Genomic DNA, 101293 nt, shown 5'->3' with positions numbered 1-101293 from the left:
CATATGTGTCCTGCAGACTAGAATCCACAAGGAGTTTATCGTTAATTTTCATATATGCCACATCAGAAGTTCCAAAACCACCCTTTACTATACTTATAAATTCTATTTTTTTAATATCTTCAAAATTATTGACCAAGAATAAAGCAAGAGCCTCTTCTTCTTTACGAAGTTTCTTTTTTTCCTCGGTCGTCAATGTAACCATCTCCTTCTGTCCTGTTTTTTTCTGCCGACTACAGGCACCGAGTGTTCCCGACCCTAGAAATCCAATAAATACTATCAAAAGTAACTTAAAGTATTTCATAAATATTCCCTTCTTTTATAGAACATACAATCTTCAACTATACTAACATAGTTATATTATAGCAAAATGATTATAAACCAAGCAGGCGTTTACATCATTTACAATCCCTCTAATATCAATAAAACTAAATCTTATCTACCATCATAGAATAACTCAAAATTTTCGAACGTGACCATCAATCAATTCTCCAACTGATTATTGTTTCTCTGATTGATCTAGTGTATCAAGCCCATAAACATAGGTCGTAATTGTATCATAATCTGCATCCATTATATTCATTTATTTTCTCCATAATATACAACATATAAATGAGCCTCTGATAATTTTGTAAATTTAGAAGGAACTTCCTTACGTTTTAGTTCCTCTGAGCTATTATGATAGACCAAGCCATAATGCTGTATATCGTAACTATCTTTTAAGTCTGTTGAAACTTCTATTTTATTGTTTACCGAGAAATAAATGAATCTAGGTCTACCAAGTCCGCCTTTTGAAATACTTACAAACTCTATTTTATGAACATCCTCAAAATTATTGACCAAAAATAAAGCAAGAGCCTCTTCTTGTTTTCTGATTATTTTTTTCTCTTCTTCTATCAATGTAACTTTCTCTTTCTGTCCTGTTTTTTTCTGCTGACTACAGGCACTAAGTGTTCCTATCCCTAGAAATCCAATAAAGACTATCAAAAGTAACTTAGATATTTTCATAAATATTCCTTTCCTTTATAGAGTTCAAAATTTTCAACCATACTAATCTGGCTATAATGTAGCCAAAAAATCATAAATAAAGCGAGTAGTTATATAATATGCAAAACTTTTCAAGATAGATCGAACTAAATCTTACATACTATCATAGAATGATTCGGGATTTCGATAGTTTATATCAGTTGGATCTCCAATTTGTATCTACTGTTCACTTTTATATTCTTCTGGATAAAATTTATACACATTACGTGCTAATTCTTTATAATCTTTTTCAGTAATTTTCGACATATTATGTACCTAAATTATATATTACTTCAATTCCTTCAAGAGTCTCAAAATCAGTCGGTTTTTCCTTTTTCATTAAAGTCTTCTCACCTTTTTTATAGGCTAAACTATAACCATTATCATAATTGTCATCTAAAAACGAACTAATACTAATATTATCATTCACTTTTAGAAAAACACTTCTAGACTGGGCAAATTCTTTTCTAGAGACATCTGTGAACTCAATTTTATTAATCCCTTCATAGTTATTCACTAAAAACAAAGCTAGATTTTTTTCTTGTTTTTGAACTTCTTTTTTCTCTTCTTCTGTCAATGTAACTTTCTCTTTCTGTCCTGTTTTTTTCTGCTGACTACAGGCACTGAGTGTTCCTATCCCTAGAAATCCAATAAAGACTATCAAAAGTAACTTAGATATTTTCATAAATACTCCTTTCTTTATGCAGCGTCATCAATAACTTGAAATTAACGATTTCATACCTCAATTATATTATCTTTCTATAATCAATTTACTTTTCCTCATAATATATCACTTCAATCCCATCAAGACTGGTTAATTCCGTAGAATTTTTCTTTTTTATTAAATGAAAATCACTCGGATCATAATCAACGGAATATCTTTCACTACCATCGTTAAATATAATTGGTTTTATGTAACTATCATCATTGACAATAACACTTATTGAATCTGCTATCCCAAATCCTCCCCTGTGAAATTTATCAAACTTAATTTTTTTCACATCTTCGTAATGATTCACCAAATACAAAGCTATTTTCTCTTCTTCTTTATGAAGTCTCTTTTTATCTTCTGCTGTCATTATGAAATCAAACTTCTTTTCTGCTGTTTTGGACTGGCTACAGGCAGTGATATTTCCTAAACATATAAATGTTATAAAAAATATTAAAAGTGATTTATATATTTTCATGATAATTTCCTTTCTTGACTAAAAGAGTACCATACTAACATAAGTATAGCACAATCTAATAAAGAAGGCATATTCTTTGAAAGCGTTCTAGTATCTGTTCGTATATTATTTTAGTTTTATCAATCAAAAAACGAAGCAACAAGAGTTACTTCGTTTTGACAATATTTGCATTATAGCTGCATTTGATTATAAGATCGACTGAAAGCATCTAAAATATCTTTTGGTGCCTTGTCATAGTCAATCGTACTTTCAAGCGTACCTTTAACAATAGTTCGACCGGTTGCTGCTGCATCCTCACATGTGACTAAAGTGATCTCAGCAACCCCCTCCGTATCATTGATGACATCCACGCGCTCTGGTGCGACACTTTCTATACTAGAAATCGTATAGGTATAGATTTTTTCCTTATCCGTGATATAGATTTTCATCCCTATTTTGGCACGATCTAGCGGTGAAAAGAGCATGTCACTAGCTCCAGTAATTCCAAAGACGTGGTGGCTGGCTAAGGCGTAATTCCCTTGTCCCATATGTTGATCTTCTTTCATAGTGCCAGCACCATAGTAGAGTCCAACATTATCCAAGCCCTTGAAAATTGGCAGATTCATCGACACTTCAGGAATCGAAATACCACCGATAACTGGTAGTTTTTGAGCCTGCCACTGAGCATTGATGACCGCTTCTGTCGAAAGAGATTGGACTTCACTAAACTCAAAACTCGACTCGACTGCCTTATTTTGCTTGATTTCTTCTTTGGAAACTTTGCTAACCTGGTATTGGTTTGTGTGCCAAACCATGATCATATTTCGGATAGAGGAGTTAAAAATCAGAGCTAGGGCAACTAGAAATAAAAGGAAAACTGCACAGTTAATGATGAAATTTCTGAGCTTGAATTTCTTCTTAGATTTCTTCACATTCATCCTCCTCTTATTCTACTTCTTCCTCATCATCTTTTGCGTCAGGCGCAACCGTTGTAAAGGTGACAATCTGGGCATTTTGATCCAGACGCATAACCTTAACTCCCATGGTTGAACGACCTGTCTGAGAAATATTTGCCACACTTGTCCGAATGATGACGCCTGTATTAGTGATAATCATCAAATCTTCCTCGCCAGTAACAGTCATCAAACCAGCGAGAGGTCCATTCTTATCAGTGATATTGGCTGTTTTAATCCCTTTACCACCACGGCCCTTGGTTGGATACTCACTAGCAAGAGTTCGCTTACCATAGCCTTTTTCAGTAATGACAAGCACTTCATCGCACTCAGTAATCACACCTGCTCCAACGACCTGGTCGCCGTCCCGAAGATTAACTCCACGAACACCAGTCGCACTACGGCTCATGCTTCGGACAGCTGTCTCATTGAAACGGACCGAATAACCAAACTTAGTACCAATGATAACGTCTGCAGCACCGTCCGTCAGAAAGACATTGATAAGCTCGTCTTCATCTTTCAAATTCAGGGCCTTGAGACCGTTCTGACGGATATTAGCAAATTCTGTCACGCTGGTTCGTTTAACCACACCTAGACGGGTCGTAAAGAAGAGATAGGAATGATCGCTACTGTCTTGCTGGACATTAATAATGGTCTGAATGGTCTCTCCTTCATCCAGTTTCAAGAGATTGACCACTGGCAAGCCCTTAGCTGTACGGCCATACTCAGGGATTTCATAGCCTTTGAGACGATAAACTCGGCCTTTGTTAGTAAAGAAGAGCAGTCTATCGTGAGTGCTCGTTGAAACCAGCTCTTTGACGAAGTCATCATCTTTGACACCAGTTCCTTGAACACCGCGTCCACCACGTTTCTGAGCAGTGAATTCTGCCTGATTTAGACGTTTGATATAGCCTTTATTAGACAGGGTAATCAAAACATCCGCTTCTTCAATCAAATCTTCATCTTCAAGAGAAAGAACTTCTCCCACCATCAGCTCAGTTCGGCGGTCATCCGCAAATTTACGTTTGACCTCATCTAACTCTTCTTTGATAATAGCGATAACACGCTCTGGCTTAGCCAAGATATCAGCCAAGTCTGCAATCAAGGCAATCAGTTCGTCGTACTCTGACTGAATCTTATCACGTTCCAAACCAGTCAGACGACGCAGACGCATATCAAGGATAGCCTGACTCTGGCGCTCAGACAGCTCAAACTTAGCCATCAATTCAGCTTGGGCTTCTGCGTCCGTCTCGCTATTACGGATGATGCGAATCACTTCATCAATATGATCCAGCGCAATCAGCAAACCAGCTAAGATGTGTGCTCGAGCTTCCGCCTTTTCTTTATCGAAGGCTGTCCGTCGAGTCACCACTTCCTTTTGGTGTTCAATGTAGGCCAACAAGATCTCACGAAGAGATAAAATCTTCGGTACACCATTTTGAATGGCCAGCATATTGAAGCTGAAATTGGTCTGCATCTGAGTCAACTTGAAAAGGTTATTTAGAATGACATGAGCAGAAGCATCACGACGAACCTCAATGACAAAACGAACTCCTTCACGGTTGGATTCGTCGCGAACAGCTGTGATACCGTCAATGCGTTTTTCCTGCACCAGGCGAACAATATGCTCATGAACCTTAGTCTTATTAACCATGTAAGGAAACTCGGTTACGACAATTCGCTCACGGCCGTTTTTCGTTTCTTCAATTTCAGTACGAGAACGAAGAACAATCGAACCCTTACCAGTTTCATAAGCCCGGTGAATACCAGACTTACCCATAACCAGTGCTCCTGTCGGAAAATCTGGTCCAGGCAGGACTTCCATGATGTCACGAGTCGTTGCTTCTGGATTATCCATAACCAGCTTAACTGCATCAATAGACTCACCAAGATTATGCGGTGGGATATTAGTCGCCATCCCAACCGCAATCCCTGTCGCTCCATTTACAAGCAAGTTAGGGAAGCGCGCAGGAAGAACCATAGGCTCTCTCTCGCTGGCATCATAGTTGTCAATATAATCAACAGTTTTTTTGTTAATATCACGAAGCATCTCCAGAGCAATCTTGCTCATACGTGCTTCTGTGTAACGCTGGGCTGCGGCCCCGTCTCCGTCCATCGAACCGAAGTTTCCATGGCCATCTACCAGCATGTAGCGATAGCTCCACCATTGAGCCATCCGCACCATCGCTTCATAAATAGAGGAGTCACCATGCGGGTGATACTTACCCATGACATCCCCTGTGATACGAGCTGATTTCTTGTGAGGCTTATCAGGCGTAACGCCTAGCTCATTCATGCCATAAAGAATCCGGCGATGAACCGGCTTAAGACCATCGCGAACATCTGGAAGAGCCCGAGCCACGATAACACTCATTGCATAATCGATGAAACTGGTCTTCATTTCGCTGGTCAAATTGACATCTACTAAGTTTCTATCTTGCATTAAAAAATGCCTCATTTCAATATTAAATCACTATCTCATTATACCACATTTTAGCTATATTTTCAGTATTTAAAACCGAATATAAAAACGTTTACATAGCCTTTTAGGGGTCAAAATACCACGGTGAGCCGTGACAAACTGTATCAAAAGTGGTAGAATGTAATTGTATGGGGAAAACCCCAAAAATAATAAGGAGATGTTTAGAAATGACTGCTACTAAACAACATAAAAAAGTCATCCTTGTTGGTGACGGTGCCGTAGGTTCATCTTACGCTTTCGCGCTTGTTAACCAAGGAATTGCACAAGAGCTTGGAATTATCGAAATTCCACAATTACACGAAAAAGCTGTAGGTGATGCGCTTGACCTTAGCCACGCCCTTGCCTTCACTTCACCTAAAAAGATCTACGCAGCTCAATACTCTGACTGTGCAGACGCTGACCTTGTTGTTATCACTGCGGGTGCGCCTCAAAAACCAGGTGAAACTCGTCTTGACCTCGTTGGTAAGAACCTTGCCATCAACAAATCAATCGTAACACAAGTTGTTGAATCAGGTTTCGATGGTATCTTCCTTGTTGCTGCTAACCCAGTTGACGTTTTGACTTATTCAACTTGGAAATTCTCAGGCTTCCCTAAAGAACGCGTTATCGGTTCAGGTACTTCACTTGACTCAGCTCGTTTCCGTCAAGCTCTTGCTGAAAAATTGGATGTTGACGCTCGTTCAGTTCACGCCTACATCATGGGTGAGCACGGTGATTCAGAATTCGCCGTTTGGTCACATGCTAACATCGCAGGGGTAAACCTTGAAGAATTCCTTAAAGATACTCAAAATGTTCAAGAGTCTGAATTGATCGAATTGTTCGAAGGCGTTCGTGATGCCGCTTACACAATCATCAACAAGAAAGGTGCTACATACTACGGTATCGCTGTAGCCCTTGCTCGTATCACAAAAGCTATCCTTGACGATGAAAATGCTGTACTTCCACTTTCAGTCTTCCAAGAAGGCCAATACGGTGTGAAAGATGTCTTCATTGGTCAACCAGCAGTTGTTGGTGCTCACGGTATCGTTCGTCCAGTAAATATCCCATTGAACGATGCAGAAACTCAAAAGATGCAAGCATCTGCCAAAGAATTGCAAGCAATTATTGATGAAGCATGGAAGAATCCAGAATTCCAAGAAGCATCTAAAAACTAATCAGAAAAACATCTCCTGATAAAAGGGGATGTTTTTTTGTTTTATGTGGATCTGTCAGCAAAAATATCAAGCAAATAAGGAACAATCATCTCTCCCTCTAAGTCCTCCAAAGAAGAAAGCCAAATAAAGTCTGTATGCTCTTCCGGATCCAATAGGATATCGCGCTGATCTATAATCCTAGCCCCATAAACCAAGCGTGTAAAAACAGTATTTTTACTTGTGTCAAACTGACTATCTTCATGAATAATCTTATCAATTCGAATCTTTTGATTAACCTCTTCCATAGCCTCGCGTAGAGCTGCTTCTCTGGGTAGTTCGTTCTCTTCTACGCTTCCGCCAGGAATATCCCAATAGCATGGATAAACATTAGGAAGGCCGCGCTTTATTTTTGAGCGTTTGATAAGTAAATACTGCCCATTCTTCTCAATCAAGGTATGGGCGATTAACTTCACCACCATAGTTGTCTCCTCTCTTAGAAAACAAAAAAGGACTCTCTCGAGTCCAAGCTTCAGTCATCCACCCTGAGAGAATCGAACTCCCATCTCAAGAACCGGAATCTTACGTGATATCCATTACACTAAGGGTGGTAACTTATTCATTATAACCAATTTTTCACAAAAAGACAAGCCTAAATCGCTCCTTTTACAAAATTTCTAATCTATGTCAAATCAAAAGAGAGGGGGACAGAAATCGATAATTCGTTAGAATTCGATTTCGTCGTCCCACCTCCGCACAGTTGAGTAGGGCTGTAAAAGCTGATGAAATCAGCGTAGTAGAGCCCACTCAGCCACTGCGTCTTGCTCGACAATCCAAAGACAATTGAGAGGCTAGGACTTTTGTCCCAGCCTCTTTATATATTTTATTTCTTTTCAATATGATCTGCTAATTCTTCTTGGGCTTTTTTGTTAGATTCTAAGGTTTTTTCTTGCCATTTCTTCTTAGCTTCTTCATATTCTTTGGTCGTTACAATCTCACTTCTGAGCTTCGTATATTTAAAGTTGAAGCCAGATCCCTTGATTCCAACGAGTGAATAGGCACGACTGAAAGGTTTGGACTTACTTACAGAAGGACTACCGCCTCCTGAAATGGTCGGCATGATAATCCCACTATCAAGCAACCAAGCTTGTGCATCCGCATATTTTTCATAGCGAACTTTCACATCTGTTGTTTCAGCATTTGCTTCTTCCAACATCTTAGTATAAGTGTCCAAGCCCAGCTCTTTCATCTTGTCCATATCTTGGCCTGGCTCAAAACCAAAGTTTTGCAAGCTAGCACCATTATTTACATTTAGAGTATCTAAATAGGTAGATGGATCCTGATAGTCAGCTGACCAGCCTCCTGTATAGAAGTCATAGTCTTTTTGAGCTGCAGTATTTGCAAAATAGGTGATGTTGTTCAAATCATCCACACTAATCTTCTGCAGGTCAATCACTACATTTTCTGCACCCAAGGTTGATTCAATTGATTGTTTTACTGAACTTGCCCATTGGATACTCACCTTGTCGGCCTGGTCTACAGGAAGGTCTAAATGAATTGGGAATTGAACTCCCTTAGCTTCCAAAGCTTCCTTAGCTTTGGCAAATCTTGCTTCGGCTTTTTCTGGATTATAATAAGCATCTTGAGCATCTGTCAGATCAATATTTGCCCATTCTGTACCATAATTCACTAATTTAGAAGCAACAACTTGCCCAAAAGTTTGATCGCCAATTTGAACAAATGTTGGTGGAACAAGCGTATTTCTCAACTGCTTGGTAGCTCCATCTTTACCGTTACTTTGCGCACCATAAGAAGTCCGGTCAAGGGCAAAATTGACGGCCTGACGGAAGTCCTTATTTAAAACAGCCTCTTTTGTTGCATTCTTTTGATCATCACTTGTTTTGGAAGTGTGATTGTATGATTGACGGTTGAAGTTGAAATTAAAGTAATATGAGGTCGCATCCTGTGGGCTATAAAGGATATTGTCCGCATATTTCTTCTTAACTGCCGCAAATCCTGAAGTATTCGGATAGAGGCGGGCACCACTATATGCACCATCACTGAAGTTGCGAATTAGAGATTCTTGGTCTGATCCATCATAGTAGGTTAATTTAACATGTTCTAGACTGACCTTGTCTTTATCGTAATAATTTGGATTTTTAACAAATTCCATAGAAGACTTAGAGGTCAAGGATTTCAAAAGGAAAGGACCGTTGTAAAGAATACTTGATGGATCAACAGAACCAAAATCTTTTCCTTTAGATTTCAAAAATTCTTCATTGACAGGGAACAAGATATTATTCGTCGTTTTAGAGTTCCAATAAGGCTCTGGGCGTGTCAGCGTGTATTGAACCGTATAATCATCCACTGCCTTTACTCCGACTTTGGAGAAGTCTTTTTCATCACCTTTGACATAGGCATCCAAGCCGCTAATCGAGTCCTGAATCAGGTAAAGGGCTTCAGACTTCTGGTCAGCCACATATTTAAGTCCAGTCACAAAGTCTTGAGCTTTCACACTTGCAACTTCTTCACCATCAACATTGAACCACTTAGCATCCTTACGAAGCTTATATGTGTAAGTCAGGCCGTCTTGAGAAACTGTCCATGATTCTGCAAGAGAAGGAACTAGATTTCCATATTCATCATTTTCCAAAAGACCATCTACAAGGTTTGTAATAACGTCTGATGTAGTTGCACGGTTCGTGGTCAGGTAGTTCAAGCTATCCGGATCGCTGGCATAAACATAAGAATATGTGGTTGTGCTGGATGAAGATTTGCCACAAGCTGACAAGAATACTCCTGCACTGAGTACCACTCCAGTAGCTAAAAGCATTTTTGATACTTTCATAAATACACCTCCAAAAATTGAGAGAAGTCTAAGAATAAGAGAATCTGAAACAAAGATAGGCCCTTATTTTGTTTAATATTCTCTTAGTTCAATTTCTATGTTATATTTTATAACATAAGCTATTATACCAGAATTTTGATAAAAAGTAAATAGAGGAATCAGAGAGTGATTATGGGCGTTTCCTAAAAGTATCTTCAAACCAATCAAATCAACAATGCTTTTTACTGAGAATTTAGCAGATTGTTTAGAAAATCCATCAGATAATCTGCTAAAACTAGAGGAAAGAATTGGGAAGGCCATTCTCTTTCTCGTAAATCGAAAATAAGAAAAAGGATTCTAGTAAAGAGACGAATCCTTTTGTTCTTTTATTCTGTTTCTCCTAGCCAAGCGTTCATGCCACCTGATACGTTGGTCACATCGAAGCCCTGCATGGCAAGAAATTGGCAAGCAGTCGCTGAACGCGCACCTCCTTGGCAAATGACATAGTATTTGTAGTCAGGATCCAGCTTTTTATAGCCAGTTTCCAACTCACTAAGCGGAAGATTTCCAGCATTTGGGATATGACCCGCTTGAAATTCATGTCTTTCGCGCACATCTACGATGGCCAATTTTTCAGATTGATACTGCTTTTCTAAGTCAGCTGCTGATATCGTTTTCATTTTTCTACTCCTTCTGGTTTTAATAATTATGTACAAGGTATTCTAATATAAACCCTGACAGAAAGAATCCATATAGCTGAAGCTAATTTCACTTTGTTTCTAGACCGTCACTCTTACCATTTTCTTTAAAGTAAATTGCCAGCTAGGAGGCAAGATTAACTTAATAGATTCTACTTGAATGTTTCCCCTGTCCAAGCGCTCATACCACCGCGGACATTGACAACATCATAGCCCTTTTTCTTCAGCTTTTTCGCTGCCATCTTACTCCGCATGCCTGAGTGACAAATAACGTAAATCGTCTCCTCATTAGCAGGTGAAAACTGACCTATTTGACTTAAAGGAACATTCTTCGCCTCTTTGATATGTCCTCTACGAAATTCAGCCGGCATCCGTACATCAATTAGTTGGATATTAGACTTCAACCGCTTCTCCAATTCATTCGTCGAAATACTGTCTATTCTTGTAAAAAAATGAAACATATATTCTCCTTTTTATCCCTGTAGCCTATATTAAAACATTAAGAATAGAAAATGTCAAGGAAACGATTTCAAAACTAAATAAATCAGCAGATATTGCCGATTTATTTTTTAAAATTCAAAATTGGGATTTTTCTTTTGTCTGCTTCTTTTTCGGTTCTTGTCTTTGTTACCCAGTCTTCAATGAAATTTAAACATTCATAAGCACTACTTTTTTTGAAGACTTCATACCATGCAGCGTCTTTACGAATCGTACTATAGTCAATAGAGAAATTAATCAAGTCTAGCTTATACTTTTCCATAAGTTCCATTGCTTCACTTGTTAGTTTTACGTTTTGGAGTTCATTATAAATTTTAACATGCAGTTGAAAATACTCTTGATCCGTTAAATTATCATGATATTTGGAAAATATAAAAAATATCTTTTTTTCTTTAATTTTGGGAAATTTTACAGGCAAAGGCAGTTTTTTATCTTGCTCTACTAAATAAACTTTTTCAGCAAATTCCATTAAATAATATAAAAAATAAGAACCCAAATCATCGAAACTAATATCTCCCTCACCTTTAGAAGACAGGCTCACATCGTATAAATTTGTATCCAATTCACCAAAGTCTCTTCCTTCATTTCTACGTTTTAATTCTTCTAAAATTGGCAGGAAGATATTGTAGTTTAACTTTTTCTTATTAAATTCTTTATCCAATTCATCATAATATTCTAAAGTAGTCAAAATCAAACGTTCATTCATATTTTCAGCAAGAAAAGCAGTTTTAAAAAATTGTTCTTGGCTTTCATCATACAACTCATATAAGTAGTTTGCCGCGTAAAATTCTTGGAAAATATTATGGACAAAATAGTAAGATCGTCCCTCTTTATGTATGATACATAGACGGGTTATCAAATCAGCAAGCAAATCTTCTGCTCTTGTTGAAGACGAATCTTCATGATTTAATACCCTATCTAGCAAAGAAAGAATTTCACTTTCTGTAAACTCTAATTTCTCTCCATTATTTTCAAAGTAAGTGAGAAAACAAAGATAAGAAATAACTCGCAACATAGTAGACTCAGATAAGTCGGTTTTAAATTGTCTTTTCATAGCAACTAATTTTGAATGATCATGTTCTTTATAGAGCAGTCGATAAGAATTTTTGATAAAAGTAGCTTTCTCAGCCGGAAAATTTGCATTTCTTTGAAACATTTGTAACATCAAGAAAAGCAATATAGGATTTTCTGCAAATGATTGATATTCATCATATAACTGTTCTTCCAAACTCTTGATAAATCGTTCAAACACCTCTTCTCTTAGCTCTGATTCAGGCAATCTACTGATGCGCTTTATTAATGCTATTGCTTCGTCTTTACTTAAGCCATTCGTTTGATATGGATGAAATAAAGAGGTATTATTTATATGATTAAAAAGTAATTTCCGGCTAGTCACAAGGATTGGATTATTAGAATATCTAGTGGCTAATTCTTCTATCTCAGTCGCGGCTTGATCCATATTATTTGAAGCTACTTCATCAAAAGCATCCAAAAGAAAAATAAAACGCCCTTTTTTTGCCATATATTCAAAATACTTAAACTCTAAATCAAACCCTAATACTTTAGCTTCTTCATATATAAAATTTAAAAATTCCCTTCTTTTCTTCGAATCAAAATTATATTTCCTCAATTCAATATAAATGGGAATTCTTTGATTATTATTACTCGTAGCTTTTTCAATCTCCTTAAGAAAAAAGTACTTCAGCATGGTTGATTTACCAATGCCACCATATCCATAAATCCAAGCATTATCCGATTCTTGTAAAATATTATCTAAATCAGCAGTATAGCATCTCACATGACTTATTTCTGATTTTAAATAAGTGGGCTGGAAAATAGAAAGCAAATCGATATTATTTGTACCGCTTAACACAAACGGAATATTCTTCACTCTCTTAAATGAACCCTCAAAATAGGAAGTAAAACTTTTATTAAATCCAGTTTCAAATTTTTCCCAATTATCTACACCAAAGTCCACCAATTCATCTTTTAATTGAATCAACGTATTATTTAACAAAGCTGAAATAGCTAAACCCAGAAATCCCATATTGCCCTCCTTAGAATATCCTTATAACAACTCTATTATACAAAAAAAACATTGCATGTAGCAACAATTTCTTTTAAAATGATTTCACAAAAGGAAACGATTTCATTTTTTCCCAAAAACAAAAATCCCAATCTTGAGACAGGGATTTTTATCAATAATGAATTATTTCGCAATTGGGTAAACTGATACTTGTTTCTTATCGCGACCTTTACGTTCAAAGCGTACTACACCTTCAACTTTTGCGAACAATGTATCATCTCCACCGCGGCCAACGTTAACACCTGGGTAGATGTGTGTACCGCGTTGACGGTAAAGGATAGATCCTCCAGTTACAGTTTGTCCGTCAGCTGCTTTAGCTCCAAGACGTTTTGCTTGTGAATCACGTCCGTTTGACGTTGAACCTCCACCTTTTTTGTGGGCGAAAAGTTGCAAGCTTGCAAGATTCATTTTTAACATAGTGTTTTTCCTCCGTGTTAGTTTTCTGTGATAACTCTGGTTTGGACGAACTCAGAAGAGTTCTCCGATAAGTTTGCCATTCCCAAGAAAAATGATTCAAAGAAAAGCTGAGTCATTTCTCTCTGATGCGGCGGAATATCCATAGGGATCTCTACTCGTAAATATCCGCCTTCTTCTTCGTTTAATTCTAGGATTGGTTCGTAGCCTGCAAATTTTTCAATTGAATTGATGAAATTTATGGCAAGCGTAGAAACCGATGCACACACGACATCAAAGCCGTATTCGCCACTTCCGGCGTGTCCAGTAATTTCCGCACTCCTCAGCTCGCCATCTTCGGCTTTCTCAAAGACTGCCTGTATCATGTGTTCTCCTGTAAATTAAGCGTTGATTGCGTTGATGACAACTTTAGTGTAAGGTTGACGGTGACCTTGTTTGCGGTGGCTACCTTTTTTAGGTTTGTACTTGAAAGTAACGACTTTCTTTTGTTTTCCTTGTTTTTCAACAGTTCCAACTACAGTAGCTCCAGAAACAAGTGGAGTTCCGACAACAGTTTTATCACCACCAACAAGAACAACTTCGTTAAAAGTCACTTCTTGACCAGCTTCAACATCCAATTTTTCAACGTAGATAGCTTGACCAACTTCAACTTTAACTTGTTTTCCGCCAGTTTTAATGATTGCGTATGTGCTCATTATGCACCTCCTATGATTTTTTGGGGTTTCCCCGTATTTTTGTGAAGACTCGCCTAGCATCGTGGGACGAACCACTTTATACTCACTATGTGAGCAACGATGTTCGAGCGGTTGCACAGGCCGTGCATAGTCAACATTCTTAGTATAGCACTTCTACTAACCTTTTGCAAGTAATTTCATTTAATGAAAACGGATTTTCAACTAAATATCCTCATTCTGTACTTCCATTTATTTAAAATATACAATCTGCCCTTCTTGATTGACATAAACCTCAATAGCTATCGGAGTCTTTAAATGTTTTTTAGCTGATCTGGCAAGACTTTTATTACTATCTGAAACATTGACCTTTCGCTCTTTCCCATCAACCGTAATAGTGAAGGTAATTCGAGAATAGGTAGACTTACTTCCTCCGGTCTCAGTATCAACACCAGTCACTAAAGCCGTTTTTAGCTCGGTTATCTGATTAGTAAAATAATGATAGCGCCAAATACCATTGGTAATTCGATAGCCTTCATAAGCAGGAAAGATAAAAAGCATAAGAAGAACGCCAATTATTGTGACAAAAATAGCTCTGCCCGTACTTTTTTGACTTTGACGTATGGTATTCCATTTATTTCTCATGGCCTTCTTGACAGAGCCAGCTTCCTTAATACTTAAATGAAATCCCCAAAATAAGAGAGCATACAAGCTCAGGAAAATCTGAAAATGAACTAAGAGACCAAGTAAATAAGTCCAACTGGGCATTCCAAACAGCAAAGCATTATCTTGTCCATCTTTCCAAGACAATGCTCCCATGAGACCACTCAAAAAGGAATCCCATTCGTTCATGAATACCCCCTTTTATCTTTAGCATCAATGAATATAATTTACAGATTCTTTCAGTAAAAAGCTACTTCTAAACTCCTATAACAAGTCCTCAATCAGCTCGTCAACTTCATCAGTCACTGCTTGCGGTGTGATTTCTGTAATCATGATGCCTGCGACGGCGCGTTCTACCAAACCTTCAACATCTAGGCGAGCTTCGTACTGTTCGGCATTCTTGATTTTCGGATTGGTTTTAGGTCGGTCAGGTGCAAAAATGGTACAACAATCTTCAAATGGCTGGATAGAGATTTGGAAAGTATCGATTTTTTCCGCAATCTCAATGATTTCCAGCTTATCCATCGTCACGACAGGACGAATAACCGGTGTATTGGTTACAGCGTTGATAGCCTGCATACTCTCGATGGTTTGACTTGCCACCTGACCAAGACTTTCTCCATTGATAATGACTTGACCGCCCCGCTCCTCCCTAATCCGGTCTGTAATGCGCATCATAAAGCGACGGGTCAGTGTCATCAGGTAGGCTTCAGGAGCCTTGGCTTTGATCTCCTCTTGAATCTCCGTGAAAGGAACTTCGATAAACTGGATGTTACCGCCAAATTTAGTCAGTTTTCTTGTCAAATCTTGAGCTTTTTTCAACGCACCTGGGCTAGTGTAGGGAGGACTAGCAAAGTGAACCGCCTCGATATCCACACCGCGCTTGAGAGCCAGATAGCCCGCCACTGGTGAGTCAATCCCACCAGACAGCATGAGCATGCCCTTGCCTGAAGTTCCGACTGGCAAGCCTCCAGCGCCACGAATGGTCTCATAGGAGAGATAAGCCGCTTCTTCACGAATCTCAACGCGCAGCTCAATATCCGGCGCTTTCATCTTGACCTGAACATTTGGAATGGCCTCAAAAACAGCATCTCCAAGCGTCTGATTAAGCTCGCGGCTATCCAGTTCAAAACTGTGGTCACTGCGCTTGCTGGAAATCTTAAAGGTCATGCCCTCTTGATAGACTTCCTTCATGATGGTTTGGACAGCTTCGATTAGGGCTGGTACCGATTTTTCAATTTTGTAAGACGGCGAAAAATTCTGAATTCCAAAAATCTGCTTGAGCGATTCAGCGACAGGCTGATAGTCTGTCCCGTGCAGATAGACATGGGTGCGGTCACGGTCAGCCTTGACATGGACCTGCGGATAGACTGACAAAACAGCCTGAATATTGCGTTTGAGTTTGTTGATAAAGCGCATGCGGTTCTTGCCCTTGGTAGAAAGCTCACCATAGCGCACCATAATTTCTGAATATTGCATTGTTTACCTTACTTTTCTGGTTTTTTCGTAAATAATTTTAAAAGTCGTCAAAAACTGCTCCATCTGGCTCATATCGTTGTCAACATCTAAACTGATACGGACAGCGGTCTGAGCGAGAGACTTTTCGACTCCCATAGCGATTAGCGTTCCCGCTGGCTTGCCGGCCTTGGAAGAGCAAGCGCTGGTCGTCGAGATGTAGATCTCGTAGTCTTCAAAAGCATGGACGACAACTTCCCCACGGACCCCCTTGATACCAAAGGTCAGGATATGAGGCGCAAAATCTTCCATGTCTGAGAAAATCATCACATCTGGATACTTCTGCAGCTCTTCAAGGAGAATCTTCTTCATCTGAGCCGTCCGCTGGGCAAATACTTCTTGCTTTTCCATGGACAGACGCAGAGCTTTAGCTGTCGCTGCAATACCTGCTAAATTCTCCGTTGTTGAGCGCTTGTCCGACTCCTGGCCGCCACCAGTCAAGAGGGGACTGATTTTCTTGCCAGACTTGATATAGACAAATCCCACACCGCGAAGACCGTGAAATTTATGACTGGAAAAAGTCGCAAAATCCACACGATCCGTTAGATAAGCAGCTGTCGTAATCTTCGTAACAGCCTGTACAGCGTCTACATGAAAGGAAATAGTTGGCTTATCTGCTAGCAGTTCAGATATCTTCTGAATGGGCTGAATACTGCCGATTTCATTATTGACTGCCATGATCGAGATCAGGGTGGTGTCTGGTCGAATCAGCTCCGCTAGCTTCTCTACATCAACAAAACCAGACTTATCGACTGGTGCAAAATCGACTTCAAATCCCTGACTCTGCAACCAGAGAGCTGATTCTTTAACCGCTGGATGCTCAATGTTAGATACAATGATGTGTTTGCCAAAAGGAATCTTTTCAAAAGCAACTCCCTTAAGTACCCAGTTGTCCCCTTCTGTCCCTCCAGACGTAAAAAAAATCTCCGATGAAGACTTGCCTAAAAGTTCTGCTATTTGACGGCGAGAGGCCTCTAAGAGACGGGTCGCTTGACTGCCTAAACTATGCAAGCTAGAAGGATTGCCCCAGATTTTAGAAGCCACTTCTGTATAAGTGGCCAGCGCCTCTGGATAAGGCTTGGTTGTCGCTGAATTATCTAAATAAATCATCTTTTTCCTCTGTATTTATCAGTAAAAATCAATACTCCTATTGTAACACGAAACGAGCCTAGGAACAAGAAAAGGGCGCAGTTCCTACCTGATAAATTTAGGAACTGGCCCTGAAGACGATTACTTCGCCTCGCCAATCATATCTAACTTTTTTAAATAATCTTCAATCAGGAAAGCTGTCTCTTCAATTGATTTATCTGTAATATTGATGACCTCCGTTTGATATTTTCTAAAGACTTCTTCAGCTTTGGAACCAATGACTTGACCCAGATGACTTTTGGCTTTTCAAGGGATGATATCGGAAAATTCCTCAACGACTATAAAGAGAAAAAGTTGCTCACCCAGGATCCCTTCCAAAGCCTTGACCAAGATGGTGTCGGCCAATTGATGAAATTGGCCATTGAAAAAGCTCGCCAAGTAGATCCAACCTTGTCCATCGGAGTTTGTGGCGAAGTTGGCGGTGATCCAGTTTCCATTCCTTTCTTACAAGAAATCGGAGTCACTTATGTCTCCTGCTCCCCTTATCGAGTCCCAGCAGCTCGGCTAGCTGTGGCCCAAGCTGCCCTTGACTCTGACACCAAAACAGCTCTAACATTTTGATAAAACGAACAGCTCTAAGAGGCTTATCTCTCCGCCTTTTAGAGCTGTTGTTATTTATATTTTGTGTACGTTTTCATTTGAAATTTTCAAATTTTTGGAAGACTTTTCTAAATAAAAGACGTATAATAAATTAAGAACGAAAAGGAGCGACTTTTACATGGAAAACTATTCTCGCAAAGAAAAAAATAACAGCAATTCAAATCGAAAACCGACTAGTCAGCATATTAAAACTGGCTTTTCTGCCCTACAAAAGACTATTGCTACAATTGCCAGTCTTCTTTCAATCGTCATTGCTTGCTTTACCATCATGAACCTTATGAACAACAATGACTCAAAATCAAAAACTGATACAGGCAACTCGACAACGACTACTACCATTATCAAAGAAGTAGAAAAAGAGTCAACTTCGGTCAGCTCGACTCCAACAGAAACTTCATCTGCTACTGAGACCGAAACATCCTCAAGCTCCTCAAGCGCAGAAACGAATACGAGCCATACAACTACTTCCACTGACAGCAGTTCGACAAGCCAAGACCAGCATACAACAACAGAGTCCAGCACTCAAGCATCCAACTAAAAACTCTATTCAATCTATCCAAGAAAGCCTGAATATCACTCAGGCTCTTTTCTATTGCCAGCCTTCTATTACTATTTTAGAAAAATTATTAAGCTTTCTCTAAATCTTGGAACAAAAAAACTGTGAGGTCAAGAAAACCCACAGCATTTTTAAAAATCAAAGTTCCAAAATTTGATAATCATAGCCCAGATGAGTCAAGAACTTAAAAAGATCTTGGGTGGCGAAAAAAATCGTCTTTTCATTGGTATTGGGATGGAAAGTCATGATATCCTCTGATACAATGTCCTTATCAAAATAGACCTGAATGTCTCGCTCTGGATTATTCAGAAGCCCGAAGGGCGATACCGTTCCTGGTGGCAATTCCATTTTTTCAAAGAGAGAATCAGCTGAAGCCATACGAATACGATTGGCTGAGACCAAGTCTTTAAACAAGTCCATATCTAGACTCTTTTGGTCATCCATAATCAGCAGATAATATTGAGTTTTCTTTTTATTGGTCAAAAACATGGACTTAGTCCGGACTCCTTCCATTCCTTCAATATAGCTATCTGCCTGCTCTGTCGTAAATACAGGTGGGTGCTCCACTACATCAAAGGTAATCCCCAACTCTTGCAACTTGTTAGCTACTTGTTGATAAGCATCCATAGCTTCCCTCCTTTATTGATGAATAATCTTTTGTACCAATGCTTGCAATTCTGGCACCACTTCTGCCACAAACCAAGGATTTTTCGCCATCCAGATTTGGTTGCGGGGCGATGGATGTACCAAGGGAAAAAAGTCGGGTAGGTAGTCTTGATAATGCTGGACCGTCTCGGTCAGCTTGACCGTACCTTTTTGATGCAGATAATATTTCTGAGCATACTGGCCAATCAAGATAGTCAACTCAATATCTGGTAGGAGCTCTAAAATCGGCTGATGCCATTTCTCAGCAAAGCCTTTACGAGGCGGTAAATCTCCAGACTTACCATGCCCGGGGAAATAAAAATCCATGGGCAGAACCGCAAAATATCCAGACTGATAGAAAGTTTCCTCATCAACACCCAGCCACTCTCTCAGTCGGTCACCACTCTTGTCCTTCCAGTAAAGCCCTGCCTGCTGGGTTTTCAAGCCCGGCGCTTGACCGACAATATTAATCCGAGCATTCTTAGGCGCCGCAAAGAGTGGGGTGATCCCCTGTTCTGTAAAAGCTTTATTCTGTGGGTCTGCTATAATGGCCTTGGTAATATCTTCTATTGTCTGCATCATATTTCCTCCCTTGAAAAGAAACTCACCTGGCATAGCCAAATGAGTTCTTATTTTATTTGATCAATTCGTAAATGGCTTCAGCATAAATGGCAGCCGCGCGAAAGAGATCTTCCACATCGATAAATTCATTGGCTTGGTGCATAGTATCGATATAGTCTGGGAACATCGCACCATAAGCAACACCACGTTTCAAGAGGCGTCCAAAGGTACCACCACCGATAACTTGCTCATGACCCTTCAGTCCAGTTTGTTTTTCATAAACAGCTAGCAAGGTCTGCACCAACGGATCTTCCATCGGTACATAGTGAGGAGTATGTCCATGCTCAGACAAGGTCACTTTAGTCACCGGCAACTGTTCTAAAACATTTTGAATGGCTTCTGGACTAGTTCCCTTAGGATAGCGAATATTGAGGGCAATTGTATTGTCGGCCTTGTTTTCGTCAAAACGGAAAACGCCCGCATTCATTGACAGAGCTCCCATCTTCTCATCCACATGAGCAATCTTCAAGTTCTTACCCTCATGGTCATTTAGGAGAATATTTCCAGCCACATCTAGATAATCCTTAGCAGGGCCAGCAAAGTCAAACTGCGTTAGGAATTTGGCTAAATAGGTTGCACCATTGACACCAGACTGAGGAGAAGCACCGTGCGCAGACTTACCGATAATGGTCACAGTGACTTGGCCATTAGCTAATTCTTCATAAGTAAAGTCCAGCCCATTTTCCTTAGCAAACTGCTCCAATTTATCAACTAGATTTGGCAAATAACCTGACAAGACAGCTGTACCAGACTCAGGAACCATGTTTTCCCGCAAGCCGCCAGTAAAGCTATGCAGGCGTGCTGCGCCAGCATTTTCACCAGCAAAATGCAAGTACTCTGTGATATTACCTTTTTCACCATTGATAATCGGGAACTCAGCATCTGGTGAGAAGCCGAAATCAGGCTCAGGCAGGCCTACATGAGCAAAGTAATACTCCATGTCTTTCCAGCCAGACTCTTCATCTGTCCCCACCACAAAGCGCACGCGCTTAGAAACCGGCAAGCCCAATTCTTTGATGATTTTCAAACCGTAGTAACATGCCATAGTTGGTCCCTTGTCATCACTAGAACCACGAGCATAGAGACGGCCATCCTTAATCGTCGGTGTATAAGGGTCTGTATCCCAACCACTTCCAGCAGGTACCACATCCATATGGGCAAAGATACCCAGTTCTTCTTCTCCTTGACCAAAAGTAAAGTGACCAGCATAATTGTCCACATTTTGAGTCGGGTAACCATCACGTTCAGCAATTTCCAAGAACTTATGCAAGGCCTTTACAGGACCAGGTCCAAAAGGATGCTCCTTGTCTGCCTTAGAATCATCCCGCTCTGAATTAATTTCTAAAAGGCAGAACAAGTCTGCCAACAGAGCTTCTCTACGTTTTTCAACTTCTGCTTTAAAATCAATTGTCATTTTCTCACCTCTATAAAACACTTCGATTTAAAGTATGTTTTAAAAATTAAATCGCGATTTCTATTTTTTACTTTATTAACGCTTTTCGATAATCTCGTCAACTGGTAAACGATAGCTAGGTTCTAGCTTGTCGTCTGTATAACCAACGGTAATCAAGAGTTCCGGACGGAAACGCTCATCAATCTCCAAAACTTCGTTGACTTTTGATTTATCAAAGCCTAGGATGATATTTGAGCCAATACCTTGGTCAGTCAAGGCCAAAACAAGGTTCATAGCTACTAAGCCAGCATTAAGGGCCAAATAATCACTCTTTTGTTGGTCATTATAGCGAGCAAACTCAGCTGGCAAATTTTGCATATAAAATTGAAGCTGTTCATCAGAAAAATTTCTTACCCCAGCGACACGCGCGATCTTGCGTGCCCGCTTAGCCAAATCCGTATCTGTAAAGAGGGCAATTGTCACTGGAGCTCCCTTGATTTGATCTTGGTTGGAGCCAAAAGCAATGCCCGATAGGGCTTCGTTTCGCTCACGCACCACCACGAACTTCCAAGGCTGACTATTATGAGCACTTGGTGCCAAGGTCGCAATCTCAATAGCTGTACGGACATCCTTAGGATCTACCGGTTTGTCATTGAAATGCTTAGTCGCATGACGCTTTTTGTTTAATTCAAGAAATTTCATAATTGGTTTCCTTTTCTAATTTCTGTTACTCTTATTTTACCACAAATTGAAAGAGCTTGCAGAGGTTTTTCATGAAGTTGTATAGCCTTATTTTTCTATTCCAGTGTCAACGAAACCATACTGACCTAAACTTCCATAAATTTATCTTCAAATTGTGTCATGTAATCATCCTATTTCATAAAATCTTTACGCAAGAAAGCAAATTTTTTCAACTTCAGACTGATTTGACTTTTCTAAAGAAATCATAATTGACTCTCCATTCTGGTTCACTTCTTTCCTATTATACTACAAAAGACCGTTTTCACGGTCTTAGTTTATATATTAACTATCCAATTCTGCTAAGGGCTCCGCCACTTCTAACAAAGGTCGGGATGGCTCTGTTTGATTGAGTTTTGCCTGCACAGCTTCTGCCACCGCTCGCGGTACGCCCACTTCGACGATTTCATCGACACTGGCTTCTTTAATCTTGGTCAGTGATTTGAAATGCTTCATGAGATTTTGCTTACGTTTTGGCCCCAAACCTTCGATACCATCAAGTTGCGATGAGAAAGAATTCTTAGATCGAAGCTGGCGGTGGAAGGTAATAGCAAAGCGGTGAACCTCATCTTGGATGCGTTGGAGGAGGAAAAATTCCTGCGAATTACGGGACAGTTCTACGACTCGAAGAGGATCACCAAAGAGCAATTCATGGGTCTGGTGCTTGTCATTTTTTTGAAGTCCAGCGATAGGAATATCAAGCCCCAACTGGTTCTGGATAACGTCTTTAGCGATATTGACCTGGCCTTGTCCACCGTCAATGACAATCAGATCTGGTGGCGTCAGCCCGTCACGTATCACCCGACTATAGCGACGCTTGATAACTTCTCGCATACTGGCGTAGTCGTCTGGCCCTACCACGGTCTTGATCTTATATTTGCGGTAATCCTTCTTGCTAGGTTTACCATTGACAAAGACGACCATAGCCGATACGGGACTGGTCCCCATGATATTGGAGTTATCGAAAGACTCAATCCGAACGGGTGTCGGAATATTGAGGAGCTTCCCTAAATTTTCTATAGCGCCCTGCGTTTTCTCAACGGATTTCTCCAAAAGGTCAAATTTTTGCTGGAGGCTGACCCGAGCATTCTTAATAGCCAGATTGACCAACTGCTTCTTCTCGCCTCGCTGAGGCTTGACTACTTTGGTATCCACAACGGCCCGGACAGCTTCTTCATCAATGTCTGCTGGAATCAAGATTTCATTGGGCTTGAGATGGGATTTTTCTTGGTAAAACTGGCCAATATAGGTCAGGAAATCTTCGTCGGGATCATTGTAATAAGGGAAAAGATTGACATCACGCTCAATCAGCTTACCCTGGCGCACAAAGAAGACCTGCACGCACATCCAACCCTTGTCCACATAATAGCCAAAGACATCACGATTCTGCAAATCTTTAGCCATGACCCTCTGCTTGGTGCGCAAGGTGCCAATAGCCTGAATCAGGTCGCGGTATTCAGCCGCCCGTTCAAACTCCATGGCTGCAGCTGTTTTATTCATCTTATCACGTAGCTCATCAATAATCTTGTCGTCCTGACCCTTGAGAAAGTCCGACACTTCCTGAGCCATATTCTTGAAATACTGGCTATCCCGCTTGCAAATCGTATGGGCTTCGCATTGCCCCAAGTGATAATAAAAACAGACTTTTGCAGGTGGATTGGTACATTTTTTGAATGTAAAAATGCGATCGAGCAGGCGCTTGATTTCATTGGCCGCACCAACATCTGGATATGGACCAAAATAAAGTCCACCGTCCTTTTTGACTTGGCGCGTGATAATTAGACGCGGATAAATCTCGTTGGTAATCTTAATAAAAGGATAGGACTTATCGTCCTTGAGCATGATATTGTACTTGGGCTTATTTTCCTTGATTAGATTGATTTCTAGGAGGAGAGCCTCAATATTAGACTCAGTAACAATAAACTCAAAATCCTCAATCTCGGAAACCAGCGCTTCCGTCTTGGTATCATGGTTGCCACGGAAATAAGAACGGACCCGATTGCGCAGATTCTTGGCTTTGCCGACATAGATAATGGCTCCATTTTTATCCTTGTGAATGTAACAGCCAGGACTGGTCGGCAACAGTTCCAGCTTGGATTGGATTAGCTTGTTTGTAGACATATTTCTCCAAAACCCTATCTTTTCAATAGAAATTTTTCAATTTCCTAGAACATGCACTTTCCTAACAATTCATGATCATTGCTCGTTACAAATGTTTATTTCTAGGCTATAGACTTACTTTGTTTCTCGCGCTCTTTTTTCTAACATTTTCTTTATGAAATAAGGCATTTTGACATTTTCTCTGCCCTTTTTCTCTATCAACTTTTTGACAAATTCAGGCATTTGAAGTTCTTCCGTTTCGCTTAAGATTTGATTACTTTCTTCTGAAGGGGCCAATTCGTCAAAGGTTGTTTCTTCTGGATGCATGTATCGAAGCTCTTCTGTTTCATGCTGACGAATAGTCGCTAATAATGCAGCGATCAAACGGGAGTCTATGTTAGGCATTGGTGGACGATGATAAGCGACACCGAGTTCTTGGCACAATTCCTGACACTCCACGTCATTATCAAACAGCACCTCGATATGTTCGCTGATGAAACTGATTGGGACAAAGATATAATGTTGCGGATGGTTCGTTTGATCTCGGAGATATTCTAAAACATCTGGCTTGATCCACGGCAATCCAATATCGCTTTCGCTCTGCCAGGTATTGGTATACTCAGATGGAGCAAGGCCCAGCCGATGTGCAATCAACTGTGAGTTTTCAATAATCTGATCAATATATGGATCTTCAAAATCAAGTGCTAAAACTGGCACACTGTGAGCTGAGAAAATGACCTTAAAACTTTCATCTTTGACTTGCGTTTGCAAGATTTTCCTGATTTCTTCCTCCCAAAAGCGAAGCAAGTCCTCAGCCTGATACCATTCTTTGATAATATGGAATTTAATTGTCTGGCTCGTAATAAATTTTTCATACCCCATGACAGAGTAAAAAGAATAATGCGGTTCTAAAATCAAGCAGATACATTCCTCAATCCCGTCATTCTCCATCTGCTTAATAACATCTGGAATAAAGGGGCGAGAAAATTTATTAGCAAAATAGACAGCATACTCTCCCTTTAAAGCTTCTTTCACCAGCTCAACTTCTGCCCGTGTGATGCGTTGCAGGGGACTGCCACCAATACGCTGATAATTATCATGAAGGTGCTGAATCTCCTGATCAGTAGGCCGCACACCACGACGGATATTCGTGAAAAATTCTGCAATATCCTCAAAAGTATAGCCCTCTGGCGATCCAAAGGTCATCATTAGAATAGCTTTTTTAGTCATAAGTTCCTCTTTTTGTATAAAATCCTCTGCTATTATAACATGATATCCCCTGAAAAGCAGATAAAAGGAGTGCTTTCTAGCTAAATTTAAGAATTATTTGAGTCTCAAAAAATTTTCTTCTTAAATTTGTTTCAATCAAACTAATTAGCCAATAAAAAATGAAGTGAGATGTAACACTCACTTCACTATTATATACTATAAAGTTTTTCTGCGGCGATGTTTCACTGCACCTGCGAGAAGAGCTGCACCGAGAGTCATTCCAAGGAAGGCTAACTGTTCCGCTTCCGTTCCTGTATTAGGAAGGACAACTGACTGGCTAGGCGAAGCTTTAGGAGTTGCTGGAGCATTAGTATTATTATCAGTTTTTGGCTGAGCTTGAGTAGATACGTTAGCCAATGTTTCAACCGATGCATCCTTCTCATCTTGAGAAACTGAATTTGCATTCGAAGTCAGAACCGTTTGACTACCTGCACCTGCTGCTGCAAAATTAAGTCCACCATTTGCTTGATAAGTAGTTGTAGTGGCAGATACTAGGGCTTGGCGCACTTCTTTTGGAAGAAGGTCTAGCAAATAATTGTAATTTGCTAGCAATTCATTGTAGACTGTTTGCAAATCAACTAATTTTGCATTCTCAGTCTCAGCAACAGCCTGCTTAGCCTTCAAGTCAGCTTCTGCTGCAGCCAAGTCTTGCTTAGCTTTTTCCAATTGTTGTGGAGCTGTTTTGAGATCTGAAACTTTCTTCTGAGCCGCTGCTACACGATTTTGAGCAGCGACCAATTCAGCTTTAGCCGCTTCTAGTGCCTTATTCTTGTTCTCCTCAGCCGTCTTCAAAGCTGCGAGCTGATTCTTAGCCTCTACTAAGGTTGCCTGAGCTTTTTGCAATTTAGCCTGATATGGAGAAAGGGCAGACGCGATTCTTGCTGTTGCTGACTTCAAAGCAGCTTTTTTATCTGACAAGTTTTGTTGAGTCAGAGCTAAGGCTTTCTCAGCAGCTTCAAGATTCTGTTTAGCTTTTACAACAGCAGCCGCACGATCTTTCTGTGCCTTGTATGAATCTGTCAACTGATTGTTTAAAAGATTCAGGCTAGACTCTTGACTAACTTTTTGCGCTTGTAACTCTGCCAAGCGATTCTTCAAGGCTGTCACATTGGCACTTGAAGCAGCCCCACGACTGCCGCCGCTGCGGAGAAGTTTCTCCATCGCCTCAACGGTTAGCAATGTGCCATTATTAACTCTTTGATTGAAATTCCGAACATTATGGAATCCAACTTCTGAAGTTCCGTATGGAGTTCCAAACTGATTTGGATGAGTGTCATATGCTGCAGAAATAGCATTGGCCTTGTTATCCATCATTTGGACATAGTGACCGATTTGCGCAAAGACGTTAGGCCCTACCTTCATATAAATATCATTGGCATCCAGTTGTCTTTCATCAGTTGGCAAGCCGTATTGAGCAGCAATCTTCTGATACAAGGCTTTTTCACTATGCCAGAAATTAACCGCACCTTGAGGATCGAAGCTAATAGCTACGTTTTCATTGCCAATCAGCTTGCCCATGTGCCAATTTTCCTTCTCAAAGTACAAGGTCTGAATTTGGCTGGCAACATTAGCATATGGATCCACCAAAAGCTCTGGGAGACCCGCATTACGACGGTAAGCATTGATAGCCTTAACCAATTCCAAAGCCTGCAAGTTATTTTCCAAGCTGGCTGGGCTAGATGGATCTGAACCAACCGTGATCTTAAATTCATTCTGACCACGTTTGTAAAGAGCTAAAGCATCAGCTGCAGCATTTCTTACGGCTTCATTATTCGAATTATCTCGAATATTCTCTAAAAATTGCGAATAGGTCGTATTTCGTAAATCAACCGGTGCTGTACTTGCATTTTTCTGTTCATGCACCAACTCTGTATTTGTTGCAGCAATCAATTGCTTGGTCTGCTCTAAGTTAGCTTGAGTTTGATTGATTTTATTTTGGATTTCTGCTTGATTTTGCGGTGCAACACTTGCTGCTTGTTCCGCTTTTGCTAGTTCATTTTTAGCATGATCCACAGCTGTCTGAGCTTGATTTTCCTGATTTTTAGCAGTTTCTACAACTGCAGTTTCTGCTTGAACTGGTTCTTTGGCTTTGTTTAGTTCAGATTCTGCCACATCCACCAATGATTGTTGACCAGCAATTGTATTTTCTTGGTCTTTAACTGCCTGACTTGCTTCCTGGACTGCAGTTTCTGCTTCTTTGACAGTTTCTGATTTTGCTGTTACTTCTTCTTCAGCTTTTTTTACATTGGTCTCTGCTTGAGAAATGTTTTCTTCAGTTGCTGCCTTTTCATTTTCAGTAGCTGTAGCCACTTTCTCTTGAGCCTCTGAAACTACTGTTTTGGCTCCTTCAAGGTCTGCTTCAGCTTTCTTAGTTTGCTCTTGTTGCTGATTTACATTTTTCTTGGCAGCATCCGCTTTTTCCTTCGCTTCTGCTACATCCGCTGTTGTAATTGGTTTCTCGGTAACTGCTGTTGCCTTTGGTTTCGTAGCAGTTGACTCAACAAGTTCATCCGCTTTTACCTGATGGCTGAGCGCACCAGAAATAATCGTTGTCGCTGCAATGCCTGTTGCTACAACAGATTTACCAATTTTCTTGTCCATAGACATCTCCTTCTAATAGCACATGTATCATTTTACAATCAGTCCTATGCTATAATACTAACATAAAATGACTGGTTAAACCAGTCAAAACCATATCATTTAAATAGAAATTCTATTACAATTTTATGACAAAAATCGAACTCTCTATCCTAATAAAGTAGAAATAGAGCGGATTTAAAGCATTTTTCGCCTCTTCCGCTCCTTATTTCCATTTATTTAGAAAAAATTTCTTTACTGCTTATTTGCTTCTGATGTCACTTGACTTTCAGCCTCTTTTTCTGAAGGAACTGCTGCATTCGCTTCTTCTACTTTAGGAGTAGCTGGTGAGCTTGACTCTTCCACTGATTCTTCAGGAGACTCACTAGTTTTTTCTTCCTTAGTCTCCTCAGCCGGACTAGCCTCCATCTCAGTTTTAGCCTCAGTAGGAGCTTGCTTGTTGGCTTGAAGCTGATTAAAGAACGCTTCTGTTTCGGTTAGCAGAGCTGCTTTGTCCTCATTAGGATCAGATAATTTATCAAATAGAGCATCTACCTTGGCAAATTGCTCATCTGTCCCCTGTTGTTCCTCAAGCATCTTGTGGGCGGACATTAGCAAATTGTAAATTTTAAGATAGGTCTCTTTATCCTTGAGCGCTGCAGATGCTTGCTGTTCTTTTAAGGTTTCAACGATTTGAGCCAAGAGCGTTTTCGTTTCTGCTAAGATTGTTTCTCTATCTTTGCGTGCTTCTTGCAAATCAGTTCGAAGTGCTGCGAGTTGCTTTTGATAATTTTCTTGCAGAGTCGAATCCGTTACTTTTTCCAAAAGTTCTTGACCTTTTTGGAAGAGAGCTTGGAGAGTTTCTTCTGAGATTTCCTCTGTAGGCTGCGGTGCAAATTCTCCGTACAATTCTTTTAAGAAACCATAGATAGCCGTCTTATAACTGTGATCGTCCAGCTTTTCGGTATCCAGAACCGTTTTATCCTTGGCTGAAGCTGCCTCGCCACTTGCCAGAGCCTTATCAACTTCGAGCTTGGTTTGATAGAGTTCCAAGAAAAGAGCTTTCAAGTCGACCGCTTCGATAAAGGCCTGAGATTTATAAAGCTTAAGCGTCAAATCAGCAACTCTCTTACGAAGTTCTGGCTGCAAACGAGCATCATCAACTGCGAGATAGAAAGCTTTGAGATACTCAACAGAGGTCACTCCTGTACGGTCTTGATAATCTTGCAGACTTGCCAATAGCTGCTCAATCTCAGCCATCTTAGCTTCATTTTTTTCTACCTTAGCTGTCTGCAATTCACCGAGCAAGTTGGTTTTATTCACATTGTAGCTGTCTGTTTCCAAACGTTTGATCTTGTCAACCAATTCTTGATATTTTTTATCAACTTCGGTCAGCTCTTCCGTTTTCGCTTTTTCATCAACATGAATGTAGTGCTTATCAAATTGATCCAGGCTTGCCAGATAGCCCTCTGTTGAGTTGCTTGGCAATTGCTTCATGGTTTCTACAAAATTACCGAGAGCTAGCTCGATTCGACGCTGCATGAGCAAGTCTTTAGCATAAATGGTTCGGCTAGCTGCCAAGAGGGCATCTACCTTTTCAAGAACAGCCTTTTCATCATAGCCTCCTTCTTGATAAGCTGATTGTAAGGCTGGAATTTTATTCTTCAAGCCCAGATTCAATCCTTTGGATTGGACACGAATGTAGTGGTTGTGATCGCCATGCGGAATGACAAACTGACCATTTTCCACCTGAATACTGTACGGAGACAGACCTGAACGCAGGGCTGTTGTATAAAGCTCGTTTAGGAAGTCCAGCTCTGGATTTCCAGTTTCTAGAGGAATCCGAACGTGCTCTTTTCGAACAGCGTATGGATGGATATGTGTCGGATCGTAGTCTTGATCTGGATTATTAAAGACAAAGAAACCTTTTGAAATCTTGATTGCTTCACGCGGTACGCCATAAGTCTTAGAAATATAAGCGATTTTCTCTTCGTCACTGGCGTCACGAGAAAAACGGTCATATTCTGTGCTGACTTGACTAGACTGGCTTGAATCTTTGTGCTTAGCCAGGTTGGCTTCTGCCGCTGCAATCTGATCTTTGGTCAAATCTTTTTTGAAGAAATAATGTGCATGGCCGCCGTGTTGGACAACGTAACCTTCCTCATCTTTTGAGATGACATGTTCAGCATGGAAACCATGGTCGTGCTCGTCTTTATCAGCTGGTTTGGCTGGCTGACTTGGATTCGCTGGTTGACTAGGCTGGCTTGGTGTACTTGCAGCAGCCTTAGGATAAGTCTTCTGACCAGCAACAGGAATGTTCCGAGCTATTTCTTCTTCTAGAGCAGACAGTTTGCTATAAGGGATAAAGTGGTAGTGATTTCCATGCGGAATGGCCACTCCTTCTGCGGTCCGTCTAACGATTTTGCTTGGATCAAAGACAAGACCATCTTTTTCAACATAGCGTTTTTCTTTTGGTGTACGGTAGAGTTTCTCAAGTAAGGTTTGGTAACTTGATGGTGCATCTTCTGCTTTTTCAGCTGGTTTGGTTCCGTGCCCAGCATCCGCTTGGGCAGGTTTGGACGGTTGAGCTGGCTTAGCAGTCTGTCCCTTATCAGCTTGATGCGCTGGCTTAGTCGCAGTTCCTGCATGTTGATTTTCCGATGCTTTAGCTGTAGGAGCAGAAGCTTCTCCTCCTGTATTAGGATTTTCAGCTGGAGTAGCTGCTTGCTTGCCTCGCTGCAAGGAATCCCAGTAGGCTTGGGCAGCTGCTAACTCACCTGGCGACAGATCACTTTTAGGAATATAATGCATATGACCACCATGTGGCACAAGGAATCCATCTCCTGTATCCGAAATCACATCAGATGGACTGAAAACATAGCCGTCATCTGTTGTATAAGCGCCATTGCTCCGACTCGATGCAGTGCCTTCTGCTTGATAGGTTCTCTTTCCTGCAGCATAAGCGGCACTTGGACGACTGAAATCTTGCGTTTTTCTGCTAACAGTTTGACTCGATTTAGCTTCTAAACCGCCTTCGCCTTCTTCCTTGCTAGGATGAATCTGTCTTTGCCGTGCGATTTCATCAACTGAACGAACATTGCTGGTTTCTTTGGCATTTGTCAGATATAGGTAATATTTGCCTGCAACCTTGATAATATAGCCATCTTTCACTTGGTTGACAATATCTGATTCCTGCAATTGATAATTTGGATCCCGCATAATCAACTCTTCACTAAGAATTGCATCAAAGGGAACCTTGCCATTATAGTAATGATAGTGATCACCATGTGAAGTCACATAGCCTTGATCCGTAATCTTGACAACGATCTGCTCAGCAGTAATGCCTTCTTTGGCCTGAATTTGCTCAGGTGTCAATTTCTCGGCTTTTTGAGATTTATTGTCCTGCTTATTTGTAGATTTCTTTTCTACATAAGCCACTCGATTTGTTGCTTGTTCTTGTGGCTTATCTGCTTGATACTGCATGATCGCATAACCGCACACACCTAGTGTAGCTAGTACCGCAACTGAACTAATAATATATTTCTTTTTCATATACCACCTCAATGTTTTAATTCTTTCGCTAAAATTTCTAAATTATCTTCTAAATTTTCAAGATAAGTCTTATCATTTTCAGGATCTGCTTCGAGAGGATTTAGCACCTTTAGGTTGACTCCTGTCGCCTTCTTTAAGGTTTCAGCCAACTTAGAAGAAGCATTGCTCTCGACAAAAATCGTCTTGACTTTATAGGTCTTGATAAAGTCTTGTATCTCCGTCAACTGCCTTGGACTAGGCTCTTGGTCTGGCGAAATCCCTGAAATCCCTAGTTGCTTGAGACCGAAACGTTTGGCTAGATAAGAAAAGGCCGTATGCTGGGTCACGAAAGTTTTTTCATCTAGCCCACTAAAGACTCCTTGGTATTTTTGGCTCAGGGCCTTTGCCTTCTCTGCAAATTTTTGAGCATTTTTCTGATAAGTATCCGCATTTTTACTATCTAGCTTGGACAATGCTTGAGCGATGAGTTGTGCTTCTTCTGCCACTTTTTCAGGATCCAGCCAAGTATGTGGATCATAGAGGGTCTTTTCATCAATCCCTTCCTCAGCAGACACTTCTTCTAAGCCAGCCACCTTGTCCAACTGCATCCCGTTGCTAGCTTCTACGACCGCTACTTTGGACTTTTGTAAACTAGGATCCAGACTACCAGCCCAAGACTCCAAAGTCCGCGAATGATACACAAAGATATCTGCTTCATAAATAGCCGCTACATCACTGGCTGATGGCTCAAATTCATGAATTCCTGCGCCTGACTGAATCATCCGTACATCGTTCAAATCTCCTGAGACTTCTTTGACCATCGAATAAATCGGGTAAAAACTCGTGACAATATTGAGCCCGCGTTTGCTGCCAGCACCACTTGCTTCCTTTTTGCTACAAGAAGCAAGGCCAAGCCCCAGTAAGACTAGACTTAAAGCTATCAAAACTCTTTTGATTTTCATTTCAACTCCTTAACCAGTTTAGCAATCATTCAAAGAAATAACTATTTTCAAAACATTCTTTACCAAGAATTGCTTTCAAAAATAGCCTCTTTTGTTAACTGGTTTATTAACTAGTTAAGATAATACTCCTTTTTATTTTTTCTGTCAAGAAGGAAGTTTGAATTTTTTCAAAAATTTTCCAGACTTTCATCCAAATAAAAAAGCCACAAACGTGGCTTTGAGTAATCGATATCTAAATTTTGCTACTTGATAGAAAGAACTAATGTTCACTATCACTACTATTGGCTCGAATTTCTTCCAACATTTTGGCTTCTTCGGCTGTACATTCATAGTTTTCCAGCAAGTCGGGACGACGCTCATAGGTTTTTTTCAGACTTTCATAAAGACGCCACTTGCGGATATTTTCGTGGTGGCCACTCATGAGAACTTCCGGAACAACCATGCCCCGATAGTCATAAGGACGAGTGTACTGAGGATACTCCAATAGTCCAGACGAAAAGCTGTCATCCGTGTGACTGACTTCCTTCCCAATAACCTCTGGAATTAGGCGAACTGTCGCATCAATCATGGTCATAGCCGCCAATTCTCCTCCGGTCAGGACATAGTCACCTAGCGAAATCTCGTCCGTCACCAAGGTCTTGATCCGCTCATCATAACCTTCATAGTGACCGCAGATGAAGATGAGCTCCTCTTCCTTAGCCAGCTCCTCAGCATAGGCTTGGTCAAAAGTCCGTCCAGCAGGATCCAGCAAAATTACGCGCGGCTGCTTCTTTTCAATAGCATCATAGGCATCAAAAATAGGCTGAGCCCGCAGCAACATGCCCTGACCGCCACCATAAGGCTCATCATCCACATGCCGAGATTTTTCCGCATTTTCTCGAAAATTATGGTAGTTGATTTCCAAGAGGCCTTTTTCTCTAGCCTTGCCCACAATCGAGTGCTCCAAGGGCGCAAACATCTCCGGAAAGAGGGTCAAAATATCAATCTTCATCGTCCAGTCCTTCCGGTATCTCTACATCAACCCGACCTTGCTCGATGTCAATACCTAGCACCACTGGCGGAATGTAAGGCAGTAGCAAATCACGCTTACCTTTACGTTTGACCACCCAGACATCATTGGCTCCTGGCTGGAGAATCTCCTTAATCGTACCTAGCAGAACATCATTTTCATAGACTTCAAGGCCAATGATTTCATGGTAGTAAAACTCCCCATCTTCCAAATCAGCCAAGTCTTCTTCGGCTACTTTCAGACTAAAGTCACGAAATTTCTCGATGTCATTGATATGATACATCCCCTTAAACTTGATAATATCAAAGTTCTTGGCCTTGCGGTGGCTGGCAATCTCCACATCCATAACAAACTGGTCTTTCTTATCGAAAAGGGCCAGTTTATTACCTTTTTTAAAACGCTCTTCCGCAAAATCTGTCACCGACAAAACCCGCATCTCCCCTTGCAAACCTTGGGCATTGACGATTTTCCCAACATTAAAATAATTCATTTTTACTCCAGTTAATCTTTTTACTATTCGTTTTATTGTATCATTTTGCTGGCTTTTTCTCAAGGCAGGCAGCTGGCTCAGACAGCGGAAAAGCTTATAAGTCAATGCCTTTTTCTTTGAGATTTTGCAGGCATTCTTCATAGTAAGCCGCGTCATGCTCGGGGTAAATAGGGCTTGCCACAGCCATTTCTTCCAGATGCACATAGGCTGGACAAGTCTTGCCACGATAGTCCCGCTCCAGCCACTCTGGGGACACACGATAACCTCGCTTGCTCATCTCCTCCATAATCAGCTCATGGTAGCGATAAAGCAAGTAAGGAGAGTGGGTAAAAACATAGTCAACGGTCGCATGTTTCTTGCCCCAGCCATTGCCACGAAGAGCGCAGCATTCCCGATGCTGGCCAAGCAGCTGCGGACGGGGAAGCTTGGAAATCAGTGCTTGATGCCAGAGTCTCATTTTAACCTCCATATAGTAAAAACAAAGCAATCTTTTATTGCTCCAAATCGCCATTGAGCTCCAGAGAACTTCCATTTAATAATCGCTGAAACGTCTATGTTTGATTTCAAAGTCGAAATAATTCTCCTCTTGAAGTCGGTGGAAAATGTCTCTGTAGGCTTCTTCGTCAAAAGAATCCCCTCGATACAGAATTTCAAAGCTAAGATCCTCATATTCCAGAAAGGCATTGGCTGAACGGAAGCCCTTGCTGTGATAAAAATCCCAGCGAGCTTGACGCTGCTCCAGATTGTCACATGGCTCATCTAGACGCTCGATTTCTAAAATCATGGTTCGCTGATAGAAATTGACCAGCTTTTCAATGATTTCACCGCCATAGCCATGGCTGCGCAGGTGAGGCATAATTGCAAAGAAACTAACATAAAAGGCTTGATCGTTGGAAATGGCAAAGGCAAAACCAACAAACTCCTTTTCATGATAAAAGGCGAAAAAATTAGCATCTTCCTGATCCTCATATCGTAAAAATTCACTGAGCGGTATCCTTTCCTCTTCTGGGAAAGCTTCATTATTCAAGGCTTCTACCTTATCCAAATCTGGAAAATCTGCTGTAATGATCTGGCTGGTTAAGCTCATAAAATCACTCCTTTTCTAGTGATAGTATAACAAATTTTACCAAAGGGTTCAAAAAAGAGCCCTAGAAGAGCTCTTATGTAATTATTTTTCTGAAATGATGGTAAGGTGCCGAGTTCCTAAGAACTACTGATAGTTGGTCCCGATTGGACTCCCAGCCGCTACTTTACTATTTCACGTAAATTATCCAAATGTTGGTTATCCGTCACAGCCATAATGCTGACTCCTGCTGGCCAGACAAAGTCTGGAGTAAACTGACTTTCCAAGGGCTGATTCTTTGTTAGACGATAGCCGATAATATTGAGATGATACAGCCTACGAGCGTCTACATCACGAACTGTTTTCCCGACCCAGCTAGCAGGCAGCTCAAACTCAGCCACCACTACATCGTCATCCAGCTGGAAAACCTCAATCGAATGGTTAAAGAGGATGGTCTTGGCCAATGAAATACCAGCCTCCACTTCTGGCAGGATAACCAAATCAGCTCCCACCTTTTCCAGTACCTGCTGGGTCACTTCATCCTTGACCTTGGCAATGACATTTTTTACGCCCAATGCCTTACAATGCATGACCGCTAGAACACTGGATTCCAGACTTTCTCCAGTCGCCACGACGACCGTATCACAGGAACCAACGTCTGCCGCCTCCAAAAGCTCCATATCAGTAATGTCCCCGATTACACCGACGGCAATCATGTCTTCATACTGATTGATTGTCTCTTCGTGATTATCAATCGCAATGATTTCTACATCTTGAGAAATCAAGGCCTCAATGATACTCTGTCCAAAAATCCCCAAGCCAAGGATTCCAACTGTTTGATTTGCCATTTCTTTTCTCCTATCCAATCATAATGTCCGCCTTGCTGTAGTGCAAGGTAGTCGCCTTCTTCGGTTGATAATGGCTCAGACTGACCATGAGAGTCAGTGGCCCCACCCGTCCAATAAACATCAGCAGCATAATCACAATCATACCAGCTGTATTGAGGCTAGTAGTGATATTGGCCGTCACACCAACTGTAGCCAGTGCCGAAACAGTCTCAAATATCAGGTAAATAAACCGATGACTGCTATCGGTCACTAGCCCAAGAGCCAAAAGACCAAGCAGAAATGTCAGCTGAAAAATCACTGTCACACCAAAAGCCTTCTGCACTAGCTGAGGAGCCAGCGTTCTCCGACCAAGATTGGTATGTGGCAAGCTCAAAATCTCCTTACGAGCGAAAAGCAAAAGAACTAAGAAGGTGGTAATTTTCAGACCGCCCGCTGTACCACCCGGAGCCCCTCCTAAAAACATCTGGAGCAGATAGATAAACAGGGTTACTGGACGAGCAGCCGTATAATCGATGGAAGCAAAGCCAGCTGTCCTCATGCTGACTGTCTGGAAAAAGCTGACCAGTAGCTTATCGCCAAAGGAAAGATTGCCAATCGTTCCAGGATTATTATACTCCGTCCAGAGACTCGTGACCGTCCCAAAAACGAGAAGACCAGCAGTCAGCAGCAAGACTACCTTGGTATGAAAGTGAAGCCCCTTCTGTTTTCCTCCCAATTTAGTCGCCAAGTCAAACCAGACCATAAAGCCAAGTCCTCCAGTAATAATGAGGAGAGCCAAGGTGATATTGACCAAAACATCTGTCTGCAAGCCTAGTAGGCTATCATTACCAAAATTATCGAAGCCCGCATTACAAAATGCAGAAACGGCTAAAAAGATAGAATTAAAAATCCCTTTTCTCAGACCAAACTTAGGAATGAAGCGAATCATGAGAAGGAGCGCACCCAGTCCTTCGATAGTAAAAGTCGTGATAAAAATCGAACGGACAAATTGACCTAAGGTACGATTGTGACCATAACTAAAACTATCCCGCAGAATACGGCGATCCTTGAGGCTGAGCTTTTTCCGACTTTCCATGGTGAAAAAACCGATAAAGGTCAGGATGCCCAAGCCACCAATCTGAATCAGTAACATGCAAAGGAGCTGCCCCCAGACATTGTATGTATCCACAACCGATCGAGTAAAAAGCCCTGTCACACAGACCATCGAGACAGCTGTAAAAAGATGATCCAGATAGCCCGCTTGGGAACTAGCCGTCTGCACCCAAGGCAGACTGAGTAGCAAGGAGCCACAGAATATCACCAGAAGAAAAGACAAGATAATCTTTTGCGCTGGTGACAAGCGTGAAAATAAATGCTTCATAAAGTTTCCTTTCCTGAGCTAATAAAAGCAGAGGCTAGCTCTATCTGCCATTCTCTTTCCTTGCCAGCCCGCTGCAAATCATCCGGACTCCGCAAGTTTCTGACTTTGATGGCATAATCCGCTGCGACAATAGCATGGCCCCGCATGTGGCCTGTTGCGACTGCTTGGGCAAAGACACGCGCAGCATATTTACCGATTTGTGATTGGGCTTGCTGCGACAGTTTGTTAGCCAAGAAACCAGCCTGCCTTAGTTCATAGGCAGATGCCCTCCCATCAAGTCGAGCCTGAAAAACCTCTCTTACCTGAGTCAAAATCTTCTGCTTTTCAAACTCATCTTCCATATCTATCAGAGCTATAAAGCTTGACGCCATTTTCATAGCCCATCGAGCCAGTTGCCCCTGAGGAAGCTGCTCCAAAACAAGCTCCAATTCCAATCTCTTCTCACCATCATCCAGAATTTTTAGCTTATAAGGGCTCGGTAAAATCACTTGATCATTCTCATAAGACTTGCGCTCATGAGCATTCCAAGCATAATCTTCTGACTTCATATGTCCTCCGGTTTCGAATTTCTCTAAACTCGCCCCTGCATTTCGTTTTTATCTTAAATGAAGTACCTAGTTCTCGCGAAGCTCGAACTGCATCAAAGGCCCTAAATTCAACTACGCCTAACGGCTTGTTTCATTAAGGGCCATAGAAAAAGCGGGACACATGGCCCCGCTGCTTCTTATTTCTCATCAATGACGATGCGAACTTTTTTGTACTCGGTTGGGACAGAGTAAACAATCGTCCTTATAGCGGAGATAGTACGACCTTTACGACCTATCACACGTCCAACATCGCTTGGATCAAGATCAAGATGATACTCTAAAAACTCAGGCGTATCTTCAATCTTGATAGTTAAGGCATCTGGCTGTGAAATCAAAGGTTTCACTATCGCAATAATGAGATTTTCAATCGTGTCCATATATCAACCTGCACTTCTATTATTTAGAGTATTTTGAATCGTGGAATTTCTTCAAAACACCAGCTTTTGAAAGGATGTTGCGAACTGTATCTGAAGGTTGAGCTCCATCAGCCAACCATGCAAGAACGCGATCTTCTTTCAAAGTCACTTGGTTTTCTTCAACAAGTGGGTTGTAAGTTCCAACTGTTTCGATGAAACGTCCGTCACGAGGTGAACGTGAGTCTGCAACGTTGATACGGTAGAAAGGTTTTTTCTTAGAACCCATACGAGTCAAACGGATTTTTACTGCCATTTTTAAAATGTCTCTCTTTTCTTATTTTTTATTTCGGTGAAATAGCTGAGCTATTTAGCACATGTTCTATTATAGCAGATTAAATACAGCTGTCAAGTTTTTTTCTTGACAGGCTCAAGAATTTTTTTCAAAGCAGTAATTTTTTAATTTCTTCATAGGAAGATACCGTATAAGTCGGCTGCGCACTGCTATTATTAATCAACTTTTTGGGATTATACCAGATAGAGTCCATTCCTGCATTATTGGCGCCAGCAATATCTGCCGTCAAGGAGTCTCCAATCATCAAAGTCTGAGACAGGTCAAAATCTGGTATCTGCTCTGCTATTTTTTCATAAAATAAAGCTTCAGGCTTCTGAGTCCCCATCTTCTCTGAGATGAAAATATGGTTAAAATAGGGCGCAATATCGGAATGGGCCATGCGGCCGGTCTGAATAGCCGTGATGCCATTGGTCGCTCCGTAAATCTCATAATCAGCTGCTGTCAGACTGTCCAAAAGCTCGCTTGCACCAGCATAAGTTTGTCCTTGCTGAGCAATATGCTGCTGATAGAGAAGAGCCAGCTCGGCCCCATCCTTCTCAATGCCAAAATGAGCAAAAAGACGAGAAAAGCGCGTATTGACCAGCTCTAGCTTGGTGATTTTCCCCTGCTCCAGATCCCGCCAAAGCCCCTTGTTCATGGGAATATAATAGTCTTTGTAGGTCTGGATCTCCGTTACGCCCTGCTCCTCCAAAAAATGAGTCAGCGCAATGTCTTCTGCCGTATCAAAATCTAGTAGCGTATGATCAAGGTCGAAAAGTAGAAATTTGTAGGGCATTGAGTTTCCTTTCTGAAATGAATTGATATTCACGATGATAAAATAATTGAATTAAGAATATCAGGATGAAAGCAAATTATTCAGACTTCAAAACCACCTTCAAGAATGAACCGCTTTAGTAAATCTGATGTTTTAACATTTATCTTAAACGTTGTCAGTGTATTTCCAGTTATATTTTCAAAATATGACTTAGCTTTCTGTTTATCAACAGAATTTTTTAAAAGATCAAAACGACCAAATTCATTTAATGTTGTTTCAGTCAACTTCATAGACATCATTTGTCTTAACAGTTCTTCATCAAGACCAAAGGTATCGCTTAAACGTTTAATTCGATCATAATGAATTTGAACCTGATAGTCATTAATGTAGTCACGAAGTGTTAGTGTACTATCTACCTCTATCTCCCCATTTTGAATATCGTGTAAGATTAAATTTGCAATTTTTTGCTCTTCCTGTGTCAGGGTTGCAAAGGTTTTGTGCAGTTCATTCAAAAGACTTTCAGATTCCTCCGTTCCTAAAGCTTTAATATACTTTTGGAAACGAGAATTCATATAATCAGCATCAATCATTCCAGTATCTATTTCAAGTATAGAGGTTGACAAATCAAATGGTACATCACCTGGACCTTTGCCTCCACCACCATTACTCATCAGTTCCTTATAGCGAATAACTAAAATGTTATACGTCGTCTCATCGCATACTACATCCACTACTGATTTTTTCTTTCCAGCACCTTTTGAAATTTCGTAGTGTAATTTAGACCATTTAAAGCCTTGAATCCGAGCTGCTTCAAGATAATCGTTAAACGAATTAAATAGTTTAGCAAATTTTGCTTTTTCACTTCTCTCAGCAGGAAGTTTCTCAAAATTTTCTACACCGGAATTTTCAAAAATTTCTCGAATCTGATAAAAAAGAGCATTTAGCATTACTAAATTCTGATCTAACTTATTGACAAAAAGCTCTACAGGACTGTCGCCTGAATAAAGCTGAACTGCGTCTTCAATATTCCGTTCCATAGTGTGAGGCTTACGATAATAGCGGATGGTACCAAATGGTTTATCCTCTCCAAAAATCCTATTGGTTCGAGAAAATGCTTGGATAATCAGTTCATCCTTCATCAACTGGTCTACATAAAGAGTATTAACCCATTTAGAATCAAAACCTGTTAACATTTGATTTACAACGATAAGTAAGTCTAATTGCTTTTCTGGCTCTCTTTCAATCCATTTATGCTGGTGTTTATGCGCCAAACGATTAGAAACATCCTTTTTGAAACGATCATGAGATGCCAAAGTGTAAAGTTGACCATACTGTTTCTCATAATCCGTTAGAATCTCTACAAGAGCATCTTCTTTAAAATCAAAGTCGTCATTATTATCAACATTTGGATCAAATAACGCTGTTACTCTTAACTCAGGCTTTATTGCTTTCAGCAATCGATAATAAGAAATAGCTTCTTGGATACTGCTAGTTGCAAAAATAGCATGGAATTTTCCGTTACGACTCAAGGTTAGCCAATTATCACAGATGTCCTTCGCAACAGCTTTCTGATAGTCAGGTGTTAGATATTGATTTTTTGGTATGTAGTCTTCAATTCCTTTGATGTACTTCTCTTTTCTATTCATAAAGCCTGCCATCTTGACTTTTGAACCATCCATAAAGTGATAGTAGACTTTACTCTTTTCTGGCTTACTAACTGCTTCTTCTACACTAGAAGCGTTCGCCTGATCTAGGGCTACTTTTTCTCTGATTTCACGATCCTTATAGATTAAGACTTTATAAGGATCAAAACCTAAAACATTTTTATCGCGAATTCCATCCGCGATGGTGTAATGATGTAATTCTTGACCAAAAATCGAAGTTGTTGTATTCTTTTTTCGCTCATTTTCCTTTTTAATAGGCGTACCAGTAAAACCGAAGAACAGAGCTTGAGGAAAGGTCTCTTTAATGGTAATCATCATCTCGCCAAAAGTAGAGCGATGAGCCTCATCGATGATAAATACAATCCTATTCTTTCTCATCTCTTCCAGCTCTGCATCGGTCAGCCCGTCCTCCTCTTTGATATTACTCATTTTTTGAATGGAGGTAACAATCAAAGTATTTTCGGGAGACTTACTTTTCAAGCGAGTCTTGAGCATAGTGGTATTTTTTGTTTCTTGAACTGATTCTCTCTCCTCTGCAAAACCTCGATATTCTTTTATAGACTGAGTACCTAGTTCAATTCTATCCAATAAAAATATTACTTTATCTGCATCTTTTGAGTTAGCAATTAGCTGGGCAGCTTTAAAACTAGTCATGGTCTTGCCAGATCCTGTTGTATGCCAAATAAAACCACCAAGCTGATTGCGATCAGCCCACTTATTTTTAGCTACCCGGTCAGAAATTGCTGCAACTGCATAGTATTGGTAGCTACGTAAAACTTTTAAAATTCCATCCGACTGGTCAGCTATAGTGTAATAACCGATTAGCTGATGCGCCATCGGGATTGACAAAAGATAAACAGCAATATCTTTCCAGTTGTTGATTAACTCATTATTAAAATCTTCCCAATGGAAATAATAATCTGGATTAAAACGTCCATCCGGTCCTGGATTGGCAAAGTAGACAGTTTCATTCGGCTCCATGGCCACAAAGATTTGAATCAAAGAGAAGAGCCCTGTGAAAATCCCTTCTCTGGCATACTTTTCGATTTGTACTGTAGCCTGGCTGACTGGAACACCACTGCGTTTTAGCTCTAAGTGAAAGACTGGCATGCCATTAATCAAAAGCATCAAATCGCCTCGTCTATCATGGAGAATGGGAGATTTTGTTGGAAATTGAGGTTGTCTTGCAATCTGATAGCGACTTGAACCTGCAGCAATCTCCTTACGGTTATAGATTTTGAGACTGATCTCTTTTCCGAAATGCTCAGGATCTGCTGGATTGTCTCTTTTGACTGAGACAGAACCTCCGTTAATAAAACCGTTCAGTTTTAGTGGTGTTCGGAGATTTTCAATCTGCTCTAAAATCTGAGCCATTTCACCGTCTGTTAAAGGCTGGTCATTGAGACGGTCACGTTCACGGTTGTTATCAAAGAGGATCTTAGCCCAATTCTCAATCAGATCCTGCTCTGTGGGGTAGTAGAGGACTTCTTTTTCCCAGCCCTTGGTAAAAAGTACCTCTATCAAGGCCTGTTCAAAATCAGCTTCTTTGCTAAAAACAGTCATCTGTAACTCCTTTACATCATCATTTGCTCAAGTAAAGCTTTTTTCAAATTCAGCAGTTTGTCCAGTCTACGCTGTTGAAGGGCAATGAACTTGTCCAGATCTTGGAAGAAGCTGCCAATATCCCTTTGCTCGGGAGGGGTGGGGAAGAAAATCTTATAACTACCTAGCTGGGGAACAGTTAACTGGGGAACTCCCGTTGATTCAATTACAATATTTTGGATATTTATAGCATTCTCTAAAAAAATAACATCATATTCTGATTTTAATGATAAAAGACGCACAACAGGAGTAAAACTTACGTTACGAGCTTTTGCTACTCCAACATTACCTCTGCCTGTTACTGTAACTGCAGGAGCCTCTATTCTATAGCTATCATTATAATACCCAATAATTCCATCATTTGTAAGAGCATTGGCAATCACCGGATATTTACCCTTATTCAATAATTTAGATTTATCAATATCTCCACCAGCAGATATTTCTGTGCACTCCTCCAACTTCCGCTGTTCCCAAGCTTCCGCATTTTGACCTGAAAATTCTTTGAAACGAATAGCCGGAACAGTTTGTTTATTCTCTGGAAACATCTTTTGTAGCATGGCCTTTTTGATACGACGGCTTTTTTCTAGCTTACGTTGTTGAAGGGTAATGAGATGATTCAGCTCTTGGAAGAAGGAACCGATGGCCCTTTGTTCAGGAGGGGTGGGGAAAAAGGATTGAATATTATTGATAGCAATTTTTGACAAAGATGGAACCCCTGTCGATTCATCAAGATTTTTCCAAGTAACATTATTAAAAACAGAATAAACAAAATAAAGATTATTAGCATCTTTTGGTATACAGTAAAATAAAGTATCAACAGTCCAAAATGGTGCTTTTAAAATATATGGTTTATCTATCGTTCCTTTTCTACCAATACCGATGCCATCAACATCTGAGAGTGATTCTGAAACAGAAAGCATGTACCCACCTGTACCATAGACAGGGATCGTACCCGTAGACAGATGTTTATAATCTTTTCCACTATTAACTTCCACGACCTCCCCCAACTTCCGCTGTTCCCAAGCTTCCGCATTTTGACCTGAAAATTTTTTGAAACGAATAGATGGTGCTTTTCTTTCTTCCGTCATCTTATTTTCTATTTAGGAGATTTTGAAACTCCCTCAATCCTTTCATATCAAATTCTGACCCTTCCAACTGGTCAATCATATCAGAGAGACTTTGCTCGACAGCTGCTAGCTCCTTGTTGACATCTTCAAAAGTTTCCGAGTATTTATCAACTACTCCTGTGACATGTTTTATCAGCTGAGTAAATAAGACATCTGGTAATTGATTCAACTCCTCAACGATTGGAACAATCCATTTCTTCTCAAGCAGTTCATTGGCTTCCTCATCTGACAAGCTTTCAATAACTTGCTTCGTTTTCAAATGAAGCTCTTTCTCTGCTTCCTTAACTATAGTAGCTAGTTGCTTTTCTTCGTCTTGAAGTTCAATGACATTCTGTAAAGTAGCCTCAAAGCTTCCTTCTTCAAAAACTGTTTGACGTTGCAACCACAGGATATAGCTTCTCACACTAACTACTCCGTAAGTTTTGTCTTTTAATGTCTCCATTGATGACCAGGATACTTCAGGGTGAGCAGCTATAAAATCCATTTTTTCTGCTTTCTTAGCTTTCCTATCTAACAGATCGAGATAAGTTCTTAAAGTCGAAATCTCCAAGCTATCCACTTCGGCATAAATATCCTCCAGCAACAGATTGACTTCCTTAGTGATAAAACCATCTTGCTCGTCATTTAAAATCTGAAGTTCTTTTTCTTCTTCAGAAAGATTATCAATTAATTGAACATATGTATCCTTAATATCCTGCAACCTAGCTTTTTGCGCTTTTATCTGTTCCAATTCTTCTGTAAGGTGGACTTCCTGAACCAACTCAAAAGGTAGTATTCGACCTATCCAACCTTCCTGTTGTTCTTCTGGTTCTTTTCCCTTCTTTTTCTTCATGACAATATTTGGATCCACGCGTTTAACAGTTTGAAAACCTTCAGTCTGAATCATCTCCAAATCCTGAGAAATTTCCTGCCATCCATCGTCTAAAAGTTGATAGGCAGTGTAAGGATCAACTATGGGATAGTCATATAAATTCTTGAATAGCTGCTGACTAATCACAGACTCAGCCTGGGGTAAAGAAACAGATAAAGCCTGAACTACCAAATAATCATATAGGTATGCAGAAAATGATTCAAAGCTCTGATGATAATCGGATAAGAATTTTTTTATATCCTCATTATTTAAAATCACTTGTTTTAAGTCTGGACTTTTAAGCTCGACATAAGGAGATCCATCATCTTCAAAAAGGTCAGAGAATAAACTAGGGAAAGCGCACCAAAAAGGATCTAATTTGGCCAGTTCTGATTTAGGAATTCCCCCATACATAGAAGCATAAATATCCCAAGATTCCTGAGGTTCAGATGAATCAACATAACGTGGGATATTAAGGTTATAGTCTTGCTGGCGAAGCTCTTCTTTTGATACCAGACGAGAATATCCCTCTATCGTTTCACGATTATTCACGATATCAACAATCTTCTTAATATCAGAAGCACGAAGTTGGTTGTTTTTCCCAACTTTTACAAAGCCTTTAGAGGCATCTACAATCAAGATATCATCTCTATCTCTATGCTGTTTTAGCACCATAATAATCGTAGGAATCCCTGTACCAAAAAAGATATTTGAAGGCAGACCAATAATTGCATCAATCTTATTTTTTTCGATTAAATTCATACGAATTTTTCTTTCTTCGCCCCCTCGAAAAAGAACGCCATGAGGAAGAACAATAGCCATAATGCCATCCGGCTTTAAATGGTATAAATCATGAAGCAAAAATGCATAATCTGCTTTGGTTCGAGGAGCTAAACCAAAACCAAAGTAGCGGGGATCATCTTCTTTATGTTCAGAATCCCATTTCTGCGAATAAGGTGGATTTGAAACAACAGCATCAACGTAGAGTGGATTATAAGTATTAACAGGATCGTTTTCATTAAAATAAGGCCAGTCATCCTCCAAGGTATCCCCGTTTCGAGTGATAATATTGGATGGCAAAATCCCTCGCATAATCAAATTCATACGTGTCAAATTGTAGGTGTTGCTCTTTAATTCTTGGGCATAATATTGGATTTTATTTTCCCCTTGGATAAATTTTGAAGCAGATTGCCCGATGTTGATGAGCAAAGAGCCCGATCCACTAGTCGGATCATAAATTTTAATCTCATCTTTATCATGGAGATGATGGGCCACAATTTCAGAGATTAGTACAGAGACTTCGTGAGGGGTATAAAACTCCCCTGCCTTTTTACCAGCATTTGCTGCAAACATGCTAATCAGATATTCGTAAATGAAGCCCAAAACATCATAGTCTCTTCTCCCTTCCATGGGAATTGACTTAATTAATGTAAGAAGTCTGCTAATAGCTTTTGTCTGAGAAGCAGATGATTCTCCAAGCTTACTTAGGCCAGTTTGGAGAGTATCAAAGACACCATCAAAAACATGTTTATGCCCTTTACCAATTAATCGATTAAATGCTGACAAGGCATCTCGAACATTCGATACATCGAAATCAACCCCTTTTTTAATCCAAGTAGAAAAGAGATTATCATAACTGATAAAATAACCAATTTTTTCTTGTATATATTTTACAGTTTCTTCATCAGACTCTGATAAATCTGATAAATCATCACCATATCCTTCTTGAGAAAGGAATTGTTCTTCTTTATCTGATAAAAACTTGTAAAACATAAACCCTAAAATATAATCTTTATATTCGTTGGCTTCTATTTTAGAACGCATTTCATTGGCTGATTCCCAAATTTTTGCAGCTAATTGTTGCTTATTCATCTTTGTATCCTATTAATCTAAAATATATTTATACTCTATTATACCATAAGCCACAAAAAAACCAGCCGCTCAAAAATAAACGGCTGATTTATAATCTACTTCACCACCGGTATCCAGAGTTCCATTTGATAGTCTGGGGAGGACATATCACCCTCGCTGTAAACTTCAAAATCTGGTGCTCCTGAGTGGCGATAACCTGTTTCTGGGAAAAAGACTTCTAAGACGTATTTCCAAGCATGGTGGATGCTGGCTGGTATAGCCCCCTTGACTGGTACGATAGCATATTCAGCTTCTGCGATTTCCTTGATTGACAGACCTAGTTCTTCTGCTTTGGCTTTATCCGTCACATCATAGGCAGCCATATAGTTGATGATTTCGCCTTCTTTGACATCCGAGCAGACGCCAAAAGATTGGCCACTACCCAGACTCTCTAGACTTTCAAAGCTGTGATTTGCATAAAGCTGCTCCCATGCAGATGGGCACTGGCTATTGTCAATAGCTTCCAATAGGACGCCTGCCACGGTAAAAGCAGGTTTCTTTTGAATCTTGATATCCATGTTCTTTCCTCCTGTAATCTTTATGGATAACTGAAGTCGAGGAAAGACCCGATAAGGTTTTCCATTTCGAACTTCTGAGGGAGTCGTACCATGGAATTTCTTAAAGGCTGCGCTAAAGGCATCCGCAGACTCATAGCCGTATTTCATCGCTATGTCAATGACTTTCTCAGAGCTTTCCCGCAAGTCCGTCACAGCTTCTGACAGCCTGCGGTTGCGTAAGTATTCTGCTAAAGTCATATCTGCTAGAATAGAAAAGAGCCTGCTAAAGAGAGCATAAGAATAGCCCGATAGCTGCTGAAATTGCTGTAAATCCACTTCTGCGTCCAACTTACTTTCCAGATATTCCATGGTTCGATTGAATTGATGCATCATATTCTTTTTCACCTCTTGACTATAGTCTAACAGATTTCAGATACTTCCGCCCTAGAATTTTTGTACAAGATTTAGAGGGGGATGTTACAACCTATCCCGTAGCTTCTCCACAAAGAGATAGGCTGCTGGGCAGGTCAGGGTATTTTTGATTGTCAGATGGTTAATCTGATGAATCTTCTTGCGGTCTGTATGAGGGAACTCGCGGCAGGCCTTGGGACGGACATCGTAGATCGAGCAAAGATTGTCTCCACCTAAAAAAGGACAAGGCATGGCCTTGAAGACCTTGTCGCCGTCTTCGTCTACCTGCAGAAATTCCTCTTCAAAAGCCGGCAGCTTCATCTTGAAATACTTGGCAATACGTACAATATCGGCTTCCTTAAAGTCTGGACCCAGAGTCTTACAGCAATTGGCACAGGCTGTACAGTCAATCTCCTCAAAGACCTCATCATGAATCTGCTGGGCAATCTTATCGAGATTTTTTGGTGGCTTTTTCTTGAGACTGGCTAAAAATTTTCGATGCTCTTTCTGCTTCTGCAAAGCTAGCTGATGGTACTTTTCAAGGTCGATTTCTTGGGTCATAAATTACTTTCTAATCAGTTAATTTTCGTTAGCATTATATCATAAATCTCAAAAAAATGAGACCTACTTTCAGGTAGACCTCATTTTCTTAGTTTTAAATATTGTTAGCTAGGCCTTTTTTCATCAAGGCTCCATGTTTCCTCTATGTATGAGATGACAGAAGCCAGAGTTTTTTGGTCGCCTTCAAAAGAGATCAAATATACTTTGTCGTCTTTTTGGAAAACCCAAGAAACAACTAGCTGCCCTGATTTCATAATTACATTCAGTTGGAAAGCTTCATTGCCAGAAACAGTGGATTTTGCTCCCCACATTTTTTCTACATCTTTATTATCATTCCAACTATAGGCTAGTCGCTGGGCAATTAACTCAGCATTGAAAGTTTCCCCATCTTGGACATGAGCTTTTTCTCTAGTATAGCCATTCATGGTAACGATATTATAAGCTGAGCCATCCGTGAACTGAACGCTGTCGCCACCATCTAAGTCGGTGAACTTAATCCAATTACTTGGAATATCGATATAACCATAGTCAGCCGAGCCAATGCGTTTGGTTTTGGTCGTAGTGGAAACATCTTTGTCACTAGCTTTATCAGATTTGCTGCTATCTTTCTGGGAAACTTGACTAGATGTACTGGTAGAAGTTGGCGATTTCCGATTACTATAATTTTTAATAAGGCCACAAGAAGCCAGAGACAGACCAATCAGAACTGTCAAGAAACTAAGAAAATGTTTTTTTGCCATAACAAATCTCCTTTTTAGGCTACATGAGCCTTAACTATCTAGATTTCCATACTATCCAAACATTATAGATAACATCGAACTTTTAAAGATTGCTTCCCTATTTATTTTTAGGAGCAGATCGACTGTTTTTTCTTTTCTTTGTAATGCTGAGTCCAGGAGTTCAAAGTCAACTTTAATCCTCATCCATACTCAGGACGCTGAGGAAAGCTTCTTGTGGGACTTCGACAGATCCGATCGCTTTCATCCGTTTTTTACCAGCTTTTTGTTTTTCTAGGAGTTTGCGCTTCCGAGAAACGTCACCACCGTAACATTTAGCAAGAACGTTTTTACGAAGGGCCTTGATATCAGTACGAGCCACAATCTTGTGTCCAATGGCTGCCTGAATTGGTACTTCAAACTGCTGACGAGGAATGATTTTCTTGAGCTTGTCTACAATCAGCTTACCACGCTCATAGGCAAATTCCTTGTGAACGATAAAGCTGAGGGCATCAACCTTGTCGCCATTGAGGAGGATATCCATCTTAACCAGCTTGGATGAGCGATACTCAGAGATTTCATAGTCAAAGCTAGCATAGCCACGAGTAGAGGACTTGAGCTTGTCGAAGAAATCAAAGACAATTTCAGCAAGTGGGATTTGATAGATGACATTGACTCGATTATCATCGATATAGTCCATGGTCACAAAGTCACCGCGCTTGCGCTGAGCTAACTCCATCACCGCTCCGACAAATTCCTGCGGCACCATAATCTGCGCCTTGACATAAGGCTCCTCGATGGAATCAATCTTGGTCGGATCCGGAAATTCACTCGGATTAGAGACATCAATAGCTTCACCATCTGTCAGATTAACCTTATAGATAACAGACGGCGCCGTCATAATCAGATCAATATTAAACTCCCGCTCCAAGCGTTCCTGAATAACATCCATATGCAGCAAGCCTAAGAAACCACAGCGGAATCCAAATCCCAATGCCTGAGATGTTTCTGGTTCAAACTGCAGACTGGCATCGTTTAGCTGGAGCTTTTCAAGCGCCTCACGCAGGTCATTGTATTTATTGGACTCAATCGGATAGAGACCCGCAAATACCATCGGATTCATCTGCTTGTAGCCGTCCAGGGGCTCAGATGCTGGATTGTTCGCCAAGGTCACTGTATCTCCAACCCGAGTATCCTGTACCGTCTTGATAGAAGCTGCAATATAACCAACATCCCCTGTCGCTAAGAAATCACGTCCAACGGCCTTAGGTGTAAAGATGCCGACCTCAGTTACATCAAAGGTCTTACCATTGCTCATGAGCTGAATAGTGTCGCCCGGCTTGACCACACCGTCCATCACCCGCACTTGCAGGATTACCCCACGATAGGCGTCATAGACTGAGTCAAAAATCAAGGCTTTGAGCGGTGCTTCAACATTTCCAGTCGGTGCTGGGACTTTTTCTACTATCTGTTCGAGGATTTCTTCAATTCCGATACCAGCCTTGGCAGAAGCCAATACGGCTTCGCTAGCATCCAAACCAATCACATCTTCAATCTCTGCCCGCACCCGCTCTGGATCCGCAGCTGGCAGGTCAATCTTATTGATAACTGGCAGGATTTCCAAGTCATTGTCCAACGCTAGATAGACATTAGCAAGAGTCTGAGCTTCAATCCCCTGAGCAGCATCCACAACCAGAATGGCGCCTTCACAGGCCGCCAATGACCGTGACACCTCATAGGTAAAGTCCACGTGTCCTGGTGTATCAATCAAGTGGAAGATATAGGTTTCTCCGTCCTTAGCAGTATAATTGAGCTCGATAGCATTAAGCTTAATGGTGATGCCGCGCTCCCGCTCCAAGTCCATGCTATCCAAGAGTTGGGCCTGCATTTCCCGGCTGGAAACCGTCTCAGTCGCCTCCAAAATCCGGTCAGCTAAGGTTGATTTCCCATGGTCAATGTGGGCAATAATGGAGAAATTGCGAATCTTCTCCTGACGTTTTTTCAAATCTTCTAAATTCATTTTTCTCTTCCTTTTAGGGTATTCTATTTATTATATCATGATTTGTCGAAAATAAAAACGACTGTAACCAAGACAGTCGACTTAATTTTCCATTTATCTAGAGTCTCATAAATACGGAGACGATTAGTCATGGACTTTTCTGAGTTTTTCAAGAGTTTCTAGGAAAATAGCTGGTGCTTCAGCCGTAAATTCCATCACTTCGCCAGTCCGAGGATGGGTGAAGCCCAGTGTTCGTGCGTGCAGAAATTGACCATGGCCCTTCAGGGTCTTACGTGGTCCATAAACCTCATCTCCAGCGACTGGATGGCCGATATAAGCCATGTGAACACGGATTTGATGCGTCCGCCCCGTCTCCAGCTGTAATTCAACCAAGGTATAGTCCCCAAAACGTTCCAAAACTTGGAAACGTGTCAGAGCGGGTTTCCCCTTGGCTGTAACCGCCTGCTTCTTGCGGTCTTTTTCACTACGGCCAATCGGCGCTTCAATCACTCCGCGCTCGTTAGGCAGATTTCCATGGACAATCGCCCAGTATTTACGGAGGGATTTCTTATCCTTGAGCTCATCTGCAAGTGCCAAATGGGCCTGGTCATTCTTGGCAATCATCAGAAGTCCAGAAGTATCCTTATCAATCCGATGGACAATCCCTGGGCGCAGCACACCATTGATGCCAGAGAGGTCTTTGATGTGGTACATGAGAGCATTGACCAGAGTACCGCTGGTATGTCCAGCTGACGGGTGAACCACCATGCCTTGTGGCTTGTTGACGACTGCAACATCCTCATCCTGATAAACGATTTCTAGCGGAAGATCCTCTGCCACATACTCAACCACCTCTGGCTCAGGTACTTCATAAGAAATAATATCGCCTTCTTTGACAGCGTACTTGGCTTTTTTTTCCTCTCCATTGACCAAAATCTGGCCATTTTTTATCTGTTCATTGGCTAAACCACGGGATAGCTCTGTCAAGTCCGCCATTGCCTTGTCCAAACGCAGGCCTGCGGCTGCTGCATCAATTTTCAATTCCATTTGTTTCTTCCTTCAACATTACCAGTAATAAAATCGCTACTCCAACAGTCAAGTACATATCCGCTACGTTAAAAATAGCAAAATTGACAAAATCCAACTGGAACATATCCACTACAAATCCTTGCTGGAACCGATCAATGAAATTGCCCAAACCACCAGCAATAATTAGAATTAGTCCCGTCAGCAACCATTTTGAGCCCTGAATATGTTTAAACAAATACCAACTAGCTGCTCCAAGCACAGCACAAGTAATCAAGGCGAAAAACCACTGCTGATTTTCCAAGATAGAAAAAGCGGCACCAGTATTTCTCAAGTAAGTCAAACTGACAATCTTAGGGATAAACTTCCTGACCTGCCCCAAGGAAAAATTGGAAATAATATAATACTTGACTGCCTGATCAAGAGCAATCAAAAGAATAACTAAAAAAGGAATGGTAATCTTTCGTTTCATACTTCTCTTTTCTGTGCAAAATATTCTTTCATAACAGCTACAAAGGCTTCTCCAACCTGACTCAAGTCCACGTCTTCCCGCTTGACATAAACCATGTGATTGTCTAAATTGTCTCGGAGTTTGATGACAGTGATTCCATTTACACTGTTGCTATCCAAAAAGCCAGATCCAGTCGCATAAGCATCCGTCCGCTCCAAAATCCCATTCAGCGTTGCTCGATCCGTTACATTAAACATCTGGGAGCTAGCACTGGTATCAACAAAATTCTCTGAATAATAGAGGTACTCATCCTTTTCCTGTGTGAAGCGAACCGTCGGCAAATCTGCCAAGTCCTCCATGACCAACTCTTCCTTTTGAGCCAGAGGATGATCTTCCCGCAAATAAATGTGGGTCTGGAAAGGAATTAGCTCAATGACTTCCAGACCTAACTTTTCAATCCGCTGCATAATGCCTTTGCTATTCTGATTGTTGAGATAAATAATCCCAATCTCACTGTGGCCTTGGGCTACCTCATCCAAAATCTGCACGGTTGTCGATTCAAAAATCCGAAAATTCTTGTAGTCAGGATAGCGCTGAGAAAACTCTGTTATCAAAGGTGGTAAAAAGTCATAATGCTGACTGGCAATGGAAAATTCATCCTTTTCCTCTTCAGGATTGGCATATTGATTTTGAAAGACATCGAAGCCTTTGACCAATTCCTGAGCTCTCTCGTAAAATTCCATGCCCCGCCGAGTCAGAAAGGTTCCGCTACTCGTTCGGCGGAAAATCTTAAATCCTAGCTCCTTTTCCAAATCTCGCACCGCGATAGATAGACTGGGCTGGCTGACATACATTTTTTCTGCTGCTTCACGGAAGGTTCCGCTGTTGGCAATGGCTACTACATAACGCAATTGTTGAATATTCATATCTTTTTCCTTTTACAAATACTCCTAATTATACCATAAACTCAGCCTTCCTCAAAGGCAGGCAGTGACTTTCCTCTTGGAAATACATCTCTGAAATCTGCCTCATTTGCCCAAAATATCCTTTGTATACAAGAAGGTAACATAAAGAACGACGAGCAGGGCTATTAAGACCTCAAAAGTAAGCAGAATTTGCCCAGCTAGACCAAGATTCAACACGTTTAAAGATTGCTTCAAAGCCACAGCCGAAATGACCAAAGGGAAGGTAAAGGCAGAAAAGCCTGCTGAAAAAGGACGATTGATCAAACGAGGAAGTTGCCACAAAATAAAGGCATATAAGCATTGTCCTGAAATCAAGAGCAAGCTCAATAAGACAGGATTTGGCTGAGAAAAAGTACCTACATAAGCCGCTGTCACCAAGGAAATAGGCGCACAAATCGTTGTCGTATTTGGACGAACATTCTCTGCTAAGCCAATTTTATAGGTCTTATAAAGGACGATTGGCAAGACCAAGATGGTCGCTAAAAGGCCGTACCAAAAGACCAGCTGCCCCAAAGCTAACTGCTGAGGAATTGCAATTGTCAGAGGAGCGACACCAATCCCGACAAATAAGACCGTCCAAGCAGGAAAAACATTCTCCCACTTGAAAGGGAAGACAAAGGTCAGGATATAATAGACCATCAAGAAAACCAACCCGCCAAAGCTTAGCCACCACAGCACTTGCGCACTAATTCGGGCAAAATTTCCCAAAAAAGTCCAGCTCGCTAGATAGGTCGAAGCCACCATTCCCTGCATGAAAAAAGTCGGGAAGACCGAGGCCACTAGCGCTTGACCTAGTTGCTCTTTGACTTGCTTGGTATGCGTCAGCATTCCCATCACTAGATGGAGGAAAAACAAGAGTGCCAGACTTGCTAAAAGATAGCGCAAGAACTGACTGACATCACCGACTAAATTTCCCAAGGCTAGTAAGCCTAGCACCAAGCCAGCCTGTACTAAGAATGGCTCTTTTCTCTTTATCATAAACAGATCTCCTGACCTCCATAGCCCTTTACTCTGAAGGTTAATCTTTTTATTTTCTCTTTAAATAAACTGTTTCCGATTTTCGTTTAAAGCCCAATCTTTCATATAGCCTCAGGGCACCTGTATTTTGAGCTTCTACTACAATTTGGCAGACTTGTCCATTTCGGCTAGCAAGGTCATTCAGGATAGACCTGACTAGGTGACTCCCTAATCCTTGTCCCTGAAAGACCTGATCTACAGCTAGGGCAAACAGAAAATTGCTGCCAAAACTTGTATCAACTGAGCAGGACGCCACAATTTGACCATCTTTTTTCAGGACATAGAGCAGGCTATCTGGGCTCTCCAGCGCTTGACTGGCATAGTGAAGCGCAGTATCTATCGGCATTTCAAAAATCTGCGACTGAAAAGCTGCAATCTCCGCAACCATTTCTTTTCTACCCAGTAAAACTTCCACGCCTTCTTTTTCTTCTTGAGGGAAAGTCCCCGTCGCCTGCTCCAGCCAGATTTCCATTTCTTTCAAATCATAATCAAGCTTCTCAGCAAAGGTCGGATGGTCTGCTAAAAACTTGACTTCACTGATGTATTCGATTTGGGATAAATCGTATTTCTCTGCAATTTTGGAAAATTCCTGCAAAAGAGCGCTCGCTATGCCCTGTCTGCGATAGTCAAGCAATACATAGACAGATAGCTCTGCTTGCCCCGGCTCATCCGCATATACCGATAAAAAACCAACCGTTTGATGATCTAGATTGGCCAGAAAAAAGGCTGGCATAGCTCCATCAAAATTATAGGCGTTATCCAGATAAGGAAGACGATAAGTCCCATCTGTAACGTGGCAGTTTTGAACCAGCTCAAAGAGCTGATCCTTGATTTCCTGACTGGGCTTGCTATAAATCTGTATTTCCATCATTCTCCCTCACAAACTTGTATCCACAACTAATGTACTACGTACTGTCCTACTCCAACTCACTCAGATACTCATAGCGCTCATACTTTTCAAGAAGCTGCTCATTCTTGTCATCCAGCTCCTTCTGAAGTTCCGATAGCTTGGTAAAGTCCGAGCCGTTCTGCTCCATTTCCGTCTCAATGGCGGCGATACGTGTCTCCAGCTCCTCGATATCCGCCTCGATGGTCTCCCACTCTTGCTTTTCAAAGTAGCTCATCCGCTTCTTCTGCTCCCGCGCCTTGACGGACTTTTCCTTTTCTTGCTTTTGGGAAATAGCTGCGCTGGATTGTCTAAAAGCCTTCTCATCCAGATAGTCCGTGTAGTTGCCAAAGAACTCTCTGACCTGTCCATCTTCAAAAGCTAAAATCTTGCTGGCTACTTTATCGAGGAAATAGCGATCGTGACTAACTGTAATTACTGGCCCTGCAAAGCTCTGTAGGAAATTTTCTAAGACCGTCAAGGTTGCGATATCCAAATCATTGGTTGGCTCGTCCAGAAGCAGGACATTGGGCTTTTCTAGTAAAAGCTTGAGCAGGTAAAGCCGCTTCTTTTCACCGCCAGACAACTTCTCAATCAAAGTACCGTGGCTTGAGCGAGGAAAGAGAAACTGCTCCAATAGCTCAGCAATGGATGTCGTCCCGCTACCACTCTTAACCTCTTCCGCCACTTCTTGCAAGTAATTGATGACCCGCTTGGACTCATCCAAGCCTTCAATCTGTTGAGAGAAATAAGCTACTCGGACTGTCTCGCCAATTATGACCTGACCAGACTGAGGCTGCAACTGACCAGCAATTAGGTTAAGCAGAGTAGACTTACCCACTCCATTATCTCCGACAATGCCCAGTCGATCTTTATTTTGCAGCAGGAGATTGAAATGCGACAAAATCTGCTTGTCTCCGTATGCAAAATCCACATCCTGAAACTCGATAACCTTCTTCCCAATACGACTGGTTTCAAAGTTCATCTCTAAGTCCGTCTGATTGGTCTGACCAGCCAAATCACTTTTAAGATCATGGAAACGATTGATACGTGCCTGCTGCTTGGTCGCTCGCGCCTGAGGCTGACGGCGCATCCAAGATAACTCCTGCTTGTAAAGCTGCTGTTTCTTGTGGAGCAGGGCAGCATCGCGCTCATCCTGCTCAGCCTTGAGCCGGACATAGTCCTGATAGTTGCCCTGATACTCTATCAAGTTTCCACCGTCCAATTCAAAAATCCGCGTGGAAATATTGTCCAAAAAATAGCGGTCGTGGGTGATAAAGAGGACCGTCTTCTTTGAGTTCTTCAGGAAATTTGTCAGCCATTCAATCGTATCAATATCCAGATGGTTGGTCGGCTCATCCAACAACAGCAAGTCCGCTTCTGAAAGTAGGACCTGCGCCAACTGCACCCGCCGGCGTAGACCACCAGAAAGCTGGCTGATTTTTGCTGCCAAATCTGAGATACCGAGCTTGGATAGGACGGTTTTTACCTGACTTTCAATCTCCCAAGCATGCAGCGAATCCATTTCTGCCATGACCTTGTCTAGACGAGCTTGCTTGGCTTCATCATAAGCTGCCATGAGCAGTTCGTATTCTCGAATGAGCTGCATTTCTCGCAAATCGCTGGACAAAACAGTATCCAAGACTGTCTTCTCTTCATCGAAGTCTGGTTCCTGAGTCAAATAAGAGATTTTATAGTCAGATTTTGCTGAAAAAGGATATACATCGCCATCAAAGCCTGATTTGCCAGACAAGACATCCAAAAGAGTGGTTTTTCCTGTCCCATTGACTCCAATCAGTCCGATTCGATCTAAGTCGTGAATGATAAAAGAAATCTCTTGAAAGACTGTCTTATCCCCGACAGACTTGGTCAGCTTTTCAACGATAAAGTCACTCATCCAACTTGCTCCTTAATAAAGTTCATAATCTCTTCCTTGCTATTTGCCAATTCTCCGTCAACAATGGCCAATTCAATTTTAGTCAGGATTTGTCCCAATTCTGGTCCGGGTTTAAAGCCATAATCTCGGATCAAATGGCTACCCGTCACCACAATCTCATGTTTATCATGAATGGTCAGAGCAGCATGTGTCGCTTCAATAGCCTCAAACTCAACTGGCAAGCCTGCTGCCTGTCTCAAACTTTCAGCTTGCAGAATCAAATCCAAATCATACTGATAGCAATCACGCTTAGAAAGGCTCCGTTCCTGTCGAATCTCATAAACAGCTACCAGCTGATTCACTCGCTTTTGAAAGTCATTGGATGTTTTCCAATGTTTCAAAAACTTCCGAATATCTTTTACTTTCAAAGCCAGCAGAAGTGCGGCCCAAGCCTGCTCAGAACTAGAAAATTGAAAATCTTCTTCTAAACCGTCTAGTAGTTCCTGCAAAGCTTCTGCTGAATGTTTCATATCAGGAAGAAAGTCGTAGGCAGCAGCTTTGAGCAGGCTCTCCAGACCTTTTCGCCAGAAAGGTGCCATCAAGAGCTTGTCAAACTCGATAAAAATCCGCTCTACCGATATCTTCTCCAAAAGCGGCGCGCAATCTGCCATAGCCTGAAAGGTCAAGTCTTCCAAATCAAAGTCTAAACCAGCCTGAAAACGGAAGCCCCGCATGATGCGAAGGGCATCTTCATTGAAACGCTCTGCAGCTACTCCGACTGCCCGCAGAGTACGATTTTTCATATCTGCCAAACCGTTAAAGAGGTCCACAATCTCTCCCTCTTGGTCTAAAGCAAGAGAATTGATTGTAAAATCCCTGCGCTTCAAGTCTTCTTCCAAAGAGCGCACAAAAGAGACCTGACTAGGCCTGCGGTAGTCCACATAGACATCCTCGGTCCGAAAGGTCGTTATCTCGTATTCTCCCTGGCCTTCCAAGACCAGCACTGTTCCATGCTCAATGCCGACATCAACTGTCCGAGGAAAGATTGTTTTGATTTCCTCAGGATAGGCCGAGCTGGCAATATCCACATCGTGAATGGGCCGATTCAACAGAGCATCTCGTACAGAACCGCCGACAAAATAAGCCTCAAAACCGGCCTCTTTAATCTTCTCTAATACTGGCAAAGCCTCCTGAAACTCAGAAGGCATCTTCTCTAATCTCATAGTAAATGTTCCAATCCATAGACCAATTCAGAGCGCTTCACTACCTCTTTGATACCCAGATTTACCCCAGTCATAAAGGAAACCCGGTCATAGGAGTCATGCCGCAAAGTCAGCCCCTCTCCTTGACTACCAAAGATAACTTCCTGATGGGCCACCAAGCCAGGCAAACGCACTGAGTGAATCCGCATGCCGTCAAAGGCTGCCCCACGGGCACCAGCCAACGATTCTTCCTCATCAGCCGCTCCCTGCTGCTTGCTCGTCCGAACTTGACTGATTAATTCAGCTGTCTTGATAGCCGTACCGCTCGGTGCATCTCTTTTGTTATCATGATGCAGTTCAATAATTTCCACATCTGGAAAATACTTGGCTGCTTGGGCTGCAAACTGCATCAGCAAAACGGCTCCCAGAGCAAAATTCGGGGCAATCAATCCACCAAGACTCTTTTGACGCGATAGTTGGGTCAAGTCTTCAATCTGCTCAGACGTGAAACCAGTCGTTCCGACCACCGGAGCAAAGCCATTCTCAAGAGCAAAGCGAGTATTTTCATAAGCCACTTTGGGGGTCGTAAAGTCAATCCAGACATCCGCCTGAAGACTAGCTAGTTCTTCTTTAGTATTGAAAACTGGAACTCCCGCTACTTCCTTTTCATCTGTAAAAGGATCTAGTAGACCGGCCAATACCAACTCAGGATCTTCTGTTACCATTTTATAGGCTGCTTGTCCCATCTTTCCCTTGAAACCAGCAATAATGACTTTTATACTCATCTAGAACCTCTCTCTATTCTTGACTAACCGCCCTGCAAAACTCTAGACCAGCGGAATGTAGGCTAAAGCGACACTACCCTCGCCCAAGTGAGTTCCAATCACACTACCAAAGGTAGCAAGAGGAATATCGTTCGCTATACTAGCCTCTATCAGCTGCTGGCGTAAGCTTTCCGCCTTCTCTTCAGCATTCCCATGAATCACCATGACCTGATAAGAAGCAGAGGCAGTTTTTTCCTCCACTACTTCAATCAATCTCTTAATCGCTTTCTTTTCTGTCCGAATCTTTTCAAAGACTTCAATGACACCTGCATCGTTAAAATACAGAATCGGCTTGATACTTAGGAGATTTCCTAAAATAGCTGCGCCATTGGACAAACGACCACCTTTAACCAGATGATTGAGATCGTCAACCATGATAAAAGCACTGGTTCCATCGATTTGCTGCTGAATCTTGGTCAAAATCATCTCAAAATCCTGCCCTTCCGAGACCCAAGTCAAAGCATTTTCAACCATGATCCCCAGCGGAACACTGGTGATTTTTGAATCAGGAAAGGCGATTTTCAAATCAGGAAACTCGTCCTTGAGATACTGGATATTTTGATAAAATCCTGAAATCCCACTGGATAAAAAGAGCCCTAGTACATGCGTGTAATCCTCGCTGGCAAGGCGCGTCAACGTCTCCTCCAACTCTGCCACACTAGGCTGGCTTGTCTTTGGCAATTCATCTGCAGCAGCCATTTTTTCATAAAACTCACTGGCTGTCAGATTTTTTCCTTCCACATAAGTCTCTCCAGCAATCACTACTGGAATATCGAGCACAAAAAGATGGTCATTTCCACGAAGGCTATCTGGTAAAAAAGCGGACGAATCCGTTATAACCGCTAATTTCATCATTAGAACTCCAAATTAATACCTGGTAAATCTAGCGCAATTTCAGTCACTTCATAAGTCAAACGATTGAGCATGGTCAAGCAAGGACGCGCTAATTCTTCCACTTCTTCATGCTCAAACTCACTAGGTTCCTCTACCAAACGTCCTTGAATATGATTTGTCTGCGTAATCGTTCCACTGATCACAAAACGATCAAACACAATCATGAAAGTCAAAATCACAATCATGGATGTTGAATTCTTTTCTTCATTTCTTTCAATCAGCTGAAAATTCACGTCAACTTTTGTTTCCGGTGTTCCATTCTCTTTTTCCCATTCAAAATTGCGTGCATCAAAATGATACTGGCTGACAAATTCTTGTTCACGTTGTAATTCCATTACTATTCTCCTAAAAATATACGATAGTCCATTATAACATAATTTAAGAAAAGTTTCTATGTAAAAAAGGAGCCTACCCAACAAATAGATAAAAAACTTCTCCTAACATTGCACAAGTATAAGCAAATCTTTAATTTAGCATTTTTAAATAAGTTTTATTGCGCAAGATTTCAATTCAAGAAAGATTATAACTACCTTAGATGGATGTGCTCAAGTAACTACTTGTAATTGCTTTTGGCGCTATTCCAGACTGGTTCGAAACGGACTTATAGTTATTGCCATGGATATACTACAACATAGCTAAGGATCTCCTTCTTTCTGCTTAAATTGTCCTCGATCGCTTTCACATGTACAACACCTAAATCAGACTATGGACTGCCTTCACATCCAAATCATGAAACAATTTGATCAAAAATCTCGCGATTACAAGACAATAAAACGATGCTGGAAACTCATCTAACAAGATAGTCAAAAACTAAGCAATAAACGTTTTTATCGCCCATCCTTTCCTATGTATTGATCAATAAAGAAATCAATGTTAACTAACATCACCCAGCTACAAGTTAACAAAGAAGCAAAAAGCCTTAGTTCTGTATTGTACAAAACCAAGGCTTCTTCTTACATGACTTATATCACTTTCGAAAAGCAAGTAAAACTTACTTTATCCATGACTCTATTAGTCTTTTTTCTTAGCACTAACAGTCAATCCTGAAGCTACTGCCACTAACGCTACTCCAACTACAGCCAAGCCTGAAGAAACTTGATCCCCAGTCTTTGGTAATTCAGCCACCTTATTAGAAATTGATGTAGTATGATAAACTGGCTTCGTATTTCCAATAGGTTTCGCTACTGTAGGAGCTGGAGCTTTTTGCTTAAGTACGACATGTGCTTCTGCCAAGAAGTCATATTTCTCTGTCACAATGCGGTAAACACGTCCTTCTTGGACAGTCTTAACAACATGATTTGTAAAATCACGATTTAAAAGACTAGAAAATTCTTGACGGATATCAAGGTAAAGACCTTTTGTTCCTTCAACTAGAGGTTTAAAAGTCGTTTTTTCGTATGTTACACCCACAACCGATAGGGAAATATCAGCCGCTTTAAGAGCTTTCAGAGTTTCTTCTACTGTTGGAATACCTGGAGTACTGAAATCAATACTTTCATCAGTAATCAAGAAAGCAAAACGACGATTATTAGAAGCTGTAGACCAATCGTAATCTTTTGAAGTTGCAATATGATGAAGAGGGGCTGTAGGCTCTTCTGTTCCACCGCCTGTTTGAATAGATCTAAGAGCCTTAATATACTCTTCTACATTCTTAGTGAATTTAGACCCATTAAAATCGAAATATTGAACATCCTTAGCAGACTCATACGCGATTAAGCCAAGACGAGCATCAACCTTTTTACTAGCCAAATCACGGACAAAAGCCTCAATATTTTGCATAACATTCTGAATAGATGAACCCATTGAACCTGACTTATCAATAGTAAAAACGATGTCAGCAGAACCAGACGATTGCTTCGTAATTGTCACATCTGCTTCTTTCATCACTTTTTCAAATGTTGTCTTCTTGATGGTCTGAGTAACATCAGCTACATACTCATCCGTATCAACATGATCGATAACTGTCTTTGATGTAGCAACTGGCGCTTTTTCTCCAACAGCAGTTCCTTTAGCAGCTACACTAGTTGTCTCAACACTCACAGAAACCTCTGCTTTAGCAACAGCTTCTGTACCAGCTTCATTTTCTTTCGTATCCACTTTGACATCAGTAGAAGTAGTAGATACTTTCACTACATCACCAGTTTTAGCCTTATCGATTGGCACCACTGGAGTACTAACCTTTTCTTGAATCTCTTTGGCTGTCTCAGAAAGTTGTTGATTAGCCTGAGTTGTTTTAGCAGCAAGTTCATTTGAGCTTACTTGAGCTAGCTCATTAGCAGCTTGACTTGGCTTATTTACCTCATCAGCATCAGCTTGTGTAACCGTTGTGAATACAGATGCTAGGGCAACTGAAAATAAAACGGATTTGCATTTCCAAAATAAAGAACGCTTCCTATTTTTCATAAATATTCTCCTTTAATAAATTTTGATTATATTATATCAATATCAAGGGAATTTGTCAAATATGATCTAATATTCGGAACAACTTGCTATATTTACTAAAATCAGATTTTAGATTCTCTTTGGTAACAAATTCAATTCTCGAAATTATTTTCAAAACATGGTATAGATATTAATCCAAAGAACGCTTCTTATTTTATTTCTGTAAGTAAAGTTTTTATCAAGATTTCATTTCCTTTTATTTCACCTAACAATGAGACCTCTGCCTATCAAGATTCTAGAAGATGCAAAAAGAACCTTGACAAACCATCAAGATTCTTTCGCATATGTTTTATTTTTCCAGTGGTTTACGCAAATATCCGAAAAGAATACCGCTGACAACTGCACCAATCAAGACATACACAAGGTAAAGGATTGGGTTGTTAGTCAAACCGATGACGAAGATTCCTCCGTGAGGAGCCATAAGTTTGATGCCAGATAGACCGACAAGTGCACCTGTAAGAGCTGAACCTACGATAAAGCTTGGGATTGCACGGGCTGGGTCAGCAGCTCCAAATGGAATCGCACCTTCTGTGATGAAAGAAAGACCCATAACGATATTTGTCAAACCTGAATCACGTTCTTCGGTAGTAAATTTATCTTTGAAAAGCAGAGTTGCCACGAATACTGCAAGCGGTGGAACCATTCCGGCTGCCATAACCGCTGCCATGACTGGAGAACCACCAGTTGAGACAGTGCTTGCCAGCGTACTTGTACCAAATACATAGGCTGCTTTGTTCACAGGTCCACCCATATCGACCGCCATCATACCACCGACTAAGAGACCGAGAAGAACCGCAGAGCTTCCGCTCAGACTTGCCAAGAAATCGTTGAGGGCTGTATTGATTGCTGACATAGGGATATTGACTGCCAGCATAAGGAATCCAGTCACAAGAACACCAAGAAGTGGCAAGAGCAAGATTGAGCGAATACCTTCAAGTGAGCGAGGCAGACCTGCAAGTAATTTGCGAAGGGCTAAAATCACACCACCAGCTAAGAATCCACCGACCAGAGCTCCAAGGAAACCAGATGATACACCCGCTAGAGAGAGTGTCTTCTCACCACCTGCAGCATAGGCAACACCACCAAATGATGCGCCACTGCTAGCAATTGCACCGGCTACGAAACCAGAAACCAAACCAGGCTTTTCAGCGATTGAATAAGCGATATAACCAGCCAATACTGGCAACATGAAGCCAAAGGCTGCACCACCAATTGCCTTAAATTGAGCTGCAATTTCATGATAGCTTCCCAGATTAGAAAGCTGATCCTTTGGCACACCTAAGATCTGATCCAACAAGAAGGCAATGGCAATCATGATTCCGCCGCCAATAACGAATGGTAACATTTGAGAAACACCGCTCATCAAGTGCTTGTAAAAAGCTCCACCCAAGCTAAGTTTTTCATTGCTGCTAGCTACTGCAGCGCCACCATTAGCAGCCTTGTAGACTTCGGCATTGCCAGAAAGAGCCAGATTGATCAATTCTTCTGTCTTGCGGATGCCGTCTGCAACTGGGCGACTGATTAAAGGTTTGCCATCAAAACGATCCATTTCAACAGCCTTGTCTGCTGCGATGATGACTGCTTTAGCTTTTTTGATGTCTTCTGCTGTCAGTTTGTTGCCAACACCGCTAGCACCATTAGTTTCAACCTTGATACCAACGCCCATTTCAGCAGCCACTTTTTGAAGAGCTTCTTGGGCCATGTAAGTGTGAGCAATTCCTGTTGTACAAGCTGTAACAGCTACGAGGAAGTCTCCTCCCTCAGTTGCAGGAGCAATAGTTGCTGGTTCAGCTGCCTTTTCAGACGCTTGGTCAAAAAGAGCGATAACTTCGTCTGGTGAAGATACTTTGCGCAATTTGTCAGCAAAACCGTCTTTCATCAAGTATTGAGACAATTCTGCCAAGGCTGCCAAATGAGTATCATTGGCACCTTCTGGAGCTGCAATCATGAAGAAGAGATCAGTTGGCTGACCATCCAAACTTTCATAGTCAACACCCTTGTTTGACTTAGCAAAGAGAACTGTCGCTTCTTTGACAGCAGAGTTTTTGCTATGGGGCATAGCAATCCCCTCACCCAAACCAGTTGAAGTCAAGGCTTCACGCGCCAAAATGCCTTCTTTAAATGTTTCAAAATCTGTCACATAACCGTGATCGACCAAGCTTTTAATCATCTCTTCAATGACAGCTGTTTTTTCAGTTGCCTGCAAATCCAGCAACATGACATCTTTTCTCAATAGGTCTTGAATTTTCATCGTTTTTCTACCTCAACTTTTTCATATGTTTCTTTGATAAATTCCGCTGTTGCCAAGTCATCCGAGAAGGTGGTTGCTGTTCCACAAGCCACTCCCCATTTGAAGGCTTCTACTGCATCTTTGGATTTGACAAACTCACCTGTAAATCCGGCAACCATAGAGTCGCCAGCTCCTACTGAATTTTTCACTGTTCCTTTGATTGGTTTAGCGAAGTAAGCTCCCTCAGATGTTACCAAAAGGGCACCGTCCCCTGCCATAGAGATGATGACATGCTGAGCACCCTTAGCCAGCAACTCACGTGCGTATTTCTCGATTTCATCTAAACTTTCGAGTTTCACTCCAAAGATAGCTCCTAGTTCGTGATTATTTGGCTTGACCAAAAGTGGCTGGTAGTCCAAACTATCAATCAAGGTCTGTCCTTCAAAGTCACAAACCACTTGTGCCCCTGTCTGGCGCGTCAAGGCAATCAGCTCCTTGTAGATGACATTTCCTAGATTCTTGGCGCTTGAACCAGCAAATACAACTGTGTCTTCTGCTGTCAAATTTGCTAAAATCGATTTTAACTCTTCCAATTGAGTAGCTTCGACATTTGGACCCGTTCCGTTGATTTCCGTTTCTTGGTCTGCTTTGATTTTAACATTGATACGAGTATCTTCTGCCACTTGAACAAAACGAGTTTCGATTTCTTCTTTTGCCAAGGTATCTGTGATAAATTTACCAGTAAAGCCACCGATAAATCCAGTCGCTGTATTTGGAATATCCAAGCGTTTCAAGACACGACTGACATTGATCCCTTTCCCACCAGCAAACTTATCATCACTGTCCATACGATTGACACTACCGACTTGAACTTGGTCCAAGCGAACGATATAGTCAATGGATGGATTGAGTGTGACTGTATAAATCATGCTTCTATTACCTCCGTTTTTTCTTTAATCTTTTGAATCACTTCAGATTCAGTTTGGTTTGTAATAAGCCTTGCGCGCGATATTGGGGCCACTTTTGCAAAAGATGTATTGCCCAACTTTGAGGCATCAGCCAAAACATAAGTTCTCTTAGCATTTTCAAGAATAGCGCGTTTCACTGCTCCTTCTTCCATGTCTGGAGTTGTGAAAAATCCACTGTCAATTCCATTCATTCCGATAAAAGCCTTGTCAAAATTCAGCTGTCCGATTTGATTTAGAGCGACACCGCCGATACTGGCATCTGTCGACCGTTTCACGACACCGCCAATAATCACAGTGGGAATGTTGCGCTCCACCAGCTTAGTCGCATGGTGGATAGAGTTGGTCACCACTGTCACGCTTGGATCATGCAATTCATTAACTAAGAGTTCATTGGTCGTCCCCGCATCAATAAAAATGACATCGTATTCTTGAATCAAGCTGGCTGCTTTTTGAGCGATCCTGGTTTTTTCTTGAATGTTTTTGATAGATTTTTCTTGATTGCTTTCTTCCTCCTGCAAAAAGTGAAGACTCTCGGCACCACCATGCACACGCCTCAACTTCCGCTCGCTTTCAAGCTCATCCAAATCTCTTCTAACAGTTGATTCTGAAGTGTTTAAAGCTTGTACTAGATACTCTAAAGATACAAATTTATCTTTGGTAACTTTTTCGAGAATCAGCTGCTTTCTTTTCGACTTCAGCATAGAATACCTCCTCTGCAATCGATTACAGTTCTATTATACAAGATTAAATTTCAAAGTCAAGCATTTTCTATCATTTTCTATCAAAATAAATCATTTGTTTGAATATAGAAGAGGCTGGGACAAAAGTCCTAGCCTCTCAATTGTCTTTGGATTGTCGAGCAAGACGCAGTGGTTGAGTGGACTCTACTACGCTGATTTCATCAGCTTTTACAGCCCTACTCAACTGTGCGGAGGTGGGACGACGAAATCGAATTCTAACGAATTACCGATTTCTGTCCCACTCTCAATTCCTTTATTATCTTGTAGTGATATAGACAAGAAGGATCGGTAAAAAGGCAGCAAGCACACATAAGATTGAAAATACCCAGAACCAGACTGATTTAAGAGCTTGCTTATATGTTCCCGGCTGAGATCTATTTTCAGCTATATAAGCTTTAATTTTCGACCTATTTAAGATGAGTACAATCAATACTACCGTTGTTCCTGCAGTCATCAATCCATAATTTATGAGATTCACGATGCTTTCTGGGATATAGTTGGTCAGAAAATCAAGTCCTTCTGCGATGACCAAATTATTGAAAATATGGAAGAAGATCACCCAGAAAATGGAATATTCAAAAGCGATGTAACCAAATCCCAGACCAATCATAGCAGCAAAATAAAGCTGATAGAGATTTTCATGAAACAGTCCAAAAAGGAGAGCCGTCATGACAATGGCAAATACTTTTCCGTGCTTTTCCAAAGCCCGCAATCCTGCTCCCCGAAAAATAATCTCTTCTGTAATCGGTGCCATGATTGTTGTATAGATAAACATGGTGATTGAATGAGAGCTAAAATCTTGGGATAAAATTTCAGAAAGATCCAAACCAAAGAGAGACAAAATAGCATTCATGATCTGACTAGTCAAAGTGCTAAATAGCTGAGAGAAAAACAAGAAACAAATCATGAAGAAGAAGACTTTGGCTGTCATTTTTTTATTTTTCTTGCGCAAATCTCGCGTGAAAAGCTGCTTGCCCCTGAAAATCGTGAAAATAAGCACTCCCACACAAGAAGCGATAATGTAGGAACCGCCATCTTTATCCATAAAACTTTTTACAAATTCCTCAGTCTTACCTATATCAAAACCCTGCTGAAAAAGAACAAATAAATAGGAAAAGACAGTATAAAGTATTACAACCACTAGCATCACGATAGAATAAGTGAAGCAGCTCGCTGAAAATCTCCCCAAATCTTTCTTGGGATTTAAAGGCTCAGGTAACGTATTCATAAATTCTCCTTTGTTATTATTAGCTACGAGTCTTTCTACTGAAAAAATACAAACTTAAAAAGATTCCCTCATAAAGAAGAGCAAAAAGAATAAAGGTGTGCATGAAAAATTCTTCTGGCAAAATCCAGATAACCGGATCCTTGGCTGGATCAAACAACCATGTATTGTCTCCCACAAAAAGCACTTGATGAAAGAGCGTAAAAAAGCTGTTAAAACCAATCAAGCCAGCCAAGCAAATCATGACGAAGGGCAATACGCTCAAGATAAACAGACTTCTCTGATAAAGAGCTAGAAATCCCTTTTTAACCACTTTTTTGATAAAGAAAATCAAAGCCGGCAAGGTTAGGAGAAAGACAGCCTGCGCCAAGTGGAAAAGATACTTGACTGCCTGAAAATGATGCAGACCGGCTGCCGACGAGCGAAAATCAGGCATCGCCAACTTCTGACTAAAAGGATTGGTCAGGTAATTCATCAAAATGTTGAAATTATACTGGATGGTCTCTGCTTTCAAATGAACCTTATCGGGCAAAGCGAAATAGGAAATTTCCAGCGGGTAAAATAACCAAGCCAGATAAATGGTCAGCAAGATAGCTGCTGCCAACAAGCACAGGACACTGGCTGAAAATCTCAACTTATCACGCATCGAAGTCCCACTCCGCTAGGCTAGACAAGACATGTGTTGGTTGAATCGGCAGATTTGGCACCTCTTCTGGCAGGGTAAAGCCCGTCGTAACCAAGAGAGTAGGAATGCCATTATCGATTCCCGCTCGAATATCTGTCAGGTAGTTATCACCCACCATAACCACATTCTCACGCGCCATCCCTAGATGCTCTATGGCTTTTTCCATGATGATGGCATTGGGCTTGCCGATAAAGGTCGGCTCAACACGAGTAGCGGCTTCCAAGAGAGCATTGATAGCACCCGCTCCCGGCTGCAGTCCTCGCTCAGTCGGAATATTGAGATCGGGATTGGTCCCAATAAAGTGGGCACCCTTTTGAATAGCCAAAGTCGCTACTGTCAGCTTCTCATAGTCCACTTCCCAGTCCAGCCCCACTACTACATAGTCTGGATTTTCTGCGTCCTCTATATATCCAGCTTCTTCAATAGCATGTTTAAGCCCGACATCTCCGATAACATAGACTTTCTTGCCAAGATTTCTCTCCTGCATATAGTCAATAGTAGCTAGAGTTGCTGTGTAAATAGTCTCAAGCGGCGTCTCAATATTGAAATTCTCAGCTAGCATGGTTTGAACCATTTCTGGCGTGCGCGTGGTGTTATTGGTCACGAAAAGATAGGGAATCTTGCGCTTCTGCAACTCGTGTACAAAGGCTTCGCCAGCCGGAATTCGGCTCTTTCCCTTATAAATCGTCCCATCTAAATCAATCAAATATCCTTTATAAGTCATACATTACTTTCTAATCTTTTTCAATCTCTTGCCAAGTGATTATAGCTTGCGCATTGACTTCGCCGTCACTGGAAATCTGGTGAGTGCTCTGCAGGCCTTCTAGGTCATAGCTAGAGGCAATCATGCCGCCCGGTCGGACTTCCTTGACATACTTCAGGTTGATTTTCTGAGGAATATGCTGGGTAAGGAAATCTGCTCCCATGACCTCAAAAATCCAGTCCAGATACTTGCTATTATTGACATGTCCGTTCATATCCAAGTCGTAAAAACGCACATGGTAGTCCTTGCTGACAGGATCTTCTAAGTTCGGATATTTAGGGCCACGCAGTAATTTCTTAGAAAATTCCGACTGATAAGGTGCAACAATTTCAGGTTCAACTGCATGAACCTTGCGGCTATCCCGATCCATAAGGACAAAGGTTGCCATCATCTGGATAATAGCCTCACCCGCTTCATCAAAAATCGTGAATCGACGGTAGCAAAAGAGCCGATTGTAGGTCAAGGACTCTGTCTCAATGGTGATTTCCTCTGCAAAGCGAGGAAGACGAGTAACATCGATATCATAGTCCGTGATAATCCAGACTAGATTATACTGCTCCAGCATGTCCTTGTCGCTGACGCCGAGCTCAATCGACTGCATGCCTGATACTTGCAAGGACAGCAAGATGACATCCGGTAGCTTGATATGGCCATTCATATCCGCCATATCAAAAGGAATTTTCATTTTCATTTGATAAGTTAAGCCCATAATTTACTCCAATATAAATTTCTCAGCAACCGTATCGCCTAAAAAGAGACCTTGTTTGGTCATTCGCACGATGTCTCTGTCCGGCACTAGCAAGTCCTGCTCAGTCAGTTCAGACACGACAGAACCGTACTGGTCTTCAAAGGAAAGACCGAATTTTTCCTCGAAGCGCTTTTTGGAAACACCTGATTTCTTCCGCAGTCCTAGAAACATCTCTTCTTCCATCTTTTCATGCAGCGTCAGCACTTCTTCCTGCACACGGGCATTGCCCGCTTCCACCGCCTGCAGATAATGACGAATGGGGCCGTGATTTTTATAGCGTACACCATCGACATAGCCAGACGCTCCCGCTCCAATACCATAATATTCCGCATTATCCCAGTACATGAGATTGTGGCGGCTCTCAAATCCTGGCTTGGAAAAGTTTGAAATCTCATAATGCTCAAAGCCCGCCTTTTCTAGCTCAGCTATAATGTATTCAAACATCTCTGCTTCCAAATCTTCCTTGGGCAGAGGCAGCTTCCCACGCCGCATTCGATTCATAAAGACCGTATGATTTTCCAAAATCAAACTGTACAAACTCATGTGGGGAATGTCTAAGGCAATGGCCTTGGCTACATTGGTTTTCACATCCTCCATGGTCTGCTTGGGCAGGGCATAAATCAGGTCAATAGAGATATTGTCAAAACCCGCTTTTTTGAGATTGGCAATATTCTCATAGATGTCCTTTTCTAAGTGACTGCGGCCAATCTGCTTGAGCATGCGGTCATTGAAGGTCTGTACTCCCAGCGAAACCCGATTGACAGGCGAGTCTTTAAGTACAGCAATCTTCTCCTGATCCAAGTCCCCAGGATTGGCTTCAATGGTCAGCTCCTCAAGATAAGACAAGTCCAGCTTGTCCGTCAGCTTTTCCAGCAAAAAAGCCAACTGAGGCGCCGATAGAGCCGTCGGAGTCCCACCACCGATATAGAGGGTACGAAGCTTTTTGATGTCGTAAGAATGATATTCCTCAATCAAATGCTCCAGATAACTATCTACCGGCTGATTTTTGATAAAAACCTTGGAAAAATCGCAGTAATAACAAATCTGAGTACAAAAAGGAATATGCACATAGGCAGAAGTTGGTTTAGTTTGCATAGTATTTATTATAGCATAAAATTAGCGACAAAGCCCTCTTGGACAAAAGAATAAAAAAACTCAAGAAATAAAAAAATTCCTTGAGTTAATGTTGAAAGAGCTTCTGTTCGAGTAGATCACGGATAAAGCAACTGCTGAATCACTAAAACATGGCTCTCTTCCACACCATATAAACTATGAAGTTCATTCGGCTCCATTGTCAGAAAACTTCCCGGTATCAATTGTACAGTTTCTCCCAAGGCAGTAAAATCCACCTTCCCTTCTAGACAGACAACTGTAACAAGAGCATCTGCGCTATGTTCAGGGATTTGTTTTCCTTTAGCAAGGTGCAAATGTCGGATGAGACGTCCTTGCTCTTCGACCGGAGTTTCAACCACATCAACATTTGGATCTATTGAGTAAAATTTCATCGTTTTCCCTCCTTTTCTTCATTTTAGCATAATTCCGAAGAATTGTCAGAATTTTTTAATATTCCTAATTGATACCTACAAAGTTACAAAATATGGTGTTTTCATCATGCTCTATTCGATCAATTTTCTTAAATATAAAAAAGATTGAAGAGCATCATCTAAAATAGATCTTTTCTTCAATCTAGAAATTTGGATTAAATTAGATTTTAAAATCATTGAATTCTATAAGCCATACTGATCTGGATTTTAGCAACTCCATTCTGCAGGCTGATTTTGTCAATGCTGAATGGACTCTGCGGCAGAGGTAGAAGGAAACTATCTCCCTCCGTCGTGATAGTCGAATTAGAGGTCTGCAGTTGCTGCTTCAGCATGCCAGTCACCCAGGATTTAGGGATAGGAAGGATGCCTAGCTTGGCGCTATCAATTGTGATGTACAAGGCACTCCCCTTCACCGTCACATCTACCTCTAGATCTAGCTTACTATCAATAAAAAATAGCTTAACCGGATACTGGATGCGCAGCTTATTGCCTTCAATGCTGTAAGCACTGTTCAGCAGCTCCTGATTCTCGCTATCAGTCAGCGAAGACTTGAGAAGCTGATTAAGCTGGACACTGTTTAGAGAGACTTCTGTGCTGACTCCCTGAGCCGTTACATTAGCATTGTTCAAAGTCGGCTCAATCATACTTTCCCACGAAGTATTAGCTTGAACATTTTTTAGTTGTTCATTCGGATTGATAGAAGAAGGAACCAGAAATAGCACTGCTGCAAGCAACAGCACCAAGACAATTCCTACCAATCTTTTGATCAATTTCATTTTTGTCTTCCTTTACTTTGAGAAATATCCTTAGCTGAAAACACAAAAAGGATTTATCTCATTTTACACTATTTTTACATCATTTTCTGTAACAAAGAGATTAAAAGGCTAACAATCCTGTGAGAAAAGGCTGGGATAAATAATCCCAGCCTCTTAGTCGTATATTGCCTGTATAAAAAGGCTTAACATAGATAGTCTATTCTTACTTAATCACTTGTTGCGTCTTAGCATAGTTAGCTTCGACTGCTTCTTTTTCAGATTTCCACCAGTCTTGGTTGTCTGTATACCACTTGATGGTCTCTTTGAGACCCGCTTCAAAGTTGGTGAATTCTGGCTTCCATCCAAGCTCATCGCGGAGCTTGCTGGCATCAATGGCATAGCGAAGATCGTGGCCGGCACGATCCGTCACATGGTCATAAGCGTCAGCAGGTTGCCCCATTTCCTTGAGAATCAGCTCCAGCACTTCCTTGTTGTTCTTCTCACCATCAGCACCAATCAAGTAAGTTTCACCGATTTGGCCCTTGGTCAGAATTGTCCAAACGCCTGATGAATGGTCATTAGTATGAATCCAGTCACGAACGTTTTTACCTTCACCGTAAAGTTTTGGCTTGATGCCGCTCAAGATATTGGTGATTTGGCGTGGAATGAACTTCTCGATGTGCTGGTAAGGACCATAGTTGTTTGAACAGTTCGAAATAGTCGCTTTGACACCAAAAGAGCGCACCCAAGCTTTGACGATCAAGTCTGAAGCTGCCTTGGTTGAGGAGTAAGGCGAACTTGGATTGTACTTAGTTTCAGCTGTAAATTTCTCACCTGGACCTTCTCCATGACCTGGCAAATCTTCACGCAGAGGCAGGTCGCCATAGACTTCGTCAGTCGACACATGGTGGAAACGAATATCGTACTTACGAGCCGCTTCTAATAGTGTGTAAGTTCCGATAAAGTTAGTGTGGATGAATGGACTCGGGTCATTGAGCGAGTTGTCATTGTGACTTTCTGCCGCATAGTGAACGATAGCATCCGCTTCAGAAGCAAGCTTATCTACCAAGGCTGCATCAGCAATATCTCCAACAACCAACTCAACGCGGTCGCCTAGAATTTCCTCAATATTAGCACGGTTCCCCGCGTAAGTCAGCTTATCCAGCACTGTCACATGAACATCTGGAAAGTTATTATAAACATAGTGGACAAAGTTAGAACCGATAAAACCAGCTCCACCTGTCACGATAATTTTTTTGTATTCAGTCATTGATTTTCTTGTCTCCAAAATGAAATTAGAATCAGGAATAATTTTTGCAACATTAAAAGAGCAACAGCAATTAAAAAAGCAGAAAATAGAATTCTCAAAAAGTTAAAGAGGGAAATGATAAAAATAAACATTCACTCTTCTTACAAATCTTCTTTTCTTAGTGGTTTGACATCCTTAAGTAGTGGATGGTTCTTGTCTGCTTCTGAGACTTCTGCTGCTTCTAGGTTTTCCCACTGGATGCCTAAAGCTGGGTCTGCATAGTTGACAAAGGCATACTTAGGTTTGAGTTCCAGAGCCCAGTAGTCATTTACCAGATAGCTATAGGACACGGTATCAGAAAGGACTTGGAAGCCGTTGGCTACACCACGTGGCACAAAAATTCCCTTGCTGGCATCGATTACTGTCTGGTAGGTATTGCCAAAGGTCTCACCCTCACGTAAGTCGACCCAAGACCCCAGTACCTTGCCGTCATCTGCAACAGAAATGTACTTGTCCCAAGGCTCAGCATGAAGGCCACGCAGGACATTTTTACGAGAAAAGCTGACATTATTTTGCAGTTTTCCTTCTGCAAAGAAGCTTTCAGGAAAGCCCAGCGGCAGCATTTTTTCCTTTTGGAAATTTTCCTTAAACCAGCCTCGGTTGTCCCCACGCACGGGAATATCAAATTCTAACATTCCAGGGATTCCGGGAACCTCACGCGCTGCCAATTCCTTATCAAAAAATTGTTCTGTCATCTTCTTATGCTTCTCCAATCAAACGGAGCAAGTATTGTCCGTATTCATTCTTCTTCAACGGCTGCGCCAATTCGTGCACTTGATCTTTAGTGATATAGCCCATACGATAGGCAATTTCTTCTAGATTTGCCACCTGAACGTTCTGCATACGCTGAACTGTTTCGATATATTGTGCTGCCTCTAGGAGACTTTCGTGGGTTCCTGTATCCAACCAAGCAAAACCACGTCCCATGAGCTCAACAGACAAGTCACCACGATCCAAGTAAGCCTTGTTAACATCAGTGATTTCCAATTCTCCGCGAGGACTTGGCTTGATGTTCTTGGCAATTTCTACAACATCGTTATCGTAGAAATACAGTCCTGTAACTGCATAGTTAGATCGCGGCTGTTCTGGTTTTTCTTCGATGGAGATAGCATTCATATTCTCATCAAATTCTACAACACCAAAACGTTCTGGGTCCTTGACATGGTAGCCAAAGACAGTTGCTCCTGTTTCCTTGGCAGCAGCATTTTGGAGCATTTTACTCAGACCTGGTCCATGGTAAATATTATCCCCAAGAATCAGCGCTACATTGTCATCTCCAATAAAATCAGCCCCAATGATAAAGGCTTGTGCCAATCCGTCTGGACTTGGCTGCTCAGCATAAGAGAGCTTGATGCCAAACTCAGAGCCATCACCCAGCAGATCCTCAAAACGAGGAAGATCTGTCGGAGTGGAGATAATCAAGATGTCCTTGATACCAGCCAGCATAAGAGTTGACAATGGATAATAGATCATGGGTTTGTCATAAACCGGCATGAGCTGTTTTGACGCAGCGCGAGTCAATGGATACAAACGAGTACCAGAACCACCTGCAAGAATAATACCTTTCATATGAGTTTCCTCTCTTAATGTATTCCCTTTATTTTACCATTTTTGAAAGCGGATGTCATCCTTTTCACTCTCTTTAAATAATAGTACATCCCCATGTAAAAAGCCCAGCCAAGAACGCCTGCATAACCAGAGGCTGCGACCGTAACCAGTCCATAACTTCTCCCTATCCTCTAAAATCAATCATACAAAATCGTCTTGGTTTCGCCTATACAATGTTTTTCCTCATTCCAGTAATGAATCCGCTCGAAAGAGCCTTTCCGCCAGTAAAGGGGCAAACGTTCACGTATGTCGTCCTGCATATCTATTTGGCCAAGTTCCGAAATCTTCCACCATTTTGGCTCCCCTTCATGATCGTTTCCCCTGACTTGCCCCTCAAAGGCAGCACAAAGAAAATCATAATACACATACCGTTCTTTTTTACTCGGATTAGTGAAGCCTGAAATCCCCTTCAATTCCAAGTTTAGAGCAGTCAACCCTGTTTCTTCTTTTAATTCGCGCCTTGCAGCTTCAAAAAAAGATTCTGGAAACTCCACCTTCCCGCCTGGTTGTATCCACCCTTTAAAATTGTCATGCTGGCGATTAAGCAGTAAAATTTCATCACCTTTTTTAACACAAATATTGACCCAATTCAAAATATGTTCTGTCATATCAAACCTTCTTTACATGGAACTAGTAACTCTAGGAAAACCGCGTTCAGATGCCTACACAACCACAAGCTGTAATTGAACACAAGCTCCAAAAAAATTATTCCAACTTAATATTGTTTATTTTGGATAGAAAATCGAACTATCTGATGATTTTGAACAATGACTTCATATTTACCAAATCCAAAATACTTGCTATGTTTCCCGACACTAATGGCCATAAGATAGCGTGCATTTGGTAGCTTGGTTAAGTCTAGCTGCTCTTGTAAAATCTGCTTGATTTTATCATCATTCTTCTGGTCTTGGCCAATACTAATGATAGATCCATCGTCTTGCTCCACGTTCAAAATTACCTTCATTTCAATGGCAAGAGCCTCTTTTTCCAACATGTCAGAAATAGGGATTGGGTACAAGCCCTGCAAAGGCTGGCCTTCTGCCCGATTCTTTTTTATAAGGGCCTCGTATGCATCAATATTTGGCGCATCCTTATCTATCATAAAATCAAGGGATTCAAGATATAGTTTCTTCTTATCTGCCTTTGTAAAACTATCTTTTACAGTCTCTAAAGTTTCACTATAACCTGGACTCAGCTCAAGTCCCCTATAAGCGATACTAGGGAAAGCTTGATAAATTGCGTCTCCCTTTTCAAGCTGTAGGTCAATATCTGTTTTTCCATTTTTCTCATCTCGAGAGGTGTAATACTCAATTCGGTCACCGATCTTAACCGTTTGCCCCTCAATTTCCTCAGAATACTCTGCACTGATTAAATAACCAGCAAAAGAGGTATAGTTTTTATTAGCATCTAAAACTCTGACCGTTCCTTCAAAACCACTCTGCTTATAAGAGCGCTGAACAGCCTGTACCATTTCATATTTCGGCACTCGTACAAAAATCCCCCATATATCTATGAAATTCAGAAACATAGAGACAAGAGCCATGAAACAAACGATAACCACCCCAGATAGGAAACAGCCCAAAACACCGAAACCTATTTTATGTTTGTTATTCTTTGCTAGTTCCTGATTTCCTCCATTATTTTGAGCAATAAGAGGATGTTGAGAACGACTTTTGTGTCTAGTAAATAGAATAAGTGAGATTGATATTGATATTACCAGTAAAAGTAAAACGAGGGATATTATAATCATTTGTTTTACTTAAGTATCTTCTTCACATACCGTTCGATAAGATAGTCAGCTGGATTCAGCAGCCCCGCTTCACCTAAAGCCATCTGAGCCAATTGGCGTCCGATGAGTGGACCAGTTGTCAGACCAGAAGAGCCTAATCCACTGACAGCGTAAACATGCGGCAAGTCTGGCACAGCGCCAAAGAAAGGAGAAAAGTCGCTGGTATAAGCCCGCGTTCCCACGCGCTCACCCAGAATCTCTGCAGTAGCCAACCTCGGCAAATAAGTTTTCGCTTCTTGCTGCAACTGATCCAGCACTTTCTTATCTACCGTCAAATCAAAGCCCTGATCATTTTCATGGCTAGCACCGACGCTGATCTTGCCTGCCAGAAAGGGAATGATATCCAGCTCGCCCTCAGGCATCACAACAGGGTAGTCATCTGTCTTTTCAGCCAGCTTGAAATCACGCAACTGTCCCTTTTGCGGTCGAACATCTGTCTTATAGCCCAGTGGCTGCAAGATTTCTCCCAGCCAAGCTCCCACAGCTAAAATAACACAGTCAAAGCTCTGACCATCCACCAGAATTTGCTCTCCTTCTACTGTCAAGCTTACCTTTTTCTCAACTAGTTTTGTCTTACTAGCTTTCAGAAGCGTCTCCGTTAAGAGTGCTCCCTCCACACGAGCCCCGCCGGAAGCATAGAGAAGCCGCTCAAAGCCTTGCAAATCTGGAAATTTCTCTTGCGCTTCCTGACGACTGAGAAGACTCAAGTCCCCTATTAAGGGCGACTCTTCACGACGATTAGCAGCCAAATCATAAAGTTCCTGCAGTTTGCTCTCATCTTTTTTCAGCAGATAGACACCTGTCTGTTGGTAAAAGTCTGTCTGGATTCCAGTTGCTTTCAAATCCGCAATTAAATCTTGATAAAAATCAGCGCCCAAACGCGCCATCCTGTACCAAGCCTTGTTGCGCCGTTTGGAAAACCAAGGACTGATAATACCAGCTGCTGCCTTGGTTGCCTGCCCCTTGCCGTCATCAAAGACAGTCACTTCAACATCTGGGTATTTGGACAGATAGTAAGCCGCTGTTGAGCCGACAATTCCAGCTCCAATCACTGCTACTTTTTTCATGTCACTCCCTCTCAAATATGTCGGAAAGGATTGGTCCAAGACTGACTAGCCAGAATCTCAATATCCCATCCCTCTTCTGCCTTCCAGGTATCAAGCCTTTCTTTTAATTTTTCCGTAAAAAGAACCTCGATATGGTGTCCAGGATCCAGCGCTAAAAGCCCCTCTGTCAGCATTTCCTGGGCAGTGTGATAGTAAATATCACCTGTTATGTAGACCTGCGCTCCCTTGGCAATAGCCTCTGGATAAAAGGACTGACCGCTGCCACCGCAGATAGCTACACGCTCAATCACGCGTTCGAGATCCGCTTCTTCATAAGCGACCAGACGCAAACTATCTAGTCCAAAAGTTGCCTTGACCTTAGCCGCAAAGTCCCCAAAAGTCTGAGGAGCAATCTTCCCAACGCGGCCAATACCGTGCTCTGGATCAGTCTGACTAAGAAAACTTGTCTCCTCAATCTCTAAAAGCTGACAGAACCAGTCATTAAGCCCGTCCTCCACGACATCAATATTGGTATGGCTAACATAGACAGCAATATCATGCTTGATGAGGTCTAAAATCATCTGATTTTGCGCCTTATCTGCCACTAGGTCCTTGAGCGGGCGAAAAATAGGCGCATGCTTAACGATAATCAGTCCAGCACCAGCCTCAATAGCCTCCGCCACTGTCTGTTCACGAATATCCAGAGCTACTAGAACCTTGTCCACTTCTTTGTCCAACGTTCCGATTTGCAGGCCTGAAATGTCGCCCTCCATGGACAGTTCTTGCGGGCAATAGGCTTCATAACGGGCGATGATTTTACTTGCTAACATGGAGTACCTCCTTGATATTTTCGATTTTTTGGGACATAGCAGAGCGTTCCAACTCATTCTTTTCTGGGATATGAGCCAGTGCTTCTTCGAGTTTTTTCAGTTCTTTCTGCCATCTTAACTGAAAAGCAGGTGATTGTTGCTTCATCAGAAAAGGTCCGAAACGCTTTTCTTGCTCTGTCAAAGTTTGCTGGCCTGCTTCTGCCACTAGGATTTCGTAAAACTTACCAGCCTCTTCTAAGATATACTCAGCCAGCAAACGAAAACCGGTAGATACAAGCCAGCTGCGGAGCTCATCCTCTCGGTTATTGGGCTGCAAAATCAAGCGGGAAACGGATGTAAGCTTAGCTCTGCCATTTTCCAAAATCTCTGAAATCAAGCGACCACCCATGCCAGCGATAACGATAGTGTCAATCTGGTCTTCCGCTTCAAAAGCCGCCAGACCATTGGCCAAGCGAACCTCAATCTGCTCCGTTAGCCCATGCTCTGCCACATTTTTCTGGGCAGACTGAAAAGGCCCCTCTACCACTTCTCCGGCCAGAGCCTTCTCAATCCGTCCCTGCTGAATCAGGTAAATAGGCAGATAGGCATGATCGCTCCCGACATCCAGCAGCTTTGCCCCATTTGGCACAAAAGCAGCCACTCGCTCCAAGCGTTGGGAAATAGTCTTTTTTTGCATTGCTTACTCTTTTCTAAACATTCTTCTATTCAGTATATCATTTTTAAGGGTATAAAAAAAGCAGCGGAACAAAAATCAGCTTTTCGATAAATTGATTAGATTGAGTATTGCAACAAACAAGTTGAAATTAAATAAAACGGAAAAGACAATCGCAAGTGACTTCAACCAAACCACACACGATTGCCTCTATACATCGTCTCATTAGAACAATGTATTACCTCATAACGCATAACAAACTTTACGATTATACTTCTACCCAAAATCGGTAAAATTGTTTATGCCATATTATTGTAACGCCTTATCAAAAAAATCACCAGATAAGGTGTTGGTTTAGTGTGCACTTTTTACACTAAACTTTAGTTCAGAAAAAGACAATTTTCTTAGTTTGACTATGGAACTCAAACTATTTTTCATCAAATACCTTGATATACTTGACAAATGGTAGAAAAGGACTTAGCCCTATCCAGTATAGAATTTTTCTATCTCCTCTTGGCTCATACCATCTATTTTTTCTTGAAAGCTAGATCAACCTTAGCTAATTCTGTGGGTCTGATATCTCTTTTGAATAATTACACGACCTGAGTAAACCCAAGCCATGTAATAGTCTTATGAATCGATATCGGATTCTTTATACTAGATCAATCTTCTAAGATCACTGGAAAAATATCCTCCCCTCTGTGCATTTTTTCTTCCATCTCTTTCCACTCAATAACCAATTTATATAGTTCATCAGTTGAAATAAAGCAAGGTTCCCCAAGACTTTCATCATCCATTTGATAATACACTTCTGTTTCTTCTTTGCCTATATCAATATTCAGCATATTACCGCCAAAGTCTGACTCTTCTTTTTGACCAGTAACAACTGCTTCCAATTCTTTATAAATGTGAGGGTAAAAAGTATTAACCTCAATGATAAAAAACTCGCCTAAAGTTTGATAGTTTTCATCCAAGAATTTTATCGATAATCTAATATCACCGTCAGGATATTTAAATATTCCATATTGTCTTTTTAACATTTGTTACATCCTATTATTTACTGCTAGAAAAAGCTGAAATAATCTTTTTCTCAGAGTCTAAATATATCGTAATCTATATAATTTAAATATCAACATATTCTGTGAAAACAGTTCTTACATAAGAACCATTCCATTATCTAATATAACTTTATAGTCTTCAATATTTGTATTTTCATTGTCGTACCATGCATTTACTATCTGAGCTTGATTATCAATTATTTGAGCAATTTCAAATTTGAAATTTTTATAAGGAGCAAAGCTTGGCTCTTCAACTAGTATTTCTCCCATTTTATCTTTTGTTTCTAATAATATTCTCAAGCAATTTTCATTATCAATTAAAACTTCTAGACTAATATTTTCTTGTTTTAGAATATTAATGTTTTCTGATAGCCACTCTTTAGTCACTTTTTTTACTTCTTGAAGTCGACTCATTACTTTTCTCCTTTGATATTTATATTACGAGCATCCGGCATTTCTGTTATGGCTGGCAAGCCCTTCTTTTGATTTAACCTATCAATTAGAGAGCCTGGACCTGGGATTTGTCCCCATCCTTCTTTTCCAGCTGGATAAAGACTCTGGGAATTAACATCAAATTCTGTAAAAACGCTTCCTGGTTTAGCAGCTGGAAATGCTTCAATATTAGAAGGAGTAGCAACATATGTTGTATTTCCATTCGGTGACATTTGAACTTTACCAGAATCAATCATCTTTGTATATTCTTCCCTTGACATCCATCGTCCTACAGTTGATATCTCATCTACAATAGGGTTATCTAAGCCACCATCATTAATTTTAGGTAATCTGGAGTCCAAATTCTTTGATGGAAGTTGAGGACCAACTACCGGCTGACTCCCCACACTTGGAATCTTCCCTTTAATCCAGTCTTTCCCTTTACCAAAAGCTTCGGGGATTGTTGTATAAGGCTTATTGTAATACTGGTTATACCCCACATAAGCAGAATACAAGGCAGTTCCCCAGCTAAGTGTTTCAGTGATAGGATGGATGTGATTATACCATTCAGCTGTTTGGATTTCTTCGGCTGTTGCTGGCTCAAGTGTAATTGGATTGATCCCTTCTTCAAGGATGTAATGATTAAACTTCGTCATATAATTAGGGTCGCGCCAGCTAAGTAATTTCTGACTGTCCATTAAAAAATAACGGTCTGTCACATAGCGATGATTGGCCCATTCAGTCTCTGACATGCCGAAATTTCCAAATGGTTTCACATGAGCTTGGGAAATGGCGTTTTTGAGCTCAGGAAATTCTTTTTCTATCTCCTCTTGGTTCATACCATCTATTTTTTTCTTGAAAGCTGGATCAACCTTAGCTAATTCTGTGGGACTCAAGCCTCGATGATCATTTTTTACTTGGTCATATCTCGCCATAATCAATTGAAGAGCATCCTGACTCATAGTAGCAATAGATGCATCACTACGCCCCGTTGTTAAAAAACGTTCATAGGCCTGAATCTTGCCACCATACTTTTCCTCAAGCTCAGCTCGGGTCATATTGAAAACATCCAGTAGATTATCCCCTTTATCTGTCTTAAGATCTTTATTAAAGTTTGAAATAATCTTCTTCCATTCAGAACGTGGTTTGCCCTGCAGCTTCTCCTTGAGCTTTCCTCGGTAATAGATTTCAGCAGCACCAGATAGTTTCATATCTTTGACAGCCTTATCTATAGCCTGTTCTTGTGGTGTCCGATAATCACTCTTCGAAACAGTCTGAATCTTCTGAGCCTTCATCTTAGCAGACCAACTCATATCTATGCCATCAGTAGAGTAATTACCCGCACTGTCTACCAATACCTGACTAAGCTGCGTCGCTCCTTGAATAGCTAAGTTCAAAACCTGCAGACTATCTGTGAAATACTGGGATACCTGAGCCACAAACCAATCCAGTTTGTCAATTTTTTCCTGAATTTCCCGAATACCGATATTTAGCTGGTTTTCCAGCACTGTCAGAGCATTCGTCTTGGACAGATTGTCAGCTAATTTCCCTGCAACTCCATCAATAATCCGGCGAAATAGAGATTGATACTCTGCCAGCTGAGCTTGGGTTTTCTCCAGCATCTCCTGTTTTATTTTCAGTTGTTCTTTCAATAAATCCAAATCTAACTCGCCGTATTTGGCCACCTCGGTATCGGCATTCTTATAAGAGGAAAGCTCCTCCTGAATATCATCAATAGCAGCTTGTAGCTTTTTGATAGCAGGGATTATAATTTCTGTAAATAAGCCCTTTCCCGCTGTATAGGTCGCTCCCTGCAGCTCACCCGACTCCAAAGAGGCAATCAGGTGATCGCAGCCACTAGATAGACGATCGGTCACCTGATTAGCTACCTGCAGATTGCTGGTCATCGCTTGGATAAGCTGGGCCGAATCCGCTGCACTATATTTCACTCCCATGGCAGACTATTCCTTTCTTTGGTCAGTTTTTCTCGTTCTTCTTCCAGGGTCTTCCTTGTTTGACGACCGAGCTTTTCTAGTTCATCCATCTGCACCCCCACATAGTTCTTAACCTGTTGGTTAAGATGCTGAGTCTCTGCTAAATCACGACTGAGGGAAGCAGTATTTTGCGGATACTCATAAAGTAGATTTTCCATTCGAGTCGTCAAATATTGGAAATCCGTCGCAAAATTTACCAGAGAATCTTCGTATTGATGTTTGAGAGCTATAAATTTGTCTTCTTTTTTGTCAACTTTGAGAATTTTTTCGTAAAGTGCCTGACGTTCTTTTTCGCTTTTATCTGCCTTCATCTCAACTCTCCCAGCGCTTAGCCTGCTCTATATCGCGTTTCTCAATTTTTGCAGCAATTTCTGGAAATTTATTGGCCTGAGTTAGGACGGCCGAACTGAAGTCACTGATAGCCTGTAACATTTGATTGCAAGCTTGACGGCCAGCTTCCATCCCAGAAATTTCCGCTGTATAGGAAAAGTCAACTTGTTTATTTTGTGCATTGCTGGTATCAACTCCAACCAGCTCGCTGATAGCAGACCTAGCTGAAATAGTGCTTGATTTAATTTGTCCCATCTTCGCTTCTCCTTTTGTTTATGGAATTATCAACATACCTTTTCATTATATCATAATTCCTCAAAATCATAGGCTCTAAAACAAAAAAGAGACTGAAACAAAAATGTTTCAGTCTCGCCTTATTATGTTCAGAAACTATTGATATGGTTGATAATTGATCAATGACCAGCGGTTGCTGAGCAATAACTCGGAGTTGGAACTATTTATAATGACTTGAAGAACTTTAAATCTGAAACTAGATAGTAGAAAGAAAAGCAAAATCTTCAAACATTTCGCACAACCCCACCGCACTTACTTGTAACTAGTCCTTCCACAAATTCATGGCATTGAGAAAATCATCCGAAACCGTTACATTCTGTGGATTGCTTGCTTCACGCTCCGCCCGTTTGGCTTCTACTTGAGCTTGGGTTGTAATGCCTTCCCGACGCCAATTACGCAAGATTGCCTGGATATATTTCCAATTAGGCTTACCATTGAAAACCGCTTCGCGTAAGGCAGCCTTGACCAAGTCAGGATTGGTTTTATCGTCTTGAACAGTCTTGGTCAAGTCCTCAATTTCAAAGGGTGTCAAGAGACGGCCTAGCTCTTGCTGGAAAGTCTCCACCAAGTCTTTCAATACATTCTGAGGCGCCTTTGCCACAGTCTGCGAACCACTTTTAGCTGCCAGCAGTTCATCCAGCTTTTCTAAAGCCGGTGAAGCATCAAAAATCGCTTCAATTTCCCCATTCAGTTCAATGGTTCTGTACTGGAGCAAGCCTTTTTCTGTCAGATGGGACATGGAACGATTGACCTCGGACAAGGTCTTGCCAATATGCTCCGCAATCTGACTGGGCGCAAATTCCTCCAATGAGGTGGTATTTTGCAAATAGAAAAACTGCCAGACCAAAAAATCATCACTGGAATCAAAAATGTCTTTAAAATGCAAAAAGAGGGCACTTGGAAGAACCAAGTTGCCATTTTTGTAAGCTGCTAAATAAGTCATAGTACCTCTTTATAAATAAGCAAAGAAGGATGCATCATTCTCTGGACTTTGCCAATCAAATGGCGTTTCTTGATAGACTGCATAATTGACCCAATTACTGAAAAAGAGAGCTGCCGCCAAACTCCAGCGCAAACAAGGAGTTGTATTCACATCATCATTCTTGAAGTAATTCTCAGGAATATGAGGATCCTTGCCCGCTTCCAAGTCACGGAAATACTCCTTGGCAAGGGTATCACGGTCGTACTCCATATGACCGAAGCTATACACCTCTCGCAAGTCACGGCTCGCCAAAACGGACAAGCCCGTGTCTTCTCCCTCAGAGAGAATTTCTAGATTGGTCAGATTCAGAATGTCTTCTTTCAGTACTTCTGTATGCCTTGAATGAGGCGTGATAAATTCATCATCAAAACCTCTAAAAAGCAGATTATTGCTTGGAGTTGACTGCTCGTAAACACCCGAAAGTTTCTCTTCCATCTGGTGCTTATCCACGCCATAGCGGGCATAAAGGCCAGCTTGAGCCCCCCAGCAGATATGCAAAGTCGAAAAGACATGAGTCTTTGACCATTCAATCACCTGCTGGAATTCCTCCCAATAGTCTACCGCCTCAAAGGGCAGATGCTCTACTGGCGCTCCTGTGATAATCAAGCCATCAAAGAAACGATGTTTGACCTCATCAAAAGTCTTGTAAAAGGTCTGCATGTGTTCCACTTGGGTGGTCTTTGACGTATGAGAAGTCATATAAAGAAACTCAATAGTCAGCTGCAAGGGCGTGTTGGCCAAATGACGCAAAATCTGAGTTTCCGTCACCATTTTCTGGGGCATAAGATTGAGTATCAAGATATTCAAAGGGCGGATATCCTGATGATCTGCCCGGTCATCATCCATGACAAAGATATTCTCAGAGCTTAAAATTTCAACTGCGGGAAGCTTCTTATCAATCTTGATAGGCATGAAAATATCTCCTTTTGTTTAATATATTCATTATACTCAAAGGAGATATAGTTTTCAATTATACTTTTTCTCTAACTAGATATAGTAATAAGCTATATCTTTAGTAATGCATCAATACCTTGTAGTCATAATCGCCGATTGCTTCGCGACCTTTGAGCTCATCCAGCTCGATAAGGAAGGCACAGCCAGCCACTACGCCACCAAGACGCTCAATCATCTCAATGGTTGCCTTAACAGTTCCACCAGTTGCAAGAAGGTCATCAACAATCAGAACGCGTTGACCAGGTTTGATTGCATCCGCATGCATGGTCAAAGTATCTACACCGTACTCTTTTTCATAGTCTGCTGAGATAACTTCACGTGGAAGTTTGCCTGGCTTACGGACAGGAGCAAAACCAACTCCTAACTCAAAGGCAACTGGACAACCTACGATAAAGCCACGCGCTTCTGGACCGACGATCATGTCGATTTGCTTGTCAGTCGCATACTGTACAATTTCACGTACAGCGTAGCTATAGGCATTCCCATCAGCCATCAAAGGACTAATATCGCGGAAGATAATCCCTTCCGTTGGGTAGTTTTCAATAGTTGCAATATAATCTTTTAAATTCATAATATTCTTTCTTTCAAAAAATTTTTTACTCTCTATTATACCATGTTTTATTTAAAAAGGCTCTAGCAGACTTTCAATTATTTTTAGATATGAAAGATTTGTAAAACAAGGAGGCCTTTCCCCTAGCAATCCATGAGATAGTCGTAAATCTCCTGCACAGTGCCCAGAGCCATAAGTTCTTGTTCTTTAATAAACTGTTTCCTTCGCTTTACCTACAAGTTTTGGAAAATAACTTTCAAAATATGCCTTAGATAAATTGGCCAAATGAACCTTTGTATTGTCTAACTTTATATAATGTTTCGGATAGCTATTGAGCCTACACTCTAATTTTAATTTATAGACATATTCATAACCCAAAACATCAATAAAATAAATTTTAACATGATCTATATCTGAAATTTTAGAGTCAAATTGTAAGAGTAGATTATTTGATGTCCCCTTATCAATCATAAATCTTTCATAAGGCTCTAATACATGCTCTCTATCTAATCCTTTAGAATCTTTATATTTTATTTTATCAATTAAAGCATGACCTGAACCAATGTTTCTAACCTTAATAAGAATAGACTTCGATAAGTTCTGGTCATTGCTACTATTTTCTTTTTGCTGACTAATTAATTTATTATTAACTTTCTTTAAAATTCTTATATAATTACATTGATTAAGTGTATATTCTTTTGTTACTGGATTAGATTTTTCTTTTCTATTTTCAGGATTTATAGTGCATATAATTGTATGTTTTGGCTTTTCACTACTACTTCCCATAGATCCATAGTTTGTCCCTATATTAAAAATCGGCCTAACTGAATCGCGTCTTTCTTCTCTATATTTTTTATTTTCAGAATACAGAGTATACACAAGTAAATAACTTCCAATCAGTGACCCATAATAAGATAACCAATCAAAATCTATGGTTCCTTTTAAATCAAGTACCGTATCTATTTTAAAAAATCTTTTAATCAACACATACAATACTGGTAAAAAAGAAAACACTAAGACAAACAATATCAATTTTTTTTTAACAACCCAACTTTTAAAACTCTTAATATAACTCATTTTTATCCTTTCAAATAATCATAAATCTCCTGCACGGTGCCCAGAGCCATGAGTTCTTGCTCTTTGACCACGCGCTTGAGGTCTTGGTAAATATGACTACTGTCAATTTCTTTCTTTTCAGCTTCCTTATTAACTGTCATGACACCTTCGGTGATGCTGACAAAGCCCAACTCTTCAAAAATCTGAATCATTTTGACCAAGAGAATCGGGTCGATTTTTAGGTAAGCCGCCAACTCTTTAAGTTTATAGCGAACATCAAACTCAGGGAACTGGTAGATGGTCTTGTAAAGTTTAGCAAATTGCTCACGAGTACCATAACCGGTCAGATAGTAAGGCTTGGCAATCTCATTCTTAAAGTAAATCGCTTCAAAATCCTGAGATTGAAGAATTTTCTTCAAATCCTGCAAGTCATCGGGCAGGTCGTAAACTACAACTGCTTTGCTATTTGTCAAATCTGGCAATTCCTCTGTGAAACGCAAAACTGGAACCTTGTCAGGCAGCGTCGCATTTTTGCTGCGGATATTGAAAAGCTGTACGCCGTCCACACGAGCATCTACCAGCATGAGCTGGAGACTGGTCTGGCCGTTCCATTTATTGACAGAGAGGCTGACAGCTAGCTCTAGATTCTTGATCTGGGCAAACTCTGTCGCCAGGTTTCCTTGCCCAAAAGCTACTACTTCAAAAGATGCATCTTCCTGAGAAATTTTCAGCTTGAGATGGCTATTGCCAGCCCCCATAGTCCGAGCATTATCCACTTTAAAGTCCTTGAGGTAAAAGAGTGGCTTCTTATTGTCCATGCCAAAAGGCGCAAGTTTTTCGAAGCTTTTGAGCGTATCCAAGGTCAGTTCTGGCAAGTGAAGCTCCTCGTCTAAGTACAGGGCTGTTTTGCCAGTCAAATCCAAATCATTGTCTAAGATGTAAGCTGTCAAGATATCAGCAAGCTCCGCCAGTTTATCTGCTTCGAGAGTCATACCAGCTGCTCCAGCGTGCCCACCAAATGCTAGAAAGAGATCACGGTGACTGTCCAAGGCCTCAAAGATATTGACCGCTTCAATACTGCGGGCACTGCCCTTAGCGATACCATCCTCGATATTGAGCACTATGACTGGCTGGTGCAGCTCTTCCAGCAAGCGCCCAGCGACAATCCCGAGCACACCAGGGTTCCAGCCTTCCTTAGCCAACACCTGCACTGGTCTCTTAGGGTCCAGCATGGTTTGTGCTTCTTCATAAATCTGCTGGACAATTTCCTTGCGCTCGTCATTTTTCTGGTTGATCATGAGAGCAATGTCACGAGCTTCTTCGTCGTCAAAGCCTGTCAAAAGCTCAACTGCTGGATTTGGATCATCCAGCCGTCCCAGTGCATTGAGTCGGGGGGCAAGCTGGAAGCCAACCGTTTCTTCGTCCAATTCATCTGGCTGAATACCAGCGATTTTAAAGAGTTCCTGAAGACCCACCCGCTGGGTATTTTTTAGGACGGAAAGGCCGTATTTGACCAAGATCCGATTCTCCCCCGTCAGACTGACCATATCGGCAATGGTGCCAATGGCTACTAAGTCCAAAAGTTCGACTTGGACTTCTTCCAACAAGGCTGTTGCCAGCTTAAAAGCCACACCACAACCGGCTAAATACTTGAAAGGATAATCTGCTCCGCTATGTTCCGGATGGACAATCGCATAGGCGTTTGGCAGCTCCTCAGGCATAGAGTGGTGATCCGTCACGATAACATCCACGCCCAGAGACTCGGCCAGATCGATAGCTTCAAGGCCCGCCACTCCATTATCCACTGTAATAATGAGCGAGATCCCATGGTTTTCAATAAAATACTTGTAAACACTGCTATTAGGACCATAGCCGTCCGTAAAGCGATTGGGCAGATAAACCTGACACTCAGCCCCCAGCTGGTCCAAGGCTTCCTTGACAATCGATGCTGAGGTCATCCCATCAGCATCATAATCACCATAGATTAAAATCTGCTCGTAATTCTCAATCGCTGCACGAATGCGCTCCACTGCTCGCTCCATATCATGCAGGTCATAAGGATCGTGAAGCTGGTCTAAACTAGGCTCCAAAAATTCCTGCAAGGCCTCTTCAGTCTGCACACCTCTTTGGTAAAGAAGACTGGCAGCGGCGGGTTCTAATCCAGCTTTCTTAGCCTTTTTTAAAAATTTTTCATCTGTAAAATTAGTGGCAAACTGCCAGTCGTATTTTGAGCTAATCATGATAAGTGAAACACTTTCTCCGTTCAATCTTGTCTGAATATTATAACATGAAAAAGCGACAGAACAGAAGAAAAAGGCACGGAATATTTCTTCTGTTCTATCACTTTATGTTTTACTTCCTCACTCGATTAAAATTTGAGTAAGGGCAACTTTTCTGGATTTTCGCTTACCAGCTAGGACTTCTCCGATCGGCAGATCCGACTTACTAGCTCTCATTTGTCATCCCATTCCCTTTGTAAGCCTTTGCTGCAAGAACAAGCGCTTCCGAGCCAATAAAATGACTTCTGCGCTTAGATGAGTCAAGAGCAAGGTTAGCAAAAAGACAATTCTTCCCTGCTGCCATTTGGCAAAATCGGTCTTCTGGAGCAGATAAAAAGAGGATTCTATAAAAATCGGATGCAAAAAGAAATATAAAACGCTCAATTCTTTAAGGTGATATAGCTGCCATTTTTGACCAATTCTTGTACGCAAAATCCAATTCACCAGAAATAGAGCAAAGAGGGGCAGAGCCAAAAAGAAGTTCTTGTCAATTCCCTGATGGATGAAGACAATCCACCCATCTAGCAGCAAAAGAAGACCGGATAAAAATAGATTTTTCCCATAATCCTTCCTAAAAATGCTAGACTGCTGATAATCATAAAGAAGATAGCCTAAGTAAATAAAAATGGGAGTATAGAAAAGGCCGTTTCGGGTGGTGAAGAAAATTTTAGCATAGGCATCAAATGACTGGGTAAGCCAGCTATTTGAGAAATAAGCGTAGTATGTCTCAATGGATCCCACTACATAAAGCAGGAGCAAAAAAATCCCCGTCTTTCTAGCACCCCATTTTCTATAAACATAGTGAACAAGTAAAAGGCCCAAGAGAAAGGCTGGAATGTACCAAAGTTGATAACATAAGCCGATATACAAAAGCCCAGCCAACAAGGCCAAAGGAGCGAAATGTTTTTGAACTGGCAAGGTCCAAAAATAGGCCAAGGCATAAGGGACATAAATCCCGCTCCACAAAAGATACTGCTTCAAAACACGCTTAATATACAGCTTCATTTCCTGCTTCTTAGCCAAGCTGGATTTAAGCATAAAAGCTGATGAAATCAGGAAAAAGGGCACTGCCATACGACCAAACATACTTTTCTGAGTAAAATGCAGGATTTCATTCTCAAAAAGCCTCTGGCAATGCACCAAGATTACTAAAACTGAAGCCAAATACTGAAATAAACTGAGCATGGCGTAGTTGACCGGCTGCTCAGGCTCTCTGACATTTCTTTCTGCCATAAATATTCTCCCTAGGAAGATTGTACTTAATAAATAGATTCAGTGCTTGCTCAGCCAAAGATGCTGAAAGGCAGCGATGTCTCGATAAGGTGATTGGTTGCAGACAGCCAGCTCCATTTCAAGCATCTTTTCAGCCCAGTCAGGGGCCGTTTTATAGTCATTGGATTGCAGCCCGTAAAAAATTCGTACTCCCTGATAATCCTCAACTTCTAAAGGCAGACCTGAAATCACTTCTGAAACCTGATAGACCTTAGCAGCTCCCATGCTGTGGGTTTGATATTCCTGACCTGCCAAAAGCTGCTGAGCCTTTTCTGGGTCATTTTCAAAAACCACCGTATGCATAATCCGCCCGACCTCGTGATGCTTGACCAGAGAAATTTTACCGTCCTTTTTTAAGAGGCGGGAAAATTCTGTCAAATAGAGAGCAGGGTCAGACACATACTCTAAGACATTATGACAGACGATGACATCAAAAGACTGGTCTGGCAATGTTTGCAGAACTTCTAGGCTACCTTGCAATTGCTCATAGGAAAAGTCCTTCTTGCGCTCAGCAATCATTTCTGAGTTCGGTTCGATGGCGGTCACTTGGTTCTTTTCCGCTAGAAAATCAGCCACAATCCCAAAACCGCTACCGAAATCAAGAATTTTCTGTCCCTTCAGCGATTTAAGAAAGGCAAAAATAATATCATACTGAAGTTTGCCCCAAGGCGCCTGCAGATGTGCCTTGTAGGCTTGTAGATTAGCTGTCATAAAACCTCACTTATAGTTAAACATATTGGCTGCCATCTTGTCGGCTATTCTTGGAAAAAGTGTATAAAGCTTGTGGGCTAGATTGAGAATGCCAGGCAGGTTGATTTCCCGCTTCTTTTTGCCAAAGGAACTGACAATTTTACCTGCTACAAAGTCTGGCTCTAGCATATACTTGTCCACTGCTTTCACATAGGAACCATCAGGATCTGCCTGATCGAAAAAGGCTGTTTTGATAGGACCGGGATTTACCGTCGTGACATAGACCCCAAAAGGCAGGAGTTCCAAACGCAGGGCATTAGAAAAGCCAATAGTCGCAAACTTGGTCGCTGAGTACAGACTAGACTTGCTACTGGCAATGAGGCCAGCCATACTAACGATATTAACGATATGGCCTCGGCCTGCCCGCTTCATGCGAGCCCCAAAGATACGGGACAGATTCATCAGGGCAAAGGTATTGACCTTAAACATGGCCTCGATATCGCTTGAGCTGATTTTGTCAAATTCTTCAAAAATTCCATAGCCAGCGTTATTAACTAGGACATCGACTTGGCCGTATTGCTTGTCAATCCGCTCAGCAAATCTTTCCAAAGCCGAGCTGTCTGTAATATCCAGCTCCACTAGGTCAAGATTGTCTTTTTTTCCATATAGTTTTTCCAGCTTAGCCTTGCTCCGTCCGACCAAAATCAGGCGGTCATGGGGCAAAAGCTTAACCATTTTCTGAGCCAGCCCACCGCTGGCCCCTGTGATGATGATGGTGCGCATTGTTCTGCCTTTCATGTTGTTAATATCAATGAAATCTTTTTCCAGCTAAATAGTCAGCATAAGCTTGATCAATGACTGGAGCAAAAAGATGATAATCCTCCCAGCTACCTAAAAATTCCAAAGGTAGGTCGTACAAGTTATTGACTACAAATTCGGAATAATCCTTCATGTACTGATGTTCATAATAATTGTTCACAAAAGCCTGAAAGTCCTTTTTGACATCCATTGTTCCTAATTTTCCGTCACACCAGTCTAGAAGATAATCCACACCCAAAGTTTGTTCGTCTTTGACACTTTGGAGTGATGTTTCTTCATCAGGAGTCATCATTTCCTTTGCATCATGCTGGATGAGCCAAGTAACGAAAAAGCCAATATGATTCGCAGCCCAACGATGAACCTCTTGATAATCATCTTGTGTTAATTCTTTATTTTCTAAGTTATAACTATAAATATAGTTGGTTAATGCATCCTCAAAATACCAATCAGCTTTATCGAATAAAGGATTTTCAACTGCCATCCTATTTTCCTCTCAACGAAACTGTCCGAGACTCTAAAATTATAACTCAACCTCTTCCAAATCCTTGACCACATGGACATTTTCAAAGACGCTACTTGCATCGCGCCGCATTTGGCTAATGTCTTTCGATAGGAAACGCGCGCTGACATGATTGAGCAGCAGGCGTTTGACACCAGCTTCCTTAGCCACTTCCGCAGCCTGCATATTGGTAGAATGACCATGCTTGCGAGCCATCTTTTCATCTCCCTTGCCGTAGGTCGCTTCATGAACCAGCACATCTGCCGCCACAGCCAAGCGAACACTTGAGTCAGTCTTTCTAGTGTCACCCAAAATGGTAATGGTCTTACCTGGGCGAGGAGCTGAGATGTAATCAGCCGCGACAATCTTCGTGCCATCTTCTAGGACGATATCCTGACCATTCTTGACTTTTCCAAAGAGAGGACCAAAAGGAACGCCCGCCTCACGCAGCTTATCCGCATCCAGCGTTCCTTCCAAATCTTTCTGCATCACCCGATAACCCACGCAGAAAATCGTGTGGTCTAGCTTATCCGCATAGACAGTGAATTTTTCCGTCTCCAAAATCTTGCCCAGACCGTTTTCATCAAACTCATGAAAATCAATCCGATAAGGCAGGCGAGAACCAGACACGCGCAAGCTTGTCATCACAAAGCTTTTGATACCGACTGGTCCATAAATTTCCAAATCCGTCTGTTCTTCATTAGCTTGAAAAGCTCGGCTAGAGAGGAAACCCGGCAAACCGAAAATATGGTCGCCGTGTAGGTGCGTGATGAAAATCTTTGAAATCTTACGAGGTTTGATGGTAGTTTCCAAGATTCGATTCTGGGTGCCTTCGCCGCAGTCAAACATCCAGACTTCATTGATTTCCTCCAAAAGCTTGAGGACAAGACTAGACACATTGCGAGCCTTGGACGGCTGACCGGCTCCGGTTCCTAAAAATTGTAATTGCATGTTTTTCTTTCTAAATGATATAAATCATGGCAGAGCGATTCTGCGAGTGATAGTATTTTCTGCCAGCATAGGACTGAGCCAGCTGACTGACTTCATCTTGATTGTAGCCCAGAACTCTCTGGCTGCCATCCGCTAGCTGCTGCCAATCAGTCAAGGCAGTCAGCGCCTGACTGTCCACGACTTGAGACTCAGCTTTGAGAGGTACCATTTTTATTCTCTCATCTTCTTCGTAGACCAAGTACTGGGGAAAGACTTGAGCAATTTCAAAGAGCAAGTCAGCTGTTACCGGCTCTGGGTTTTCAGGGAAGACCAAGCCGATTTCCTCGCTCTCATAGCAAAATCCGTAGGACTTGCCAGAAAGATTGAGGCGGACAAAAGGCTTGCTTTCCACAAAGCTAGGCTCCGCATTCCATAAGTCCAGCGCTTGCGTAATTTCTAGAAAATAGGCTGTTGCAGCTTCTGGACTTTTCTTTTGATAAAGCTCAGCAAAGTAAGCATTGATAACGCTAGGCGGCGGTGTGATAAAGCTACGCTTCTGCTCCTCTGTCAAGCCAGCCAATATTTGCTCTAAGTAGACCCTGTCTAGGCTTGTAAAACCGCCGTATTTCAGGGCTAAGTCAATATAATCAGTCATAAAATTCTTCCAGCTTCCATTTATTTTTTTCGGCAATCCAGCCTGAAATAACTTCGACGTCGTCTATGTATTCTCGATTTCCGATAATTGCGACTTTCTCTAAATCATTAATCTTGTAAGCTTTAGCCGGCGCTACCTTGATGGTAAAAGGCAAAAAGAGCTCTTTCATCCGCTCCAGCAGGATTTGCTGCAAAACAGCCTTGCTATTGTCCGCCTTAGCCGAAATCAAAGAATAAGGAGTCAAGGTCGGAGTGAAATCCTCTGCCTTGTCTGCTTTGTTGTAGAGAGTCAGCCGAGGAATATCCAGCATGTCTAGCTCCTTCATGATGTCGAGGACAGTCTTTTCGTGCTCCTCATGATGAGGGTCGCTAGCATCAATAACATGGACCAGCAAATCGACATTTTTGCTCTCTTCCAGTGTGGACTTAAAGCTAGATACTAGCTCTGTCGGCAAATCCTGAATGAAGCCAACCGTGTCCGTCAGAGTGACATTGAGCTGACCAATGAGATTGATGTTCTTGGTCGTGGCGTCAAGCGTCGCAAAGAGCTCGTCTGCCTCATACTGGCTCTTACTGGTCAAGCAGTTCATGATCGTGGACTTGCCTGCATTGGTATAGCCGATGAGGCCGATTTTGAAAATACTGGATTCCAACCGCTTTTCACGAACGGTTGCCCGATTTTTCTCCACTGCCTTGAGCTGGCGCTCAATATCATGAATCTGATTGCGGACACTGCGTCGATTGAGCTCCAGCTGGCTTTCACCAGGACCACGGGAGCCAATGCCACCTGCCTGACGGCTGAGCATAATACCCTGGCCAACCAAGCGAGGGAGCAGGTACTTGAGCTGGGCCAGATGCACTTGCAGCTTGCCCTCATGACTCCTAGCCCTCATGGCAAAAATATCCAAAATCAGCTGCATACGGTCAATGACCTTGACCCCCAAGCTTTCCTCTAGATTGACATTTTGGCGGGGGGTCAGACGGTTATTGACAATAACGGTCGAAATCTCTTCGGCATCAACCATCTGTCGGATTTCTTCTAACTTGCCAGATCCGACAAAGGTCTTGCTATCGTACTTTTCCCGCTTCTGGCTGTAAGAGCCGATTACTTCTGCACCTGCAGTCTTGGCTAAACCTTGCAGTTCTTCCATGGATAGGTCAAAATTTTCCGTGTCTGCTAGTTCCACACCGACCAGAAAGACGCGCTCTATTTTTTTCTCTGTTTCTATCATTTCATATCCTTACTAAGACTTGGTCAGCCAGTTACTTGTCCAAAAACTTCCTGATATCTTCCATAACCTGCTCTTTGTAGTCTGGATTTCCCACCTGATAAAAGGTCACTGCCATCCGATTGCGAAACCAAGTCAGCTGGCGCTTGGCGAAACGGCGGGTATTCTGCTTGAGCTTGTCCACTGCCTCTTCAAGGCTCATCAGACTTTCAAAGTAGGGAAAAAGTTCCTTGTAGCCAATGCCTTTGCTTGCTTGACTGGTCGGAGCCTGCTCATACAGCCAGCGGGCTTCTTCTAAAAGTCCAGCTTCCACCATCAAATCTACTCGCTGATTGATTCGCTCATAAAGTTTTTCTCGTTCATCATCTAGGCAAATCAGCAGGGCTTCATAGTCTGGTTGATTATTTTCTAGTTGACCGCCTAACTGAGCAATCTCCAGCGCCCTCATAGCCCTGCGTCGATTCAGCTGGGGAATCTCGATACCTAGCTCTGCTATTTTCCCAAACAAAGCCTCATCCGACCAAGTATCCAGCTGCGCCCGATAGGCCAGAATCTCCTCGTGAGGAACGGAGCCGCCCAGATGATAGCCCTCGAGCAAGCTCTGGATATAGAGCCCTGTGCCACCGCAAATGATGGGAAGCTGACCTTGAGCCTCAATCTCACGAATGGCTTGAGTCGCCTCAGTCACAAAGTCATAGGCCGAATAGCTCTCGCCGACATCCCGCACATCCAGCAGATGGTGAGGAATACCCTCCTGCTCCTCAGGACGAATCTTAGCCGTGCCAATATCCAAGCCACGATAGACCTGCTGACTATCACCGCTGATAATTTGACCATTGAAGCGCTTGGCTACCTCGATACTCAGAGCCGTTTTCCCAACTGCCGTCGGCCCCACTATCACAATTATTTTGGTTTTCATCTTTTTTCCTTGAAAAAATTTTGATTTTTCGTTACTATTAATTATAACATAAATAATAAAAGTTCAGAAAAGGAGAAATCACATGGCTAAAGGATTTGGAAAAGGCGTTCTTACAGGTGTAGCAGGTACTGTCGCTGCTCTTGCTGGTGCAGTCTATGCCTTTAAGAAAAAAGTCATCGAACCTGAGGAACAAAAAGCAGCTTTCATCGAAGAAAACCGTAAGAAAGCCGCTCGCAAACGTGTAGCACACTAAGCCTGCACATTTTACAAAAGAGAGTGGAACAGAAATCGGTAATTCGTTAGAATTCGATTTCGTCGTCCCACCTCCGCACAGTTGAGTAGGGCTGTAAAAGCTGATAAAATCAGCGTAGTAGAGCCCACTCAACCACTGCGTCTTACTTGACATCTCAAAGACAATTGAGAGGCTAGGACTTTTGTCCCAGCCTCTTTTCTTTTGTAGAAAACAGCAAGCTGAATAACTGCTACAGCTAAAACAATTAATCTTTTACATCAGTCTCTTTCTTAGATGGCTGAATGCCATGAGAGCTAAAGATATAATTGCTTAAGAGCGAAAATACTAACAACCCAAGCACAAAAAACAAATCATAAGTGGGGTCAGAAGACAGGGAAACGAAAGGAATCGAAAGACACAAAATTGTGACATAAAAGATTTTCAACTGCTTGATATAAAGCCAGAAGAGTTCAATACTCCGACTGCCACTGATCTGCGACTTAGACTTACTTTTCGCGTACCAGATGATAAATGCTTCCGCATAACAGAATAGACTTAGCAAAAAGACCATGCTCCCAAAGCGAATCTGCAGTAGAATTCCCACTGCTAACAATAAGATGAAACCTAAGCTCGTAGCAACTACTGCTCGCCTAGTATTAGTCATAAAATCAACTCCTTTAAAGGATAAATTCAAAGAATGTCTTTAGCAGTTTTTTTCTTTTTATTCTCAAGTAATCAAAAAATCAATCCCTATTTCTATGATGAGAACTAAAAAATATAAGCAAAACCATTAAAAACGAGACAATTAGGCCTACCGTAGTTTGGTTTAAAAACGGATAATTAAAAAATAAATAATTACAGAGTGTTAATAATAGACCTCCTGCCGTTAGCACAAAAGATATAAGCAGAGCAATTTTATAAAACAATTTTTTTCCATATTAGTGACCTCTTTTTTCCTTGTATATTCCATCAGAGAAGCGAAACTACTTTTCTAAAATAAACTAAAATAGACAACAGTTAGTTTAAAGTCCTCTTTTTCGGATGATTCGATAAGTCATCAGACAGCAGAGGAGCATGAGAGAGAGCCGGATAATGATCACGCTAACACCATTTACGGTAAAATCATTGAAGAGAAACCCTTTGCTATTGGAAAGTTTCAATAAGATTCCTTCCGTTCCATCGGTTGAAATTGAAAAAATAGTTAGTATCTTATTCATCAAACCATCTCTGAAGATATTCATCAAAAAGTCTGGAGCCAAGAACATCCCTACAGAACTTGCAAATGTTGCTAGAGGCGACTTTGTCAAACTAGATATGAGAACCATCACTCCAAGAATAAAGAGTAAACCAACAAACTGGAATAGAATAAGGCGAATCAACAATTCTAAGAGATTCATATGGACAGGAAATTGCAAAATATTATAAATAGTCGAAATCCATTCCAAGTTCATCTGGACACTGGTATCCCAACCACTCCAACCGAAGTAGGTCCCAAATACCAGTAAAACAAGGCTATTAATAAGGACAAATGTTAAACTAGCAATTCCAAAAACAGATAAGATTTTTACAATCGTTAACTGGTTGCGACCATATTTAGTTGTCAAAAGCAATGAATCCATCTTTCTTGCTCGATCACCTGAGAAAACAGAGCAGCAAATATAGATCACAAATACCACCATTACACTAAAAGCTGCATTTAAGGTATTAAATAACTTATGCCAAGGTGCAAAATTTCCCAGTTTTAACGTTTTTAAAGGAAAATGAGACTGCAGCTCTTCTTGTGACTTGAGGCTAATCCGGTCATAATGTAAGACATCGTCAGATTTATAAGTATCTGTTAAAATTTCTTGAGAATTTGAGACGAGGCGATCAATGGCATACCAGGAAAACATATCATACAAATCATTCTGTTTAAAATAGGGCATATTGGCTGCATAGTCATTAACGATTTTATCCATTAAATCATCCGATAAATAACCCGTATGCTCTTCAGCAATCTTTTGTTTGATCACAACTGCTTGTCTTCCATGTATTCGATCAGCTGAAGACCCGCTAATCTGACCATCATTAAAAAAATTTGCATAGAACAATCCAGCTAAAACCAGTATAATAGCCAAGACTGCACCTAAAACTGACTTCTTTTTTAATAATTTTTTCAATTCAAAAGGAACTAATGCTATCATCCATTTGCCTCCTCTCTAAAGTAATAGATATACAAATCTTCCAGACTCGGAATCACCCCTTGCGCCCCTTCGACAGGACTCTCATCGCTAATAACCCGCAAGACGATACCGTCTGGTTCTATCCGCTCATTCACAATTACATAATCCCTTGCAAAACGCTGCCACTCACGCTCGGAAACACGAAATTCCCAAACTTGCCCCTCGATAAGTGAAAGAAGTTCCTTAGCACTACCTCTCTCCACAAAATTTCCATCTTTTAGGATTAGGATTTCCTTGGCTATCGCTTCTACGTCAGATACGATATGGGTAGATAAGAGGATGATTTTATTAGCCGATAGCTCACTGATAATATTTCTGAATTTCACCCTTTCCTTGGGATCCAGTCCTACGGTTGGCTCATCTAAAATCAATATTTTGGGATTATTGAGAAGTGCCTGCGCAATACCGAGTCTTTGCTTCATACCACCCGAATAGGAAGCAATCTTCTTTTTCCTGACATCGTATAAACCAGTAAGTTTCAAAAACTTATCGCTCTCTACTCTGGCTTGTTTCTTCGTCATTCCCTTAAGAGCGGCCATATATAGAAGGAAATCGTGCCCAGTAAAGTTATGATAATAAGAAAAATCTTGAGGCAAGAATCCGAGATACTGGATATACTCTTCTACATTCGATGCCCCATCAAACTTTATCCTTCCTTGGCTCGGCTTTATGAGATCACAAATGATATTCATCAAGGTCGTCTTACCTGTACCATTTGCCCCAAGTAAACCATAAACCCCCTCAGTAAATTCACAGGAAATATCTTTGAGCACAGACTTAGAGCCATAGCTCTTGCTAATGCCTGTCATTTCTAACTTCATAGATGCCCTCCATTCCAAAAAGCGCCATTAGATATAGCAAATCATCTTTTCCCCAAAATTACAAACGATTATTATACTGTTATTATAACATAAATTTTTGATTAAAAGTTTTTTTGTCTTAACAGATTTCAACCATTTGTAAAGTCAATCTTAACCTACTTAGATTATAGCGCGCTTTCTTCAAATAACAAGTCGAAAATCATAAACAGTCTGTATTTCATCCTAAATGGTCATTTGAAGAAAAAAACACAGCACTTGCTTGTAAGCAAGTGCTGGTTTTTCAAAAATAATAAGGTTTAAATTACAAAGAGCATGAGAAAGAATTGACCAGCAGGATATTCCGTATCGTCTTCTTGAAAAAATGCTATAAGAAATATTCTTAGAAAACATCACGAAAAAGTAAGTCAGAGAGAGTATAGCGATAGACTGTTCAATTTAGCAAATCTAATTTGTTTTATGTTTTCTACTAGTTACCTTGGCATATTTTATTCCCCAAATAAGTAGAATAAGTAAGATAAATAATAAAATAGTGGATATCAGAGCAATTAATTTTTGAAATTCATCACTAATCGTTATCAGTCTGTAAGAACTAAATATAAACAGAGCCAAAGTCAAAATCGTAAAGAAAATTTGGTTTGATAAGATGTCGGAACTACTTTCTTTTTTTATTTGATTCATAAAATAAAGATTCAACACAAGATTGCTCACAAGTATCAAATAAAAACAAATCTGAACTAGAAGCGATGCTTTAAAAATCTGGTTACTTAAAATCATAACGAATAAAGCCAGACTAGGAAGCTGGGCAGTTAAAAATCGCATTAAATATGTATTGCTATATAATTTCTTCATTTCTTGTCACTCCTAACAATTAAATAACAAAAAAACAGACAACAGTTTGAATCTAAGTTATATNTGTCTCTAAACAAGGCATTTCTCTTAGTGCCTTCGTATTCTTAAACCCTATATTAATTATAGCACTTTTAAACAGGTATGGCATAAAAAATCTTAAATTGTCTTTTTAACTCATAAACAGTTCTTGTTACTCTCATTGAGTTAAATCAAGTGGCAAATCTAATCATTCGCAAACTAATAAATTCATTTTATCTCCAACTCTTGTCTAAAAGAGTGATCATGACTAGTGGTTCGCAGAGAAACATTGGGATAGTGGCTGATAATATTTTGAACATTGGAGAGACCAAGCCCTCTATTTTCTCCTTTAGTGCTAAATCCCTTTTTAAAAATATTATCGGAAGAGATAGAAGGCTCTTTTATTGTATTCTCAACAATAAAAATCTGTCTACTTTCCTGCTCCAAAAAGGCAAAAGAAACCACTGGATGACTAGTCTCCACTGCTGCTTCCATAGCATTATCAGCCAGTATGGAAACAATCGTGATAAAATCAAGCAATTCCATTCCTTGAGGTTTGATTTCTTGAGGAACTTCCAAGCCAATTTCTATTCCCTTGCTCTGAGCTTCTAGAAATTTTGCTGACAAGACGCTCTTGAGAGCATCATTGTGGATATTGGACAGACGACCCAAATCATATTTAGATTGGTTGAGCGCTTGACCTGAGTCTTTAAGAACTTGGTTATAAATCTGCTCGATGGCTGATAAATCGTGCGTATCAATTCCTAACTTCAGACTCCTTAAAATATTGATGTAATCATGCCGGAAACTTCGCAACTCATTATAAAGTTCTTCAATATGCTGACTGTAATCGGACATATTTCTCAATTGTAACTCTCTTTGTTCACTTAACTGCTGTTGAATTCGCTCTCGCAAATTACGGTCTAGGATATTTACCGAACTGAGAAAGAGAATAATATAAACAACTACGATTATTTCACGATAATATAAGTTAGGTGACTGCTGATATATTTCGATATAAGTAAAATATTGAACAAATATATAATAAAAAATCATGGAAATATTTAGAAAAGTAATTAATTTTATATCTTTTTTTCTTAACTTATACTCTCTTAATCGTTTAAAATCATAATACAATAGTCTAGGTAAGAATAATGATAATAAACTAGCTAGAATTGCTGAAATATATATAGTATATTTGTTAGGATCTATCTGAACTTGAACATGGGAATGTATTATATTTCTTAAAAAGAAAGAGAATAGACGATGTAGAACATTCCAAAAGATAACTGGAAAAAGACCATAAAATAT

The 101293-nt window shown here is 41.2% G+C and carries 98 protein-coding genes, 1 tRNA gene, 4 pseudogenes and 1 other annotated feature; of the genes and pseudogenes, 6 read left to right on the top strand and 97 right to left on the bottom strand.

The features are described 5' to 3' along the window. The 6 genes from D8791_RS07510 to gyrA form a co-directional block, all read right to left on the bottom strand. A partial coding sequence (locus D8791_RS07510) for a ubiquitin carboxyl-hydrolase (protein ID WP_125447092.1) occupies positions 1-301 on the bottom strand: 301 nt, incomplete at its 3' end. A 275-nt stretch (positions 302-576) separates the two neighbouring features. After that, positions 577-1005 carry a ubiquitin carboxyl-hydrolase gene (locus D8791_RS07505; protein ID WP_125447090.1) on the bottom strand — a complete coding sequence of 143 codons (429 nt, stop codon included), beginning with the start codon at positions 1003-1005 and terminating at the stop codon, positions 577-579. A 286-nt stretch (positions 1006-1291) separates the two neighbouring features. Next, a complete protein-coding gene (locus D8791_RS07500) occupies positions 1292-1708 on the bottom strand; it encodes a ubiquitin carboxyl-hydrolase (RefSeq protein WP_125447088.1) in 417 nt (138 codons plus the stop codon). A gap of 85 nt (positions 1709-1793) precedes the next feature. Beyond that, positions 1794-2210: a ubiquitin carboxyl-hydrolase gene (locus D8791_RS07495; protein WP_185760573.1), complete on the bottom strand. Its 417-nt coding sequence runs from the start codon at positions 2208-2210 to the stop codon at positions 1794-1796. 170 nt (positions 2211-2380) lie between these two features. After that, a complete protein-coding gene (locus tag D8791_RS07490; protein ID WP_125447086.1) occupies positions 2381-3127 on the bottom strand; it encodes a class A sortase in 747 nt (248 codons plus the stop codon). Between the two features lie 7 nt (positions 3128-3134). Then, on the bottom strand, positions 3135-5585 hold the full coding sequence (gene gyrA, locus D8791_RS07485) for a DNA gyrase subunit A (protein ID WP_221760705.1): 2451 nt from the start codon (positions 5583-5585) through the stop codon (positions 3135-3137). Between the two features lie 206 nt (positions 5586-5791). Between gyrA and D8791_RS07480 the strand changes: the two genes are divergently transcribed. Continuing rightward, positions 5792-6778 carry an L-lactate dehydrogenase gene (locus D8791_RS07480; RefSeq protein WP_005591942.1) on the top strand — a complete coding sequence of 329 codons (987 nt, stop codon included), beginning with the start codon at positions 5792-5794 and terminating at the stop codon, positions 6776-6778. A 41-nt stretch (positions 6779-6819) separates the two neighbouring features. Here D8791_RS07480 and D8791_RS07475 read toward each other — a convergent pair whose 3' ends face one another. The 14 genes and pseudogenes from D8791_RS07475 to D8791_RS07405 all read right to left on the bottom strand — a co-directional run. Beyond that, on the bottom strand, positions 6820-7236 hold the full coding sequence (locus D8791_RS07475) for an NUDIX hydrolase (protein ID WP_125447081.1): 417 nt from the start codon (positions 7234-7236) through the stop codon (positions 6820-6822). Positions 7237-7293: 57 nt separating this feature from the next. After that, a tRNA-Arg gene (locus tag D8791_RS07470) sits at positions 7294-7365 on the bottom strand. 272 nt (positions 7366-7637) lie between these two features. Next, entirely contained in the window at positions 7638-9602 is a 1965-nt protein-coding gene (locus D8791_RS07460) for a peptide ABC transporter substrate-binding protein (RefSeq protein ID WP_125447079.1), read from the bottom strand. Between the two features lie 72 nt (positions 9603-9674). After that, positions 9675-9902 (bottom strand): hypothetical protein, encoded by a 228-nt coding sequence (locus D8791_RS07455; RefSeq protein ID WP_125447077.1) that lies wholly within the window; start codon positions 9900-9902, stop codon positions 9675-9677. A gap of 65 nt (positions 9903-9967) precedes the next feature. Beyond that, positions 9968-10261 carry a rhodanese-like domain-containing protein gene (locus tag D8791_RS07450; RefSeq protein WP_125447075.1) on the bottom strand — a complete coding sequence of 98 codons (294 nt, stop codon included), beginning with the start codon at positions 10259-10261 and terminating at the stop codon, positions 9968-9970. A 170-nt stretch (positions 10262-10431) separates the two neighbouring features. Further along, positions 10432-10740 (bottom strand): rhodanese-like domain-containing protein, encoded by a 309-nt coding sequence (locus D8791_RS07445; RefSeq protein WP_125447073.1) that lies wholly within the window; start codon positions 10738-10740, stop codon positions 10432-10434. A gap of 101 nt (positions 10741-10841) precedes the next feature. Next, the gene (locus D8791_RS07440; protein WP_125447071.1) at positions 10842-12824 is read right to left on the bottom strand and encodes an NACHT domain-containing protein; all 1983 of its coding nucleotides are present in this window, start codon (positions 12822-12824) and stop codon (positions 10842-10844) included. A gap of 162 nt (positions 12825-12986) precedes the next feature. After that, a complete protein-coding gene (gene rpmA / locus D8791_RS07435; RefSeq protein WP_005590406.1) occupies positions 12987-13280 on the bottom strand; it encodes a 50S ribosomal protein L27 in 294 nt (97 codons plus the stop codon). Between the two features lie 17 nt (positions 13281-13297). After that, positions 13298-13642, bottom strand: a complete 345-nt coding sequence (locus D8791_RS07430; RefSeq protein ID WP_005590407.1) for a ribosomal-processing cysteine protease Prp — start codon at positions 13640-13642, stop codon at positions 13298-13300. 15 nt (positions 13643-13657) lie between these two features. Then, positions 13658-13972 (bottom strand): 50S ribosomal protein L21, encoded by a 315-nt coding sequence (gene rplU / locus D8791_RS07425; RefSeq protein WP_005591928.1) that lies wholly within the window; start codon positions 13970-13972, stop codon positions 13658-13660. A gap of 35 nt (positions 13973-14007) precedes the next feature. After that, positions 14008-14095 (bottom strand) — a sequence feature (ribosomal protein L21 leader region). A gap of 105 nt (positions 14096-14200) precedes the next feature. Next, complete coding sequence (locus D8791_RS07420; RefSeq protein WP_125447069.1) at positions 14201-14800, bottom strand: hypothetical protein; 600 nt, start codon at positions 14798-14800, stop codon at positions 14201-14203. Between the two features lie 75 nt (positions 14801-14875). Beyond that, positions 14876-16090 (bottom strand): tRNA uracil 4-sulfurtransferase ThiI, encoded by a 1215-nt coding sequence (gene thiI, locus D8791_RS07415; RefSeq protein ID WP_125447067.1) that lies wholly within the window; start codon positions 16088-16090, stop codon positions 14876-14878. A 3-nt stretch (positions 16091-16093) separates the two neighbouring features. Further along, the gene (locus tag D8791_RS07410; RefSeq protein WP_125447065.1) at positions 16094-17236 is read right to left on the bottom strand and encodes a cysteine desulfurase family protein; all 1143 of its coding nucleotides are present in this window, start codon (positions 17234-17236) and stop codon (positions 16094-16096) included. Between the two features lie 120 nt (positions 17237-17356). After that, positions 17357-17482, bottom strand: a pseudogene (locus D8791_RS07405) (phosphoenolpyruvate synthase regulatory protein); the annotation flags it as partial. Here D8791_RS07405 and D8791_RS07400 point away from each other — a divergent pair. Together D8791_RS07400 and D8791_RS07395 are read left to right on the top strand one after the other, a co-directional pair. Continuing rightward, positions 17465-17836: pseudogene (locus tag D8791_RS07400) on the top strand (putative PEP-binding protein); the annotation flags it as partial. The pseudogenes D8791_RS07405 and D8791_RS07400 overlap by 18 nt on opposite strands. A 157-nt stretch (positions 17837-17993) precedes the next feature. After that, a complete protein-coding gene (locus tag D8791_RS07395) occupies positions 17994-18413 on the top strand; it encodes a DUF6556 family protein (RefSeq protein ID WP_125447063.1) in 420 nt (139 codons plus the stop codon). 156 nt (positions 18414-18569) lie between these two features. Here the strand turns inward: D8791_RS07395 and D8791_RS07390 are convergent, their stop codons facing one another. From D8791_RS07390 to D8791_RS07215, 36 genes are all read right to left on the bottom strand, one after another. Next, positions 18570-19058, bottom strand: a complete 489-nt coding sequence (locus D8791_RS07390; RefSeq protein WP_125447061.1) for a prolyl-tRNA synthetase associated domain-containing protein — start codon at positions 19056-19058, stop codon at positions 18570-18572. A 12-nt stretch (positions 19059-19070) separates the two neighbouring features. Next, positions 19071-19655 (bottom strand): uracil-DNA glycosylase family protein, encoded by a 585-nt coding sequence (locus D8791_RS07385; protein ID WP_125447100.1) that lies wholly within the window; start codon positions 19653-19655, stop codon positions 19071-19073. Between the two features lie 55 nt (positions 19656-19710). After that, entirely contained in the window at positions 19711-21111 is a 1401-nt protein-coding gene (pepV, locus tag D8791_RS07380) for a dipeptidase PepV (RefSeq protein WP_125447059.1), read from the bottom strand. 75 nt (positions 21112-21186) lie between these two features. Further along, complete coding sequence (locus D8791_RS07375) at positions 21187-21792, bottom strand: nitroreductase family protein (RefSeq protein ID WP_125447057.1); 606 nt, start codon at positions 21790-21792, stop codon at positions 21187-21189. 321 nt (positions 21793-22113) lie between these two features. Beyond that, positions 22114-23949 (bottom strand): excinuclease ABC subunit UvrC, encoded by a 1836-nt coding sequence (uvrC, locus tag D8791_RS07370; protein WP_125447055.1) that lies wholly within the window; start codon positions 23947-23949, stop codon positions 22114-22116. Between the two features lie 114 nt (positions 23950-24063). Continuing rightward, positions 24064-25158: a ferrochelatase gene (gene hemH / locus D8791_RS07365; RefSeq protein WP_125447053.1), complete on the bottom strand. Its 1095-nt coding sequence runs from the start codon at positions 25156-25158 to the stop codon at positions 24064-24066. 195 nt (positions 25159-25353) lie between these two features. Then, positions 25354-27798, bottom strand: coding sequence for a CAP domain-containing protein (locus D8791_RS07360; RefSeq protein WP_125447051.1), 2445 nt, complete (start codon positions 27796-27798; stop codon positions 25354-25356). Between the two features lie 231 nt (positions 27799-28029). Further along, entirely contained in the window at positions 28030-31326 is a 3297-nt protein-coding gene (locus tag D8791_RS07355) for a pneumococcal-type histidine triad protein (protein WP_125447049.1), read from the bottom strand. A gap of 8 nt (positions 31327-31334) precedes the next feature. Continuing rightward, the gene (locus D8791_RS07350; protein WP_125447047.1) at positions 31335-32267 is read right to left on the bottom strand and encodes a metal ABC transporter solute-binding protein, Zn/Mn family; all 933 of its coding nucleotides are present in this window, start codon (positions 32265-32267) and stop codon (positions 31335-31337) included. Between the two features lie 259 nt (positions 32268-32526). Then, positions 32527-33258 (bottom strand): tRNA (guanosine(37)-N1)-methyltransferase TrmD, encoded by a 732-nt coding sequence (trmD, locus tag D8791_RS07345; protein WP_125447045.1) that lies wholly within the window; start codon positions 33256-33258, stop codon positions 32527-32529. Then, positions 33248-33766 (bottom strand): ribosome maturation factor RimM, encoded by a 519-nt coding sequence (gene rimM / locus D8791_RS07340; RefSeq protein WP_125447043.1) that lies wholly within the window; start codon positions 33764-33766, stop codon positions 33248-33250. Before rimM ends, trmD begins: the two co-directional genes overlap by 11 nt. A gap of 94 nt (positions 33767-33860) precedes the next feature. After that, entirely contained in the window at positions 33861-34223 is a 363-nt protein-coding gene (locus D8791_RS07335) for a TIGR02328 family protein (protein ID WP_125447041.1), read from the bottom strand. Positions 34224-34298: 75 nt separating this feature from the next. Continuing rightward, positions 34299-34853 carry a GNAT family N-acetyltransferase gene (locus tag D8791_RS07330; RefSeq protein WP_125447039.1) on the bottom strand — a complete coding sequence of 185 codons (555 nt, stop codon included), beginning with the start codon at positions 34851-34853 and terminating at the stop codon, positions 34299-34301. Between the two features lie 158 nt (positions 34854-35011). Further along, entirely contained in the window at positions 35012-35677 is a 666-nt protein-coding gene (locus tag D8791_RS07325) for a potassium channel family protein (RefSeq protein WP_032909706.1), read from the bottom strand. A gap of 10 nt (positions 35678-35687) precedes the next feature. Beyond that, complete coding sequence (locus D8791_RS07320) at positions 35688-37037, bottom strand: TrkH family potassium uptake protein (protein ID WP_125447037.1); 1350 nt, start codon at positions 37035-37037, stop codon at positions 35688-35690. Next, on the bottom strand, positions 37034-37585 hold the full coding sequence (locus D8791_RS07315) for a putative immunity protein (RefSeq protein WP_125447035.1): 552 nt from the start codon (positions 37583-37585) through the stop codon (positions 37034-37036). Before D8791_RS07315 ends, D8791_RS07320 begins: the two co-directional genes overlap by 4 nt. A gap of 176 nt (positions 37586-37761) precedes the next feature. Beyond that, complete coding sequence (kphA, locus tag D8791_RS07310) at positions 37762-38001, bottom strand: RNA-binding protein KphA (protein WP_005590445.1); 240 nt, start codon at positions 37999-38001, stop codon at positions 37762-37764. A 19-nt stretch (positions 38002-38020) separates the two neighbouring features. Then, positions 38021-38293: a 30S ribosomal protein S16 gene (rpsP, locus tag D8791_RS07305; RefSeq protein WP_005590447.1), complete on the bottom strand. Its 273-nt coding sequence runs from the start codon at positions 38291-38293 to the stop codon at positions 38021-38023. A 127-nt stretch (positions 38294-38420) separates the two neighbouring features. Then, complete coding sequence (pynA, locus tag D8791_RS07300; RefSeq protein WP_125447033.1) at positions 38421-39107, bottom strand: pyrimidine 5'-nucleotidase PynA; 687 nt, start codon at positions 39105-39107, stop codon at positions 38421-38423. Between the two features lie 80 nt (positions 39108-39187). Beyond that, the gene (locus D8791_RS07295; protein ID WP_125447031.1) at positions 39188-42313 is read right to left on the bottom strand and encodes a type I restriction endonuclease subunit R, EcoR124 family; all 3126 of its coding nucleotides are present in this window, start codon (positions 42311-42313) and stop codon (positions 39188-39190) included. 11 nt (positions 42314-42324) lie between these two features. Next, positions 42325-43440, bottom strand: coding sequence for a restriction endonuclease subunit S (locus D8791_RS10655; protein WP_125447030.1), 1116 nt, complete (start codon positions 43438-43440; stop codon positions 42325-42327). A 1-nt stretch (position 43441) separates the two neighbouring features. Beyond that, the gene (locus tag D8791_RS07285; RefSeq protein WP_125447028.1) at positions 43442-46201 is read right to left on the bottom strand and encodes a type I restriction-modification system subunit M; all 2760 of its coding nucleotides are present in this window, start codon (positions 46199-46201) and stop codon (positions 43442-43444) included. 95 nt (positions 46202-46296) lie between these two features. Continuing rightward, positions 46297-47130 carry an AraC family transcriptional regulator gene (locus tag D8791_RS07280; RefSeq protein ID WP_125447026.1) on the bottom strand — a complete coding sequence of 278 codons (834 nt, stop codon included), beginning with the start codon at positions 47128-47130 and terminating at the stop codon, positions 46297-46299. 84 nt (positions 47131-47214) lie between these two features. After that, the gene (locus D8791_RS07275) at positions 47215-47709 is read right to left on the bottom strand and encodes a YkgJ family cysteine cluster protein (RefSeq protein WP_002904626.1); all 495 of its coding nucleotides are present in this window, start codon (positions 47707-47709) and stop codon (positions 47215-47217) included. Positions 47710-47813: 104 nt separating this feature from the next. After that, positions 47814-48449, bottom strand: a complete 636-nt coding sequence (locus D8791_RS07270; RefSeq protein ID WP_125447024.1) for a hypothetical protein — start codon at positions 48447-48449, stop codon at positions 47814-47816. A gap of 172 nt (positions 48450-48621) precedes the next feature. Then, the gene (lepA, locus tag D8791_RS07265; protein WP_125447022.1) at positions 48622-50445 is read right to left on the bottom strand and encodes a translation elongation factor 4; all 1824 of its coding nucleotides are present in this window, start codon (positions 50443-50445) and stop codon (positions 48622-48624) included. 123 nt (positions 50446-50568) lie between these two features. Then, positions 50569-51471, bottom strand: coding sequence for an RluA family pseudouridine synthase (locus tag D8791_RS07260; protein WP_125447020.1), 903 nt, complete (start codon positions 51469-51471; stop codon positions 50569-50571). Further along, positions 51455-51922, bottom strand: coding sequence for a signal peptidase II (gene lspA / locus D8791_RS07255; RefSeq protein WP_125447018.1), 468 nt, complete (start codon positions 51920-51922; stop codon positions 51455-51457). The genes D8791_RS07260 and lspA overlap by 17 nt, the downstream gene beginning before the upstream one ends. Further along, on the bottom strand, positions 51919-52827 hold the full coding sequence (locus D8791_RS07250; RefSeq protein ID WP_125447016.1) for a LysR family transcriptional regulator: 909 nt from the start codon (positions 52825-52827) through the stop codon (positions 51919-51921). Before D8791_RS07250 ends, lspA begins: the two co-directional genes overlap by 4 nt. 102 nt (positions 52828-52929) lie before the next feature. Then, complete coding sequence (locus tag D8791_RS07245; RefSeq protein WP_125447015.1) at positions 52930-53844, bottom strand: TDT family transporter; 915 nt, start codon at positions 53842-53844, stop codon at positions 52930-52932. A 49-nt stretch (positions 53845-53893) separates the two neighbouring features. Beyond that, positions 53894-54751, bottom strand: coding sequence for a GNAT family N-acetyltransferase (locus tag D8791_RS07240; protein WP_125447013.1), 858 nt, complete (start codon positions 54749-54751; stop codon positions 53894-53896). A 49-nt stretch (positions 54752-54800) separates the two neighbouring features. After that, positions 54801-56666, bottom strand: a complete 1866-nt coding sequence (locus tag D8791_RS07235; protein WP_125447011.1) for an ABC-F family ATP-binding cassette domain-containing protein — start codon at positions 56664-56666, stop codon at positions 54801-54803. After that, entirely contained in the window at positions 56663-57868 is a 1206-nt protein-coding gene (locus D8791_RS07230) for a CCA tRNA nucleotidyltransferase (RefSeq protein ID WP_125447009.1), read from the bottom strand. The genes D8791_RS07235 and D8791_RS07230 overlap by 4 nt, the downstream gene beginning before the upstream one ends. Further along, entirely contained in the window at positions 57865-58632 is a 768-nt protein-coding gene (gene dapB / locus D8791_RS07225; RefSeq protein WP_125447007.1) for a 4-hydroxy-tetrahydrodipicolinate reductase, read from the bottom strand. Before dapB ends, D8791_RS07230 begins: the two co-directional genes overlap by 4 nt. A 42-nt stretch (positions 58633-58674) precedes the next feature. After that, positions 58675-59523: a fatty acid kinase binding subunit FakB gene (gene fakB, locus D8791_RS07220; RefSeq protein ID WP_125447098.1), complete on the bottom strand. Its 849-nt coding sequence runs from the start codon at positions 59521-59523 to the stop codon at positions 58675-58677. A 2-nt stretch (positions 59524-59525) separates the two neighbouring features. Next, positions 59526-59900 (bottom strand): DUF1149 family protein, encoded by a 375-nt coding sequence (locus D8791_RS07215; RefSeq protein ID WP_015605101.1) that lies wholly within the window; start codon positions 59898-59900, stop codon positions 59526-59528. Between the two features lie 148 nt (positions 59901-60048). Here D8791_RS07215 and D8791_RS10650 point away from each other — a divergent pair. After that, positions 60049-60357 (top strand): annotated as a pseudogene (locus D8791_RS10650) (transposase); the annotation flags it as partial. Between the two features lie 219 nt (positions 60358-60576). On the opposite strand, the gene D8791_RS07210 reads toward D8791_RS10650, so the two are convergent. From D8791_RS07210 to D8791_RS07115, 19 genes are all read right to left on the bottom strand, one after another. After that, a complete protein-coding gene (locus D8791_RS07210) occupies positions 60577-61968 on the bottom strand; it encodes a vWA domain-containing protein (RefSeq protein ID WP_125447005.1) in 1392 nt (463 codons plus the stop codon). Between the two features lie 328 nt (positions 61969-62296). Further along, the gene (locus D8791_RS07205) at positions 62297-64258 is read right to left on the bottom strand and encodes a PTS fructose transporter subunit IIABC (protein WP_125447003.1); all 1962 of its coding nucleotides are present in this window, start codon (positions 64256-64258) and stop codon (positions 62297-62299) included. Next, on the bottom strand, positions 64255-65166 hold the full coding sequence (gene pfkB, locus D8791_RS07200; RefSeq protein WP_125447001.1) for a 1-phosphofructokinase: 912 nt from the start codon (positions 65164-65166) through the stop codon (positions 64255-64257). The genes D8791_RS07205 and pfkB overlap by 4 nt, the downstream gene beginning before the upstream one ends. Beyond that, positions 65163-65906, bottom strand: coding sequence for a DeoR/GlpR family DNA-binding transcription regulator (locus tag D8791_RS07195; protein ID WP_125446999.1), 744 nt, complete (start codon positions 65904-65906; stop codon positions 65163-65165). Before D8791_RS07195 ends, pfkB begins: the two co-directional genes overlap by 4 nt. Positions 65907-66201: 295 nt before the next feature. Continuing rightward, the gene (locus D8791_RS07185; protein ID WP_125446997.1) at positions 66202-67173 is read right to left on the bottom strand and encodes a CPBP family intramembrane glutamic endopeptidase; all 972 of its coding nucleotides are present in this window, start codon (positions 67171-67173) and stop codon (positions 66202-66204) included. Positions 67174-67192: 19 nt separating this feature from the next. Beyond that, complete coding sequence (locus D8791_RS07180; RefSeq protein ID WP_125446995.1) at positions 67193-67816, bottom strand: TIGR01906 family membrane protein; 624 nt, start codon at positions 67814-67816, stop codon at positions 67193-67195. Further along, a complete protein-coding gene (locus D8791_RS07175) occupies positions 67809-68579 on the bottom strand; it encodes a TIGR01457 family HAD-type hydrolase (RefSeq protein WP_125446993.1) in 771 nt (256 codons plus the stop codon). Before D8791_RS07175 ends, D8791_RS07180 begins: the two co-directional genes overlap by 8 nt. 10 nt (positions 68580-68589) lie before the next feature. Continuing rightward, complete coding sequence (locus D8791_RS07170) at positions 68590-69327, bottom strand: acyl-[acyl-carrier-protein] thioesterase (RefSeq protein WP_125446991.1); 738 nt, start codon at positions 69325-69327, stop codon at positions 68590-68592. A 3-nt stretch (positions 69328-69330) separates the two neighbouring features. Then, the gene (gene hemW, locus D8791_RS07165) at positions 69331-70461 is read right to left on the bottom strand and encodes a radical SAM family heme chaperone HemW (protein WP_125446989.1); all 1131 of its coding nucleotides are present in this window, start codon (positions 70459-70461) and stop codon (positions 69331-69333) included. Between the two features lie 116 nt (positions 70462-70577). Then, the gene (locus D8791_RS07160; protein WP_125383712.1) at positions 70578-70871 is read right to left on the bottom strand and encodes a cupin domain-containing protein; all 294 of its coding nucleotides are present in this window, start codon (positions 70869-70871) and stop codon (positions 70578-70580) included. 212 nt (positions 70872-71083) lie between these two features. Beyond that, complete coding sequence (locus D8791_RS07155) at positions 71084-71686, bottom strand: hypothetical protein (protein ID WP_125446987.1); 603 nt, start codon at positions 71684-71686, stop codon at positions 71084-71086. 202 nt (positions 71687-71888) lie between these two features. Next, positions 71889-72935, bottom strand: coding sequence for a dTDP-glucose 4,6-dehydratase (gene rfbB / locus D8791_RS07150; protein ID WP_061909284.1), 1047 nt, complete (start codon positions 72933-72935; stop codon positions 71889-71891). Between the two features lie 140 nt (positions 72936-73075). Next, positions 73076-73669 carry a dTDP-4-dehydrorhamnose 3,5-epimerase family protein gene (locus tag D8791_RS07145; protein ID WP_015605114.1) on the bottom strand — a complete coding sequence of 198 codons (594 nt, stop codon included), beginning with the start codon at positions 73667-73669 and terminating at the stop codon, positions 73076-73078. Positions 73670-73673: 4 nt separating this feature from the next. Continuing rightward, positions 73674-74543, bottom strand: coding sequence for a glucose-1-phosphate thymidylyltransferase RfbA (gene rfbA / locus D8791_RS07140; RefSeq protein WP_125446985.1), 870 nt, complete (start codon positions 74541-74543; stop codon positions 73674-73676). A 176-nt stretch (positions 74544-74719) separates the two neighbouring features. Further along, positions 74720-75190: an 8-oxo-dGTP diphosphatase gene (locus tag D8791_RS07135; protein WP_125446983.1), complete on the bottom strand. Its 471-nt coding sequence runs from the start codon at positions 75188-75190 to the stop codon at positions 74720-74722. Between the two features lie 107 nt (positions 75191-75297). Next, complete coding sequence (locus tag D8791_RS07130; RefSeq protein WP_125446981.1) at positions 75298-76332, bottom strand: hypothetical protein; 1035 nt, start codon at positions 76330-76332, stop codon at positions 75298-75300. Positions 76333-76337: 5 nt separating this feature from the next. Beyond that, positions 76338-77438 carry an NAD(P)/FAD-dependent oxidoreductase gene (locus D8791_RS07125; protein ID WP_125446979.1) on the bottom strand — a complete coding sequence of 367 codons (1101 nt, stop codon included), beginning with the start codon at positions 77436-77438 and terminating at the stop codon, positions 76338-76340. A gap of 11 nt (positions 77439-77449) precedes the next feature. Then, positions 77450-78247, bottom strand: coding sequence for a Nif3-like dinuclear metal center hexameric protein (locus D8791_RS07120; RefSeq protein WP_125446977.1), 798 nt, complete (start codon positions 78245-78247; stop codon positions 77450-77452). Next, positions 78234-78923 carry a tRNA (adenine(22)-N(1))-methyltransferase gene (locus tag D8791_RS07115; protein ID WP_125446975.1) on the bottom strand — a complete coding sequence of 230 codons (690 nt, stop codon included), beginning with the start codon at positions 78921-78923 and terminating at the stop codon, positions 78234-78236. Before D8791_RS07115 ends, D8791_RS07120 begins: the two co-directional genes overlap by 14 nt. Before the next feature lie 134 nt (positions 78924-79057). Here D8791_RS07115 and D8791_RS07110 point away from each other — a divergent pair. After that, a pseudogene (locus D8791_RS07110) lies at positions 79058-79192 on the top strand (IS110 family transposase); the annotation flags it as partial. 369 nt (positions 79193-79561) lie between these two features. On the opposite strand, the gene D8791_RS07105 reads toward D8791_RS07110, so the two are convergent. From D8791_RS07105 to miaA, 18 genes are all read right to left on the bottom strand, one after another. Next, on the bottom strand, positions 79562-79939 hold the full coding sequence (locus D8791_RS07105) for a hypothetical protein (RefSeq protein WP_072073867.1): 378 nt from the start codon (positions 79937-79939) through the stop codon (positions 79562-79564). A 114-nt stretch (positions 79940-80053) separates the two neighbouring features. Beyond that, positions 80054-80371, bottom strand: coding sequence for a hypothetical protein (locus D8791_RS07100; RefSeq protein ID WP_002896313.1), 318 nt, complete (start codon positions 80369-80371; stop codon positions 80054-80056). Further along, positions 80371-82344 carry a TreTu family toxin gene (locus D8791_RS07095; RefSeq protein ID WP_223367453.1) on the bottom strand — a complete coding sequence of 658 codons (1974 nt, stop codon included), beginning with the start codon at positions 82342-82344 and terminating at the stop codon, positions 80371-80373. Before D8791_RS07095 ends, D8791_RS07100 begins: the two co-directional genes overlap by 1 nt. After that, a complete protein-coding gene (locus tag D8791_RS07090; protein WP_125446973.1) occupies positions 82335-82694 on the bottom strand; it encodes a cingulin in 360 nt (119 codons plus the stop codon). The genes D8791_RS07095 and D8791_RS07090 overlap by 10 nt, the downstream gene beginning before the upstream one ends. A gap of 1 nt (position 82695) precedes the next feature. Further along, on the bottom strand, positions 82696-82968 hold the full coding sequence (locus D8791_RS07085) for a TIGR04197 family type VII secretion effector (protein WP_125390804.1): 273 nt from the start codon (positions 82966-82968) through the stop codon (positions 82696-82698). Positions 82969-83269: 301 nt separating this feature from the next. Then, positions 83270-83950, bottom strand: coding sequence for a DnaD domain-containing protein (locus D8791_RS07080; RefSeq protein ID WP_125446972.1), 681 nt, complete (start codon positions 83948-83950; stop codon positions 83270-83272). 9 nt (positions 83951-83959) lie between these two features. After that, positions 83960-84901: a homoserine O-acetyltransferase MetA gene (gene metA, locus D8791_RS07075; protein WP_048763248.1), complete on the bottom strand. Its 942-nt coding sequence runs from the start codon at positions 84899-84901 to the stop codon at positions 83960-83962. Between the two features lie 100 nt (positions 84902-85001). Further along, positions 85002-85514 carry an adenine phosphoribosyltransferase gene (locus D8791_RS07070; protein WP_125446970.1) on the bottom strand — a complete coding sequence of 171 codons (513 nt, stop codon included), beginning with the start codon at positions 85512-85514 and terminating at the stop codon, positions 85002-85004. Positions 85515-85700: 186 nt separating this feature from the next. After that, entirely contained in the window at positions 85701-86570 is an 870-nt protein-coding gene (locus D8791_RS07065; RefSeq protein WP_125446969.1) for a hypothetical protein, read from the bottom strand. Between the two features lie 2 nt (positions 86571-86572). After that, positions 86573-88789, bottom strand: coding sequence for a single-stranded-DNA-specific exonuclease RecJ (gene recJ, locus D8791_RS07060; protein WP_125446967.1), 2217 nt, complete (start codon positions 88787-88789; stop codon positions 86573-86575). A 219-nt stretch (positions 88790-89008) separates the two neighbouring features. Beyond that, the gene (locus D8791_RS07055; RefSeq protein WP_125446965.1) at positions 89009-90061 is read right to left on the bottom strand and encodes an acyltransferase family protein; all 1053 of its coding nucleotides are present in this window, start codon (positions 90059-90061) and stop codon (positions 89009-89011) included. A gap of 39 nt (positions 90062-90100) precedes the next feature. Next, on the bottom strand, positions 90101-90811 hold the full coding sequence (locus tag D8791_RS07050; RefSeq protein WP_125446963.1) for a class I SAM-dependent methyltransferase: 711 nt from the start codon (positions 90809-90811) through the stop codon (positions 90101-90103). 6 nt (positions 90812-90817) lie between these two features. After that, the gene (locus D8791_RS07045) at positions 90818-91573 is read right to left on the bottom strand and encodes an SDR family NAD(P)-dependent oxidoreductase (RefSeq protein WP_125447096.1); all 756 of its coding nucleotides are present in this window, start codon (positions 91571-91573) and stop codon (positions 90818-90820) included. Between the two features lie 25 nt (positions 91574-91598). Next, complete coding sequence (locus D8791_RS07040; protein WP_125446962.1) at positions 91599-92090, bottom strand: DUF7832 domain-containing protein; 492 nt, start codon at positions 92088-92090, stop codon at positions 91599-91601. Positions 92091-92129: 39 nt separating this feature from the next. Continuing rightward, positions 92130-93059 (bottom strand): ribonuclease Z, encoded by a 930-nt coding sequence (gene rnz / locus D8791_RS07035; protein WP_125446960.1) that lies wholly within the window; start codon positions 93057-93059, stop codon positions 92130-92132. Positions 93060-93069: 10 nt separating this feature from the next. Next, entirely contained in the window at positions 93070-93693 is a 624-nt protein-coding gene (locus tag D8791_RS07030; protein WP_125446958.1) for a cystathionine beta-lyase, read from the bottom strand. Next, positions 93686-94924 (bottom strand): GTPase HflX, encoded by a 1239-nt coding sequence (gene hflX, locus D8791_RS07025; protein ID WP_125446956.1) that lies wholly within the window; start codon positions 94922-94924, stop codon positions 93686-93688. The genes D8791_RS07030 and hflX overlap by 8 nt, the downstream gene beginning before the upstream one ends. Before the next feature lie 31 nt (positions 94925-94955). Next, positions 94956-95840, bottom strand: coding sequence for a tRNA (adenosine(37)-N6)-dimethylallyltransferase MiaA (miaA, locus tag D8791_RS07020; RefSeq protein WP_125446954.1), 885 nt, complete (start codon positions 95838-95840; stop codon positions 94956-94958). An 82-nt stretch (positions 95841-95922) separates the two neighbouring features. Here miaA and D8791_RS07015 point away from each other — a divergent pair, with 82 nt between their 5' ends. After that, a complete protein-coding gene (locus D8791_RS07015; protein WP_005590510.1) occupies positions 95923-96093 on the top strand; it encodes a DUF3042 family protein in 171 nt (56 codons plus the stop codon). A 244-nt stretch (positions 96094-96337) separates the two neighbouring features. Here the strand turns inward: D8791_RS07015 and D8791_RS07005 are convergent, their stop codons facing one another. The 4 genes from D8791_RS07005 to D8791_RS06980 all read right to left on the bottom strand — a co-directional run. Then, positions 96338-96736: a hypothetical protein gene (locus D8791_RS07005; protein ID WP_125446952.1), complete on the bottom strand. Its 399-nt coding sequence runs from the start codon at positions 96734-96736 to the stop codon at positions 96338-96340. Positions 96737-97094: 358 nt separating this feature from the next. After that, positions 97095-98255 (bottom strand): ABC transporter permease subunit, encoded by a 1161-nt coding sequence (locus D8791_RS06995; protein WP_125446948.1) that lies wholly within the window; start codon positions 98253-98255, stop codon positions 97095-97097. Next, positions 98252-99115: an ABC transporter ATP-binding protein gene (locus D8791_RS06990; protein ID WP_125446946.1), complete on the bottom strand. Its 864-nt coding sequence runs from the start codon at positions 99113-99115 to the stop codon at positions 98252-98254. Before D8791_RS06990 ends, D8791_RS06995 begins: the two co-directional genes overlap by 4 nt. Positions 99116-100210: 1095 nt before the next feature. After that, the coding region (locus D8791_RS06980) for a sensor histidine kinase (protein WP_142999370.1) at positions 100211-101293 on the bottom strand (1083 nt) is incomplete at its 5' end.

Source organism: Streptococcus cristatus, from assembly GCF_003943515.1.
Classification (GTDB): Bacteria; Bacillota; Bacilli; order Lactobacillales; family Streptococcaceae; genus Streptococcus; species Streptococcus cristatus_D.
Note: the sequence above shows the minus strand (reverse complement) of the source record. Positions and strands in the feature narration are given on the sequence as shown.

What these genes read in the sequence shown, in the direction of transcription:
- D8791_RS07505 (WP_125447090.1), bottom strand. Translation starts at nt 1,005, where the DNA reads ATGAAAATATCTAAGTTACTTTTGATAGTCTTTATTGGATTTCTAGGG.
- D8791_RS07500 (WP_125447088.1), bottom strand. Translation starts at nt 1,708, where the DNA reads ATGAAAATATCTAAGTTACTTTTGATAGTCTTTATTGGATTTCTAGGG.
- D8791_RS07495 (WP_185760573.1), bottom strand. Translation starts at nt 2,210, where the DNA reads ATGAAAATATATAAATCACTTTTAATATTTTTTATAACATTTATATGT.
- D8791_RS07490 (WP_125447086.1), bottom strand. Translation starts at nt 3,127, where the DNA reads ATGAATGTGAAGAAATCTAAGAAGAAATTCAAGCTCAGAAATTTCATC.
- gyrA (WP_221760705.1), bottom strand. Translation starts at nt 5,585, where the DNA reads ATGCAAGATAGAAACTTAGTAGATGTCAATTTGACCAGCGAAATGAAG.
- D8791_RS07480 (WP_005591942.1), top strand. Translation starts at nt 5,792, where the DNA reads ATGACTGCTACTAAACAACATAAAAAAGTCATCCTTGTTGGTGACGGT.
- D8791_RS07475 (WP_125447081.1), bottom strand. Translation starts at nt 7,236, where the DNA reads ATGGTGGTGAAGTTAATCGCCCATACCTTGATTGAGAAGAATGGGCAG.
- D8791_RS07460 (WP_125447079.1), bottom strand. Translation starts at nt 9,602, where the DNA reads ATGAAAGTATCAAAAATGCTTTTAGCTACTGGAGTGGTACTCAGTGCA.
- D8791_RS07455 (WP_125447077.1), bottom strand. Translation starts at nt 9,902, where the DNA reads ATGGCCTTCCCAATTCTTTCCTCTAGTTTTAGCAGATTATCTGATGGA.
- D8791_RS07450 (WP_125447075.1), bottom strand. Translation starts at nt 10,261, where the DNA reads ATGAAAACGATATCAGCAGCTGACTTAGAAAAGCAGTATCAATCTGAA.
- D8791_RS07445 (WP_125447073.1), bottom strand. Translation starts at nt 10,740, where the DNA reads ATGTTTCATTTTTTTACAAGAATAGACAGTATTTCGACGAATGAATTG.
- D8791_RS07440 (WP_125447071.1), bottom strand. Translation starts at nt 12,824, where the DNA reads ATGGGATTTCTGGGTTTAGCTATTTCAGCTTTGTTAAATAATACGTTG.
- rpmA (WP_005590406.1), bottom strand. Translation starts at nt 13,280, where the DNA reads ATGTTAAAAATGAATCTTGCAAGCTTGCAACTTTTCGCCCACAAAAAA.
- D8791_RS07430 (WP_005590407.1), bottom strand. Translation starts at nt 13,642, where the DNA reads ATGATACAGGCAGTCTTTGAGAAAGCCGAAGATGGCGAGCTGAGGAGT.
- rplU (WP_005591928.1), bottom strand. Translation starts at nt 13,972, where the DNA reads ATGAGCACATACGCAATCATTAAAACTGGCGGAAAACAAGTTAAAGTT.
- D8791_RS07420 (WP_125447069.1), bottom strand. Translation starts at nt 14,800, where the DNA reads ATGAACGAATGGGATTCCTTTTTGAGTGGTCTCATGGGAGCATTGTCT.
- thiI (WP_125447067.1), bottom strand. Translation starts at nt 16,090, where the DNA reads ATGCAATATTCAGAAATTATGGTGCGCTATGGTGAGCTTTCTACCAAG.
- D8791_RS07410 (WP_125447065.1), bottom strand. Translation starts at nt 17,236, where the DNA reads ATGATTTATTTAGATAATTCAGCGACAACCAAGCCTTATCCAGAGGCG.
- D8791_RS07395 (WP_125447063.1), top strand. Translation starts at nt 17,994, where the DNA reads ATGGAAAACTATTCTCGCAAAGAAAAAAATAACAGCAATTCAAATCGA.
- D8791_RS07390 (WP_125447061.1), bottom strand. Translation starts at nt 19,058, where the DNA reads ATGGATGCTTATCAACAAGTAGCTAACAAGTTGCAAGAGTTGGGGATT.
- D8791_RS07385 (WP_125447100.1), bottom strand. Translation starts at nt 19,655, where the DNA reads ATGCAGACAATAGAAGATATTACCAAGGCCATTATAGCAGACCCACAG.
- pepV (WP_125447059.1), bottom strand. Translation starts at nt 21,111, where the DNA reads ATGACAATTGATTTTAAAGCAGAAGTTGAAAAACGTAGAGAAGCTCTG.
- D8791_RS07375 (WP_125447057.1), bottom strand. Translation starts at nt 21,792, where the DNA reads ATGAAATTTCTTGAATTAAACAAAAAGCGTCATGCGACTAAGCATTTC.
- uvrC (WP_125447055.1), bottom strand. Translation starts at nt 23,949, where the DNA reads ATGTCTACAAACAAGCTAATCCAATCCAAGCTGGAACTGTTGCCGACC.
- hemH (WP_125447053.1), bottom strand. Translation starts at nt 25,158, where the DNA reads ATGACTAAAAAAGCTATTCTAATGATGACCTTTGGATCGCCAGAGGGC.
- D8791_RS07360 (WP_125447051.1), bottom strand. Translation starts at nt 27,798, where the DNA reads ATGGACAAGAAAATTGGTAAATCTGTTGTAGCAACAGGCATTGCAGCG.
- D8791_RS07355 (WP_125447049.1), bottom strand. Translation starts at nt 31,326, where the DNA reads ATGAAAAAGAAATATATTATTAGTTCAGTTGCGGTACTAGCTACACTA.
- D8791_RS07350 (WP_125447047.1), bottom strand. Translation starts at nt 32,267, where the DNA reads ATGAAAATCAAAAGAGTTTTGATAGCTTTAAGTCTAGTCTTACTGGGG.
- trmD (WP_125447045.1), bottom strand. Translation starts at nt 33,258, where the DNA reads ATGAAGATTGATATTTTGACCCTCTTTCCGGAGATGTTTGCGCCCTTG.
- rimM (WP_125447043.1), bottom strand. Translation starts at nt 33,766, where the DNA reads ATGAATTATTTTAATGTTGGGAAAATCGTCAATGCCCAAGGTTTGCAA.
- D8791_RS07335 (WP_125447041.1), bottom strand. Translation starts at nt 34,223, where the DNA reads ATGAGACTCTGGCATCAAGCACTGATTTCCAAGCTTCCCCGTCCGCAG.
- D8791_RS07330 (WP_125447039.1), bottom strand. Translation starts at nt 34,853, where the DNA reads ATGAGCTTAACCAGCCAGATCATTACAGCAGATTTTCCAGATTTGGAT.
- D8791_RS07325 (WP_032909706.1), bottom strand. Translation starts at nt 35,677, where the DNA reads ATGGCAAATCAAACAGTTGGAATCCTTGGCTTGGGGATTTTTGGACAG.
- D8791_RS07320 (WP_125447037.1), bottom strand. Translation starts at nt 37,037, where the DNA reads ATGAAGCATTTATTTTCACGCTTGTCACCAGCGCAAAAGATTATCTTG.
- D8791_RS07315 (WP_125447035.1), bottom strand. Translation starts at nt 37,585, where the DNA reads ATGAAGTCAGAAGATTATGCTTGGAATGCTCATGAGCGCAAGTCTTAT.
- kphA (WP_005590445.1), bottom strand. Translation starts at nt 38,001, where the DNA reads ATGGACACGATTGAAAATCTCATTATTGCGATAGTGAAACCTTTGATT.
- rpsP (WP_005590447.1), bottom strand. Translation starts at nt 38,293, where the DNA reads ATGGCAGTAAAAATCCGTTTGACTCGTATGGGTTCTAAGAAAAAACCT.
- pynA (WP_125447033.1), bottom strand. Translation starts at nt 39,107, where the DNA reads ATGCCCTACAAATTTCTACTTTTCGACCTTGATCATACGCTACTAGAT.
- D8791_RS07295 (WP_125447031.1), bottom strand. Translation starts at nt 42,313, where the DNA reads ATGACTGTTTTTAGCAAAGAAGCTGATTTTGAACAGGCCTTGATAGAG.
- D8791_RS10655 (WP_125447030.1), bottom strand. Translation starts at nt 43,440, where the DNA reads ATGACGGAAGAAAGAAAAGCACCATCTATTCGTTTCAAAAAATTTTCA.
- D8791_RS07285 (WP_125447028.1), bottom strand. Translation starts at nt 46,201, where the DNA reads ATGAATAAGCAACAATTAGCTGCAAAAATTTGGGAATCAGCCAATGAA.
- D8791_RS07280 (WP_125447026.1), bottom strand. Translation starts at nt 47,130, where the DNA reads ATGATGCATCAATTCAATCGAACCATGGAATATCTGGAAAGTAAGTTG.
- D8791_RS07275 (WP_002904626.1), bottom strand. Translation starts at nt 47,709, where the DNA reads ATGACCCAAGAAATCGACCTTGAAAAGTACCATCAGCTAGCTTTGCAG.
- D8791_RS07270 (WP_125447024.1), bottom strand. Translation starts at nt 48,449, where the DNA reads ATGGCAAAAAAACATTTTCTTAGTTTCTTGACAGTTCTGATTGGTCTG.
- lepA (WP_125447022.1), bottom strand. Translation starts at nt 50,445, where the DNA reads ATGAATTTAGAAGATTTGAAAAAACGTCAGGAGAAGATTCGCAATTTC.
- D8791_RS07260 (WP_125447020.1), bottom strand. Translation starts at nt 51,471, where the DNA reads ATGGAATTGAAAATTGATGCAGCAGCCGCAGGCCTGCGTTTGGACAAG.
- lspA (WP_125447018.1), bottom strand. Translation starts at nt 51,922, where the DNA reads ATGAAACGAAAGATTACCATTCCTTTTTTAGTTATTCTTTTGATTGCT.
- D8791_RS07250 (WP_125447016.1), bottom strand. Translation starts at nt 52,827, where the DNA reads ATGAATATTCAACAATTGCGTTATGTAGTAGCCATTGCCAACAGCGGA.
- D8791_RS07245 (WP_125447015.1), bottom strand. Translation starts at nt 53,844, where the DNA reads ATGATAAAGAGAAAAGAGCCATTCTTAGTACAGGCTGGCTTGGTGCTA.
- D8791_RS07240 (WP_125447013.1), bottom strand. Translation starts at nt 54,751, where the DNA reads ATGGAAATACAGATTTATAGCAAGCCCAGTCAGGAAATCAAGGATCAG.
- D8791_RS07235 (WP_125447011.1), bottom strand. Translation starts at nt 56,666, where the DNA reads ATGAGTGACTTTATCGTTGAAAAGCTGACCAAGTCTGTCGGGGATAAG.
- D8791_RS07230 (WP_125447009.1), bottom strand. Translation starts at nt 57,868, where the DNA reads ATGAGATTAGAGAAGATGCCTTCTGAGTTTCAGGAGGCTTTGCCAGTA.
- dapB (WP_125447007.1), bottom strand. Translation starts at nt 58,632, where the DNA reads ATGAGTATAAAAGTCATTATTGCTGGTTTCAAGGGAAAGATGGGACAA.
- fakB (WP_125447098.1), bottom strand. Translation starts at nt 59,523, where the DNA reads ATGAAATTAGCGGTTATAACGGATTCGTCCGCTTTTTTACCAGATAGC.
- D8791_RS07215 (WP_015605101.1), bottom strand. Translation starts at nt 59,900, where the DNA reads ATGGAATTACAACGTGAACAAGAATTTGTCAGCCAGTATCATTTTGAT.
- D8791_RS07210 (WP_125447005.1), bottom strand. Translation starts at nt 61,968, where the DNA reads ATGAAAAATAGGAAGCGTTCTTTATTTTGGAAATGCAAATCCGTTTTA.
- D8791_RS07205 (WP_125447003.1), bottom strand. Translation starts at nt 64,258, where the DNA reads ATGAAAATTCAAGACCTATTGAGAAAAGATGTCATGTTGCTGGATTTG.
- pfkB (WP_125447001.1), bottom strand. Translation starts at nt 65,166, where the DNA reads ATGATTTATACAGTCACACTCAATCCATCCATTGACTATATCGTTCGC.
- D8791_RS07195 (WP_125446999.1), bottom strand. Translation starts at nt 65,906, where the DNA reads ATGCTGAAGTCGAAAAGAAAGCAGCTGATTCTCGAAAAAGTTACCAAA.
- D8791_RS07185 (WP_125446997.1), bottom strand. Translation starts at nt 67,173, where the DNA reads ATGAATACGTTACCTGAGCCTTTAAATCCCAAGAAAGATTTGGGGAGA.
- D8791_RS07180 (WP_125446995.1), bottom strand. Translation starts at nt 67,816, where the DNA reads ATGCGTGATAAGTTGAGATTTTCAGCCAGTGTCCTGTGCTTGTTGGCA.
- D8791_RS07175 (WP_125446993.1), bottom strand. Translation starts at nt 68,579, where the DNA reads ATGACTTATAAAGGATATTTGATTGATTTAGATGGGACGATTTATAAG.
- D8791_RS07170 (WP_125446991.1), bottom strand. Translation starts at nt 69,327, where the DNA reads ATGGGCTTAACTTATCAAATGAAAATGAAAATTCCTTTTGATATGGCG.
- hemW (WP_125446989.1), bottom strand. Translation starts at nt 70,461, where the DNA reads ATGCAAACTAAACCAACTTCTGCCTATGTGCATATTCCTTTTTGTACT.
- D8791_RS07160 (WP_125383712.1), bottom strand. Translation starts at nt 70,871, where the DNA reads ATGAAATTTTACTCAATAGATCCAAATGTTGATGTGGTTGAAACTCCG.
- D8791_RS07155 (WP_125446987.1), bottom strand. Translation starts at nt 71,686, where the DNA reads ATGAAATTGATCAAAAGATTGGTAGGAATTGTCTTGGTGCTGTTGCTT.
- rfbB (WP_061909284.1), bottom strand. Translation starts at nt 72,935, where the DNA reads ATGACTGAATACAAAAAAATTATCGTGACAGGTGGAGCTGGTTTTATC.
- D8791_RS07145 (WP_015605114.1), bottom strand. Translation starts at nt 73,669, where the DNA reads ATGACAGAACAATTTTTTGATAAGGAATTGGCAGCGCGTGAGGTTCCC.
- rfbA (WP_125446985.1), bottom strand. Translation starts at nt 74,543, where the DNA reads ATGAAAGGTATTATTCTTGCAGGTGGTTCTGGTACTCGTTTGTATCCA.
- D8791_RS07135 (WP_125446983.1), bottom strand. Translation starts at nt 75,190, where the DNA reads ATGACAGAACATATTTTGAATTGGGTCAATATTTGTGTTAAAAAAGGT.
- D8791_RS07130 (WP_125446981.1), bottom strand. Translation starts at nt 76,332, where the DNA reads ATGATTATAATATCCCTCGTTTTACTTTTACTGGTAATATCAATATCA.
- D8791_RS07125 (WP_125446979.1), bottom strand. Translation starts at nt 77,438, where the DNA reads ATGAAAAAAGTAGCAGTGATTGGAGCTGGAATTGTCGGCTCAACAGCG.
- D8791_RS07120 (WP_125446977.1), bottom strand. Translation starts at nt 78,247, where the DNA reads ATGTTAGCAAGTAAAATCATCGCCCGTTATGAAGCCTATTGCCCGCAA.
- D8791_RS07115 (WP_125446975.1), bottom strand. Translation starts at nt 78,923, where the DNA reads ATGCAAAAAAAGACTATTTCCCAACGCTTGGAGCGAGTGGCTGCTTTT.
- D8791_RS07105 (WP_072073867.1), bottom strand. Translation starts at nt 79,939, where the DNA reads ATGTTAAAAAGACAATATGGAATATTTAAATATCCTGACGGTGATATT.
- D8791_RS07100 (WP_002896313.1), bottom strand. Translation starts at nt 80,371, where the DNA reads ATGAGTCGACTTCAAGAAGTAAAAAAAGTGACTAAAGAGTGGCTATCA.
- D8791_RS07095 (WP_223367453.1), bottom strand. Translation starts at nt 82,344, where the DNA reads ATGGGAGTGAAATATAGTGCAGCGGATTCGGCCCAGCTTATCCAAGCG.
- D8791_RS07090 (WP_125446973.1), bottom strand. Translation starts at nt 82,694, where the DNA reads ATGAAGGCAGATAAAAGCGAAAAAGAACGTCAGGCACTTTACGAAAAA.
- D8791_RS07085 (WP_125390804.1), bottom strand. Translation starts at nt 82,968, where the DNA reads ATGGGACAAATTAAATCAAGCACTATTTCAGCTAGGTCTGCTATCAGC.
- D8791_RS07080 (WP_125446972.1), bottom strand. Translation starts at nt 83,950, where the DNA reads ATGACTTATTTAGCAGCTTACAAAAATGGCAACTTGGTTCTTCCAAGT.
- metA (WP_048763248.1), bottom strand. Translation starts at nt 84,901, where the DNA reads ATGCCTATCAAGATTGATAAGAAGCTTCCCGCAGTTGAAATTTTAAGC.
- D8791_RS07070 (WP_125446970.1), bottom strand. Translation starts at nt 85,514, where the DNA reads ATGAATTTAAAAGATTATATTGCAACTATTGAAAACTACCCAACGGAA.
- D8791_RS07065 (WP_125446969.1), bottom strand. Translation starts at nt 86,570, where the DNA reads ATGAGTTATATTAAGAGTTTTAAAAGTTGGGTTGTTAAAAAAAAATTG.
- recJ (WP_125446967.1), bottom strand. Translation starts at nt 88,789, where the DNA reads ATGATTAGCTCAAAATACGACTGGCAGTTTGCCACTAATTTTACAGAT.
- D8791_RS07055 (WP_125446965.1), bottom strand. Translation starts at nt 90,061, where the DNA reads ATGGCAGAAAGAAATGTCAGAGAGCCTGAGCAGCCGGTCAACTACGCC.
- D8791_RS07050 (WP_125446963.1), bottom strand. Translation starts at nt 90,811, where the DNA reads ATGACAGCTAATCTACAAGCCTACAAGGCACATCTGCAGGCGCCTTGG.
- D8791_RS07045 (WP_125447096.1), bottom strand. Translation starts at nt 91,573, where the DNA reads ATGCGCACCATCATCATCACAGGGGCCAGCGGTGGGCTGGCTCAGAAA.
- D8791_RS07040 (WP_125446962.1), bottom strand. Translation starts at nt 92,090, where the DNA reads ATGGCAGTTGAAAATCCTTTATTCGATAAAGCTGATTGGTATTTTGAG.
- rnz (WP_125446960.1), bottom strand. Translation starts at nt 93,059, where the DNA reads ATGCAATTACAATTTTTAGGAACCGGAGCCGGTCAGCCGTCCAAGGCT.
- D8791_RS07030 (WP_125446958.1), bottom strand. Translation starts at nt 93,693, where the DNA reads ATGACTGATTATATTGACTTAGCCCTGAAATACGGCGGTTTTACAAGC.
- hflX (WP_125446956.1), bottom strand. Translation starts at nt 94,924, where the DNA reads ATGATAGAAACAGAGAAAAAAATAGAGCGCGTCTTTCTGGTCGGTGTG.
- miaA (WP_125446954.1), bottom strand. Translation starts at nt 95,840, where the DNA reads ATGAAAACCAAAATAATTGTGATAGTGGGGCCGACGGCAGTTGGGAAA.
- D8791_RS07015 (WP_005590510.1), top strand. Translation starts at nt 95,923, where the DNA reads ATGGCTAAAGGATTTGGAAAAGGCGTTCTTACAGGTGTAGCAGGTACT.
- D8791_RS07005 (WP_125446952.1), bottom strand. Translation starts at nt 96,736, where the DNA reads ATGACTAATACTAGGCGAGCAGTAGTTGCTACGAGCTTAGGTTTCATC.
- D8791_RS06995 (WP_125446948.1), bottom strand. Translation starts at nt 98,255, where the DNA reads ATGATAGCATTAGTTCCTTTTGAATTGAAAAAATTATTAAAAAAGAAG.
- D8791_RS06990 (WP_125446946.1), bottom strand. Translation starts at nt 99,115, where the DNA reads ATGAAGTTAGAAATGACAGGCATTAGCAAGAGCTATGGCTCTAAGTCT.